84 protein-coding genes, 1 other RNA gene and 1 pseudogene (1 of these 86 running past the window's edge) are annotated in these 115343 nt (G+C 35.1%); 27 read left to right on the top strand and 59 right to left on the bottom strand.

The features are described 5' to 3' along the window. Together FORMB_RS01495 and FORMB_RS01490 are read left to right on the top strand one after the other, a co-directional pair. On the top strand, positions 1-1295 hold the 3' portion of the coding sequence (locus FORMB_RS01495; RefSeq protein ID WP_069675770.1) for a hypothetical protein. 409 nt of this gene lie to the left of the window's left edge; 1295 of the gene's 1704 nt are visible here — the last part of the coding sequence; its start codon lies beyond the left edge, outside the window; it ends in the stop codon at positions 1293-1295. A 757-nt stretch (positions 1296-2052) separates the two neighbouring features. Then, positions 2053-6468 (top strand): immunoglobulin-like domain-containing protein, encoded by a 4416-nt coding sequence (locus tag FORMB_RS01490; RefSeq protein WP_069675769.1) that lies wholly within the window; start codon positions 2053-2055, stop codon positions 6466-6468. A 198-nt stretch (positions 6469-6666) separates the two neighbouring features. On the opposite strand, the gene FORMB_RS01485 is transcribed toward FORMB_RS01490, so the two are convergent. After that, positions 6667-7731, bottom strand: coding sequence for a formylglycine-generating enzyme family protein (locus FORMB_RS01485; protein WP_069675768.1), 1065 nt, complete (start codon positions 7729-7731; stop codon positions 6667-6669). A 349-nt stretch (positions 7732-8080) separates the two neighbouring features. Here FORMB_RS01485 and FORMB_RS01480 point away from each other — a divergent pair, with 349 nt between their 5' ends. Further along, positions 8081-11182 carry a T9SS type A sorting domain-containing protein gene (locus tag FORMB_RS01480; protein WP_083243883.1) on the top strand — a complete coding sequence of 1034 codons (3102 nt, stop codon included), beginning with the start codon at positions 8081-8083 and terminating at the stop codon, positions 11180-11182. 51 nt (positions 11183-11233) lie between these two features. Here FORMB_RS01480 and FORMB_RS01475 read toward each other — a convergent pair whose 3' ends face one another. The 27 genes from FORMB_RS01475 to FORMB_RS01350 form a co-directional block, all read right to left on the bottom strand. Further along, a complete protein-coding gene (locus FORMB_RS01475) occupies positions 11234-12022 on the bottom strand; it encodes a glycerophosphodiester phosphodiesterase (RefSeq protein WP_083243882.1) in 789 nt (262 codons plus the stop codon). 10 nt (positions 12023-12032) lie between these two features. Further along, on the bottom strand, positions 12033-13406 hold the full coding sequence (locus tag FORMB_RS01470) for a sulfatase-like hydrolase/transferase (RefSeq protein ID WP_083243881.1): 1374 nt from the start codon (positions 13404-13406) through the stop codon (positions 12033-12035). A gap of 23 nt (positions 13407-13429) precedes the next feature. Further along, positions 13430-15766: a GH92 family glycosyl hydrolase gene (locus FORMB_RS01465; protein WP_069675765.1), complete on the bottom strand. Its 2337-nt coding sequence runs from the start codon at positions 15764-15766 to the stop codon at positions 13430-13432. 98 nt (positions 15767-15864) lie between these two features. Next, complete coding sequence (locus FORMB_RS01460; RefSeq protein ID WP_069675764.1) at positions 15865-17451, bottom strand: sulfatase family protein; 1587 nt, start codon at positions 17449-17451, stop codon at positions 15865-15867. 33 nt (positions 17452-17484) lie between these two features. Further along, on the bottom strand, positions 17485-19725 hold the full coding sequence (locus tag FORMB_RS01455; RefSeq protein ID WP_069675763.1) for a GH92 family glycosyl hydrolase: 2241 nt from the start codon (positions 19723-19725) through the stop codon (positions 17485-17487). 96 nt (positions 19726-19821) lie between these two features. Continuing rightward, positions 19822-20151, bottom strand: a complete 330-nt coding sequence (locus FORMB_RS01450) for a hypothetical protein (RefSeq protein ID WP_069675762.1) — start codon at positions 20149-20151, stop codon at positions 19822-19824. Positions 20152-20219: 68 nt separating this feature from the next. After that, entirely contained in the window at positions 20220-21191 is a 972-nt protein-coding gene (locus FORMB_RS01445) for a type I phosphomannose isomerase catalytic subunit (protein ID WP_069675761.1), read from the bottom strand. 10 nt (positions 21192-21201) lie between these two features. After that, the gene (locus tag FORMB_RS01440; protein WP_069675760.1) at positions 21202-22806 is read right to left on the bottom strand and encodes a sulfatase-like hydrolase/transferase; all 1605 of its coding nucleotides are present in this window, start codon (positions 22804-22806) and stop codon (positions 21202-21204) included. 7 nt (positions 22807-22813) lie between these two features. Continuing rightward, a complete protein-coding gene (locus tag FORMB_RS01435; protein WP_069675759.1) occupies positions 22814-23986 on the bottom strand; it encodes an alpha/beta hydrolase in 1173 nt (390 codons plus the stop codon). A gap of 1 nt (position 23987) precedes the next feature. Next, positions 23988-25628, bottom strand: a complete 1641-nt coding sequence (locus tag FORMB_RS01430; protein WP_083243880.1) for a sulfatase family protein — start codon at positions 25626-25628, stop codon at positions 23988-23990. 114 nt (positions 25629-25742) lie between these two features. Further along, on the bottom strand, positions 25743-27200 hold the full coding sequence (locus FORMB_RS01425; RefSeq protein WP_069675757.1) for a sulfatase family protein: 1458 nt from the start codon (positions 27198-27200) through the stop codon (positions 25743-25745). A 27-nt stretch (positions 27201-27227) separates the two neighbouring features. After that, entirely contained in the window at positions 27228-28541 is a 1314-nt protein-coding gene (locus FORMB_RS01420) for a sugar MFS transporter (RefSeq protein ID WP_069675756.1), read from the bottom strand. A gap of 71 nt (positions 28542-28612) precedes the next feature. After that, a complete protein-coding gene (locus FORMB_RS01415) occupies positions 28613-30892 on the bottom strand; it encodes a GH92 family glycosyl hydrolase (RefSeq protein WP_083243879.1) in 2280 nt (759 codons plus the stop codon). A 13-nt stretch (positions 30893-30905) separates the two neighbouring features. Further along, entirely contained in the window at positions 30906-33161 is a 2256-nt protein-coding gene (locus FORMB_RS01410; RefSeq protein ID WP_069675755.1) for a GH92 family glycosyl hydrolase, read from the bottom strand. Positions 33162-33172: 11 nt separating this feature from the next. After that, positions 33173-34474, bottom strand: a complete 1302-nt coding sequence (locus tag FORMB_RS01405) for a glycoside hydrolase family 71/99-like protein (protein ID WP_069675754.1) — start codon at positions 34472-34474, stop codon at positions 33173-33175. A 1-nt stretch (position 34475) separates the two neighbouring features. Beyond that, positions 34476-35552 carry a glycoside hydrolase family 99-like domain-containing protein gene (locus FORMB_RS01400; RefSeq protein ID WP_069675753.1) on the bottom strand — a complete coding sequence of 359 codons (1077 nt, stop codon included), beginning with the start codon at positions 35550-35552 and terminating at the stop codon, positions 34476-34478. A 10-nt stretch (positions 35553-35562) separates the two neighbouring features. Then, positions 35563-37302 (bottom strand): SusD/RagB family nutrient-binding outer membrane lipoprotein, encoded by a 1740-nt coding sequence (locus FORMB_RS01395; protein WP_197493484.1) that lies wholly within the window; start codon positions 37300-37302, stop codon positions 35563-35565. Positions 37303-37313: 11 nt separating this feature from the next. Continuing rightward, the gene (locus FORMB_RS01390; RefSeq protein WP_069675751.1) at positions 37314-40550 is read right to left on the bottom strand and encodes a SusC/RagA family TonB-linked outer membrane protein; all 3237 of its coding nucleotides are present in this window, start codon (positions 40548-40550) and stop codon (positions 37314-37316) included. Between the two features lie 185 nt (positions 40551-40735). Next, on the bottom strand, positions 40736-41902 hold the full coding sequence (locus FORMB_RS01385) for a carboxypeptidase-like regulatory domain-containing protein (protein ID WP_069675750.1): 1167 nt from the start codon (positions 41900-41902) through the stop codon (positions 40736-40738). An 18-nt stretch (positions 41903-41920) separates the two neighbouring features. Then, positions 41921-46168: a sulfatase-like hydrolase/transferase gene (locus FORMB_RS01380; protein WP_257784855.1), complete on the bottom strand. Its 4248-nt coding sequence runs from the start codon at positions 46166-46168 to the stop codon at positions 41921-41923. Positions 46169-46282: 114 nt separating this feature from the next. Then, the gene (locus FORMB_RS01375; protein ID WP_069675748.1) at positions 46283-47716 is read right to left on the bottom strand and encodes a T9SS type A sorting domain-containing protein; all 1434 of its coding nucleotides are present in this window, start codon (positions 47714-47716) and stop codon (positions 46283-46285) included. A gap of 246 nt (positions 47717-47962) precedes the next feature. Further along, positions 47963-50467: a Kelch repeat-containing protein gene (locus tag FORMB_RS01370; protein ID WP_069675747.1), complete on the bottom strand. Its 2505-nt coding sequence runs from the start codon at positions 50465-50467 to the stop codon at positions 47963-47965. A 650-nt stretch (positions 50468-51117) separates the two neighbouring features. Then, positions 51118-51666 (bottom strand): type 1 periplasmic binding fold superfamily protein, encoded by a 549-nt coding sequence (locus tag FORMB_RS01365; RefSeq protein WP_069675746.1) that lies wholly within the window; start codon positions 51664-51666, stop codon positions 51118-51120. Positions 51667-51701: 35 nt separating this feature from the next. Further along, positions 51702-54101: a TonB-dependent receptor gene (locus FORMB_RS01360; RefSeq protein WP_083243878.1), complete on the bottom strand. Its 2400-nt coding sequence runs from the start codon at positions 54099-54101 to the stop codon at positions 51702-51704. A gap of 39 nt (positions 54102-54140) precedes the next feature. After that, positions 54141-54470, bottom strand: coding sequence for a hypothetical protein (locus FORMB_RS01355; protein ID WP_069675744.1), 330 nt, complete (start codon positions 54468-54470; stop codon positions 54141-54143). Between the two features lie 165 nt (positions 54471-54635). Continuing rightward, the gene (locus tag FORMB_RS12920; RefSeq protein WP_157498054.1) at positions 54636-54800 is read right to left on the bottom strand and encodes a hypothetical protein; all 165 of its coding nucleotides are present in this window, start codon (positions 54798-54800) and stop codon (positions 54636-54638) included. A gap of 3 nt (positions 54801-54803) precedes the next feature. Then, positions 54804-55082, bottom strand: coding sequence for a hypothetical protein (locus FORMB_RS01350; protein WP_069675743.1), 279 nt, complete (start codon positions 55080-55082; stop codon positions 54804-54806). Between the two features lie 403 nt (positions 55083-55485). Here FORMB_RS01350 and FORMB_RS01345 point away from each other — a divergent pair, with 403 nt between their 5' ends. Together FORMB_RS01345 and FORMB_RS01340 are read left to right on the top strand one after the other, a co-directional pair. Beyond that, complete coding sequence (locus FORMB_RS01345; protein ID WP_069675742.1) at positions 55486-56184, top strand: T9SS type A sorting domain-containing protein; 699 nt, start codon at positions 55486-55488, stop codon at positions 56182-56184. Position 56185: 1 nt separating this feature from the next. Further along, the gene (locus FORMB_RS01340; protein ID WP_069675741.1) at positions 56186-59455 is read left to right on the top strand and encodes an Lcl domain-containing protein; all 3270 of its coding nucleotides are present in this window, start codon (positions 56186-56188) and stop codon (positions 59453-59455) included. Positions 59456-59897: 442 nt separating this feature from the next. Here FORMB_RS01340 and ssrA read toward each other — a convergent pair. Then, positions 59898-60291: a transfer-messenger RNA gene (gene ssrA, locus FORMB_RS01335) on the bottom strand. 107 nt (positions 60292-60398) lie between these two features. Between ssrA and FORMB_RS01330 the strand changes: the two genes are divergently transcribed. Beyond that, positions 60399-61604, top strand: coding sequence for an NAD(P)-dependent oxidoreductase (locus tag FORMB_RS01330; RefSeq protein WP_069677856.1), 1206 nt, complete (start codon positions 60399-60401; stop codon positions 61602-61604). A 61-nt stretch (positions 61605-61665) separates the two neighbouring features. On the opposite strand, the gene FORMB_RS01325 is transcribed toward FORMB_RS01330, so the two are convergent. Together FORMB_RS01325 and lysA are read right to left on the bottom strand one after the other, a co-directional pair. Then, positions 61666-61857 carry a cold-shock protein gene (locus tag FORMB_RS01325; RefSeq protein ID WP_069675740.1) on the bottom strand — a complete coding sequence of 64 codons (192 nt, stop codon included), beginning with the start codon at positions 61855-61857 and terminating at the stop codon, positions 61666-61668. A 109-nt stretch (positions 61858-61966) separates the two neighbouring features. Then, positions 61967-63172, bottom strand: coding sequence for a diaminopimelate decarboxylase (lysA, locus tag FORMB_RS01320; protein ID WP_069675739.1), 1206 nt, complete (start codon positions 63170-63172; stop codon positions 61967-61969). Between the two features lie 120 nt (positions 63173-63292). Between lysA and FORMB_RS01315 the strand changes: the two genes are divergently transcribed. From FORMB_RS01315 to FORMB_RS01295, 5 genes are all read left to right on the top strand, one after another. After that, on the top strand, positions 63293-63949 hold the full coding sequence (locus FORMB_RS01315; RefSeq protein WP_069675738.1) for a hypothetical protein: 657 nt from the start codon (positions 63293-63295) through the stop codon (positions 63947-63949). A gap of 136 nt (positions 63950-64085) precedes the next feature. Next, the gene (sucC, locus tag FORMB_RS01310) at positions 64086-65276 is read left to right on the top strand and encodes an ADP-forming succinate--CoA ligase subunit beta (RefSeq protein WP_069675737.1); all 1191 of its coding nucleotides are present in this window, start codon (positions 64086-64088) and stop codon (positions 65274-65276) included. Between the two features lie 127 nt (positions 65277-65403). Continuing rightward, on the top strand, positions 65404-66090 hold the full coding sequence (locus FORMB_RS01305; RefSeq protein WP_197493483.1) for a carbon-nitrogen hydrolase family protein: 687 nt from the start codon (positions 65404-65406) through the stop codon (positions 66088-66090). An 85-nt stretch (positions 66091-66175) separates the two neighbouring features. Continuing rightward, on the top strand, positions 66176-68047 hold the full coding sequence (locus FORMB_RS01300) for a CBS domain-containing protein (RefSeq protein WP_069675736.1): 1872 nt from the start codon (positions 66176-66178) through the stop codon (positions 68045-68047). Beyond that, positions 68040-69263, top strand: a complete 1224-nt coding sequence (locus tag FORMB_RS01295; protein WP_069677855.1) for a succinylglutamate desuccinylase/aspartoacylase family protein — start codon at positions 68040-68042, stop codon at positions 69261-69263. The genes FORMB_RS01300 and FORMB_RS01295 overlap by 8 nt, the downstream gene beginning before the upstream one ends. A gap of 17 nt (positions 69264-69280) precedes the next feature. Here FORMB_RS01295 and FORMB_RS01290 read toward each other — a convergent pair whose 3' ends face one another. Next, positions 69281-70225, bottom strand: a complete 945-nt coding sequence (locus FORMB_RS01290) for a patatin-like phospholipase family protein (RefSeq protein ID WP_069675735.1) — start codon at positions 70223-70225, stop codon at positions 69281-69283. 393 nt (positions 70226-70618) lie between these two features. On the opposite strand from FORMB_RS01290, the gene FORMB_RS01285 reads away from it, so the two are divergent. Beyond that, positions 70619-72187: a T9SS type A sorting domain-containing protein gene (locus FORMB_RS01285; protein ID WP_069675734.1), complete on the top strand. Its 1569-nt coding sequence runs from the start codon at positions 70619-70621 to the stop codon at positions 72185-72187. 75 nt (positions 72188-72262) lie between these two features. Here the strand turns inward: FORMB_RS01285 and uvrB are convergent, their stop codons facing one another. From uvrB to FORMB_RS01250, 10 genes and pseudogenes are all read right to left on the bottom strand, one after another. Continuing rightward, positions 72263-74266 (bottom strand): excinuclease ABC subunit UvrB, encoded by a 2004-nt coding sequence (uvrB, locus tag FORMB_RS01280; protein WP_069675733.1) that lies wholly within the window; start codon positions 74264-74266, stop codon positions 72263-72265. A gap of 67 nt (positions 74267-74333) precedes the next feature. Continuing rightward, entirely contained in the window at positions 74334-76124 is a 1791-nt protein-coding gene (locus FORMB_RS01275) for a gliding motility-associated C-terminal domain-containing protein (protein WP_069675732.1), read from the bottom strand. Between the two features lie 45 nt (positions 76125-76169). Further along, complete coding sequence (locus FORMB_RS01270; RefSeq protein ID WP_069675731.1) at positions 76170-80033, bottom strand: T9SS type B sorting domain-containing protein; 3864 nt, start codon at positions 80031-80033, stop codon at positions 76170-76172. Between the two features lie 45 nt (positions 80034-80078). Continuing rightward, positions 80079-82736 carry a T9SS type B sorting domain-containing protein gene (locus FORMB_RS12780; RefSeq protein WP_157498053.1) on the bottom strand — a complete coding sequence of 886 codons (2658 nt, stop codon included), beginning with the start codon at positions 82734-82736 and terminating at the stop codon, positions 80079-80081. 121 nt (positions 82737-82857) lie between these two features. Continuing rightward, positions 82858-84108 (bottom strand): hypothetical protein, encoded by a 1251-nt coding sequence (locus FORMB_RS12775; RefSeq protein WP_083243875.1) that lies wholly within the window; start codon positions 84106-84108, stop codon positions 82858-82860. 21 nt (positions 84109-84129) lie between these two features. Next, positions 84130-84846 (bottom strand): annotated as a pseudogene (locus FORMB_RS12770) (choice-of-anchor L domain-containing protein); the annotation flags it as partial. A gap of 124 nt (positions 84847-84970) precedes the next feature. Next, positions 84971-85168, bottom strand: a complete 198-nt coding sequence (locus tag FORMB_RS13310) for a T9SS type B sorting domain-containing protein (protein WP_083243873.1) — start codon at positions 85166-85168, stop codon at positions 84971-84973. A 78-nt stretch (positions 85169-85246) separates the two neighbouring features. Then, complete coding sequence (locus FORMB_RS01260) at positions 85247-88651, bottom strand: T9SS type B sorting domain-containing protein (protein WP_069675730.1); 3405 nt, start codon at positions 88649-88651, stop codon at positions 85247-85249. A 70-nt stretch (positions 88652-88721) separates the two neighbouring features. Continuing rightward, on the bottom strand, positions 88722-89546 hold the full coding sequence (locus FORMB_RS01255; protein WP_069675729.1) for an ABC transporter permease subunit: 825 nt from the start codon (positions 89544-89546) through the stop codon (positions 88722-88724). Beyond that, positions 89543-90439, bottom strand: a complete 897-nt coding sequence (locus FORMB_RS01250) for an ABC transporter ATP-binding protein (RefSeq protein WP_069677854.1) — start codon at positions 90437-90439, stop codon at positions 89543-89545. Before FORMB_RS01250 ends, FORMB_RS01255 begins: the two co-directional genes overlap by 4 nt. A 97-nt stretch (positions 90440-90536) precedes the next feature. Between FORMB_RS01250 and FORMB_RS01245 the strand changes: the two genes are divergently transcribed. Further along, positions 90537-91601, top strand: a complete 1065-nt coding sequence (locus FORMB_RS01245; protein WP_069675728.1) for a hypothetical protein — start codon at positions 90537-90539, stop codon at positions 91599-91601. On the opposite strand, the gene FORMB_RS01240 is transcribed toward FORMB_RS01245, so the two are convergent. From FORMB_RS01240 to FORMB_RS01225, 4 genes are read right to left on the bottom strand one after another with little or no spacing between them, the layout of a single operon-like run. Continuing rightward, positions 91598-92116 carry an IS1096 element passenger TnpR family protein gene (locus tag FORMB_RS01240; RefSeq protein ID WP_069675727.1) on the bottom strand — a complete coding sequence of 173 codons (519 nt, stop codon included), beginning with the start codon at positions 92114-92116 and terminating at the stop codon, positions 91598-91600. The two genes, FORMB_RS01245 and FORMB_RS01240, sit on opposite strands and share 4 nt — an antisense overlap. Before the next feature lie 38 nt (positions 92117-92154). Beyond that, positions 92155-93189, bottom strand: a complete 1035-nt coding sequence (locus FORMB_RS01235) for a COX15/CtaA family protein (protein WP_069675726.1) — start codon at positions 93187-93189, stop codon at positions 92155-92157. Continuing rightward, the gene (locus FORMB_RS01230) at positions 93179-94603 is read right to left on the bottom strand and encodes a CCA tRNA nucleotidyltransferase (RefSeq protein WP_069675725.1); all 1425 of its coding nucleotides are present in this window, start codon (positions 94601-94603) and stop codon (positions 93179-93181) included. The genes FORMB_RS01235 and FORMB_RS01230 overlap by 11 nt, the downstream gene beginning before the upstream one ends. A gap of 30 nt (positions 94604-94633) precedes the next feature. Further along, on the bottom strand, positions 94634-95194 hold the full coding sequence (locus FORMB_RS01225; protein WP_069675724.1) for an L-threonylcarbamoyladenylate synthase: 561 nt from the start codon (positions 95192-95194) through the stop codon (positions 94634-94636). Positions 95195-95307: 113 nt separating this feature from the next. Here FORMB_RS01225 and FORMB_RS01220 point away from each other — a divergent pair, with 113 nt between their 5' ends. Next, positions 95308-96183, top strand: coding sequence for an ATP-grasp fold amidoligase family protein (locus FORMB_RS01220; RefSeq protein WP_083243872.1), 876 nt, complete (start codon positions 95308-95310; stop codon positions 96181-96183). Between the two features lie 3 nt (positions 96184-96186). Here FORMB_RS01220 and FORMB_RS01215 read toward each other — a convergent pair whose 3' ends face one another. The 3 genes from FORMB_RS01215 to FORMB_RS01205 are packed head-to-tail and all read right to left on the bottom strand — an operon-like array spanning position 96187 to position 98812. Further along, positions 96187-97293, bottom strand: coding sequence for a glycosyltransferase family 4 protein (locus FORMB_RS01215; RefSeq protein ID WP_069675723.1), 1107 nt, complete (start codon positions 97291-97293; stop codon positions 96187-96189). Between the two features lie 44 nt (positions 97294-97337). Continuing rightward, positions 97338-98099: a glycosyltransferase family 2 protein gene (locus FORMB_RS01210; protein ID WP_069675722.1), complete on the bottom strand. Its 762-nt coding sequence runs from the start codon at positions 98097-98099 to the stop codon at positions 97338-97340. Positions 98100-98101: 2 nt separating this feature from the next. Continuing rightward, positions 98102-98812 carry a hypothetical protein gene (locus tag FORMB_RS01205; protein WP_069675721.1) on the bottom strand — a complete coding sequence of 237 codons (711 nt, stop codon included), beginning with the start codon at positions 98810-98812 and terminating at the stop codon, positions 98102-98104. 101 nt (positions 98813-98913) lie between these two features. Here FORMB_RS01205 and FORMB_RS01200 point away from each other — a divergent pair, with 101 nt between their 5' ends. Further along, entirely contained in the window at positions 98914-99615 is a 702-nt protein-coding gene (locus FORMB_RS01200) for a polysaccharide deacetylase family protein (protein ID WP_231925558.1), read from the top strand. Here the strand turns inward: FORMB_RS01200 and FORMB_RS01195 are convergent. After that, positions 99607-100344, bottom strand: a complete 738-nt coding sequence (locus FORMB_RS01195) for a glycosyltransferase family 2 protein (protein ID WP_069675719.1) — start codon at positions 100342-100344, stop codon at positions 99607-99609. The genes FORMB_RS01200 and FORMB_RS01195 overlap by 9 nt on opposite strands. 47 nt (positions 100345-100391) lie before the next feature. On the opposite strand from FORMB_RS01195, the gene FORMB_RS01190 reads away from it, so the two are divergent. Continuing rightward, positions 100392-101216 (top strand): glycosyltransferase family 2 protein, encoded by an 825-nt coding sequence (locus FORMB_RS01190; protein WP_069675718.1) that lies wholly within the window; start codon positions 100392-100394, stop codon positions 101214-101216. A gap of 10 nt (positions 101217-101226) precedes the next feature. On the opposite strand, the gene FORMB_RS01185 is transcribed toward FORMB_RS01190, so the two are convergent. Both FORMB_RS01185 and FORMB_RS01180 read right to left on the bottom strand, forming a co-directional pair. After that, a complete protein-coding gene (locus tag FORMB_RS01185; RefSeq protein ID WP_069675717.1) occupies positions 101227-101814 on the bottom strand; it encodes a class I SAM-dependent methyltransferase in 588 nt (195 codons plus the stop codon). Next, positions 101811-102869, bottom strand: a complete 1059-nt coding sequence (locus FORMB_RS01180; RefSeq protein WP_069675716.1) for a glycosyltransferase family 9 protein — start codon at positions 102867-102869, stop codon at positions 101811-101813. Before FORMB_RS01180 ends, FORMB_RS01185 begins: the two co-directional genes overlap by 4 nt. Before the next feature lie 59 nt (positions 102870-102928). Here FORMB_RS01180 and FORMB_RS01175 point away from each other — a divergent pair, with 59 nt between their 5' ends. Then, positions 102929-103702, top strand: coding sequence for a lipopolysaccharide kinase InaA family protein (locus FORMB_RS01175; protein ID WP_069675715.1), 774 nt, complete (start codon positions 102929-102931; stop codon positions 103700-103702). Here FORMB_RS01175 and FORMB_RS01170 read toward each other — a convergent pair. Further along, positions 103699-104514 (bottom strand): 2,3,4,5-tetrahydropyridine-2,6-dicarboxylate N-succinyltransferase, encoded by an 816-nt coding sequence (locus FORMB_RS01170; protein WP_069677852.1) that lies wholly within the window; start codon positions 104512-104514, stop codon positions 103699-103701. The two genes, FORMB_RS01175 and FORMB_RS01170, sit on opposite strands and share 4 nt — an antisense overlap. A 130-nt stretch (positions 104515-104644) precedes the next feature. On the opposite strand from FORMB_RS01170, the gene FORMB_RS01165 reads away from it, so the two are divergent. From FORMB_RS01165 to FORMB_RS01135, 7 genes are all read left to right on the top strand, one after another. After that, positions 104645-105466 carry a glycosyltransferase family 2 protein gene (locus tag FORMB_RS01165; RefSeq protein ID WP_069675714.1) on the top strand — a complete coding sequence of 274 codons (822 nt, stop codon included), beginning with the start codon at positions 104645-104647 and terminating at the stop codon, positions 105464-105466. A 38-nt stretch (positions 105467-105504) separates the two neighbouring features. After that, a complete protein-coding gene (gene ruvX / locus FORMB_RS01160) occupies positions 105505-105915 on the top strand; it encodes a Holliday junction resolvase RuvX (RefSeq protein WP_069675713.1) in 411 nt (136 codons plus the stop codon). Between the two features lie 61 nt (positions 105916-105976). Beyond that, on the top strand, positions 105977-106570 hold the full coding sequence (gene def, locus FORMB_RS01155; protein ID WP_069675712.1) for a peptide deformylase: 594 nt from the start codon (positions 105977-105979) through the stop codon (positions 106568-106570). Positions 106571-106590: 20 nt separating this feature from the next. Next, positions 106591-107010: a DUF5606 family protein gene (locus tag FORMB_RS01150; protein ID WP_069675711.1), complete on the top strand. Its 420-nt coding sequence runs from the start codon at positions 106591-106593 to the stop codon at positions 107008-107010. Positions 107011-107144: 134 nt separating this feature from the next. Continuing rightward, a complete protein-coding gene (locus FORMB_RS01145; RefSeq protein ID WP_069675710.1) occupies positions 107145-108521 on the top strand; it encodes an MATE family efflux transporter in 1377 nt (458 codons plus the stop codon). A 2-nt stretch (positions 108522-108523) separates the two neighbouring features. Beyond that, positions 108524-108751: a hypothetical protein gene (locus FORMB_RS01140; RefSeq protein ID WP_069675709.1), complete on the top strand. Its 228-nt coding sequence runs from the start codon at positions 108524-108526 to the stop codon at positions 108749-108751. 2 nt (positions 108752-108753) lie between these two features. Next, positions 108754-109320, top strand: coding sequence for a phosphatase PAP2 family protein (locus FORMB_RS01135; RefSeq protein ID WP_069675708.1), 567 nt, complete (start codon positions 108754-108756; stop codon positions 109318-109320). Here FORMB_RS01135 and meaB read toward each other — a convergent pair. Next, a complete protein-coding gene (gene meaB / locus FORMB_RS01130; RefSeq protein WP_069675707.1) occupies positions 109291-110382 on the bottom strand; it encodes a methylmalonyl Co-A mutase-associated GTPase MeaB in 1092 nt (363 codons plus the stop codon). The two genes, FORMB_RS01135 and meaB, sit on opposite strands and share 30 nt — an antisense overlap. Positions 110383-110471: 89 nt before the next feature. On the opposite strand from meaB, the gene FORMB_RS01125 reads away from it, so the two are divergent. After that, positions 110472-111155, top strand: a complete 684-nt coding sequence (locus FORMB_RS01125) for a peptidoglycan DD-metalloendopeptidase family protein (RefSeq protein WP_069675706.1) — start codon at positions 110472-110474, stop codon at positions 111153-111155. 11 nt (positions 111156-111166) lie between these two features. On the opposite strand, the gene FORMB_RS01120 is transcribed toward FORMB_RS01125, so the two are convergent. From FORMB_RS01120 to FORMB_RS01110, 3 genes are read right to left on the bottom strand one after another with little or no spacing between them, the layout of a single operon-like run. Further along, a complete protein-coding gene (locus tag FORMB_RS01120; protein ID WP_157498051.1) occupies positions 111167-111679 on the bottom strand; it encodes a hypothetical protein in 513 nt (170 codons plus the stop codon). 25 nt (positions 111680-111704) lie between these two features. Beyond that, positions 111705-112295 (bottom strand): outer membrane beta-barrel protein, encoded by a 591-nt coding sequence (locus FORMB_RS01115; RefSeq protein WP_069675704.1) that lies wholly within the window; start codon positions 112293-112295, stop codon positions 111705-111707. After that, the gene (locus FORMB_RS01110; protein WP_069675703.1) at positions 112292-113026 is read right to left on the bottom strand and encodes an ankyrin repeat domain-containing protein; all 735 of its coding nucleotides are present in this window, start codon (positions 113024-113026) and stop codon (positions 112292-112294) included. Before FORMB_RS01110 ends, FORMB_RS01115 begins: the two co-directional genes overlap by 4 nt. 383 nt (positions 113027-113409) lie before the next feature. Here FORMB_RS01110 and FORMB_RS01105 point away from each other — a divergent pair, with 383 nt between their 5' ends. Together FORMB_RS01105 and FORMB_RS01100 are read left to right on the top strand one after the other, a co-directional pair. Then, complete coding sequence (locus FORMB_RS01105) at positions 113410-113916, top strand: hypothetical protein (RefSeq protein ID WP_069675702.1); 507 nt, start codon at positions 113410-113412, stop codon at positions 113914-113916. Positions 113917-113926: 10 nt separating this feature from the next. After that, positions 113927-114130 carry a helix-turn-helix domain-containing protein gene (locus tag FORMB_RS01100; protein ID WP_069675701.1) on the top strand — a complete coding sequence of 68 codons (204 nt, stop codon included), beginning with the start codon at positions 113927-113929 and terminating at the stop codon, positions 114128-114130. Between the two features lie 55 nt (positions 114131-114185). Here FORMB_RS01100 and FORMB_RS01095 read toward each other — a convergent pair whose 3' ends face one another. Beyond that, positions 114186-114476, bottom strand: a complete 291-nt coding sequence (locus tag FORMB_RS01095) for a helix-turn-helix domain-containing protein (protein WP_069677851.1) — start codon at positions 114474-114476, stop codon at positions 114186-114188. Between the two features lies 1 nt (position 114477). Next, the gene (locus tag FORMB_RS01090) at positions 114478-114828 is read right to left on the bottom strand and encodes a type II toxin-antitoxin system RelE/ParE family toxin (protein WP_069675700.1); all 351 of its coding nucleotides are present in this window, start codon (positions 114826-114828) and stop codon (positions 114478-114480) included. Between the last annotated feature and the right edge of the window lie 515 nt (positions 114829-115343).

Below are 115343 nucleotides of genomic sequence, written 5' to 3'. Positions count from 1 at the left end.
GAATTCAGGGTCTTCAAGGAGATATAGGATTGACCGGAGCTACGGGTCCTTCAGGAGCAAATGGAGTAAATGGATCAAATGGTTCAGCAGGAGTTCAAGGTCCACAAGGTGAGACAGGTTCACAAGGAATTCAGGGTATTCAAGGGGATATAGGATTGACAGGTGCTACGGGTCCTTCAGGGGCAAATGGAGTAAATGGATCAAATGGTTTAGCAGGAGCTCAAGGTCCACAAGGCGAATCAGGTTTACAAGGAATTCAGGGTACACAAGGAGATATAGGATTGACAGGTGCTACGGGTCCTTCAGGAGCAAATGGAGTAAATGGATCAAATGGTTTAGCAGGAGCTCAAGGTCCACAAGGCGAAGCAGGTTTACAAGGAATTCAGGGTATTCAAGGGGATATAGGATTGACAGGTGCTACGGGTCTTTCAGGGGCAAATGGAGCACAAGGCGAAGCAGGTTCACAAGGAATTCAGGGTATTCAAGGGGATATAGGATTGACCGGAGCTACGGGTCCTTCAGGGGCAAATGGAGTAAATGGTTCAGCTGGAGCTCAAGGTCCACAAGGAATACAAGGAGATACAGGTGCTTCAGGTACCAATGGTGCAGATGGTGCTCAAGGTCCACAAGGAGAACCGGCCTCTGTAATGGATCAAGGCTATGTTAATGTAGTAAATTGTACTATTCCGGGTGCTACTGCATATAATTCAGATGTTGGCGATAATGTTGTTTGTACTCCATATTTAACAATTAACGGTTCAGAACAATTCCTTATCACTAATGAATTAGTTTGTCCCGATAATTCAGAGGGAGTTACAACTAACATTGAGTATTGGATTTCATTTGAAGTTTCACAGCCTTTAATGCCATATTTACTCCACTTCGAACCTTTTGCAAACAATAGTTTTTGTGGAAATGTAGGAGGTGATTTCAGAGAAATCTACAAAGTGAGTTCTTCTACATTTAATTCAAATTCAAATTTAGGAGATTTAATTTACAATAGTCAATCACAAGGTTCTCCAATACCAAAATTAATATTTTCACCAGGGTTTACATACACAATTAGAGCAGGTGGATTTAACAGTTATAACACTCGTACTACAAGTGTTACAAATTACACTATTAATGAGACTCTTTTCAATAATGTTAAATTTTATTCAAGTTCTCCTGATTCTTTTGTTTTAAATGAAGCAACAGATCAGTGGGCTTTATTGCATAATACTGGGGAATCTTATGTAAATGGGAATATTCTAACTGTTTTTACAGAATGGGAATTAAGATGGGAAAATAATTAAGAAATGATGAAGTTAATTTTACAATTAATTATTCCTTTGTCTAACAAGCTCAGATAATTTGGATTGATGAACCTACGACATCTACAAAAGCCAAGGTAATTCTTACAATTCAGTTGGTAGAATTTGGTAGTTAATATCTAGTTAAAAAAATATTCCCAAAAATAAAAAGCTATTCTTGGGAATAATACCGTGGAGCAAAGAGCCTAAAGTCGAACTATTTTGGTGAGGATTTAAAAGAATTGAATCGTTTGATATGAATGTGCATCATCGGTCTAGTATAAGAATAGTAGCGGATTTTAACTCCTTACTTTTTCGTTTAAAGAAACCTTTTTCTATATTTATTTGCTTCTAATTTAATTACTAAACCGCTACTGTTTTTATACATCCTGAGTTTACAAAATTATTTAGTTGTTTGAATCCTCTATGTAAGTCTTAAAAGAGGTTTTAATATTCTACAATCATTTTTAGTGTAGTTATTCCCAAAAAATCTGATTTATAAAACACTACTTGGAGTATGCTCTAGAACTGAGCTTTTATTTTTAAGAAAAAAATATAAAATTTAAATTTTTAGCATTCCAACTCCCTTTTCACTCCTTAGATTGTTTAGCAACCACTATTTTATAAATCGGTTAAAATGGAACTCTTGTCTAAGACAGCTTTCCTTGTTAATCAATAATTAATATTAAATTAATAGTAATAATGTATAATTGATAGAAATTATAATAAATAAAACTATAATCATCAAAATTTACCAATTATGAATAAAACTACACTAACCACACTACTACTAACTATTTTTTTTAGCTTAAACTTAGTGGCTCAAGACATCATTTACGTGGCATCTACAGCTGTTGGTAATATGGATGGTACTAGTGCATCAAATGCATATGGCAACTTTGGAACTGCACTAGGGCAAATAAACTCTGAAGGAGATAAACTTGTAATTATAGGAACAATTACTTCCGATGGAGCTAATTTAACAACAAAGAATTTTGCCTTTACAATAGAAGGCCTGGATGCTAACTCAATTATAACTGGAGCTAGTGGAAATAAGAGGCTATTTACGATAAACGGAGCAACATCGGCAAATGTGACTTTTAAAGATCTTACATTTTCAGGCAATAGTACAACCCTTGCAGGTGGTAGTGTACTTTTTAATAATATTGCTGGAGCTACAGTAACCTTCAACAATTGTAACTTAACAGGTAACTCTGTAACTAATGGAGCTGGTGGTGGCGCCCTATTTTTTGCCAATGGAAATTTGAATATAATAGACAGCTCATTTGAAAATAACACTTCTTCAGATGAAGCAGGTGCTATTTTTGGTCAATCAGGGACAATTACAATCACTAATTCACTTTTTAAAACTAATTCTGCAGCTACAAAAGGAGGTGCTTTGTATGCTAATTCAGCAAATTTCACCATAACAGGTTCTACTTTTTATGACAATGAAACAACTAATGCAACTTCTGCTGGTGGCTCTGTTTTATATGTTGCACAAGCTGCTAGTACTAATAGTATCACAAACTGTACGTTTTTTCAAAATACAACTGGTAGTGCTAACCAAGACTATGGAACCATAAGAACAGATAACGGAAATACTACAGTTAGCAATAGCTTGTTTTATGATAATAAAACGAATAATGGTACCGGTGGACCATCAGATTGGGGTGGAGGTTCTAATGGAACACAAACTTTTGAGACTTCTATCGCACAATGGATTACTACTAATATAGATAATCAAGATGAAGGTACTGGTTCTATAACAGGAATTAAAGGAAATTTAGGTACTCCAGCAAATCTTATAGCGTCTAACTTGACATTTAATCCCACTACTGGGAAAGTTGAATATGACGCAGTAAATGTAGGGGAAGATAGTCCAATAGATTTTGGATCTGACAGTAATGATGTTGGGGCATGGGACTCTGGACTCACATTGTTGTCATCAGACACAACACTACCAGTCATTACTCTAAATGGTGACCCTACAGTAACAGTTGAGGTAGGTACGTCTTATACAGATGCAGGTGCAACTGCGAGTGATAATATTGATGGGGATATTACTAACAATATAACTACTGTAAATAATGTAGATACTGCTGTCGTTGCAAGCTACACCTTGACTTACAATGTTTCGGATGCTTCAGGCAATGCCGCCATAGAAGTTACAAGAACGGTTAATGTCGTAGACACTAGCGGTCCAGACACTTATTTCGTTAAAGTTGGAGGAAACAACAATGGCGGTTTGTCTGAAGAGAATGCTTTTACAACTGTAAACAATGCTGTTGTAGCTGCTTCAGATGGCGATACCATTATTATTGTAGGGGCTATCAATCAAACAGGTCAAGTTGGGGTAGGAAAATCGATTTCTTTTGTTGGGCAAACTAATGCAACGATTACAGGTGCGAGTGCTAGAATGTATGTTATAAATACAGCAGGCAAGACAATTTCATTCACAAATATTACATTTCAAGATGCGACTACTTCAAACCCAGGTGCTGTTATTACGATAACTCAAAACTCAGATTTAACATTAACGGGGTGTGTTTTTAAAAATAATGTTTCGACTGCTAATAATGGTGGTGCTATTTTAGCAGGTGGTACTGGAGTTTTAACAATTACCAATTCTTTATTTGATGGAAATAGCGCCAATAGAGGAGGTGCAGTCGCTATAACAACTGTGGGAAGGCAATTAATTGTTACAGGATCTACTTTTGTAAATAATACGGCAACGGGTGTTGATGGTGGAGCATTATACTTAGCCGCTAATAACAGTCTAAGTAGTATTACGAATACTACGATCTTTAATAATCAAGTCAATAATACACAAGATCAATCCAAAGGAGCTGGTGTTAGAATAGAAGGAACAAGACCTTTTACAATACAAAACTCTTTAATTTATGGAAATTTTGTAACCAATGGCACAACTGATTTACCCTCTGATATTGGCGTTGTTGCTAATGTTGAATTAAATTTAATTAATTCGTTATCTAAAAAAATTACACCAAACCTTGCTGCAAACGATTCTTTTACGACTTCAGTAATCGCGGCAGATTTAACAGCTTCCAATCTAAGTTTCGACTTATTAACTGGGAACGTAATATATGATGCTGTTGCTCAAGGAACAGATAGTCCAATTGATTTTGGTTCGGATGGCGAGGATGCAGGCTCCTGGAATTCTGGGCTTAATTTTTTAGACTCAATAATACCAGTCATTACTCTACAAGGCGAACCTACAGTTACAGTGGAGGTTGGAACATCTTATACAGATGCAGGTGCAACTGCGAGTGATAATATTGATGGGGATATTACAAGCAATATAACTACTGTAAATAATGTAGATACTACTGTCGTTGCAAGCTACACCGTGACTTACAATGTTTCGGATGCTTCAGGCAATTCCGCTACAGAAGTTACAAGAACAGTTAATGTCGTAGACACTAGCATTCCAGTCATTACTTTAACAGGCGAAGGGATTGTAACTATTGAAGTTGGAACTACATACACAGATGGTGGCGCAACAGCCACAGATAATTATGATGATGATACAACATTAACTGCGAGTATCGTCACTGATGTAAGTACTGTAGATACTCAAACTGTTGGTTCTTATACTGTTTCTTATAACGTAAGTGATGTTGCTACCAATGCCGCCATAGAAGTTACAAGAACAGTTAATGTCGTAGACACTACAGTGCCCGTAATTACGCTTACAGGCGAAGCAATCGTAACTATTGAAGTTGGAACTACCTACGCAGATGGTGGTGCTACAGCTACCGACAACTATGATGATGATACCGCATTAAGCTCTAATATAATTACTGTAAATAATGTAGATACTGATGTCGTTGCAAGCTACACCGTGACTTACAATGTTTCGGATGCTTCTAGCAATGCCGCTATAGAAGTTACAAGAACAGTTAATGTCGTAGACACTAGCATTCCAGTCATTACTTTAACAGGCGAAGGGATTGTAACTATTGAAGTTGGAACTACCTACGCAGATGCCGGTGCTACAGCTACCGACAACTATGATGATGATACCGCATTAAGCTCTAATATAATTACTGTAAATAATGTAGATACTGATGTCGTTGCAAGCTACACCGTGACTTACAATGTTTCGGATGCTTCTAGCAATGCCGCTACAGAAGTTACAAGAACGGTTAATGTCGTAGACACTAGCATTCCAGTCATTACTTTAACAGGCGAAGGGACTGTAACTATTGAAGTTGGAACTACCTACGCAGATGCCGGTGCTACAGCAACGGACAACTATGATGATGATACCGCATTAAGCTCTAATATAATTACTGTAAATAATGTAGATACTGATGTCGTTGCAAGCTACACCGTGACTTACAATGTTTCGGATGCTTCTAGCAATGCCGCTATAGAAGTTACAAGAACGGTTAATGTCGTAGACACTAGCATTCCAGTCATTACTTTAACAGGCGAAGGGACTGTAACTATTGAAGTTGGAACTGCATACGCAGATGCCGGTGCTACAGCTACCGACAACTATGATGATGATACCGCATTAAGCTCTAATATAATTACTGTAAATAATGTAGATACTGATGTCGTTGCAAGCTACACCGTGACTTACAATGTTTCGGATGCTTCTAGCAATGCCGCTATAGAAGTTACAAGAACGGTTAATGTCGTAGATACAACAGTGCCCGTCATTACACTTACAGGCGAAGGGATCGTAACTATTGAAGTTGGATCTACATACGCAGATGGTGGCGCAACAGCTACAGATAATTATGATGATGATACTGTATTAACCTCTAATATCACAACTGATGTTAGTGATGTAGACACTCAGACCGTTGGTTCTTATACTGTTTCTTATAACGTAAGTGATGTTGCTGGCAATGCCGCCACAGAAGTTACAAGAACGGTTATTGTGGAAGACTCTAGTTTATCTTCTTATGATGGAGACAACGAAAACCTGAAGTTTATTATGTATCCAAACCCTACGTCTGATAAGTTACATATTAAAGGTTTAAATAATTATGATTTAAAAGTATATAATAGATTGGGGCAAATTATTTTAAAAGCCAATAACACACATGCCATTGACGTAAGCTCTTTGTCTGTAGGTATTTACCTTATTGAGGTTTCAGATGGTGTTAAATCATCAACGAAAAGGTTTGTTAAATACTAAATGAGAAAAACACTCTTATTTTAGCTTTTTTAATCTTCACTTTTACAGAAGATGAAGTCCATTTTTATATCCGTAACAGCCTATACTAACTCTATAGGCTGTTGCAGTTATAACAAAAAAACCCTCAATTAAGAAGGGTTTTCAGGGTGGAGGCAAAGTGCCTAAACTCGAACTATTTTGAAGGAAATTTGTTTGAAATTAATTCTTACCCTTGAGCATTTTTGCCGTTGCGACCGTTCTAAACCCCATATGATCTGATCCAGAATCTGAGCTTACTCCCATTTTTGCAGAAATTCTAAAGCTGGCACAGTAAGAAGCATGGCATAAAAATGAACCGCCTTTCATTACATATTCTATTTGGTAAGGATTATTTGGACTGTAAGATTTTTTCGCTCCTGTTGGATTGACAAGACCTTTAGAATTGTCTATTTCTTTATAATGATTAACATTAAATAAATCTCCGGTGATTTCCCATACATTCCCTAACATATCATAAAGCCCGATACTGTTTGGTGGATAAGATTTTACGTCAGCAATAAATTCAAACCCATCAATACTTTCATTTTTAACAGGGAAAATTCCTTGCCAAGTATTAGCATTTGCATTTAAAACCGAAGGATTATTTCCCCAAGTATAAATAGCGTCGTCAGTCTTTCCCTGAGCTGCGGCTTCCCATTCAGCTTCTGTTGGTAAACGTCTGTTGGCCCATTTACAATACTCTACTGCGTCTTCATAAGCAATATGAACGACAGGATGGTTATCTTTTCCATCTATAGAAGAATTTGGTCCCTCTGGATGTTGCCAATTAGCACCAATTTTCCAAGTCCACCATTGCTGGTAATTATTCATATTAGCTACAGCGTTTATGTTTTTATTAAAGATGAGGCTACCAGGTTGAAGAATAGAATCATGTGGTTTTTCAGTGCCAGGAGGTAACTGCTTTTTCATTTCTTCCCAATCTATTTTTCTTTCTGCTATGGTGGTATATTGTGTAGCTTTCACAAAATTTTTAAACTGTCCATTTGTGACCTCGGTAATGTCTATAAAAAAACCATCTACAGTAACTTTGTGGGCCGGTTTTTCTCTTTCCATTGCAAATTTATCTAAAGGTTTTGCGCCTTGTAAAAAGGTTTTTCCTTCTACCCAAACCATTCCTTTGGGGGCAGTCATTGTATTCTCAGTATTTTTTGATCCTTTTTCATCACAAGATGATAATAAGATCAAATAAAAGAAGAAAAATAATGTGATTACATTTTTGGTCATGAGTTTTAATTTATTTTATCAATAGTACTTAATTTAAACGAAATAGTCCAATTATTTTGGATGATATTAAGGATAATTTTATTTGGAGTATCGAAGTCTCCTCAAGTGTTTGTTTTTTAATTTATTTTTATGCTTCAATGGTAAGCGTATTTCCGTTATCTTTAGCAGAATCCCCACGTTTAATCTTTTAAAAATTCCTTTAGCTGCGCTGCTGCTATGTTGTGTTTTAGAGTCGGTTTATCTCAATAACGTTTCATATTAAGTAAATATTAATTTTAAATTAATGAATATGTGTTCATTTGTGTTTTTATTAGAAACCTCTCTGTAAAGAATTATTAAAATATAAATTATGAAAAAAAGTGCTTATTTGAAGATGACTACAATTTGTTTTCTAATTTTCGTATCAAACTCCATACAGGCACAATACGAATCCTCTATCCTTTTCCACAATAACTCTGATCAATTGGTGTATGTCTCCGATACTGATGGGAACCACATTCCAGATTTCAGTTATGTAGGTTATAAAAATGGTGAAGAAGCGTTGCCAAACGTAGCAGTCGTAAGACAAATAAGCCCTGTGGCTGGAGATAATACAGCACATATTCAAGCAGCAATTGACGAAGTAGAAGCATTATCACTAAATGCTAATGGACATAGAGGAACATTGTTATTATCACCAGGAGAATATTCTGTTAGTGGTGAACTCATCATAAACAGTAGCGGCGTTGTACTTCGGGGTTCTGGCGATGGTGAAGATGCAGCATTAAATACAATTATTATAGGCGCAGGGAACATTCCAGACGAAAGAACACTAATTAGAATTGGTACGAATAACAAAAGTGGTTTCGGAGGACAGGTTGCAGGAACTCGACAAGATATTGTGAGCCCTTATATTCCAGCGGGTAGCAGAACGATTGAAGTTGCAGATGCATCCGTTTATAATATTGGTGATAATATCATCATCAAACATCCGAGCACAGCAGCATGGATAGAAGCCGTAGATAATGGGGGTGTAGGCACTGACGCTCCGTGGGAACCCAATACAATAAATTTAGTTTTCAATAGACATATTACGAATATAGAAGGCAACAAAATTCAGGTGGCAACTCCTATTTATGATGTATTAGACCGGTCTTTATCGCAATCCTATGTATATACCTACAATGGGAACAGTCAATTAAAAGAGTGTGGTATTGAAAACCTACGGATATTTGTAGAATCTTCAGGAGTTACAGGTAGAGACCATGTCAAAGTAGGCATTAACATGATTGGTGTCGATAATTCTTGGGTTCAAGGCGTCACCATTTTAAGAGTGAGTGACCAAGGCGTTAAATTCGATGAGGCAACGCGTTGTTCTGTAATAGATACCAAAGTACTCGATATGCACGGTCCAATTTCTGGGGGATGGAGATACAATTTCGAAGTAACGGACTTTTGTAACAATATTCTTTTTGAAAATTGTGTCGCATCTAATGGCAGGCATACCTTTGTTGCCAATGGAGCCAGTGATGTGAATGGAATTGTGTTTACAAATTGCTCCTCTTCGGGAGATTACACGCGTTCTGAGTCGCATAGACGTTGGGGGCAAGGCATACTTTGGGATAATATTACTTGGACAAATACCAATACAACTGGTGGTATTTTAGGCTTGCACAATAGAGGGAGTTATGGAACGGGGCATGGTTGGACAGTCACGAACGGTGTGGCTTGGAATATTGATGCACCTTCTAATCAAATCGCAATTCAAAAACCACCTATTGGTCAAAATTATGCTGTTGGTTGTGATGCCACTGTTAATGGAGATGGTCCTTTTGATCATCCAGCAGGATACATTGAAGGAACTGGAGAAGACCTTTTAATACAATCTTTATATTTAGCACAACTTGAAGATAGAACGACACATGGTATATTACCAGATACACCAGGAAGACTATTCCCTTATAATTATGTATTTACAGATTCTGAACATTATTTAGAGCTGACATGGCATGATGTATCTATGGAAGAAGACAACTATATTTTAGAACGCTCACCAGATGGAGTAAACTTTCAGACCATAGCAACACTTCCTGCAGATACAGAAACATATACAGATACAGATTTACAGCAAGCGAACTATTTTTACAGGTTAAAAGCCACAAACACAATAGGGACTTCTCCAGCGTCTAATACAATACAAACCAATGATTTTTATGCTGAAACATATAACATTTACTATGTAAAAGTAGATGGAGATGGCTCGGATGGTTTAACAGAGGCTACAGCTTTTACAACCATAAACACTGCGGTTCAAACAGCCTCTAATGGGGATACAATCATCTTAGTTGGAGCACTTAATCAATCTGGAGTATTAGAAATTGATAAATCATTATCTTTTAAGGGGCAATCAGATGCTGTGGTTACCGCGACTGATAGAATGTTCAATATTTCTGCTGGGGGACTTAGTATTTCTTTTGAAGACATCACATTTCAAAACGTAACTACTACTTTACAGGGGGCTGTTTTTAATTTAACACAAGCTTCCGATTTAATAATTACAGATTGTGTTTTTGAAAACAATACATCTTCTGCTAATGGAGGTGCTATTTTAGCGGGGAGTACGGGTACATTAACCATTTCAGGCTCTCTTTTTAACAACAACTCAGGGAGTAGAGGCGGTGCAATTGCTGTGACAACAATAGGCAGACAATTAGTGATGAGCAACTGTACTTTTGTAAATAATATAGCGACAGGAAATGACGGAGGAGCTATATATTTAGGAGGTGCCAATGAGAATAGTAGTATTACAAACACGACTATTTTTAATAATACGGTCATAAATGCTACATTAAATCAATCTAAAGGCGGTGGAATACGATTAGAAGGGGATAGACCATTCACAATTTCGAATTCTTTGATCTATGGTAACTTTGTAGATAATGGAAGTGAAACAGCTGTTTCAAATATAGGTGTGACTCCAAATACAGTAGTTAGTTTAACAAATTCAATTACCAATAACATACAACCAGCTTTAGATGCAGCTTCAGGAGATGTATTTGCAACCTCTATAATTGATGCAGATTTATCAGCATCAAATTTAATGTTTAACGCAGCTACAGGCTTTGTTGAATATAGTGCTGTAGCTTCTACCGAAAATAGTCCTATTGATTTCGGATCTGATGGCAACGATGCTGGATCGTGGGACTCTGGACTCGTATTATCATTAGACGGTATGTTAAAATCAAAAGTGTCAATTTATGTTAACCACACTTTTAAAACCATCGAAATAAACCATGACTTGGATGAACCTTTATCTGTGGAATTATTTAATATTTTAGGGTCGAGAATTATGGATGTTAAAAATAGTGCTAAAACGCAATCGTTAGATGTAAGTTCTCTAAAAACAGGCGTTTATATTTTATTAGGAAAATCCTCAGGAACATCTTTTTCTAAAAAAATACTTATATATTAATTGTCAGCAGATGGCTTTAACGTTTTGAATAAGCGCCTGCTTTAATAGCGTTTATTTTGAGCTTAGTTTCTTTAAAGCTTTATCAGGGAAATCAGTGATTATCCCATCCAATCCAAGATCAATTAATCGTTGCATTTCATCTTCTTTATTTACAGTCCATTTCCACACTTCAATAGCGTTTTCGTGCGCAAAATTTAGAGACTCTTTTGTAATCGTAGTTTCAGGCCCCACTCCAATAGCATTCGATTCAATAATTTTAGCATACTCTAGGGTCATGTTATCTGCTTTATTAATGAGCCAAAGGATTGAAATATCCGTATCCAGTTGTCTTATTTTAGCCAATACGGGGTACTTAAAAGAAAATATAATTACATCCTCTTTGACTCCAAGGTCATTTACAATTTTAAGAACTTCTTTCTCTGTCCCAAAAACCTTTATTTCAATACAGACCTTAATCTTCCCTTTTGCCAATGCAAGGGCCTCTCTTAAAGTTGGAATCTTTTCATTTTTGTATATATCACCAAATTTACGACTGTAACCAACGTTAACAGCCCTTAAGTCACTATAATTTAGTTCGGCAATTTCCCCTTTAAAACCATTGGAACTCGTCTCATCTACAGATGAATTGTGAATAACAACAATTGAATCATTCTTTGTTTTATGAACATCCAACTCGAAATAATCCGCTTTACAGTCAATAGCCTTTTGAAATGCAATAAGCGTGTTCTCAGGAGCTATCCCTGAAAATCCGCGATGCGCAATTATTTTTGTTTGCGCATTCGTTAGCATGCTACTTAAAACGAATATTAATATTAATATTAATCTAGTTGCTAAAATCATACGTTATTATTTACTTGCTATTGCGTTTTAACCAATTCCTATACTGTTTTTCTAATTCGATAACTTTTTCTGGATATTTTTTGGCGAGATTTGTAGTCTCACCAATATCATCATCAAGATTTACCAAGAATCTTTTTTCTTTTAATTTATATGTTTTCTTGCTCGTATCTCTGGGATTTCCTAATAATTTCCAGTGACCTTTACGAGCCACCCACATATCTTGATATTCCCAACAATAGCCTTCTGTATGCCGAGTTTTTTCTTTTTCATTATGGATGATGGAGACGAGGCTTTTACCATCCAAATCTTGTGAATCAAGTTTAATTCCACATAATTCTGCGAGTGTTGGCATCCAATCTGAATTCACGCCAAACTGATTTCTAATGGCACCTTTTTGTATTTTATTTGGCCAAGTGATGGCTGCAGGAACTCTAATACCCCCTTCAAACAAACTCGATTTTGCACCTCTATAAGGCCCTGAATTTCCACCACCAAAATGCGCACGTTGTTCTGTTGAATGGCCATTATCCGACTGAAACACAATAATAGTATTGTCTTTGATTTCTAATTCATCTAGTTTTTTAAGTAGTGCACCAATTCTATCATCCAAAGTTGAAATAAATGCAGCATATAAATTTCGGGGATATGAAACCCCTTTATCATTATAATAGTCTAACCATTTAGCATCTCCCTGATAGGGGTAATGCGGCATATTCACAGCAAAATACATAAAGAAAGGATTCTTTTTATTTTCTTCAATAAAAGTAGAAGCTTCATTGACCATTAAATCAGGAAAAAACTGTCCATCATAATAGACTTCTTTTCCGTTTCTGAATAAATCGTGTCTGTTAGGACCATTCCAATAAAAGAAATGCGAATAATTATCTATACAGCCTACCATGTGTCCAAACGAATGGTCAAACCCTTGAGCATTTGGAGTCATTTCTGGAGCATCTCCCAAATGCCATTTTCCAATATGTGCGGTGGCATAGCCTGCATCTTTAAACATTTCTGCCATGGTATATTCTGTTCCAGGAAGTCCCTTTTTTACTTTTGAATCTGGCACAGCATTCCCCGATAAACCTGCTCTTTGAGGTGTTTTACCTGTTAATAAAGAAGCTCTAGAAGGCGAACAAACAGGGGATGCATAAAATTGATTAAAACGAGTTCCATTTTCTATAATATAATCCATATTTGGCGTGACCAAATCTTTTGCTCCATACGAATTCACATCCATAGAGCCTTGATCATCTGTTAAAATAAAAATAACATTTGGTCTTTGATTTTTTTCTAATAGCTGTTGATTTCCAACCTTTGATTTCAATGAAGAGCATCCCCAAAAGAGAAAACTAATAGATAAAAAAAGGATGGTTTTACGTTTCATTTGAGCTTAAATATTTATTAATTTTATTTTTTTCTACTTAAAGAAAATGGCAGGTTTTCGGCTTTACTTCCCCAAATTTTATTTGGAGTATTAGAGATTTCAAATTCTAAATGACCTCCTTTTTGAATATCGCTACATTTAATAAAACTGTTTTGATAATCAGAATTATTTAAACGTGCAGACTGAATATAAAAGTTGTTTTTAGAATTGTTTTTTGCTTCAATTGTAAAGGTATTTCCGTTTCTTAAATTTAATGTAGCTTTTTTAAATAACGGACTTCCAATAATAAATTCATCAGTCACAGGCGTTACAGAATAGAACCCTAATGCACTAAAAACATACCAAGCTGAGGTTTGTCCATTATCTTCATCTCCACAATAACCATCTGGAGTTGGTGTGTATAATTTGGTTAAAACGGTTCTAATTTTATCTTGGGATTTGTATGGAACACCTGCATAATTATACAAATAAATCATATGTTGTATGGGTTGATTTCCGTGCGCATAATTGCCCATATTTGCAACTTCCATTTCTCTAATTTCGTGAATTACTTTTCCGTAATAGGAGGCATCATATTTTGGAGGCATTGTAAAAACCCCATCCAATTGTTTGATGAAATTATCTTTTCCACCCATTAAGTTGATCAATCCATCGATGTCTTGAAAAACAGACCAAGTATAATGTAAACTGTTTCCTTCTGTAAAAGCACCCCCCCATTTTAATGGATCAAAAGGACTTTGAAACGTACCGTCTTCATTTTTTCCTCGCATTAAATTTGTTGAGGGATCAAATACATTTTTATAACGATACGATTGCTCATAATACTTTTTAGCAATTTTGTTTTTTCCCATTTTTTCTGCCATTTGCCCAATTGTAAAATCGGCATAGGCATATTCCAAGGTTTTGGCAGCATTCTCTCTAATATTTACATCAAAAGGGACATAGCCTAAAGTATTGTAATAATTTAATCCTTCTCTCCCCACAGATCTTACAGGCCTGCCTTCTTCAACAGTGGCATTTTTTAGTAGGGCTTCAAATAAAATTTCTGCAGTTTTTTCATTTTTGATAGTTCCTTTTAAATAGGCATCAGCAATAATTGGAGCAGAGTTAGAACCAATCATTACAGCTCTGTGTCCAGGACTTGCCCATTCGGGCAACCATCCAGATTCTTTATAGGTGTTAGCCAAACCTTCCATAATATTATTATTCTGTTCTGGATACATCATATTAAAAAATGGAAAAACCGCTCTAAACGTATCCCAAAAACCATTGTCTGTAAACATATAACCTGGTAATACGTTTCCATTGTATGGACTGTAATGCACCATTTTATGATCTGTATCAAACTCATAAAAGGTTCTTGGAAATAGTAAGACTCTGTATAGGCAAGAATAAAAAGTTTTGATGTTATTACTATTATCATCTTCAATTTTAATTCTACTCAGTTCCTTTTCCCAAGCATTTTTTGCTTTCTCTTTGGTGTCTATAAAAGAATTTTTCCCAATTTCTCTATCTAAATTTAGTTGTGCTTGCTCTAAACTTATAAAAGAGGAGGCTACTTTTACGTTTACCACTTCTCCTTTTTTGGTTTTAAAACCAATGATTGCACCCACATGTTTTCCTTCGCTATTGAGGTTGTTTTTTTGAAGTTCCCAATCGTCTTTCCAAGTGTGTGTCATTTCAAAATCTTTATCAAATTCTGCGACAAAATAATTATGAAAATTATCTGGCACACCACCATTATTGTTTCTGCAATAGCCAATAATTTTACGTTTTTCTGGTAAAATTTTAACCATGGAACCTTTGAAAAAAGCATCTAACATAATGTATGAAGACTCTGCTTCAGGAAAGGTAAATTTAAAATGTGCAGCTCTCGATGTTGGCGCTACTTCTGCGACTACATCATATTCTGCTAGATAGACACTATAATGATAAGGGGTTACCGTCTCTGCTTTATGAGAAAACCATGAAGCTCTTTCATCTTCTTGATACTTTAATTCACCTGTGACTGCCATAAAAGAAAAGGCCGCATAATCATTTAACCAAGGACTAGGTTGATGTGTTTGTTTGATGCCTCTAATTTTATCATCATCGTAATTATACGTCCAGCCATCTCCCATTTTAGATGTCATTGGCGTCCAAAAATTCATGCCCCAAGGGGTGGCAATTGCAGGATACGTATTTCCGTTAGACATACTTTTTTTAGAATCTGTACCCATTAAAGGATTTACATGATCTACTAAATAGGCCTCATTTTTTACGCCTACGGTTTGCCCTTGAACTCTAAATGAAGTAAAAAAAACAATAGTAAGTGCACTTACATGAAGTAGGAGTTTAAAATTCTGTTTTGATTTAATCATGAGCTGTTTTTTTAAAACGTTACAAGAATGTTTGTTGGTTTTGATATTTTTATAAACATTTGAAATCGTTTTATTTAATAATTAAAGTAGCAGTTGATTTAATTTGCTGGCTCAACTCTGTAACGTCTTTTAATTCTGATGTCTGTCATTTCTTTTAATTCCTCATCAGACATGTCCATTTTATTTTCTTTTTTAAGGGATGCTAATCGGGTTTTTAAAGTTGCAATCAACGTACTATTTTCTTTAGTGTCGAAGATGTTATTGGTCTCATTAGGGTCTTTTTCTAAATCGAATAATTCCCATTCATCCATATCATAATAGTAATGGATTAATTTATATCGGTCTGTTCTAATGCCATAATGCGGTTGGACATTGTGCCAATACGGATACTCGTAATAATGGTAATACACAGCGTCTCTAAAGGGTTCTTTGGTTTTGTTTTCTAAAACGGGGACAAAACTTTTTCCTTGCATATCATTTGGAGTTTCGATGCCCGCTAAACTTAATAGGGTAGGTGCATAATCAACATTTAGGACTAAATCGTTGTTGACACTTCCGGCTTTTATTTTTTTAGGATACTTCACCAATAAAGGCATGTGCATTGATTCTTCGTACATAAACCGCTTGTCAAACCAGCCGTGTTCTCCTAGGTAAAACCCTTGATCTGAAGTATATACAATGATTGTATTTTTTTCTAAACCACTTTTCTCTAAATGGTCTAACATCTCACCAATGGCATCATCAACGCCTTTGACCACTCGTAAATAGTCTTTTACATACCGTTGATATTTCCAGTTTTTACGTTCCTGATCTGTCATGTTTGGATCAGGTGTCCAGAATTCACCATCGTTATTTCCGTATTTATTCCAAGCAATTAATTCCTCTTCAGTTAATCCTGATGGCGGTTTAATTTTCACGTCTTTTCTATTCATATGTCCATCAATTCGCATCCAAGAATCTTTCGCGGCTTTTCTACCTTTATAGTCATCATTAAATGTTGCAGGATAGGGGAGTGTAACCTCACTTAAATAATCTTCATAACCAGGTCCTGGGTCCCAAGGTCTGTGCGGCGCTTTAAATTGATACATCAACATAAAAGGTTTCGTAGCGTCTTTTCTGTTTTTCAACCAATTAATGGCATCTTCTTTAATTACGGTTGTAGAAAATTTTCCTTTCTCCTCAACAATACTATCATTTGCCATTTCAAAAACCGGATCAAAATAAGAACCTTGTCCTTCTTTATTAAACAGTACTTTGTAGTAATCAAAACCAGTTGGTGCGGTTCCTAAATGCCATTTACCAATTACAGCAGTTTCGTAACCTGCTTTTTGCAATAGCTTTGGAAACGTTTGTTGTGCGCCATTAAAATCGCCACCACCTTCATTTTTAAAAAATCCATTGACGTGTGCATATTTACCTGTTAAGATCGATGCTCTTGAAGGTCCACAAATAGAATTGGTACAAAACATATTATTAAAACGCATACCGTCATTTGCAATTCTATCAATGTTTGGAGTGGGCGCCACTTCTGCTAAAAACCCTTTGTATGCACTAATGGCAGCCAATGCGTGGTCATCCGTCATTATAAAAAGAATGTTTGGCTTTTGAGAAATAGCTTCTTTTTTTGCTGTTTTACAGCCGATAAGTGAGAGTAGTATAACTAGGGTTACAATGTATTTTTTCATATGAAAGAATCTGAATTTTAATTAAATTATTTTCTATTTAGGCATTACGGCATTTTTACCCCATTCTTTGTTTGGTAACTCACCCAAGTCTAATTTTAAAGTGGCACCCTCCATAATTTGTTGATGCGAAATAAATGGCGAGAAAATCTCTTTCCCGTTGATAAATGCTTTCTGAATGTATTTTTTTCTTTTGCTAGAACCTTCCGCCACAACCGTAAACGTATTTCCATTTTGAAGTTTTATGGATGTTTTTTCAAAAATTGGGCTGGTAATGTTGTAATATGGAACACCAGGTGTTACTGGATATATTCCCATTGAGGTGAACACTACAAAAGCAGTCATGCCACCACCATCTTCATCACCGGGAATTCCAAAAATATTGTCTTTAAACCAAACGTCTAACAAGAAGCGTGTACGTTTTTGGGTTTTCCAAGGCGCACCAAAATAGTTATATAAATATGGAATATGAAAAGAAGGTTCATTCCCCATGGAAAATTGTCCTACCATCCCCGTAGAATTAGAACCATTAACGAAAAAATCACTTTTTCTAATGCCCAAACTTTCTCTGAATAACTGATCTAATCTGTTTTGAGCGGCTTGTTTACCTCCTAACAAATTGGTCAGTCCTGCAATGTCGTGTTGTACAGACCAAGCAAAGGTCCACCCATTATTTTCGTCATAGTACTCTCTATAGCCTTTTCCACCATCCAGTTTTGGATTGATATTCACCCAATTTCCTTCGGCGTCTTTTGGCATAAACAACCTATTTTCTGAATGCCATAAATTTTTATAATCGTTTCCTTTTGGGGACAGTTTTAAATAGTCGTCTGTGTTCCCTAATTCTTTTGCAAATTCTGACACTGCCCAAAAATCATAACTGACTCCTAAAGTCACAGCAACAGGTTGTCTTTTTTCAAAACCATCTACATTTGCAACCGTTTCTTGTTCTCCTTTTTTAAGGGATGGAAAATAGCCGTTTTCGTGATAGAAATCATCTAAAGTGCCTCTTGGATTTCCTTGCCTCCAAGGAATAAAGGTGCCTTCCATTAGGTTTTTTTTGATGCCTGCATATGCTTTTTCTACATCATAGTCTTTCAATCCTTTTCTGTAGCCGTCAATAAAAATAGCAGACGAATGGTAGGCATTCATACACAAATGATTTCCATACACCTGAGGGAATGTGGGCATCCAACCACTTTGTTCATACATTAATGTGTACGAGTTGAGCATTTCGTTTTCCAAGGCTGGATTTAAAATCGTACGTAATGGATGTTGTGCTAAATAGGTGTCCCAAACCCAATCATCTACATAAAAAGGTCGATCGCTTTTGTGTACTTTTTTATCATAACCACTATAATAGTGCCCATATTCATTTACATCCACCATACGTTCGTACGTTCTGTATAGTGATGTATAGAACGTTCTTTTTTGAGCCGTTGTTCCACCTTCAACTCGAATTTGATTCGTTACTTGATCCCAAGCTTTTTTTCCTTCCTTTGATACATCTTCAAACGTTTTCTTTTTAATTTCTTTATTGAAATTTTCTTTCGCTTGTGCATCACTGACATAAGAAATAGCATATTTTATGAGCAAGGTTGAGGCTGCGTTTTCTGTTGCAGTAATTTGTAGTTTATGAGTGTTAAATGTGTAGTTGATGTTTTCTACAGGCTTATTCTTTTCATCTACGATCTCACCATATACATAAATTGTAACAGTATTTACAACGGCATGTTCTCCTCTCGTTGGTTTACTTCTTTTTTCTTGAATGGTAAATGAATTTTTACCTTCAGAAAACAGCATCTCTTTAGTGCCTTTTATTAAAAAGTTTTTTTGTGTTCCCTCTGGGAAATCTACTTTATAAATTGCCGATTTTTTAGAAGGGGTGAAGCTAACTTTAATGTTATCTTCTATTAAATAGGTCGAATACAACCATGGATGTACTATTTCTAAATCGTGATCTATAGCCATTCCTTTATTCCAAGAATTGTTATTCACGTCTCCTAAAGTCGTTTTCATTTGTAGAATTCCTTTTCGTCTGTGTGCGGGTACTTGAAAAGGAAACGCTTGTACCATGTCTGAAATATAATCCTGTTTTACAGGAAACATTCTCAGCATTTGATTTGGTAAATGAATGGTTGGGTACGTTGGCACCAGAAAGCGGGACACATTACCAATGGTTGGATCTATGTATTTGGTATTGTCATCAGTTGCTTGAGCAAAGGAAGTTGTAAAACTTAAAACCGATAGGAGTGCTATTAAATAATTTTTAACCATTTTTATTATAATCTGTTATAGGAACAAATAAAACATCAATGGCTTAATTATTGATTAATAAAGAATTAATTAGGTAGCAGAATCTATAAAATTAATTTATTTTTTTGCGGCTCTTTTCGCTTTTCTATAGACAACTAAAAGCTTAAACTTTTCTATACCAGCTAACACTCTTAAATCTTTGTTATATGCTTTTTCTACTTCTTTAGCTTTTACTTTAAAGGTATCTTTATCATCTGCGTATTCTTTTCTCAAAGCTCTTTTCTTGTTATTTCTATCCAGAATTAACTCTAGAAGTAGTGCGCTTTGATCTTTATCAAACTCCATAACATTAGATAGTTTATCTGCTAACGCTACTGCTTTTTGATTTTTTTGAGCCTGAGCGACGGACACAGTCAAAAGAAGAAGTAATACAATTATTTTTTTCATTTTGTTTAATTTAAATTTTTATTCAAATAAAAGAACATCGCATTAATTTATTATTAATATTGAATTAACTAATAATAAACCTCCAAAACTTTTGCGTTTTCTGCTTTTAAAATAATGTTATTTAAAGTTGCTGGTACTAATAACGTTTCACCATTATTTATTGTGTAGGTTTCTCCTTCAGAAACAATCTCAATTGAGCCTTCTACACACATGTAAATAATAAAAGAATCTATGGCTGAATAATCTTTTTCTACTGTTGAATTGATGTCTAAAATGTTAGTCTTAAAATAAGGTGAATGTACCAATTTATTGGATACATTCTTTTCTATAGAATATTCCGTTTTATAAGTATCATGCACTTCATAATCGATGAAATCAATTGCCAGTTCGTTATGCAATTCTCTTTTTGTACCTGTTTTTGAATCGACTCTATCATAATCGTAAATACGATAGGTGACATCTGATGTTTGCTGTATTTCTGCTAACAAAACTCCTGCGCCAATGGCGTGTACACGCCCCGTTGGAATGTAAAATGTATCTCCTTTTTGTACCGTTTCATGATGCATTACATTTAGAATCGTATTATTTTCCAAATGAGTTTTATAGCTGTCCGTATCAATTTTTTCATCAAACCCTACAATTAATTCTGCATCTTTATCCGCTTGCATTACATACCACATTTCATTTTTACCAAATGAGCCATGACGCATTTTTGCGACTTCATTACTTGGATGTACTTGTATAGATAAGGGTGTTTTTGCATCGATAAACTTTATTAATAAAGGAAATTCTTCGCCGAATTTTTCATAGACCGCTTCACCAATTAAATCGCCTTTAAACTCCATCGTTAAATCTCGTAATGTATTTCCTTTTAAACTGCCTTTTGCGACCTTAGTTTCATCCCCAGAAACATCAGAAATTTCCCAAGACTCTCCAATATTATTCTCTTTATATTGCTTTTTTAATTCTGTCTTTAATTTTTCTCCACCCCAAATTCTATATTTAAATAATGGTGTGAATTGTAAAGGATATAATTTCATTTAGAAAGTATTAAATTAATTTTCGTTTTGATACGCCATCGTAATGTTTAGAATTATTTTTTTTTAACCATTGTAAAAGATTTGCTCTTAATTCTTCTGCTTTCTCATTATATTTTTCTCTATTAGGATTCTTCCCCAATAAATTATTTATCTCTTGAGGGTCATCATTTAAATTAAATAAAACATTTAACACTTTTGAATCTTCTGTATACGGAATCATTAATTTCCATCCGTCTTTTACAATCATATAATTGGGTTGAATAGGCCCCCGGTAATCCCATTCAGTAACCACGTAATTCCCATGATTTGTTTGTTTTTGTTCTATTAAATCACGTAAACTTTCGCCATCAGATTTATAATTTCCAATGTTTAAATAATCCATAATTGTGGCAAATAAATCTACATTAGAAACATAACCATTCACTGTAGTTTCTTTTTTAATTTCAGTGGGCATTTTAATCATTAATGGGATGTGAGAAGATTCTTCATAGAATACATTTTTTTCTCGCATTCCGTGTGCTCCCAACATTTCTCCATGATCACTTGTAAAAATTACCATCGTATGTTCTGCAATACCTTCATCTTCTAAGGTTTCCATTATTTTCCCAATCCAATCATCTAACTCAGTAATTAAACCATAATAATTAGAAATCATATATTTTATTTTTTCCTCATCTGCAAAAACGGTCAACTTATTTCTGCCATTTGCATTAATATAAGGGGAGTTTTGCATGTCATCTTTAATACTAGAGGGTATTGGCATATCGTCAGGATCATACATGCCATGATAAGGTTCTGATGGAATCATAGGCGCATGCGGAAAGTGGAAAGAGGTGGTTATGCTAAACGGTTTGTTTTTTAACCTCTTGATTGCATCAATGGTTTTATTTGCATAATATGCAGTTATCGTATGTTCTTTTGGGATACTCGATTTACCATGATAATTTGGTTGAGAATGACGGTGATTGACTTCTTTTTTAACGTCATTGTAAGTTTTTCCATAATCTATATCTATGGGATCTGGAGCGTATGGTCTTTTAGTAAATCGATCTAAAAGCTCTCCTTTTTGAGGTTCCACTTTGGGAAATACGTCGTTTAAATAATCGAGATACAAATGTCTTTGCCCTTGGGGTTCAAATATATATTTCCCGTTTTTAGCATACTTTTTTGGATTTTTATAGACCTCTGAATGCGACGTTAACACATGCCATTTACCGTAATATTCTGCATGATATCCTTTTTCTGTCAGAATCTCATCAAAGGTTTTCATGGTCATTACAGGGGCATCGTTATAATTGTAGGTTTTATCATTTGTTGTTACTTGGTGTGTGTTCATTGTTGTTCCAGTCAAGATCGAGGATCTCGCAGGTCCACAAACCGCAACAGGTGTATATGCATTTTTAAAATACGCGCCTTGCCTCGCTAACTTGTCTAAATTTGGAGTTTTAACAATTGGGTTTCCAGCAATACTTAAGGCATCATAACGTTGCTGATCTACAATTATAAAAAGTAGGTTTTTAGGTGTTTCATTTACAACCGTATTTTTTTTAGCTATGTTTTTTGTTTTACAACTAAAAATCAGGATTACAATTAAGATTTTAAAAACGTATTTCATTTCGGTTTTAGCTTACTTTTTTATAATTAAGTCTTCTATACTTAAACCTTTCATCGGCAAAGTTATATTCATAGATAACTCTATTGTTTTTTCGCATGTAAAATATTTTAGTCTTACCATTTACTTTAAAAGTTATTGAATCTTTTTCTAGAGTATATGTGAATATTTTTGTGCTATTATTTTTAGAATTTAAAAGAGATCCTTGTCCGTTTTTATTTAATGTGAGAATAAATTTTTTAAATTCCCAAGCGCCCAGAATATCGTCTTCCGCAATGGATTCTTTAGGATACATACCTTGAAGTCTTTTATCTAAAAGAACTTCTATTTGACTCCTATTTTTGTTTTCTAATTGAAATTCTTCGATAAATATTTTGGCAATCTCTAAAACACTATTCTTTAGTACTTCTGGGTAAGATGCATTTAAACAGGTGTGATTAATAGCATCGTACAAAACCACTTTCACGTTACCGCCTTTTTTCTTGATTTGTTCAGCAAATTTTTCTGTTTGTGTGTAATGGCATAAGTCATCCTCTTTTCCGTTTAACAATAAAGTACTCGGGGGATTCTCCCTTAAATTATAAAATGCAGATGCTTTTTTACTTTCCTTTTCCGTCGCTAATCCGTATAATTCTCTTGCTTTTTGACTTGGAAACGTTGATCTTTCCTCTGAATGTTCTACTAAATTATACATGCCTTCTGCACCAACAAATAGTTTACAATTCTTGTATTTTTGAGCCATCATAGCTGCTAATGTGGAGCCTGCTGAGGATCCTCCAAAACCAATTCTTGTAAGGTCTGCATTGTAGGTATCTGCATTTTCAAAAAACCATTGTACAGACGCTTCTAAATCTTGTATAGCATCCGCAAATGTTGCATTGTTGCCTTTACATCTATATGCCAATCCTACATAAATAACCCCTAATTGATTCGCTAGATAATTAGCATCTGTAGACAATCTTGCTGGTGGAACAGTTGTTTCAGTACCGCCATTCCATCCACCGCCATGCACAAAGAAATATACTGGGTTTTTACCAGTAGTGTTTTTTGGTAATTTGATTCGAATAGGAATGTCAAATCCATCAACTTTTGTAGCGATAGTATCAATCGTTTTTTGAGCAGTACTCTTTAAAACAAAACAGCACGCAATAATTACTAGTATTGATCTTATAGCCTTTTTCATATTAATTTACAAATTCAGCGTAAGGCCGGTTAGGAAATGACTTCAAACTTTTTGTCAATAGTATTTTAAGTTCTTCTGCTTTTTCTCTGTTGTCTTCAAAAATGTTTTCAGTCTCACGAGGATCTTTTACTAAATCAAATACTTGATCTGCATCAAAATAAAAAGCACTGCTTTTTGATGCAATATTTCCTAAATGACCATTTCTTGTGTAATAAGGGTATTGAAGTTCTGCACCTTTCCAACCTTTAAATGTTAAGCCTTTATTGATTCTGTTTTGTTTTTGTTTATCATATCTCACAGATATATATTTCCAGTCTTTAGTCATTACACTTCTTGCATAACCCATCTCAAAAAATAAATAATCATGTACTGGTTTTTTATTTCCTTTTAATACCTTTTTTAAACTAACGCCGTCTAAGGTTGACTCTACATTTTTTAATTTTATCCCTGCTAGTTCTAAAAAAGTAGGCGTAAAATCAATATTTTGAACTAACTCGTTATATACTTGGTTCGATTTAATTCCATTTAGCCAGTGCATCATTAAAGGGACTTTTGTTCCACTTTCGTATAAGCTCGTTTTTCCTCCGTTGTAGTTCCCATGATCTGACGTAATTATAATAATGGTGTTTTCATAAATACCTTCTGCTTTTAGTTTGTCTACAACGGCACCAACCGCATGATCAAACCAACGCAACCAAGCATGTGCTACTTTTTTATCAAGATTTTTGATTTCTTCTTTGATTTCTTCTCTAGTGGGTAAGTAGGAGTAATCCGCATCTATCAACCCTTGTCCTGTAAATTTTGGATTTGAATCTAAACCTCTAAAATATTTCCCATTTTTCATATTATAGGGAGCTGGACCATGAGGAACCGTTTCACTGTAATACAAAAAGAAAGGATCGTTTTTGTTTTCATCGATGAATTCTAAAGCAGCTTTATTTTTCCATTCTACATTATGAACATTTAAAGAATCATTGTACTGTTCCCTTAAATTTCCTGCATAAAATGCGTTCGCATAATCAAAACCATATTCTTTAATTACTTCGGTCCATTTTTGATGGTTTTCAAACATTTTTTTTGAAACGGCTGGATCATTTGGATCTGCATTTTTCGCATAGGTCTGGAAGCCATTTTTTTCCCAATTATTTTTATTGTTAACGATATTATGTTCCACAATATGACTTTTACCTACAAAACCTGTTTTGTAACCTACTTCTTGTAATAGTCTTGGTAAATTGGATTTGTCTTTTTCTATTTCAGTATTGTTTTCTACTCTTGTCATCACTCCATCCGGATGCATTCTCATAAAAGCTGGACCCTCTGATCTTCCTGCATAACGTCCAGTTAGCATTGTATATCTACTAGGCACACATACAGAGCTTGATACATACGCGCTGTTAAAAATTATACCATTCTTTGCCAAATCATCTATAATGGGTGTGTGTGCTTCTTTATCGCCATTAAATCCAAAAGGACGCGATTGTATTCTTTTCTCTGAATCTAAAGGCACCACAGCACTTTGATCATCGGTCATAATAAAGATGATGTTTGGTTTTTTAGTGTTTTGTGCAATTGATTTAGTAGTACTAATTAGTATTAAAAAGAATATAAATCCAATGGTTTTGTAATTATTAAATGTCATTTGTCGTTATTTATTTTTGTTACTTATTTCTTGCATTCCAATTCCGGAAACTTGTGTTTTAAAATCAGCATAAAACGTTTTAAGCTGCGCTATTTTTTCTTTTATTTTTTCATTTTAATTATTTTTCCAAATTTCTTTGGATGACTTTTCTATAATTTTAGATAAATAGTTTTTTGCTTTATAAACAATTGCTGTTTCTGTTTTAGCAAGATTAGTAGATTCCTTTTTATCTTTAGTTAAGCTAAAAAGCATTTCAGCATTCATCTTTTTGTTTGTGTCTTTATTTTTTTCTTCAATGAATTTCCACCCTTCAAAACGAATTGCTCTTCTACCTTGCGCATCTCTATGCACTAATGGGGGTCTTTCATAAAATTTATTAGGTTTTAAAACAGCTTTTTTAAAGCTATAACTATCTGGTGCATCTTCTAAATCTAATCCTTTATTATTACCAATATAATCTGCTAAAAAACAATAAATATCAACTGTTGAGATTGTTACATTAGAAGTTTGATCGCCTTTTATTTCTTTTGGATAATTTACAATAAACGGAATTCTAAAACCTCCATCCCAAATAGTATGTTTATCTCCTTTATAATCTCCATTGATTTGTAATCCTTTGTTGATGGCAAAATTTTCTGGCATTACATTTTTTTTGTTTGGAATATCTCCTCCATTATCGCTCGCAAAAATAATAATGGTGTTTTCTCTAATACCCCTTTCTTCTAAAAATGCAATTAAATCCCCTAAAGAACGGTCTATATCTTGAATAAAATCGCCATAAGCACCTGCATTACTTTTACCTCGCATTTGTGGACTAGGCACAATAGGATGATGAACTGCAGCTGCTGCATAGTATAAGAAGAATGGCTGGTCTTTATCCAAACTTTTCATCCACTCTATAGATTTGTTTGTTAAATCATCTGTCACTTGCTCTGTAACTCTTTGTGGGGCATCATATCCTTTGTATTGTTTTCCATAAAATGATTTTCCGTAAGGAGAAATTTTATCAGAACGCAATCCATAAATTTTATTATTCTCTATATAAACTTTATGCCCATCATCTAAATTATTAGGCAATGCAAAACTATAATCTAAACCATAATCTGTTGGAGCAGGATAAATATTTCCTAATAAATTATTGAACTTTTTTTCTTTAAAACCTAAGTGCCATTTACCAACCATTGCTGTTTTATAACCTAAAGATTGCATATATTTTGGTAATGTTTTTCTTTCAACATCAATTAAAGCTGGGTCGTTCATATTAACAACCCCTTTTTTAAGATTTGTTCTCCAAGAATATTGACCCGTCATTAATGCATATCTTGTGGGCGTACAAACAGAACCTGTTGTATAGGCATTTGTGAATTTTACACCTTCTTTTGCTAGTTTATTTATGTTGGGGGTTTTAATTAGTTCTTCAGAAGCGCCGTAAACATTAGTAGATCCATATCCAAAATCATCTGCAATAAATACAATAATATTAGGTTTTTTTTCTGTATGAGATTGTATCGTATCGTTTTTTGATACAATGGATGTCAGAATAATAAAAACATGAAGAAAAATAGTGAGCATATATAGTTATTTACTTTTTTTTAAAATTTAAGCGGTTTTTCTGCTTTTTAATTTTCCATAGTACATGACATAGCCATAACAAATCAGAGTTAATATGAACGCTTTTTTAAATCCAAAACCATCTATCAAACTGCCAAATGCGAACGGAATAATTGCGCCACCCACAATTGCCATACAAAGCAATCCTGATGCCTGAGCTTTAAGTTCTCCTAAACCTTCTAAGGTTAAAGTAAATATGGTTGGAAACATAATAGAATTAAATAATCCTACTGCCAGGATAGACCACATAGAAATCAATCCTTGCGTATTAATAGATATTAATATCATAAGAATTGCCAATGAAGCAAACATACTCAAGACCTTTCCAGCGTCCATTATTTTCGTTAGGTAGGCTCCAATAAATCGACCAATCATAGCACCTCCCCAGTAAAATATGATGAAAATTCCTAGCAACGATTTTGGATCTGAATTAGAAAATGTTTTATTAAAAACACTTGCGATCGTATTCGCGATGTTCATCATCATTTCATTCTCCATTACAATGACTGCTAAATTCATGTCACTAAAATAATTCACTAAGAAACTACCAATTGCGACTTCTGCTCCTACATAAACAAAAATACCCAGTGCGCCCATAAGCATCAACTTATTTTTTAGCAATGACAAGTACCCACCTTTAGGACTTTCTTGCATCACTTTGGGCAATTTTATAAAAGCAAAAATTAATGCCAGTATCCCAATAAAAGCAGCTATAAGTAAAAATGGAGTTTGAACTGTTGCTGCTTCAGCTGAATAATAATCTACTTTCTCTAAATCTGTCAATAAATTAATTTCTTCAGAGGTCTTAACGGAATCACTCAACAAGAATAATGCACCCACAATTGGTGCTATAGTTGTTCCTAAAGAATTAAAAGCCTGTGATAGGTTCAATCTACTAGAAGCATCTTCTTCTGAACCAAGTAAAGCTACGTAAGGATTGGCAGCAACTTGGAGCACAGTAATCCCTCCAGCTAATGTAAAGTACCCAATTAAAAAAACATTAAAATTTCTGTATTCGGCAGCAGGATAAAAAAGTAAACAGCCTAAAGCCATAATTACTAAACCTAGAACAATTCCTTTTCTATATCCGATTTTAGACAAAAGAGTTCCAGCCGGTACTGAGACCACAAAAAATGCTGTAAAAAATGCAAACTGAACCAAAACCGTTTTGGCATATGACATTTCAAAAACATCTTTTAATCTTGGTACTAAACTATCTACTAAAACAGTGATAAAACCCCAAAGAAAAAATAGGGTAGTCAAAAAAATGAGTGCACTTCTGTATGATTTGTTAGTTGACATGATAAATTTTATTAAATATATTTATTTTTTTACTAGAGATATTTTTTAAGGTAATACGGATGTATTAGATTTTACTTTGGTTGCTTACCACCCATTTCAAATTTTAATGTTCCTCCAGCAATTAATTGCTTATGCGTGAAAAATGGAGTTATTAATTCTTCCCCGTTTAATTTAGTAGTTTGAATGTATTTATTTTCGCTGCTATTATTTTTAGCTTTTATGATGAATTTCTTCCCTGTTGGTAAATTAATTTCTACTTCATCAAAAATTGGACGCCCAATAGAGTAGGTGGGGTCTCCTGGATTAAACGAATAAAACCCCATGGCATTTAGTACATACCAAGCAGACATTTGTCCACAGTCTTCATTTCCGGCCAATCCATTAGGGTTATTAAAATACAATTCGCTCATGATTTGGTCTGTGACCTCTTGAGTTTTCCATGGTTGTCCCACAAAATTATACATATGTGATATGTGATGACTGGGTTCGTTTCCGTGTGCATATTGCCCAATGAGACCCGAAATATCTCCAGAAACATCATCTCCAGTTAACTCAGAACTCGTAGAAAATAAGACGTCTAAATTTTTAATAAATGTTTCTTTACCACCGACTAAATCAACCAATCCTTCAACATCGTGAGGTACAAACCAAGACCATTGATAGGCATTTCCTTCTGTATAATCATCTTTTCTGTGCTTCGAATAACGGGGGTCAAAAGGCTCACGCCATTTTCCATCTTGATTTTTCCCTCTCATAAACCCAGCGTCTGTATCGTAATATTGAGTGTATTTTTTGGAGCGTTTCATAAAACGATTGTAATCGTCTGTGTTCCCTAAATCTTTTGCCATTTGTGCAATACACCAATCATTATAAGCATATTCTAAGGCTTTAGAAACGGATTCATTTTCTAAATCAGCAGGAATAAAATCCATCGTTTCATTATAGAGTTTTCCCTTAGGCATTAAAATATTTTTAACTCTTTCTGATGGAAAAAAGATATCTGTTGTGTCATACGTTGATGCATGAACAACGGCTTCATAGGCTTTCTTTACATCATAGCCTCGAATTCCTTTAGTGTAAGCATCTACAATCACAGAAACGGAATGGTACCCAATCATACACCCAGTGTAATTCCCTTGCAATTCCCACATTGGCAAAACACCCCCTTGATCGTATTTTGTTAAAAGTGTATTTATAAATTCGTTGGTTTTATCAGGATCTGTAATTGTTTTTAAAGGATTGTAGGCTCTAAAAGTATCCCACAACGAGAACACTGTATAAATTTTTTCTTCGTCAGATTGGTGAATTTTCCTGTCCATTCCTCTGTATCTGAAATCGACATCAGAAAACGTATTTGGACTTATAGACGTATGATAAAGACCCGTATAGAAAATTGTTTTTTCATCGTCAGTACCTCCTTTGACATTAATTTTTGATAATTCTTTTTTCCAAGTTTCATGCGCATCATTTTTAACTTTATCAAAATCCCAATGATTAATTTCTGCCTCCAAATTCTTACGAGCACCTTCATAGTCAACAGATGAAATACCAACCTTTGTCAAGACTTCTTCACCAGCTTTTGTATTAAAGGTTAATACGGCCACCAATTTTTTTGACATTCTGTTTGGTAATGTTTCTATTTTTTTTCCATTTTCGAAAAAAGTAACTGTAAAGGGTTTATTAAATTTTGCATTGAAAAAAATATCTTGCGTCACAGCCCAACCTCCAGACCCTTTATAGCCTGCAATTTCTGTATCAGAAATTAATTTAAATTGATGGTTTGGTTTATGATCTGGATAAATGGTATGCGATAAATCTATAATGATACCCGATTCCCCTTCTTTATTGAAGGTGTATTTATGAAAACCAGCTCTTTTTGAAGCCGTCAGTTCTGCTTTGATGTTGTAATCTTTTAGTAACACTGAATAAAACCCTGGAGATGATTTTTCATCATCATGGTTAAATCGAGAACGGTATCCTGAATCTGGATCTTCTGGAGTTCCGGGAATTACTTTTGCTTCACCTGAAAAAGGCATAAACAAAAAGTCGCCTAAATCACTAATTCCTGTTCCACTTAAATGGGTGTGAGAAAATCCTAAAATCGAAGTATCTGTGTAATGATAGCCTCCACAAGCATCCCAGCCCAACGTTCTAGTATCCGGACTTAGCTGCACCATCCCGTAGGGGGTCGTTGCGCCGGGAAACGTATGTCCGTGCCCACCTGTACCTATAAAGGTGTTTACATACTTTGTATTGTCATCAGATTCTTTAGTTGTGGTTTTTGTGACGGTACTAAAAGAGAGTAGGCCTATTACTGTAAGAAGTAGAAAGTAGATTTTTATATTTTTCATAAGTAATTGGTTGTTAGTTTTTAAAATCGTTTGGTATCAGAGATGGATCTGTACCCCAATTTATATTTGGGTATTTCCCCATTTGCAATGTGATGGTTGCGCCATTGATCAAATCATTGTGTGTAAACCAAGGGCCTTTTAGCTCTTTTCCGTTTAAGGTTGCAGACTGTATGTATTTGTTAGTTTCATTACAGTTGGGTGCGTTTATGGTGAATTTTTTACCATTTGGAAGGTTGATGCTGATTTTTGAAAACAAAGGACTTCCAATCGTATAGACGGGGATTCCTGGAGTTATGGGATAAAAGCCCATTGCAGAAAACACCACAAAAGCAGACATGCCTCCACCATCTTCATCTCCTGGAATACCAAAAATATTATCTTTAAACCATGTGTTCAAAAGCATTCTTATTTTCTTTTGCGCTTTCCAAGGCGAATCTGTAAAATTGTATAAATAGGGGATATGAAAACTGGGTTCATTTCCCATAGAATATTGCCCAACAATCCCTGTGAAATCTGGAAATCTTGCATTTAAAGCATAGGTAGATCTTCCTAAATCTTCTCTAAACATTTGGTCTAAACGTTCTTCAAACGTTTTTCTTCCGCCCATTAATTCTTGCAATCCTAAAATATCTTGTTGTACATTCCATAGGTAGGTCCAACCATTATTTTCATCATAATAATCTCTACCACCCATTCCACCATCAAATTTTGGATCGATATCAATCCAATTGCCCTTGGCATCTTTTGGCATAAAAAATCCTCTTTCCTTCCAATATAGATTTTTGTAATTCTGTGCTGTTTTGGAGAAGTATTTATAATCTTCCTCTTTACCTAATTCTTTAGCAAATTCTGCTAATGCCCAATCATCATAACCTTGAGCTAAGGTAACCGCAACCGATTGTCTTTTTTCAAAATCATGAACTCTAGGCTCTGTTTCTTTTTCTTCTGGGTACAATGCTGGAAAATAACCAAGTTCTAAAGCAAGTTTGTCAAGAGGGGCATGTGCGCCCATTTTCCAAGGAATCATGGTGCCTTCTAAAGCATTTTTTTTCATTGCCTGAAATGCTATTTCAGCATCAAAATTAGTAACTCCTTTTCTGTAAGCGTCCAATAACATGATGGTAGAGTGGAAGCCATTCATTGGAGGTGCATCTCCATGAATTTGAGGAAATTGAGGCAACCAACCCGATTGTTCGTACATTCTTACGTAAGAAGCCATCATATCTGATTCCACGTCTGGTTGTAAAATATAGCGTAGTGGATGCAATGCTAAAAACGTATCCCAAACCCAATCATCGGCATAAAAGTCTTGTTCCCCTTCGTGAATTTTTTGGTCGTAATTACTGTAATAGGTTCCGTCTTCAGAAATATTTATCATTCGTTCATAGGAACGATAAAGCGCGGTATAAAAAGTTCTTTTGTACGCATCTGTGCCGCCTTCAACTTCAATTTGATTCATCAAATTAGACCATTTTTTATGCGCTTTTTCTTTTACATTTTCAAAATTGAAATCTGGAATTTCTCTTTCTAAATTTTTCTTTGCTTGCTCACTACTTATAAATGAGATTCCATATTTAAATTGAACTTGATTGATATCTGTATCGTTCCAAGTCATCCAAGAGTTGAGAGTGTTATCTTGAGTTTCTACAGATGTAAACACTCCTTTTTTGTCTGTTACGGCATACACATAGCCCAACATTCCTTCAAAAGATTCGGTTCCCGTAAGAGAACCATCTTCATTTAATTGCCAATCATCACCCGTTAAATCGCTGAGATATAGTTTTCGAGTCGTGTTGTTTTGATAGGTAAATTTAAAGAAACCTGATTGCGCTGCGGGTGTAAATTCTGTAGTAATATTATAATCTTCTAGCCAAGTAGAGTAGTAGTGAGGGTGTGCAATCTCTAACTCTTGATCCCAAGCAGAAATCGGTTCATCGGCTTCATTTATAGCCCCCGAAACAGGCATAATATTAAAAAGTAAATCAGATCGATGCTTTCGTGTTGTTAATGGAAAAGAAGTGATTTGATCGTCTCTGTAGTCTTTTCTTTCTGGATACATTCGTACCATTGAATTTGGCAAATGTATGCGTGTTCTTGTCGGTTGTAAAAAAGGCGCAACGCCTCCAATTTGTGGATCAACATAGTTTACATTATCACTATTTTTTGAGGTGCCTTTTGTTGAGTTACATGAAAATATGAGCAGAGAAATCACTACTATTTTTATATAAATAATAAATTCTATTTTTGGTATAAAGGTCTTTAAATTCATAAACTGTGGAATTATTTTACGTAAGGATAAACGGGCTGCTCTTTTGTTAGAGGAATTTCTTTACGCAACATTTTGGTCGCTTGTCCTGTTTGCCATAAGTAGTAATCTGATGGTAGCCCTTCATAGGTTAGAAATTTACTTTCCCCTACAGGAGGGTTGTTATCTACTTTAAAAATACAAGTACCTTCATCAATTTCATCAAACATGGCAACGTAAATTGTTTTGGCATCAGAAGAAATGGCGTTATAAAATTGTCTCCACAAGAAATCCCCTTTTAAACGCGGTATTTGATTAAAAATAGTCATGTCATTTTTCATGTTCGCCCAACTAAAACCTGGAAACACAACCGGCATATACATCAAATCATTTTCAGAACACCATTGCTGATCTTTTACAGTATAGTTAGCTTTATGCTGATCTGCGGATTCTAAATTATGATACCTTCCAGGGGTCCATGGATGCACAATATCTGCCATCTTAATAACTTCGTGTAATTTTGGATCCTTAACGGCATCTCTGTCTAAAGTCCTCCACGCTGTTGGAACGCCTAAAAGCACGGCACAGTTTCCGTATTCCGGATCGTTTTTAAAGAAATCAATCAGTTCTTTGATATTCTCTAAAGTGTATTTTCTGTTTTCAAAACCAACGCCCCAAAGAGAAACTACCGCTTTTCCTTTATAGGTTAATACATTCGGGTTTGTGGGGTCGTTTAACTTGTATTTTTTAACGAGTTGTTTCCAATCTTTAATAGTGGTTTCTACAATATTAGCAGTGGTAGTTCCTGAAAGATCGTACATTAAACTCAATATTCTGTTGTTGTTTTTTGCAGCTCTAAAACAGTTGTCAAAAACAGTGTTATAATTGTCAATTCTACTTTGACCTCTTGTTAAACCCACCACAAAACGTTGTGCAAATACACCATCAATTCCATAATCTTTCATCCATTTAAAATGGAGGTCAACTGTTTTATAATCTGCTGAACTAAAAACAAATGCGGGTTTATCATCTTTATATTTAAACGCAGTTTTATATTGATTGCTTTTCTTGATTTCGTCCATTTCTGGCCAAAAATCTACAGAAGTACTTCCTGGATAAAATTCAGCGTTGTTGCCATAGTGTTTCCATTTCAAATTTGAACCATCTCCTTTCGCATTAAACCAGCCTTGATAGCCCGCTAAGATTTTACCTTCAATGGAGTTATTAATTTGCGGAAGACTTTCTTTAGTGAGGGAATCACTATTTGTATTGCTTTTACAGCTGTTTAAAAGTAAAATACTAAAGAAAGTAATAAATAGAGTTAGCTCTTTTTTCATTTTAATTTGTCTTAAATTCTTCTTTTAAAATTTGAAGGAAATCTTCTCCATAAGTATCTGCAGATTCTAATTGAGTTCCTCTATTCCAATCGTTAAAAGAATCGACAAGAATAATTTTACTAGCACCAGAAACTCTTCGGGCTACATTAGAAAAACCTCTAAACCAATCTTCATCTTTATCAAATACAGTTATGTTACTTCCTGAATTAATTATTTTTAAATTTATAGATGGAGATATTGTTGGTATGTATTCGATATTATATCCTAGCCAAGTATCTCTATGATATTCCCAAGCGATATCTATAAACTTATGGAAGTTTACGACTCTGTCATTAGCATTCACATTAATGGTGGCATAGGTGTTATGAGTCACAGCATCTACTCCGTTTATAAACCTAAAGTCAAATCTTAAAGTTGGAGTCCATTCATTTTGCATTCCTATTAAATAGAGTTCAACGTTAAGATCTAATAATTCAGCTCTCATTTGCTGGTATAAAGCAGCATTATCGTTGGCGTGAAGGTTGTGGCTATTGTATAAGTAGACGATGTTTTTACCATCTATTTTCATGTAGTTAGGCTGGTCAAAATATGGAATCATTAATTTAAAATCATCAATAAATCGTTGCACTAAGCCTCTGTCTTCTATACGATTGTTGTTATTTAAGCCCATATTTCCAAAATTATAGGAAAGTGCAAAATTCACGTCTTGTGCATTGGAGGCAGCCTGTAAACCATCAATGAATCTGGTATCGGCATTATTTTGGTTTTGATTATTTGCGGAGCGATATCTAAAAATGAAAAAATCTATTCCTGCAGTTTGTGCCTGAGTTACATGTTGTATGTAAACTAATGAATCCCCTACATTTCCGTTGTAAATCCCAATACTAGGTTCTTCAGGAACTGTACTTCTTCTTCCAAAAGTAGAATATTGTGCACCAACAATATAATCTGAAGTTACTGGGACATTCGGAATGGTATAGTTTAAGATACCATCTTCACCCGTTACTACATCATCTTCAGTACATGAAAATGAAATTAAAAATAATGTCATTAAAAATAAATAGCTAAGTTTTTTCATTTTATAAATCTTAAATTATTGTGTAGTCTATGCCTTCAGCAATTAAATCATCTTCAGAATCGCCATAAAAATTTGTTCCAAAATCTTGGTTAAGCTCAGGAACTAGAGTTTCCCATTGAACTGGAGAATAGTCTTCTGACTTATTCATTTGTAGGGGGTTGTAAAGCGTATTTCCTCCCAAATTAAGAATAGCGTCTTGGAATGCAGCATTGTTTAGACCGCCTTCACTTAAAGGAGGGTAAACCATTCTTTCTGGTAAAGGTGCGTAATCAAGACCTGTCGCGCCATCCGGTGCAAATTGATCGATCAATGGTAATTTTCTCGTTCTTTTTTGCATGCACCAAATATCATGACCTTGGTTATAGCTAGCGAGCCATCGTTGTCTTGTGATTTTGTCTAAAGGATCATTTGAAATACCGCTTGTCACAAGGCCAAATAAACCTCTGTCTCCTACACTCGTAGTTCCCCATTGTATACCATCTCTATTTTTATATTCAGTGACTCCAATGGCTCCATATTGTTGAAACGAAGCCTCTATCCCGTCATAGTAATATTGTTCAGCAGATTTAGATCCACCCCAACCTTTTAACTGTGCTTCTGCTTTGATGAAGTTTATTTCGGAATAGGTGATTACATTATACCCCATATCTTGAGCCATAAATAAATCTAATTTAGGTCTGCTAAACCTTCTGTTTGCTAATCCGTTTAATATATTGTCATTTTGATTTAGACCCCAACCTTCTACGCCTGCATTTCCACCCAAAGGCCTTCCAAAATAGGGTAATTCATATTCTACTGTAATTTGTTCTGTAGTTGATCCAGATCTAAAAACGACATCTGTAATGGTTATTGGATCGTTAGAGGGTTCTACGAGTTTAAAAAGTCTTGGATCTTTATATGTTTTAAGATTTAAAAGAAAATGTAAATTCATATAAGGAACAACATCATCATTGGCTTCAATAAAAACGTATCTTGAATAGTTAAATGACCAATTTTCCTGTTCTAAACCCCATTTCATCACAGCGTTTTCTGCATTTGAACCAATTAAGTTTGCTTCATTTGCCATCGCATCTGATCCGTGTTGTTGTGCTAAAACTGGGAACCCTTCTGAAATTCTAAGTGCAATTTTTAAGCGCAGTGAATTGGCAAATTTTTTCCATTTATCAAGGTCTCCATCAAATATAGGATCTTGTGCTAACGTGTCTCCAGAAGCATCTATATTTTCAAAAGCAGTTTTTAATTCAGCTAAAATATCTGTATAAATAAATTCTTCAGAATCATAAGCAGCTGCGTTTTCTCCCTGTAATGCCTCCTGATAAGGTACAGGTCCAAATGTAGATACTAAAATTGAATACACATAACTCTTCCATATTTTGGCAATAGAGACTCTATTGCTATAATTAGAATCATCAGAATAACTATCAATGATATCTTGATTGTTTTTAAGAATATTTACATAAAATCTTCTCCAGTATTGGTCCAGTGCTTGTTCTGTATAAAAATACCGATTGAACTGCCCTCCTTTACCACCATAGAAACTAGCGTAAGTGTTGTATAATTGATCGTTCATAGTACCACCAACGAGGTCTAAAGTGTTTTTTACAACTCCAGCAAAAAGGGCACTTGGTGATGCTTCATTAAATATATACTCATTGGTATTGATTTCCTCAAAATCTTTTGTACAAGATGTTGAAAATAAAATTATGAACACAGATAATTTTAAGCTAACGTATTTCTTGTTTTTCTTCATATTTTCCATAATTAAAATACTATTTTTAAATTAACACCAAGGGTTCTTGTAGGTAAAAAAGAACCAAACTCTATCCCTTGACCATTCCCAGATGTTGTGCCTGCCTCTGGATCGATTCCTTGAGGTGTATTTCTATAAATCGTCCATAAATCTCTTCCAACAACTGAAAGTTTAAGGTTTTTTACTCCTTTTAATTTTTTAATCATTCTTGGAGGAAAGGTATATCCAAAAACAATTTCTCTTAATTTTACATAAGAAGCATCGTAAACAAATCGTCCTTGATCTTGAATACCATCAAAACCATAGAGTTGTGGGTTTAGCCATCTTTGAGAATACACAATATTACCATCCTCATCTCTTTCAGCAACCCAATTACCATCCTCATCTTGTACGCCTAAAGCGGCGCCTCTATAGATAACTCCTTTAGCTCTTTCAGCATCTGCATAATTATTACCAAATAATCCTACTCCTTGTCTCTCATCATTATTTTCTCCTAATATTAGAGATGAAAGTAAATATTCTTCTCTTCCTTGTAAAGATTCTGCATGAATCCCATGATTTACTGCTTTGATCATTGTGGCAGAAAATAACTCTCCCCCCATTTTCACATCAATTAAAAAGTTTAAATTAAATCCTTTGTAGGAAAAAGTGTTCCTTAGACTTCCAATCCAGTCTGCTTGTGCATTTCCTAAATATTGGTCTTCATCCCAACGTACGCGTCCATTAGGTAAAACTAAAGGTGTTCCTGATACGGGGTCTTTTGCTTGCGCATTCCCTCTAATGTTACCAAAGGTTTCTCCAGCTTCCGCATACACTCCAACATTGAAGAAATTTCTTAGTAACAATCGATCCACACCATCGGCTAGAGACACCACTAAAGATTCATTTTTGGACCAATTTATACTGGTATCCCATTTAAATTGGTTGGTTAATATTTTTGCTGATAGAAACAATTCCAACCCTTTATTTTGAATTTCTCCAGCATTGATAATTTTCGAAATAAAACCTGATGTTGGAGTTACTTGTACTGGAACAATTTGATTGTTTGTGGATGACCTATAGTAAGTAGCATCTAAGGTAATTCTGTTATTAAATAACTTAGTTTCAATACCAAATTCTGTAGAGGAAGTTAGTTCTGGTTTTAATTCTAAATTTTTTCGTTGATTTTGTAATGCCAACCATTGTGTGTTGTTGTAGTTTCCACCCTCAATATAATTATTGATAATTCTGTCAAACGACGTATCATTTCCTACTTGAGCAAATGAAGCTCTTACTTTACCAAATGTTAAGATGTTATTTATAGGTAAGAATTTGGTGAAGATTGTAGTACCACCAATGGATGGATAAAAATAGGAGTTATTGTTTGAAGGAAGTGTAGACGACCAATCATTCCTTCCAGTAATATCAATAAAATAGGTATCATTGAAACCTGCAGATACAGACCCAAAAACAGAGTTTATTGTTTTATTATTTGGAAGATATACTGTAGGAGAAAATTCATCACCATTTGATAGGTTCATGATATTTCTTTCTAAAAGTGAAATGGCAGTTTTACGTGTTCCAGATGTTCTTAAATCAAATCTATTAGCTCCTAAAAGGGAAACAATTGAAATGTTGTTGATTTTTTTGGTGTAATTTAAGATCGCTTCATAATTCCTGTTTTCTCTTTTAACAGCAATTTCTCTGTACAATCCGTTTGGATCATAAGCGGCTCCCATATTGTTAAATTCAAATCGATCCACATCATTAATCACTCCATTTATTCTTGTTTTTAGACTTAAGCCGTCTAAAATTTGATAATTTAAAGTCACATTCGCAACAATTCTATTTGTGATATCTTGATTTGTGTTTTCGTATATATTCCAGTAGGGGTTATTAAAAGGTCCCTCGTAATTAAAGGCATTATTGTCTTCATCTTTATAAGGAAATAAATTATTTTGAGACATGTTAGGTAAAATGTACATATAGTTGTTGGCAGGATTTCTTTCACTACCATTTCTATACATTCTGTTGTCTACCCTCTGATTCACATAAATTAAACTGGTATTCACTTTTAGTTTGTCAGAAATTTCTTGAGAGAAACGTACCGCCACATTATTCCTATTGACTCTTTCCGTTCTGTCGATCACATGATCCCCTAAGGTGCTAGAATATGAAAAACGAAATGTATTTTTTTCTGTCGCTCTACTAAAGGATAACGTATTAGTAGCGACTGTTCCTACTTTATAGAGTTCTTTAACATTATTAACGTTGGGTTTATACGTACCAACTTCTCCGTTATAATCTAAAACTTGTTGCCCTAAAAATGGCATTCCATAAGCTCTTCTAAACGCTCCAACAAGAGGAAGCCCTGTTTCAGGGTCTAACTTACTAACATTAGGCGTTAATCTAGCATTGTCTCCTGCACCATATACGTACTGATAGTAAGGATATTCTCTATTTGAGATTACAGAAAAATTTGAATTTAGATTGACTCTAATTTTCCCTTTGCTTTTTTCGGCTTTTTTAGTTGTAATAATAATAACACCATTTGAAGCTCTTGAGCCATAAAGTGCAGAAGCATTCGCCCCTTTTAAAACTTGAATAGAATCTATGTCGTCTGGGTTTAATGTAGAGATAGGACTTCCAAAATCGATATCATCCCCTCCGTTCCAAACGGAAACTCCACCATCTCCTGGTGAGCTGTCAAGCGGTATACCGTCCACAATATATAAAGGTTGATTATTCCCTGTAATAGAAGTAAGACCTCTAATAATAACTCGTGTGGATCCAGTAGGAGTAGAGGAGCTCACAACTTGAACACCGGCAGCTTTTCCTGCGAGAGCATTCAAGAAATTTGTAGATCGAGCCTCTTTCATATCATCTGAATCTACGGATTGGGTAGAATAAGAAAGTGATTTTTTATCGCGCTTTATACCCAATGCTGTAATTACAATCTCATCCAATTCTTCTGTAGATTCCTCAAGTACGGCATTGATTGTTTTGCTGTCTTTAACAAAACTAATCTTTACAGTTGTGAAGCCTACATAACTAAAGGCTAAAACACCTTCCGTTTTATTTTGTGTGTTTATGGTGTAGTTACCATCAAAATCTGAAGACGATCCAGTTTGTGTTCCTTCTAAAAGAATGGTAACTCCCGGAATAGGTTCTCCAATGATATTTGTAATAGTTCCTTGGATGGTGTTTTCTTGAGAAAAAACAAAGAGAGGAAAAATTATAAGCAATAAAATAATTTTTATTTTTTCCATATTTTAAGTTTGGTTGTTTAATTTTTTAAGTGATCTATTAGATCCTATTGAATGACCTATTTGATAACTTATACAAATGAATGTGTTTTTATTAATTTTATATTAATTTTCACTTAACCTATTACAATTAATGTAAAATAGCTGCGTTTTTTTAACTGTAAGCTTCTTTGAAGGGGTAATAGTATTTAATTTTTGACTCTTTTAAATTGAGTTTCTATAGGAATTCCATAGATGTTTTCTAATTGTTTGGAACTTTCTTTATAAAATTTAGAATCGGGGGGTAGGCTGACTGATTTCCAAAATTCTGAATCGTATTTTAAGTTGTAATCCCCAATATCTTTTCCTGGTTTAATATTTTCACTGACTCTTATTTTTTTCCTATTTGTTTCAATGCCTAAAACAATAGCTTCATGTCTGTAAGACAGTTTAATTTCATCTTCTTTTAATTTAAGTAACCGTTTCGTTTGGGGTGATACCTTTTCTCGAAATACATATTCTCTATTATGGTAGCTTAACACCATAGTTCCATCTTTGGTTTTTTTATAAATATATACAGCATTTAAGTCAGATTTTTCTAATCTATAGATGTTGTTTGTATCAGAACCAATGTATAATTTGATCCATTTATTTTTTTTGTTTTTCACTTTTCCTTCCAAAACAATAACATCTTCGCCATCGTATGAAGTGTCATCAACAATCTTCCATTTGTAATTTCTGGGATTAATCCGGATTCTTAAGGGGTTTTGTTTGGCAATCATTTTAATTGCATGAAATTTCTGTTTCTTTTTTGCAAATCTATAATCGTTAGACTTTCTAGCTTCTACAATTTCTATGGGTCCAAATTCTCTGGACGTTGGTCCATTGTCATATACTTTTACATAATGTTCTACTAAAAACCGTGATACATTATTTTCATTAGAAAACCTACGGTATAAAATATTCAATTGATGTCCTTTACTGTAGGTGGTCTCTTTTAGTTTTTTTAATGCAGATTTCACATAAGAAGAAGGATCTTGAATGACGATTTCATCAAGAGATACCAAGTCTTCTTCAAGCGTGACAATTTCAATCTTTTGATCTATAAAATCTTGAACCATTATTTTAAAAGATTTAAACCCAAGCGTAGAAATCGTGATCGTATCGTTTAAATTTTCTTTCGTTAATTTCAAATAAAAACGACCGTCTTCATTACTAATTGTCCCAATAGATTTAGACATAATACTAATGGATGTAAAGGCGAGAGGTTGCTCGTTTACATCCACAATTTCACTTTCAACGATGATCTCACTTTGAGAAAACACACTAATGTGAACTAAACTTACAAAGAAAATGATGAGGTTCTTTTTAAACATTTTTAAGTTGATTATGAATTAATAAAGAATAAACTTTTTTGAAAACTCTTTTCCGTTTTCCATTGCATTTAGAATGTAAACACCTGTTTTTAAGTGCGTTATATTTATAAGTTCCTTAGGATTATTATGATTTTTCTCTAATACCCTAGCCCCATGAATCGTATAAATTTTTATATCTAATGGTAAATTGTTCGTTGAGAATACCTTGATACTTTTGGTTAAATTATAAAAATGAACTTCAAAATTATCATTAGAAATTTGAGTATCATCAACAGATAATACCAACATTGAGTTCCAAGCTCCTGCATCATTCCCATCATCCCCAAAATCTATAGGACTGTCATCTCCATTTGGTGCTTCATCATATTCTACTTTTCCAGAGGTTTCATTAAAACGTAAATTAGAAGAGGTCAAAACGGCGTCTATTTTTGAAGAGCCATATGCATCATCGGATCCGAACCCTTCAGAACTACCAGACAATGAATTTATCAAGTTTAATTGAACCGCTGAGGCACTATTTATATCAGATTCTGGGTTTTCGGTATCTCCCAAACGATTGTCATAAAACAAGGCGTTTTTAATCTCGAAACTTCTATCTCCTTCAATTCTAATTCCTCCCGCTCTTCCGGATTCTGCTGATGTTAAGGTTACTTTGTTACTAAAAATGGTTATGTTTTCTAAAGTATTAGTCGTATTTAAACCTCCAAAATATAAACCACCACCTTGAAACGTTGCCTCGTTATTATAAAATGTATTTTCAGACATTATGACTTCTCTACCATCTCCATAAACATTAATGGCACCACCATTGGCTCTGTCTCCATTTCCGTCCGTTTTATTAATATTTGCAGCGGTATTATTTATGAATAAAGACCCCGTAATGGTTAACGTTCCATCACCAGAACCGCTGATGGCGCCTCCGTTTCCTCGAGATAAATTATTTTTGAAAATGGAGTTTATAATAGTTACATTTCCTTCACTAAAAAATAAACCGCCACCAGCTTTGTCTATGCCGCCTGTAGAATTATCATCAAAAACACTATTGGTAAACGTTAAATTAGAGTTGGCATTCATATTTATGGCGCCCCCATTAATGGATGATTCTTTGTTTCCTTTAAAAGTAATGTCTGAAAAAGAAACATTCAAATCGGGACTACTGATATGAAACAACCGGTCTGTACCTACTTTATTCTCATCTGGTAAAATTGTGGCATTTTCTGTGCCAATAAAACTGAGACTCTTTTGAACTGAAATTTTAGAATTATGTATGACAGTACCAGATATATTAATTGTATTTCCATCGTTTGCTAATGAGTAAGCTTTATGAACAGTTGAAACCGCAGTTCCTGGGCTTGTTCCTGTATTGCTATCCTCTCCAAATTCATCTGCGTAATAATCAGTAATTTCTGGTAAGTTTTGATAAATGGGTTGATTCACGGTCAGTGCTATTTCTCCTCTCAAAGCTTCACCACCTTTTCCTGTTAACCATAAATAATAATCACTAGGCAAACCTTCGTAGTTTGTAAATTGAGTCAATGCACTTGACGGTGGGTTATTATCAACTTTAAAAATACAAGTCCCTTCGTCCATCTCATCAAACATTGCAACATAAAGAGTTTGTGCGCCGGCATCGACTGCATTGTATAATTGTCTCCATAAAAAATCTCCTTTTAACCTTGGAATACTGTTAAGGCTAGAAAATGTGCCTTGGCTTTTCTTTAGATTCTGCCAGCTAAACCCTGGAAAAACGACAGGCATGTATAATAAGTTTTCTGTATCACACCATGCTTTATCCGCAATTATAATATTCTTGTGGCTATCGATACCACTGATATTACTATACCTCCCAGGCGTCCAAGGATGTACAATATCAGCAGATCTTATAACGGTGTGTAATTGAGTGTCATTAACGGCATCACTGTCCAATGTTCTCCAACTTCTTGGCACACCTAATAAAACGGAACAGCCACCAAACGTTGGATCGTTCTTAAAATAGTTAATCAAGTCTTGTACATCGTCTAAATCGTAATTATCTGTTCGATTAAAACCTACGCCCCAAAGTGCAACTACAGGCTTTTGGTTGTAGGTTAATAAATGATTGTTTGAGACATCGTTCACTCCATGTCTTGAAACAAGGGATTCCCAATGCAGTTTCACGTCTTCAACCATTGTTGAAGTGGCGTTAGACCCCGATAAATCGTACATAATACTCACAAGTCTGTTGTTATTTTCCTGAGCAGCTGCTATGATATTATCAAAAACAAGATTATCATTGGCTTTTAATTTAGGTGCATTAGATTTGAGATTCGATGCAAATTGTTGAAAGAAAACCCCATCGATTCCATAATCATTCATCCATTCAAAATGACGATTGATTGTTTTTGTATTTACAGATGAAAAAACATGCGCTGCAGTTTCATCTTTATGTGTAAAAGTAGTGATGTATTTTTCATCGGCATCTGCCTCACTCATATCGGGCCAAAAATCTAAAGTGGCAAAGCCAGGTTCAAATCTTTTAACTCCATTTATACTGGTTTGGTAATGTTTCCAATTTAAATCTTCACCATCCGTAGGCGTATTGAACCAACCTTGGTAACCTGCTAAAACCTTCCCTAAAATTGAAGTACTTTCTGTAGTGACTGTTAGATCTACGCTGGTATCTGTAAATTCTTGATAGGGTCTGTCAATAAAAGTAAGTAATTCGGTTCTTAATGTATTCCTTAGTTCTGTAGCTATTTCAAATTGAGTGTCAAAAAGATTGACTTCTTCATAAGGGTCATTGCTTAAATCAAATAATTGGTCTTTTACATGATACAGTGGGTACGCAGCTGCACTTAAACTTCCCAAAGATACATTTGGGATGTAGAAGGGTAGAGGTACCTGTGTTCCGTTTGGCCCATTGAAAGTGTCTCCGTCGGCTATTCTTTGATTTGTAGCATCATCATAACGCACCGTTACATATTTCCAGTCTTTGGTTCTAATCGCTCTAGAAAACCCTAATTCAAAAAATAAATGATCGTGAACAGCTTCTGTAGCATTATTAGTAATAACTTCTTTTAAACTTACACCATCCATCTCTGAAGTAGAAATATCTACACCCGCAATATCTAAAAAAGTAGGGGCGAAGTCTATATTCTGAACCAATTCGTCGTAAGTAGAAGGCGTCGAAATTCCATCTGGCCAATAGATCATTAAAGGTACTTTTGTGCCTGCATCGTAATTTGTAGATTTCCCTTTGTTAAAATCTCCATGATCGGAAGTAATAACGATGATGGTGTTATCTAACTTTCCTGTTTCCTCTAATTTACTGACAACAGCACCAACAGCATGGTCAAACCAACGCAACCAAGCTTGTTTTATATCCTTTCCAGGTAAATTAGAAATTTCATCTTTTATTTGCGCTCGTGTTGGTAAGTACGAATAGTCTTGTATTAAAACACCTTCAGCTGTGATATTAACGTCTGAATCTAAACCGGCATAAAAATTATTATTATTTGACCAAAAAGGGGCTGGACCATGAGGCACCGTTTCACTGTAGTAAATAAAGAAAGGGTCGTCACTAGCATTCTCAATATAATCGAGAACCGCTTTATTCTTATACTCAACATTGTGAACGTTTAAGTCATCATTTTTTAATTCTCTTAAGTTTGCGGGATAAAATGCATCCACAACATCAAATCCAAAATCTTTAATTCTGTCTGCCCATTTATCATGATTAAATTTCATGGCATCAGAAATTGCTTCTACATAGGGATCATCGGTTTGATCGTATGCCATGAAACCAAAATTGCCTTGTGTATAGGTGTTTAAAAATTCATGATCCACAATGTGAGATTTTCCTATAAAAGCAGTATTGTAGCCTGCAGCTTGTAATAGTTTTGGTAAATTATCTGTATTTTCTTCGAGTTCTATATTGTTTGCAACGCGACTTAATTGCCCTACGGGATACCCGTTTAAGAAATTAGTGCCTTCGGACCTTCCTGCGTATTTTCCTGTTAAAATACTATACCTACTTGGGCTGCATATAGAGGAAGAAACAAATGCATTGTTAAAAACAATTCCGTTACTTGCTAAGTTATCAATAATAGGGGTGTGGACCTTAGAATCTCCATTAAAACCAAAAGGTCTGGATTGATTCTGATTATCACTATCTCTCAAAGGAATTGAGCTTTGATCATCAGTCATAATGAAAACAATATTTGGTTGCTGACCAAATAAAAGTGAAGTATTGAATACTAAAAATAAATAAACGAAATACTTTTTCAATGTATTCTTTTTTTAAATTAAGGGGAACTGTTTTTGAAAACAGATTTTAATTAAAATAGGGGTTTTTAAAAACCCCTATTTTTATAATATTAAAAGAGTCGGAACTCTGTTTCTTTAGTTTATGATGAATTTTTTCGAGAACGACTTCCCAGAAGATTCACCTTTTAAAATATAGATTCCTGAAGCTAAAGAATTTGCTTGAATGCTTTGTCTTTGAGCTACATTTTTAAGACCTAATAATTTAGTTCCTAAAATACTGTACACTTCTACAGTTAATGGGGTAGAAATAGTATGGCTAATTTCTATGCTGTTAGAAGATTTATTATGAAACACTAATAAATTAGCAGCTAAAACATCTTGCTTATTTAAAGATAAAGCTAACCCTGAATTCCATGATCCAGCATCATTACCATCTGATCCAAAATCAATAGGGCTGTCTTCTGAACTAGATACAGAATCATATTCAACATAACCACTAGAGGTCATAAACATTAAGTTAGAAGACGTTAAATCTGCTTCAATTATAGATGTAGAAAAATCATCCCCAGCAGTATCGTCTAAGGCAGGCTCAATTTTTTTGGTAATTGAATGTGATAGATTAAGTACAACGTTAGGAACAATTCCAATATCTGAACCTGCAGTATCTGTACCATTTGTTACCAAATTCCCATAAATTAATGAGTTTTGTATTGTAAAAGGTCTAGCGCCTTCAATTCGTATTCCACCGCCTGTAGATTGATTTAATGAGGTGAAATTTACAGTATTATTAAAAATAGTAGTATTGGTAATGCTGCTATTGGCATTATTACCTCCCAAGTACAAAGCTCCTCCACCATTACTTGATACGGAATTATTCACAAAAGTACTAGTGTTTAAAACGAAATCTACACCATTGCCTGTTACAGCAATTGCACCACCTTTAGTTGCAGAGTTTCCGTTAAAAAGAGATCCTGAGATGTTTACATTTGCAGAATTTCCAGCGACAATAGCCCCTCCTTTATCTGATGATGTATTGTTTTCAAAAACACAATTTGTTATGGTTAAATTTCCGTTGGAGACTAATATAACTCCACCACCTGCGTTGTTAGTTACAGAATTTCCAGTAAAGGTACAGTTCTCAAAGGTAGCTGTAGCTCCTGCGTTGTTATTAAAAAAGACACCACCTCCAGCAAGTGTGGTAGTGTTGTTTAGAAAATTAAGATTTTTAAAAGTCACATTTGCTGAAGTCGATCCATTTATTGTAAAGAGTCTACCTGAACCACCATTTCCGGCTAAAGTTGAGCTAGGATTCAAACCTTCTATAGTAAATGCAAAATTCTTAGATGCTAGATTCGCGCCATCGGGTGTAATGGTTCCTACAATTATTAGTTTATCTCCTCCAGAGTTTATATTTGACATGGCAACACCAAAGTTGCCAAATGCAGTTGATTCACTTGTGCCATCCATATTACCAGCACCTGTTGCTGAAACATAAACGGTATTTTGTGCTAGTGCTGTAAAACCAGTAAAAGAAATTAATAAAAGCGTTAGTAAAGTAATTTTTTTCATCTTGATTGTGTTTTGTGATGGCCTTTGGTCATCAGTTATTAAAAGTAATTGGTTATTATTTAACTCAACTTATCTTGAATTAGTTGAGGTTTTGATTCAAACAAATATGACGATGCACCCTTAATTTTCCCTTAATAATTGATTAATTAATGAGCCTTTATGAGAAAAATTCACTTTTTACTATAAATAAATGTAAACTATAATTTTTGCTTAGAATAGTCTGTAGTATGGGTGCTTATATGTCAATTACAAGTGTAAATTATTGATATCTAGAGAAATGAATTCATTAAAGTTGTGTTCAAATTCTTGTCCGTATAGGATATTGTACTCTTTTAAAAATTTATTAAACGTATCATTAGCTAAGCTGTGATTGCCTTTAATGTAATATACTTTACATTTTAAGAACACAGCGATTTCATTTGTAGTGTCAAAATTAAAAATACAATCCGCTAAATCAATAGCAAAATCAAGATCTTCCTCTATGTCTAGCTTTAATGCAAAATTCATAAAGTTATTGACTATTAAATCGGTAATGTTCTGTTTAAAAGAATCTAACCAAGTGTAATCTAAGTTGTTCAGAAAAGCGCCATTTTTGGTTATGGATATCGTACGAATAATATCCTCTTTGGTTGGTTTGCTTTTAAGTAGATTTTTATTTAATTGAGAGTAATCGTTAACTAAAACATCAGAATTATTTTCGATAATCCAATAGCCCGTTTTTTTACTAATTGAAAAATCTCCTAACTGTTTAAGAATGGTTTTGAGTTTGGTGATATTAACAGCTCTATTATTTTGAGCACTTTTATCAGATTTATCATACCATAACAAGTCTTTTAACTTTTGAGAAGAAATTCCTTTGTTATTTTTATGTGTATAAAGCCAAAGAACTAAAAAGAGTTCCTTTATTAAGGGCGTAAATTTCCCTGTAAGATCGTTTCCTTTTTTATCAAACATTTGAAAACCACCAAAAAATACAATCGGATAATCTAGCTCAACTAAAGGTTCTTCTTTTTTGTGTTCCTGAGGAATTATTTTTTCTTCACTAGTTTCAATTTGTTTTTTCTTGAAATATTTTATTATTAAAAGACCAATCATAGCTGATATAAATAGACCAATTATAATAAGAGCCCAAAAACTTGTTGTTGATTTAGAATTGCTTTGAGTGGCTTCAATTACAGGAATATGAGGGTAATTAAGGCTGTAAATACCAAAATCTGTTTGATTGTTTGAGTTCAAGAAAGAGGTGTAGACGTAAAGTTTTTTTGCGTTTTCATCAAAAAATAGATCCACAAAAGATTGAGTGTCTGTAAATTTATAAGGAAGAGAATCTGCTACAATTTTAAATTCTGGACTTGATAGATTTCCTTGTGCAAGTTTAAGATATCCATTAGATCTAGACTTATCGGAGATTAAGCCATAATAGTTTTTATTAGTACTGTCTATCACAATGGAGCTTCCAAAGATCATTTCTTCAGAAATTTTAGTTACCTCATATTGTTTTTTAAATGTTTTGCTTTCAATGTCGTACCTCAAAAAATCAAAATAACTTTTAGGGTTTACTAATTGTTTACCGCTTTCACTTCCATAGCCACCTAAGACATAAATGGAGTCTTTGTAGATGGTTGCCCCAGAAAGATATCGTGGTTTAAATACTTTATTATCATGAGGGATGTTTTCCCAAGTTTTAGAACTAAGATCAACCTTTTTTACTTGGTTTTGATATGTGAATTGACCATAACCCCCTAGGATATATATAGAATTGTCTTTTGGACTAAACAAACCATTATGATGCTGGTATATTTGCTTCAAAGGTTGTTTTTTAAATAGAGAATAATTATCCCAACGCTTAGTTTCAAAATCAAATTCAGAAATCTGATTCTTATCTGCAAGGTAGCAGTATAATTTTTTTTGTTTGTGATCAAAAAGAATTCTGTGATCTAAAGAAATTTCTAAAGTATCTTTATCAAAAGGATAGGTCTTGAATGATTTCTCTTTGGGATTGTATTTAGTTAGTGTTGTTTTGTTTAAAATATAAAACTCTCCTAAATTTTTGTCAAAAGTCAATAATTGAACGCCATCAACTTCAGATATTAAATTTTCTTCCCAAGATTTATGATAGCATAACAGCCAGTCTGCATTTTTTACAGTAGCATTGTTGTTATTTATTATATCTATAGCCTCGTTTCCTCCACATTGATTTAAAGGGTAGTGAGCGATTAGTTTAGTGCCTTGAGTTAACTTAACGTCTCTAATACTTATTCCACTCGGAACATCTGAAGTTGAAAATTCCTTATAATTATTTGCACCAAAAAAGATTTTGTATGATTCTTTACTTTTAAAAACTGCGGATTTTTTGATGGGTTTGGAGCCAGCTATCGAAAAAACCAATTCATTTTTTGACAGCGAAAATTTTATATGAATCGTGCTCCATTTTTTATTAGAAAATGTAGAGTCGTTTATGGGTATAATTGTTTCAGTATCACCAACAACTATAATTAGTTTTTTTGTTGAAGTATTAGAGAGCAGTAAATCTATATTTTTATTATCTTCATTAATAGCTCTAAAAATGTATCCGAAATTACCTTTTCTTTTTATTAATTCTACCTTTAAATCAAAAGTTAATTCAAGTTCATCCTTTACAATCAATGGCTTATTTGAAGTTATATCTAAGCTTGTTCTTTCGTCGAGAAGAAAATCTTGACCTTTAAAAGAAAGACCGTATTCTTGACTTAAAACAGTTAGAGGCAACATAATAAACACTAAAAATAACGTGTAAATGTTAAAACTAAATAAAGAAGATTTATACAATTTCAATTGTTGATTAAAAAAAGATTTATACTCAGTTTTTACAACATAATTAATATAAAGGTTAAATTAGTTTAAGATAAAGAGGTTCAATAAAGGTAAGATAATAAAAAGAATATTAATGAAATTTATCTAAGAATGTAGCGTTGTCATAATTAAATTGGCATAAATCTCTATTATTATCAAATTTATTGTTTTAATTTCTAAGTACTTTTTAGTGCTAATTTTCTGAGTGCATCATACAATGCTTACAATAGATGAAACCAATTTTTAGGGTTGATTTTGCACTCGTTACAAACGAGTCCAATAAGGTCTAAAAGAGCTTTGTCCTTAAAACAAAAAAACTTACACAAGCAAGCTTGGTAAGTTTTTTGAATTTTAATTCGCAGTCGCACTGCGCTTAATCGTGGAGGCAAAGGGCCTAAAGTCGAACTGTTTTGGAAAGGATTTATAAAAACAATAAACCCACAACTTTTAGAGTTGTGGGTTTTAATTTGGCCTGCGTAAAGTTAACTTACGGGTATATTTAATCTCATTTTTTAATAACCATAAGTTTTTTTTCGAACCAAATTAATTGAATTGTGACTAATTCAAATTTATTGTACTGATACATCAAACGTTGCAGAAATATCTGTTTCTCCATCCGCATCGTTAAGACCTGTATTTGGCTTAGTAGGTTCATGACGCAACGTAAAGGTTAACGTTCCAGAACTCACGGCTCCAGCGACCAAGGTAAACTCGGTTCCTAGTTTATTGCCTTCTGAATCAAGGTTTTCAGCGTTAGTTGTAACATCCAAACCAGCTGTTGGTGTATAGAAAAATTGGTGTTCTACACTTTCTTCTTCAACTTCATCCGTGATGTTTTCAGCTGGATTTTCAGTTTCGTTAAGTAGAACTATGCTACCACTATAGGTGACGCCGGTAGCTAAATTACCAGTTGTAATAACGGGTTCGTTAGGTCCATCACCATCCAAGTCACGAGTCTGTAAGGTGATCGCTGTACTGCCGTCATTTGGCACAAGAGTTACGGTTAGTGTGGTGATCACTTCTTCTTCGTTTACAGGTTGTGGGGCGTCGTCTTTTGAACATCCGATAAATAATATGCTTGTAAATAATGCTGTAGTTAAAAATTTCATGTTTTTCATGTTTTTGTTGTTTTTGTTGTTTTTTAATAGTTAAATTAATAATTGATTTTAAGATTAAATAAAAAGTTTCTGCCCAAATCATCTGCATAATAGCGCAAACGGTTCAGGTAGTTTCGATACGAAGTGTTCAATACGTTTGTAATTCTAAGTCCTACCGTTAATTTTGATTTTTGGTTGAGATTAATATCGATACTCGAATTAAAATTAAGCAAATGATACGCGTCTGGTGTAGAGCTTACATCCACCAATTTATATGTTTCGGTTTCTGGTATGAACACTTCAAAATTGGTATTGGGATAGTCATTTTGTTTAAAATGATATGCGCTTTGTAAAGACAGACGAATGTTATTGAATTCAGGATTTTGATATACAATTTCGTTGCTAATGTTTACAGGCGGCATTCCGATTAGTGGCGCGTCTAAAGTTTGGTCATAGCCTTTGACTAAAGAGAATTGACTGTTTAAACGAACGTTTTTAGCAAAAGCATAGGAGGCATCCACATCTACACCTAACAATTGAGCATCCGTTTGGCGGTATTCCCACACCTGAAAGTTGCCTCTCAACGTCTGCTGAATTTCTGTAGGTTCATTCACTATAAAGTCAGAAATGGTATTAATATAAGGGTTTACATTAAAACTAAATAGATCGTTCTCCTTTTGAAATGTCAATGCAACTTTATGTGCTATTTCAGAATTGAAGCTTAAATCTCCCAGTTCGATTCGAGAAGCAGAATGGTGCAAGCCTTCACTAAAAAGTTCTGAGGAATTTGGCGCTCGAGATGCCATGGAATAGTTGAAAAACAATTTATAATCCTCACCAAATGTATAGTTGGCTCCTAAGGTAGCTGAACCGTTATTAAAATTTAGTTGCGGATTGGTTAAAATTTGATTCTCCAATTCTTCAAGCACAATTTCAGGAAATAGCTGGTCATAATTACGTAATTCCCAAAAGGAGGTTCTGTAAAATTTAAAAACATCCATAAAGGAGTAATCAAAACGGCCCCCGGCTTCCAGAAGCCATTGGTCATTTAATTGGTAGTCCATTACAAAGTACATTCCTAAGTCATACATCTGAAAATCAGGGATCAACCGTCTCACACCCGTTTCGGGATTTGCAACGTTTTTTTGATACTTCGCCATGAGCCCTGTTTTTAATACAATTTTATCAGACAAAGGTGCATCTAGATCTAGCAAAACGGTATGCGTATCTAATTGTAAATCTGATGCAGCCTTCTTTTTGTCATCCCCACGCCTGATGTCAAACTCAAGCCGATTGTTTCTTTGAAAATCGTATTGGATGCTAAGTTTTCCAAAGTTTTCAAACCGTTTAAATCCTTTTATAGTTGCCAAATGATGGGTGACATCTTGCCTAGGTGCATTGATCGTATATGTGAAATCGTTTATAATTAGTGGTACATCGCTGTCGATGGCTCTAATTTGATCTTGAGCACCGCCCAAATGTGAGGCCGCTAAAATTCCAATCTCATTTTTAAAGATTGAATAATACCCCTCAATACCATAGTCAAAACGGTTAAAACCTACTTGTAAAGAAGCACTTCTCTCAAAAATCCCTGTATTGCTCAATACATAGCCAGGAGCTTCAAAATCTCCAAAGCGTTTTAAGGATCCTTGCAGGGTTGCATACCATCCATTTTGATAACTTTTAGTCAATTTTGAGCTCAACGAGGCGCCACGCCCATTACTAGTTGCAGTCATCAAAGTTTTGCCATACAAACTGTCTTTTACCGGAACTTTAGAAGCTTCAGCAATAATTACGCCCCCTACAGCATCTCCACTGTATTGAAGTGCACCAGCTCCTTTTATGACGGTAAGGTTACTGACGGAATTTATGTCAATATTAGGTGCGTGTTCTGCCCCCCATTCTTGGTCTTCCATCCGCACCCCATTATTAACGATGACCACACGACTGCTGTGAAGTCCATTAATCATTGGTTTTACGACCGTGCTCCCTGTATTTAGTGACGATACACCACTCAAACTATTTAGAGCATCACCAAGAGAGCCACTATTAAAACGCTCCAACTCTTCTTTGTTAATAGTATTCTCGAGAAGTGTTTTGGATTTGTCACTGTAGGCTTTCCCTTCAATCGTAATTTGATTGAGTTCTTCAATATGATGCTCTAACTTAAATGACTTTTTGGTATTCCCAGAAATTCTAACAGTAAATCCTTTTGTCAAACAATAGGGGTGTGAAACCTGTATGAAATAGGTGTTATTACAAAGGTTTGAAAAAGAAAACTCTCCATCTAAACCCGTCTGAACAGTTTGTTCAGTGTCTGCAATAATAAGGGTGACTCCGATGAGCAATTGGCCATCGTGAATATCTGTTACTATACCTGAAAGTGAATTGTCACAATTTTGTGACAACGATGTAATACTGCTAAATAGCAGTACCAATAATGCATAGTTGCGCATATAAATTCTTAATTAATATTAAACGTGTTTGTTCGTATATTAAGAAAATACTGGGGGGCCGCGTAACTGATTATTTGTTAAGGTAGAGAAGTATAATTGTAATGGGGTATAGGTTGTACTGACCTTAACAGAAATTTGTGCTAAAAGTAAATCAGGATATTTAGCAATATCATAGTTGAAAGATGTAATATGGAAAGCACATATTTCGCAATTCTTTTCAGATTTATGTATGTGAGTACTCAGGTTATTACAAGTATCACCTTCATGCCCTTCAATCATATGGCTAAACTGAATTGCAGTCGGAAGTATTAAAGCTAATAAAAGCAATAACGCAGCAATATTTTTTGCAAGTTGATTGTTTAAATACATTTTACAAAAGTAAGTTGCAAAATTAATCAATTTATTTTAATTTCTTGTCAAATGTAATTTTATATTATGTGCGCTCAGGTTTACCTCTTAACTATGAATAAATTATCATGTTGAATAATACGGTTTCGTCATAAATTGTATATTTGGTTTCGTTTTAAAAGTTACTTATTTATCATTAATGATTAAAAATACAATCAGAAGTCTCGTTTTTCTAGCAATTTTCATTGTTAGCAACCCCCTCCATGCCCAATTTTCTAATATTCCAGGAACTCCTTTTGTTAAAAACTTTACGGAAGAAGCCATCAATAATGATTTAACAGTTTTTGACATTTCTCATGTTGTTGCACCTGAAAAAAAGCTGTACAAATCACCAAGCCATAATCCAGTCCCCCGAATTTGGATTACATGTTCTTCTCCATCCTTATCTATTATATTATTTATCATTAGTCCATCGTTAATAAATGGTAAGTAATTAACCACTTCCCCTTGTTTAAATAAAAAATCTTTTTTACCTATTTTTTTGTGGACTAAACGGTCTTCTAAATCTAGATATGCATCAATGTCTAAATCTATATGCGTATTAAATGCTTTAAATAAATTTGGATATTTCATTACTTAAAAGTCTTAATTTTAAATTAATAAATGGGTTATTACATATCTTTTTGAAAGTTCAAGATAGTCAATAATTTGTGGAGTCGCCGAGATTAACCTTCGGTTTTTCTCTTAGCTCCCTTTTAGGAAATACAGCAAACTGTGCTTTCAGCCCAGGTGTCTAAACCTACAAAAGCCCTTACAAATAAATTTGCAGGGCTTTTTTAAGGGTTTATTCACAGCTTTGCTGTGCTTCAAAGTGGAGCTAAAGGGAGTAAAATCGAACTATTTTGTTGAGGATTTAAAGAGGTTCAATTCTTTCAAATAAAATATAATTATCATTACTTTTATTATAATATATCAAATATGTATTAAATGTTTATAATTTTTAAACTAAATTGCATTACCAATTTAACGTTTAACCATGCACAAATTACTAATAGCTTTATTGCTAGCAACTTCCTTTTGTTTTAGCCAAACTCTCAGCATTGAATCAGGAAGTTTTGTTAGTGTTAACTCCAATAGTTCTGTTTCAGTAGACGGATTAGAATTATCCCCTAGTGTATCTCATACCATAACAGGGCCTAATTCTATTGCGCGATCGACTACCCCAATAGTTGTTGGAGATAACTCTAGTATTGAAAGAGTTTATGAATTATCAAATGAACTAACTGATTATTCAGGAATACTTTCTTTTCGTTATTTAGATTCTGAACTCAATGGTATTGACGAAGCAGAATTAGTTCTAGAAGTATTGGATGCCAACGATGTTTGGAACAATGTTGCTCCAAACATTGATGATACAAACAACATATTGAGTTATGATTTCACAGAACTTGTTGGATTTAAAAAAATTACTGCAAGTGCTTCATCAGCAACACTCACCATAAAAACAGAAACACTAAATGATATCGTACGTGTTTACCCAAATCCAACAACCGATAAAATAATTATAGTTTCTAATTTTGCGCAACACTCAACATTGTTCAATACAGCAGGTCAAAAAATATTAGAATCAAATGCCTTAGAACTGGATGTTACAGACTTACCAACAGGTGTTTATTTACTGAATTTACAAAACACACAAAACCAAATTTCAACATTTAAAATCATAAAACAATAAGATGAAAAAAATCACATTAATAGCACTTATGCTGTTCACAGCATTGGGTTACGCACAAGTAGGTATCAACACAAATAACCCTGATGCCTCTTCGGCATTAGAGATTGAATCCACTACAGGTGGAATTTTAATTCCAAGACTCACACAGACGCAGCGAGATGCAATTGTATCACCAGCTTCAGGGTTGATGATTTATCAAACGGATGAAGTATCAGGGTTTTATTTTTATGACGGAACGGCTTGGGCAAAAATTGATGGTGTAGCCGGTCCAGCAGGTCCTCAAGGAAATCAAGGTGCTCCAGGACCAGCAGGTGTTGATGGTCAAGACGGAGTTGATGGTGCTCAAGGTGTACAAGGCGACCAAGGAATACAAGGCGAGACTGGTACTCAGGGTCCAATAGGTCCAACAGGAAGTATAGGTGCTGCAGGAGCTCCTGGTGCTCAGGGTCCAATAGGTCCAACAGGAGCTCAAGGAAATCAAGGTGTTCAAGGTCCAGTTGGCGCGGATTCAACAGTTCTAGGTCCAGTAGGTCCAGTAGGTCCAGTAGGTCAGGCAGGTCCAATAGGTCCAACAGGAGCTCAAGGAAATCAAGGTGCTCCAGGCCCAGCAGGTGCAGATGGTGCTGATGGCGCTCAAGGTCCAATCGGTCCAGCAGGAGCTCAAGGTGTTCAAGGTCCAGTAGGTCAGGCAGGTCCAATCGGTCCAGCAGGAGCTCAAGGAAATCAAGGAGCCCAAGGCCTAGCGGGTCCAATCGGCCCAACAGGAAATCAAGGTGCTCAAGGTCCAGCTGGTGCGGACTCAACAGTTTCAGGTCCAGTAGGTCAGGTAGGTCCAACAGGGGCTCAAGGTCAAATCGGTCCAGCAGGTGCAGATGCAGATACAAGTGAAATTGCTGCTCTATCAGATATTATTAATAATGGTCAAGTAGCTCAGCCATTATCTATTGGTGATTTTGTAGGGGGCGGATTTGTATTTTGGATAGACCCAACAGATAACACTAAGGGTTTAGTTAGTGCTATAGAAGACCAGAGTACAGGGATTCGATGGTACAATGGCACTCACATCACAACTGGAGCAACAGGTACCGCGATAGGAACTGGAGCAGTCAATACAACGGCTATTATAAACGCCCAAGGTGAAACGGAAACGAGTTATGCTGCAGGTTTAGCAAGGGCATATAATGGTGGAGGTTATACCGACTGGTTTTTTCCTTCAAAAGACGAATTAAATGAGATGTATATAAAAAAACCAACGTTAGATGCAATCTCTGGATTTACACCATTTTCAGCTACCGTATACTGGACTTCTTCGGAAGTTGCTAATAATCGCGCATGGAAACAGAATTTCAATAATGGAGGTCAGGTCAATGATAACGCTAAGCACTCTTCAAGTGCTGTTCGTGCTATTCGTGCTGTGAGTGGTACTACAACAAGTTCTTTGTCTGCGATTACCGCCGAGCAAACCACCCAAAATACGGCAATAGATTTAAAAGCTAATATTGCTTCACCAACCTTTACAGGAACGGTAACCACTCCAACATTAATTGCTAGTGGAAACACCTATCCGAATACGACTGGTAATGCCAATCAAGTTTTAACAACAGATGGTTCTGGAACACTTTCGTGGACAACTTCTTCGGCAGAAACAATTAATGGAACAGTAAATGAAATTGAAGTTTCTACATCTGATTCTACAACCACCGTTGGATTGCCTGACAACACAACAATAACGACTAGTCTTACTGTTGATGGCTTATATTTTGGCACAGGATCTGGTGATGGCGATAACAATTTAGCCATCGGATCTTCGATGGGTTCGGGAACAGGAAAGCGAAATACTGCAATAGGATCGAGAGCTCTCGAATCTTACTCAGGAACTGGGTTTGATAACAATACTGCAATTGGATACTACAATATGAGAGCATTATCAACAGGTAGTGGAAATACAGCTTTGGGTGCCGAAAATATGTTTTCATTAACTACAGGAATTGCTAATACATCAATAGGAAATCAAACAATGCTTAACGTTTCTACAGGAAGCAATAATACTGGTTTAGGACAAAGAGCAGGAGAATCGATAACAACAGGTACAAACAACACTTTGATTGGACTTGATGCAAATGTGAGTTCACCTAATGCAAATAATGAAACTGTAATAGGTAAAGGTGCTATTGGCTCTGGCGATAATACAGTTCAATTGGGTAATACAAGTGTTACGAATGTAAAAACAAGTGGATCAATAACTGCAGGAGAGATTACAATTCCAAACACTGACGGTACAAGCGGACAGGTTTTAACAACGGATGGTTCTGGAGCACTATCGTGGACAACTTCTTCGGCAGGGGTTAGCGGTTCAGGAACTGGTAATATGATAGCCAAATTCGATGGGTCTTCAACAGTACTAGGAAATAGCTCAATTTATGATGATGGTACAAATGTTGGTATTGGGACAGTTAGTCCTGCACAACTTTTACATGTAAAGGCTGCTTTAGGTGATGCTAAAGCATTAATTAATGCGTATGGTGAGGGTGATGAGGCTCACCTTATGTTGAGAGCAGGTGGTATTAATAAAACGGCTATTGTTGCATCAGGAATTAGTAATTGGGGTAGAACGGATTTACGTTTTATACTAAATAGCTATACTAACGCCAATGATTATGGATTATCAGACACTAAAATGATAATAAAGAATGATGGTAAAGTTGGAATAGGAACTAATTCACCAACCGAAAAGTTAGATGTTGCAGGCAATATTAAATTCAATGGTGCACTTATGCCAAATAATAATGCAGGTTCATCGGGGCAGGTATTAACATCCTCGGGAACAGGAGTTCCTACATGGACGACTCCATCAAGTGGTTCAGATTCTGTATATAGTGTCAACACTTTCTATGCAGAGTTAGGTGGGTTTGTAATTGAAGTCCGTGATGGTGGAAAACACGGTTTGGTGGTCGCAATGCAAGACCAAGGTGTCTCTACATGGTATCCAATTGATAATCTTTTAAATGATATCACAAGACACGATACTAACGGCGCTAAATTTATGGATTGGCGCTTACCCACTATTAGAGAGTTAGAATTAATTTATTTAGCTAAAGCAAATATTTCTCCAATGTGGGGCGGTAATGATTATTGGAGTTCCACTCAACCTGGTTACGGTAACGCATATTTTGTTAATATGGCAAATGGTTTTGGAACTTCTTCTAATAGCCCTGGAGCAAACCACTCAACTAATAATTCAAAAGCTGTACGTGCTGTACGGGCGTTTTAAAAGAAACTCTAGTTAAATTATTAAAATACCACTCTACAAGGGTGGTATTTTTTTGTAATTATGTGCTATTTTTATAACAATTTGATATTGTTGATTTAATTTAAAGTTTAATAAGAACTAATTTTCTTGAAATAATCAAATAATTATTACCAAAAATAAAAAATTATTCTTGAGAATAAAAAGTGGAGCAGAGGGGAGTGAAGTCGAACTTTTTTAGGTCTGATTTAGCTGTTTTTAGAAAAAATTACTCCCAAGTATAAAAAATTATTCTTGGGAATAAAAAGTGGAGTCGCCTAGATTAACCTTCGGTTTCTCTCTTAGCTCCCTTTTAGGAAATACAGCAAACTGTGCTTTCAGCCCAGGTGTCTAAACCTACAAAAGCCCTTACAAATAAATTTGCAGGGCTTTTTTAAGGGTTTATTCACAGCTTTGCTGTGCTTCAAAGTGGAGTCGCCGAGAATCGAACTCGGGTCCAAACAAGCTAATAAAAAGCTTTCTACACGTTTAGTTTTTATTTAATTGTCGGAAATAAACTGACTAAAAACGGCCCACTTATTCCTTAGCTTTTTTAATTTCGAATCCCTACCAAAGCCTTAGAGAATCTAGGTTGACATTTACGATGTCTCAAAATTGAACGCCGTGAACCAAGGCTTTCAGGAGACATTTAGCTTTCCCGCCTTGCGGGACTAGGCTCATCCTACTATAATTCGGATTAAGCAGCTAAAGCGTAGTTATTCTCGCCGTTTAAATGGTGATATGGCCTTTTACGTGTATCAATATCATCACACGACGTGCTTACAGTTTAGTAGATCTCGCTGTCAATACCAGTCGACCCCATTACTATAATCCCCCAAAGAGGGGAGGCAAAGTTACAAAAAAACTTGTGCAACCGCTCAAATCCTTTTACTTTCGTGAAAAATCTTTTAATATTTTTTATCTGCCTATGAAATTTGCCATCATTCAAGAACGAAAATCGCCCCCAGACAGACGTGTAGTTTTAGACCCAACATCCTGTCAAAAACTACTTTCAGACTTTCCATCTGCAAAGTTAGTGGTTGAAACTTCACCCATTCGTATTTTTTCAGATGCAGAGTACACCAAAGTAGGTTTAGAGGTCGTTAAAGATGTCAGTGAGGCAGATGTATTGATAGGCGTTAAAGAAGTCCCGATCGATGCCTTAATCCCAAACAAAAGCTATTTTTTTTTCAGTCATACCATCAAAAAACAACCTTACAATCGAGAGTTGCTGCGCGCGATTTTAGATAAAAACATCACCCTTTATGACCATGAAACTCTGATTAATAAAAACAAGCACCGACTGATTGGATTTGGCTATTATGCAGGGGTTGTAGGCGCTTATAATGGCATGCGAACTTTAGGATTAAAACAAACTATATTTGAATTACCAAAAGCGACAACACTCAGTGGTCGTCAGGCATTAAATACAGAATTAGATCAAATCACACTTCCTAATATTAAAATTATTTTGACTGGAACGGGACGTGTAGGGCAGGGGGCTAAAGAAATTTTAGACCATCTAAATATTAAAAAAGTGTCGGTTGACGATTTCTTAAATAAAGATTTTACAGAAGCGGTCTATGTACTTTTAGATGTATTGGACTATTGCGAACGTATAGATGGGCAGCATCTAGGGAAGTCCGATTTATTTAAACACCCAGAAGCATACCGCTCTACCTTTGATCGCTTTACATCCGTAGCCGATCTATTTGTAGCTGGTCATTTTTACGGAAAAGGAGCTCCTGCATTTTTCACACGGGATCAAGCCAAAGCAGAATCCTTTAAATTAAAAGTTGTGGCAGACATCAGTTGTGATATCGATGGGCCTGTGGCCTGTACCATCCGACCCTCTACCATTGAAAGTCCCATTTATGGCTATGATCCGCAAACAGAAACGGAAGTCGATTTTAGAAATACCAATGCGATTGCCGTCATGGCAGTAGATAATTTACCCTGTGAATTGCCAAAAGATGCCAGTGAAGGATTTGGAGAAATTTTTGTAAAAGACATCATCCCATGCTTTTTTAATAAGGATGCCTATGGGGTTTTAGAACGGTCTCGAATGACTAAAAACAGACAACTTACGCCGGCATTTTCATACCTCCAGGCGTATGTTGACGGCAGCGAATAGAAATAAAAAAGCCTGTCCGAATGGACAGGCTTTTTGTAAAAAAATAATGTAAAAGTAAAAATTAGAGAATTCTAACGTTTACTGCATTCATACCTTTTCTACCTTCTTTTAATTCAAACTCAACTTTGTCACCTTCATTAATCTCATCGATTATTCCAGTTACGTGTACGAAGTACTCTGTGTTTGAATCATCTTCTGTAATGAACCCAAATCCTTTGGATGCATTGAAGAACTTTACTGTACCGTTTTTCACTTGTATAATTTTTAGACTACAAATGTACTATTATATTTCACTTATGCACAGTTTTTAATAATTTATTAAGATTTTTATTATTATAATATATTTCATAAAACGCTCATATCTAGAATTCTATCAGCACCTGATTCCTAGTTAAATCTTCAAAAACCTCACGTTTTCGAATGAGATGAGCTGTCTCATTATACCATAAAACCTCGGCAGGACGGTAACGTGAATTATAATTACTCGCCATCATAAAACAATAGGCTCCTGCATTCTTAAAGGCAAGAACATCCCCTTCTGTAATTTCATTGATACGTCGATTGTTGGCAAACGTATCCGTTTCACAAATATAACCTACAACAGAATAGAAGCGTTGTTTGCCCTCTGGGTTTGAAATGTTTACAATATCCTGCTGAGCACCATAAAGCATCGGACGAATGAGATGGTTAAATCCAGAATCTATTTGTGCAAAAACGGTTGAGGTTGTTTGTTTGATGGCATTTACTTTCGCTAAAAAGTATCCAGATTCACTCACCAAAAATTTCCCAGGTTCAAATGCTAAAGTCAGATCCTTACCATAGTTCTTACAAAAAGTCTGAAAGCGCTCCGTTAATTTTTCGCCTAATTCCTCAATATTAGTTTCGATGTCGTTCTCTTTATAAGGCACTTTAAACCCAGATCCAAAATCAATAAATTCAAGATTGTCAAACTGTCTCGCAACGTCAAATAAAATCTCACTCGCTTGTATAAACACATCAATATCCAAAATGTCACTTCCGGTGTGCATGTGAATCCCATTAATCGTCATGTTTGTGTTTTCAACAATACGCAACAATAAAGGCGTTTGGTGAATGGAAATTCCAAATTTAGAATCAATATGTCCGACTGAAATATTGGTATTACCACCCGCCATAATGTGTGGATTGATTCGAATACATACGGGGACTTTTGGATGTTTAGTTCCAAATTGCTCTAAAATCGAAAGATTATCAATATTAATTTGAACCCCCAATTTAGCTACGTTTTCAATCTCTTCCAAAGAAACACCGTTGGGCGTATATATAATATTTTCAGCTTGAAAACCCGCCAGCAATCCTAACTGTACTTCTTGAATTGACACCGTGTCCAATCCAGCACCCAAGTGGTTGATAAATTTAAGAACTGAAATATTGGTCAATGCTTTGGCGGCATAATTAACTTTCAAATGTTTGACTTTACTAAAAGCTGCTGTTAACCGTTTGTATTGGGTTTCCATTTTATGTGCGTCATACACGTAAACGGGGCTTCCATAGTCTTTTGCAATCTGTAATAAAGTGTCTTGATTCATTGTTTCTAAATTTTAATATTTATTCTAGTTGAAACGTCAAAACTAAATCTAATCCTTAGATGTACCATAAAAATAAAAAAATAATACTATTTTTACACAAAATGTTAAATAATAAACAAATTGAAAACAATCGCTTCCTGTGTTCAAGAGATTTTAGTGTCCAGACCTTTTTTGGAAGAAGCACTCACCCGTGAGATTATAAATTTTTCAGCCTTAGCAAAAGATTTAAATACCACTATTTCTGAGATGTTACGCAGACCTGTAAAAGATGGTGCCATTATGATGGCATTAAGACGCTATGATCAACCTATTAATACTGAAGATACAGTACGCTTAAAAAATGTATTTAAAAACTTAGGCGATATCACTGTGCGCTCCAATTTAAGTGATTTTACATTTCAGAATTCCAAGACATTAATCAACAGCCATTCAAAAGTATTAGAAAAAATCAATACGAAACATCAAATATTTTATGCGTTCACCCGTGGAATTTTTGAAAGTAATATTATGAGTTCCACCTCAGAAAAAGAGAGCATTTTTGAGGTCTTTAAAAATGAAACACTCATTGGCTTGCAAGATAATTTATCGGCCATAAGCATTAACTTACCACAAGGTAATTCTAAAATTGTTGGATTGTACTATCAAATATTTAAGCGGCTGGCTTGGGAAAATGTCACTTTATACGAAGTCATTTCAACCACAAATGAGTTCACCATCCTCGTTGAAGACCATTTAGTTGATAAAGCATTCTCAGTCATAAAAGGGTTGAAATATTAGATGGATATAAAAAACGAATTAACTCAAAATCAATTCTAAAAATTATTGGTAAAACGCATAAGGTTAATTACTTTTGGGCTCTAAAGTTTTTAAATATTTCTTCCTATGAGGAAATAAAAAATAAATCTATTTAAAGATGAACTTACACGAATACCAAGGAAAAGAAATATTAAGCACTTTTGGCGTAAAAATCCAAAAGGGAATCGTCGTAAATACGCCTCAAGAAGCGGTTGCTGCTGCCAAAAAACTGACCGAAGAAACTGGTACAGGCTGGCACGTCCTAAAAGCCCAAGTACACGCAGGTGGTCGTGGTAAAGGTGGTGGGGTTAAACTTGCTAAAAATCTAGGTGAAGTAGAATCGATTGCAGATCAAATTATCGGCATGCAATTAGTGACGCCTCAAACCTCTGCCGAAGGCAAAAAAGTACACCAAGTATTGGTAGCTGAAGATGTATATTATCCTGGTGAGACGGAAACGAGTGAATTTTATGTCTCAGTTCTTTTGAACCGAACGACAGGAAGAAATATGATTATGTATTCTACGGAAGGTGGAATGGATATCGAAACCGTTGCTGAAGAAACACCACATTTAATTTTTACAGAAGAAATTGATCCTGCAACTGGAATGTTACCATTCCAAGCGCGTCGTGTAGCTTTCAACCTTGGTTTATCAGGGGCTGCATTTAAGGACATGACTAAATTTGTAACAGCTTTATATACGGCTTATGACAAATCGGATGCATCGTTATTTGAAATCAACCCAGTATTAAAAACAAGTGATAATAAAATATTAGCAGTCGATGCCAAAGTAACCATTGACGACAATGCTTTATTCAGACATAAAGATTATTTAGAATTAAGAGACATTCGCGAAGAAAATCCTATTGAAGTTGAAGCAGGTGCTTTAGGTCTTAATTATGTAGATTTAGAAGGCAACGTTGGCTGTATGGTAAACGGTGCAGGTTTGGCAATGGCGACGATGGATTTAATCAAACAAGCAGGAGGTGAGCCAGCTAACTTTTTAGATGTTGGTGGTACGGCAGATGCTGCACGTGTAGAAGCCGCTTTTCAGATTATCTTAAAAGATCCAGAAGTAAAAGCCATTTTGATTAATATTTTTGGAGGAATTGTGCGTTGTGACCGTGTGGCTCAAGGAGTGATTGACGCTTATAAAAACATGGGAACTATCAATGTGCCAATCATTGTACGCTTACAAGGAACCAATGCGGATATCGCCAAAAAATTAATTGACAACTCCGGACTGGATGTTCAAAGTGCTGTTGAATTTCAAGAAGCTGCTGACAAAGTACAAGCTGTTTTAGCTTAAATAGACATTACAGACTCTAAACAGAGTTTATAGATATAAAAAAATCCAGAGCATTCGCTCTGGATTTTTTTTGTGAATTATTTTTTATAAATTGCAGGTGTATTAACGTCCCAAACGCTCTACACCCATGAAAATTAGTGTTGCACAAATCAAACCATTCAAAGGAGGTGTTGAGAAAAATATAACGGCTCATTTAGAACTCATAGAATTGGCCACTACAGAGAAAGTTTCTGCGGTGTTTTTTCCGGAGCTTTCAATTACAGGTTATGAACCTGAATTAGCGAAATCATTGGCGACAACTCAAAAAGACAAACGGTTTGATGTCTTTCAAAAGGTGAGCGACTTAAATAATATTACCATTGGATTTGGAGTTCCAACTGCAGGAATTTCAAAACCTTTAGTCAGTATGATCCTATTTCAACCCAATAAAGAACGAATGACTTACTCTAAGCAATATTTATATCAAGGTGAAGAGCAGTATTTTGAGAATGGAAAAAAACCGTGTTTTATCCAAATTGATAACCATAAAATAGCACCAGCGATATGTTATGAATCTTCAGTTTCTGAACATTGTGATGCTGCGATTTCTCAATCAGCGACTATTTATGTTGCCGCAGTGATGACTAATGTGTCTGGGATCAATAAAAAACTAAATATTTTATCAAGCTTGGCTAAAAAACATAAAATAATAGTTTTAATGTCCAATTTTGTAGGAATCTCTGGAGGTTCTGAATCGGCAGGTAGATCTTCAATATGGAATCAAAAAGGGGAATCAAAAAGGGGAATTGAAAGGACAAATGAATCCTACAGATGAAGAACTTTTGATTTATGATACGGATACAGATTGTGCAATTAAAAAATCTATCGAACCTAAATAAAACCATTTAAAACTTCTTTGTATGGGAGAGCAGAAAGTAAATACAAAATCAGATCATCAAGCGAGGATAGAGTTCCTTCGCCACCTTATGGAAGACCTTAAAAGTCTTGAATATATGTTTGAGAAGAAGATGATCGAAGACGATATTGTCCGTATTGGAGCCGAACAAGAATTCTGTTTGGTCAATGAATATTGGCGTCCTGCCAAAAATGCGTTGGAAGTGCTTGAAGCAATTAATGATTCGCATTTCACTACGGAATTAGCACGTTTTAATTTAGAAATAAATTTGGACCCTATAGAACTTAAAACAGATGCTTTCAAAAAAGTAGAAAATCAGTTAAAGTCCCTTTTGGAAAAAGCAAAAACCGCTGCTAATAACAACAACACTAAAATCCTACTGACAGGGATTTTGCCAAGCATTTCAAAACATGAGTTGGATCTTGAATTTATGACACCCTTCGATCGCTATTATGCTTTGAATGAGGTACTCAAAAAAGCTAAAGGTGAAAATTTTCGAATGAATTTTGCGGGCGTTGACGACCTCCCAATTATGCACAATTCGGTAATGTTTGAAGCTTGCAACACCAGTTTTCAAATGCATCTACAAATAGCTCCTGATGATTTTGCCTCGAGCTATAATTGGGCACAAACAATCGCTGGGCCTGTATTAGGAGCTTGTGTGAATTCGCCCTTACTTCTTGGAAAAGAACTTTGGAGTGAAACCCGCATTGCATTGTTCCAACAAAGTATTGACACCCGAAGAGTCTCCTTGGCTCAGACGGAACAACAATCTAGAGTCACTTTTGGGAACAGTTGGTTTACAGGAACCATCGTAGATTTCTATAAACACGAAATATCTAAATTTAGAACCTTGCTAACAAAGGAAATTAAGAGCAGTTCTTTTGACGAATTGAAAGCTGGGAAAATCCCAAAGCTAACAGCACTTAACTTGCACAATGGAACCATTTATAGATGGAACCGTCCTTGCTATGGAGTAGGAAATGGGAAACCTCATGTTCGTATCGAGAACAGGTACATTCCATCAGGTCCAACCGCCACAGACGAAATGGCTAATTTTGCGTTTTGGGTGGGACTTATGAAAGGCCGACCGACTGAATTTGATGATATCCCTAGAACATTGGATTTTGAAGATGTGAAATCCAATTTTATTCGTGCTGCAAGGACAGGCACTGAATCTATTATGAACTGGAGAGGGAAATTAATTCCACTCGATCAACTGGTATTAGAAGTATTGCTGCCCATTTCCAAAATAGGATTGGAACGCATGAAAATTGATAACGATGATATCGATAAATATCTAGACGTGATTAGAGATCGGCTTTTAAAATCGACAGGGTCGCAGTGGATGGTAACAAATTATCGTTATCTGAAAAAGCAATTAAAACCAGATGATGCCTTAATAGCACTTACTTCGACCTTACATACCAATCAGGAATCTTATGACAAAGTGAGTGAATGGCCAAATTTACAAAGTATCAAATTTTTCAACTCTACAGCAACAAAAGTTGGTCATCTTATGACCTCAACACTTATAACGGCTAAAACCTCAGATTTAGGATTGTTGACACTCAATTATATGAAGTGGAATACGATTCATCATTTACCAGTTGTAAACAATGACGGAACATTGGTCGGCTTAATTACATGGCAGCATCTAAAACAATTTTGGGATCAGGTACAGGATGCTAACAATTCAATCAGTGCACGAGAAATTATGATTACCGATGTATTTACTGCACAAACATCTACTCCTTTAAACAAAGCCATTGCCCTCATGAAAAAACATAAAATAGGGTGTTTGCCCGTATTACAAGAAACTCAACTGGTTGGAATTTTAACACTCAAAGACCTTATCCATGTTTATAATGCCTGAAGTTCATAGCAAAGCACTCAATCAAACCATTAGCGTGAACCGAATTGTGGGACGAATAGACGGGGAGTATCCAGGGCCTTGTTTGGTTTTTTTGGGAGGTATTCACGGAAATGAACCTTCGGGGCTGTTTGCCTTGCATCAAGTTCTTAAGGAATTGCAACCAAAGCAAAACGAATTTTCTGGAACGATGATTGCCATAAGCGGTAATTTATGGGCCTTGGAAAGAGCGGTGCGTTACCACAAAACAGACTTGAATCGTCTCTGGTCACAAGATAAAATAGAAGCCTTAGAAAATGGAGATCTCATCCCTGAGAATGAGGATGAAAAACAACAGTTGGAAATTTTTCAATTACTAAATACCATTTTAAAAGAGGAGGAAGGCCCTTTCTACTTTTTTGACCTTCATACAACTTCAAGTGCATCTCCTCCATTTATTACGGTCAATGACAGCTTGTTGAATAGAAAATTTACGCAGCAATATCCGGTGCCTTTAATTTTAGGTATTGAAGAGTATCTTGAGGGACCACTTCTAAGTTATATTAATGAACTCGGATATGTTTCTTTTGGGTTTGAAGCGGGTCAGCATGACGCTCTAAGTTCTGTTGAGAATCATAAAATTTTCATCTATTTGTCACTTGTATTTACGGGGGCACTCGCTAAAAATGCTGTTGGTTTTGACCACTATATCGACCATTGGAACACCCACTTTCCAGAACATCAACATTTTTACGAGGTGTATTATCGATTAGAAGTTAAAAAAAAGGAACGATTCGTTATGAAACCAGGGTTTTTAAATTTTCAAACCATCAAACGAAAAGAGGTTTTGGCAACACTCAATGAACAACCCATTTACGCTTTAAAAAAGGCCATTATTTTTATGCCACTCTATCAATCTCAAGGGAGTGATGGTTATTTTCTGATACGAAAAATATCCCCTTTTTTCTTACTCCTTTCAGAAGTTCTAAGAACCTACAAAACGGATCGAATCTTTGTGATGCTTCCAGGCGTTAAATGGGCTTCAGAACTGAAAGATACAATGGTAGTGAACTTGCGTATTGCACGTCTGATTACCAAACAGTTGTTTCATCTTTTTGGCTACCGAAGCAAACAGAAAGATCGCACCCATTTGATTATAAAAAACCGAGAATATAAATCAAGAATAGACGATTATAAAGAAGAACAATGGTATAAAGATTCGGTTTTTGAAAACAAATAAACGATCTAAAGTTCAATTTATAAATTTTCTTTTATTTCTGTATCCGTTAACACATCGGGTCTGAATTCACTCATAATTTCTTCTTGCTTAGACTTCGCATATTTGAAACCAGATTTCCACCATTTTCGCATCAATCCTTTATCAAAAACTAAAGAGTTTGTGGTTAAAACGGTAGGGGTATAATATAAATTAAGCTTTACATTTTTATTGTTTGCAGCGAGTTTTCCAATCGTAATATTATGTCTTTCTACGTGTGTGAGCATAAAATCAAAAATATCAAATAGTAAAGAAAACGGATTTTTAGCAGGTAATTTATTAAATTGAGTCACCTCTGTTTCTAAAATAATGGCATCAATTTCTGTGGCGCCTCTTAAAATGGCTTCTCTAATAGGTACTAAAGAACCAAAACCACCATCAGCATACTGATAATGATTTTTTTCTAACAAACTCATAAATGGAATATAGTTGCAGGAACCCCAAATCCAATCGCAAAAATCGTCATAGGTACACTCTTGAATTGATTTATATTCAACTCTATTTGCTGTTAAATTTGAAACAGTTACGATTACTTCTTTGTTTTCTGCTCTAATTTTAGCGTACATTTCTTTGGTAATATTCTTCTTAATTAAACGTCTTAAGTTTTTGCTTTCACCAAACGTTTTTCTTCCGTTTAAAAAATTCCAAAGGGTGTTTAAATGCCGAATACTGATCACTTTTTCTCCATCAACTTTTTTAATTTTAAAAGGATTGTTACTGAAAATGCTTTTCTGGTTTACATTTGTGTAGAGTTCTTTGAGTTCATCTAACATGCCTAAAGCGAGATGCGAAACCATCAAACTCCCTGTAGAAGTACCTAAAAATAAATCGTATTCTTTGCCTTCATTTTTCATTAAATATTGCGCAACTCCGCCTGCAAATGCTCCTTTGCTTCCACCTCCAGAAATTACCAATGCTCTTTTCATGTGTGTATTTATTGATTTTTAACGGTCATACTTCGACGGCGCCTGTCTGTCGATAGGCAGGCTCAGTGCAAGTATGGTACATCCATTTAATCATTTCCCTTGAGTACCAAGATTTAGTTATGGATGTTTCATAACCTATAATTAAGTTCTTTACTTCAGTTCTATAAAAATATTAAAAAAGAAATGAAAAGCCGAGGTTATTTCCGCTTTACTTTTTTTTAATTTAAAGTTAGCTTCTTTGAATTGATAGGTTTTAATGCTAATGAAACTCGTATATTTGTTTTAAATTACAATCAATAATTAACCAATGAAAAATAATTTGAATTTCTTGATTCAGATCAATGTATAAGAATTATTAATAAAATAAATTTGGGTTAATTTAATTTTTATTTAATGCATAAATTACAATTCGCTTTACTGCTAGTAACTTCTTTTTGCTTCAGTCAAACAGCTCCGGACTTAACAACGCAATTAACGGAAGATTACAATTTGGAAATGCCATCCTTAAAACCGTATATAATTTATATGAATGCATTTGTAGAGGAACCAGACACGATTGCTTCTGTTACTTTGGGTATCGATTCAGATGTGTTTACAGCAGTTGAAGAAACGGGGTTTTATTATTTTTTGTGGACACCTTCAGGTTATGGGAATCATATTATAGAAATCACGGCAACTTCCACTTCTGGCACTCAAACGACCCTAACAAAAACTATTAATGTTGTACAAGAATCTACATCTCAGAATGTAGAGACCTTGAACGATGACATTATTGAATATACAGGGGATGCTGATAGTAAATGGCATTACGGAACTTATACGTTACCACAGTCTGTGGGGGTTTACGACTCAATAAATGCAACACTTACAGTGGAATGTCCACAAATTAATGGAGGATGTGATGATTGGGAACGATTATCACAGATTGAAATTAAAGCACCAAACGGAAATTGGATTCAGATTATAAGGTATGTTACCCCTTATGGAATTGGTTGCAATCATGTTACAGACCTCACTAATTATAATTCGCTGTTACAGGGAGAAGTTGAATTTAGAGTATTTATTGATACTTGGGGAACTGGTGGTTGGCAATTGTCTCTGGATTTAGAGTATATTCAAGGGACTCCAAGTTATGACTATTCTTCTGTTACAGAAATTTGGGATAATGATTATGATTTTGGAGATCCCTCAAACTTACAACCAGTTGAATCTTACAATCTTAACCTTAACAATGGAATTCAACAATCTTATTTATCTGTTTCAACTACGGGTCATAATTGGGGTGAGAACATTTCAAGTGCTGCTGAGTTTTTTGAGGCGACCCATTATTTAGATATTAATAATGAACAAGTGTTCATACAAAATTTATGGAATACTTGTGATCCAAATCCAGACAGTTGTACAGCTCAACTTGGAACTTGGGAGAATAATAGAGCCGGCTGGTGTCCGGGTTCAATAGCGAGTCCCGATATATACGACCTTTCTGCTTATATAGGATCTTCTTTTGATTTGGATTATCGATTTCACCCAGACTATGTAGATTTGTGTCATCCAAATAATTCTGATTGTGATGAAGAAACAATTTCTGGTTGTAATGATTGTGATAATCAATTTAACCCTTACTATAAGGTAGATGTTCACGTTATTAGCAAGAGTGATGAACCATTAATTTTTAGTGTGCCTCTTGGAATTAATAGTATTGAGAATAGTGGAACTTATGATTTATCAATCTATCCAAATCCAACCAATGGGAAGTTTTCTATTCAATCATCTATTCAAGATGCGGAAACAAAAGTTAGAGTTTTAACCATTGAAGGTAAACAAGTGAAATCGTTTCATTTTAACACTAAAGAAGAGTTAATGAATCACGATTTTGACCTCAGTGATTTAACAAGCGGTATCTATTTTATAAGCATGAAAAATAAATATGGTTTAGCCACAAAAAAACTAATTCTTAAATAAGAAAAGGAATTATTTTTTAAGAATTATTAAATTGTTTTTTAGCAAGAAATAATATCTGCTTACCATGTTAGATTGTTAAACTTTTAAAGCCTCCAACTTTTTTTGGTAGTCTTTAATTTGATCTCTAAACTGTGCAGCATGTAAGAAATCCAAATCTTTTGCTGCAGACTCCATGAGCTTTCGGGTGTCTCTGATTTTTTGTTCTAATTCAGGAGCTGCCAAGTATGCATTTTCCGGTTCCGCCGCTTTGAGCGCCTCCTGTTCATAATAATAACTACTCACCGAGTTCTTAGTCAGTGCATTGTTTAAACTTTTATTAAGTGCTTTAGGTACGAGTTTGTGTTTGGTATTGTAGGCAATTTGTTTTTCCCGACGGTACTCCGTTTCATCGATGGTTTTTTGCATGCTTTTGGTAATCTTATCTGCATACATAATAGCACGTCCGTTGAGGTGTCTGGCAGCGCGTCCTACGGTTTGCGTGAGTGAGCGTGCCGAACGCAAAAAACCTTCCTTATCTGCGTCTAAAATCACTACTAATGAGACTTCTGGAAGGTCCAAACCTTCTCTTAATAAGTTGACACCTACAAGCACATCAAATATCCCTTTACGTAAATCTTGCATAATTTCAACCCGTTCCAAGGTATCCACATCACTATGGATATAACGACAGCGAATTTGAATACGTGCCAGATATTTGGTCAACTCTTCTGCCATTCGTTTGGTTAGAGTAGTGACCAATGTTCGTTCGTCTTTTTCGACGCGTTGTTGAATTTCTTCAATCAAATCGTCAATTTGATTCAAACTCGGCCGTACTTCTATAATAGGGTCCAACAATCCCGTTGGTCGAATAACCTGTTCGACAACAACACCACCTGATTTTTCCAATTCATAATCGGCTGGGGTGGCACTGACATACAATACTTGGTTTTGAAGGCTTTCAAATTCTTCAAATTTTAAAGGTCGATTGTCCATTGCTGCAGGCAAGCGAAAGCCATATTCAACTAAATTTTCTTTACGACTCCGATCGCCACCATACATCGCATGGACTTGAGATATGGTCACGTGACTTTCATCAATCACCATCAATGAATCACTCGGAAAATAATCTAATAAACAAAAGGGACGGGTGCCTGGTGCTCGCCCATCCAAGTAGCGTGAATAGTTTTCAATTCCTGAACAATAGCCCAATTCGCGAATCATTTCCAAATCAAACTCCGTACGTTCTTTCAAACGTTTCGCTTCAAGGTGTTTTCCAATGTCTTTAAAATAGTCGTGTTGTAGAACCAAATCATCTTGAATGTCTTTGATCGCATTTTGTAAAATATCAGGCGAGGTCACAAACATATTTGCAGGATATATGGTTACACTTTCATAGACTTCGATGACTTTGTTGTTGTTAACGTCAAAAGCTTCAATGGCTTCAATTTCATCGCCAAAAAAGTGAATTCTAAACCCATGATCGGCATAACTAGGGAATACATCTACTGTATCCCCTTTAATTCTAAAGTTACCATGATTAAATTCGCCTTCGGTTCTTGAGTATAAACTTTGAACGAGTTTGTGTAACAAAGCAGTTCTTGAAATGACTTCATTTGCTTTTAGGCTGATGACATTTTTCTGAAATTCAGCAGGATTCCCAATTCCATACAAACACGAAACCGAAGCAATGACAATGACATCTCTTCGCCCCGATAATAGGGAAGAAGTGGTGCTTAAGCGCAGCTTTTCAATTTCTTCATTAATGGATAAATCTTTTTCTATATAGGTTCCTGAAACAGGAATGTAGGCTTCTGGCTGGTAATAATCGTAATAGGATACAAAATATTCAACAGCATTTTCAGGGAAAAACTGTTTGAATTCTGAATACAGTTGTGCGGCAAGGGTTTTGTTATGCGCCAACACAAGTGTAGGTCGCTGTACTTCTTGAATGATATTGGCGACCGTGAATGTTTTTCCAGACCCAGTAACTCCCAAAAGTGTTTGGTATTTTTCATCGGACTCAATTCCAGCTACTAATTGTTTTATAGCAGTCGGTTGGTCACCAGTGGGTTTGAAATCAGAAGTAAGCTTAAATTGCATAGCTGCAAAGCTAATGCAAAGAAAGCGCTAGAGCAAAGAGAGTCTAAAAATATTTTTTAAAAACAGATTAATAATTCATATAAACCCAACCAGATCTGGGTTTTGCATTTTGAACATTCAAATACAATACATAAAAATAGGTTCCAACAGGTAAGAGGTTGTCGCCTTTGAGCGGGCCGTAATTGGCTTTTCCATCCCATTTAAGATCGTTATTCCCTTTAAAAATAATAGCTCCTAAACGATTGAATATTAAGAGTTCGTGTTGTAAAAACACATCGTAGAGCCCATCTATGTTAAACCAGTCATTAAAGCCATCTCCGTTGGGTGAAAAACCCTGAGGGATGTTAGGGTCACATTCGTTGACCTCTAAATTCACTGAAAAAATTTCATAACAGGGGTTTGCATCTACTCTGAAATAGATGGTGTCAACTCCGTTCGAATTGATGTATTGTGAGGGATCTATCAACGCACCTAGGTCATCAATCAAATCTTCTAAGGATTGATAAAAGATAGCGGTTTCTAAATCGAATGAAGAATCTATTTCATTTAAAGCATTTCGTAAATTAAAAACGGCTTCATTGTTTCCGAAATTACAACCTATTAAAGGAGTTAAAGGAGTCGGATCAGGAGATTCTAAAAATTCAATAGAGGTGTTAGCCGTATTGTTTGTTTCACTAATTTCAGTGATAATTCCAGCCCCAGTACCGTCATCATCCACTACAATTGTAAGGTTAACAGGATCTAAAAGTGATGGATCAACCGTAACACTAATTGTATTTGACTCCGTTTCATTAATAGGGATGTCGTTTAGGGTTTGTGCTTGAGCAACGAGGACAGCGTTGGCATAAAATGAGATGGGCGTATTTGCGGGCAGAAAGTGTGTGGAATTCAGATTTTCTACAGAATATTCAACAGTTAATTCACGAGAATTGCAACTTTGTTCAATAGTGTCTATAACGACACTCGCATCTGGTAATTGACTGTTTAATACGGTAATGATATTATTGACCATTACTAAATCTTGTCCAGAAGATAATTGTATGATTGCAGATGAATCCCCCACATTAATGGTGTTTTCTATGGGATAAACGTCGATATCCATATTGTATAAATTGGAGTCGTTCGTAAAGCTATTGGTGCCATTAAAGGCGTTATTCGCGGGATTAAGAGGTGGGTTACTAAGTGTGATGCCATTCATTTGTAAGACTTCATTGACTGCCAAACCAGCATCGCCTTCCCAAGCTATAAAACCGATTCTAGCACCATTAGTATCCATGACATTAAGATTGTCCAATTGAATGGTGATATTACTTGGGACACTTTCTAAGCCATCATAAACGTTTAATTGATTGAGTGGAAGGTTAGGGTCTGAGTAAATGATAGTAATGGCCCAGCCCGCAAAATTTGTCCCTGTAGAGCAATAGTCAGATGAAATGTTTATTTGTTCTAAATTACTAAGGGTATATAAACCGTTTCCTTCGGTTTGAATTAAAGTGGTGACATCTGCAAAGGCTGCAAAAAATTCTCGTGACGAGTCCAAGCTATAAGCGAAGGTTCGTGAGGGGGTGATTTCTGTGGTGTTAAGAGTCACATTAAAATCGCCCGATCCTGATCCCGCCCAGTACAGATAAGCAGCTTCGATGGTTTGTGTGGTAGATAAATTTAAGTTTGCCGAAGAAGCTGTATTAATGACACAGTCCACAGCACTGTTGTTTTCGGAAGTATTAAGGGTATTCCCGATTGCTGTATAATCCAAGCGTCCATTTAGTTGATTGAACAACGAAATGTCTTGAGCTGCTAAGAGGTTAATTAGCATTACACTTATACTAAAAAAAGGGATATTTAGTTTATGTTTCATAAAATTGATTGTTCTACAAATATATTAATTTTGATTACTTTAAAGTTAGCGTCTAAGAGCAAAATGGCCTTTGTATTCAAATTGTTCGGTCGGCGTTTTGATTTTTGCCAAAAACCAGTAATCATTAGCAGGCATTTCGTAGCCTCTATAGGTGCCATCCCATCCCCCTGAATTGTATGCTAATGTTCCAAGAAGTTTTCCATAACGATCAAAGATATAAATAACAGACCCTGGGAGTGTATCGATTCCAATAATATTCCAAGTGTCAAAATAGGTGTCATTATTGGGGGTGAAAAACTTTTGAGCATTTATGACTAATACTTCTTTGGTCACTTCGCTACAGCCATTTAAATCCACCACAGTAATGGTATGATACCCCAAAGTTACATAGTTGAAAAAATTTGAAGTTTGAAGGGGGTTATCATCTAATTTGTATTGATAATCCCCGACACCTTTTACCATAACAGTGATGGAGTTTGGATCGGTAAAATTTAATACTTCTGTAAATTCAATCATAGCTGCACCCGAGACATTCGCTTCAAAACTGCTGCTGGTCACACAACCTTTTGGGGTGGTTACGGTTACGGAATATGTTCCAGTCGTATCAATACTAATTTTATTGGTAGTTTGACCCGTAGACCACAAGTAAGTATCCCCATTGTTAAATGTTTCAGCACTTACATAATGAGGTAAGTTATCTAAGCAAATAAGCTGTTTAGGAATGTCAACTATGGGTAAAGGGTTAACGATAAGGTTAAAAGACGTGTAGTTTGCGCACCGCGTTGTATTATTTACAATTTTAGCGACAACGGATTTTGTATAAACAACTATAGGCGTTAATTCTAAGGGGTTGTTTCCCGATTCAGCATCTCCCATGTTTTCAAAATAGGAAACCGTAAAATTAGAAGGATTTTGACTTCCTAAAATAAGAGCTGTTTGTGGAGATATATCAAATTTTAATTCTCCATCAAAATTATCATCACAATCTTCTAAATCTGGCGGTTGATTGGCGATTGGAAGAGGATTGGCAATGAAATTAAAACTGTGAATATGAAAACAATTTGTTACAGTATCTTGAATTCGTACAAAGAGTGGAGTCGTATTAGATTGATAGTTTAAAACTGTAATGGGGTCTATTTTGTTTTCAGCATTTGTTAAAGAATCAAAATAATGAAGAGTAATGTCTTGCGTTTCTGTGGTTAGAAGACTATTTATTTCTGACAAATCAAACGAATTGGTATCGGAATCACAAATCTCAAATTCGGATATCGGATTGATCGCAGGCGGTAAAATTGAAGTCAGCGTGAGAGGCGCTGACGTATAGCATTGGCTCGTCGTATTTAATACTTTGATATAGATTATTTGAGGGTTTGAAATTGTTTGGAATGCAGTTACATTTTGTATTTCAGCAACTCCATTTTCAAGATCCTGTAAACTGTCAAAATAAGTTGCAACGAGAAAATTTTGTTGAACATCAAAAATATTAATTTCAAAATCTTTAATATTAAAAATAGTAAGACCATCATAATCGGTATCGCATTGCGTTATAGTATGAGTCTGCGCAACTATTGGTAAAGGGTTAACGATAAGGTTAAAGGACGTATAGTTTGCACACCGCGTTGTATTATTTACAATTTTAGCGACAACGGATTTTGTATAAACAACTATAGGCGTTAATTCTAAGGGGTTGTTTCCCGATTCAGCATCAGTCCTATTTTCATAATAGGAAACCGTAAAATTAGAAGGATTTTGACTTCCTATAATAAGTGCCGTTTGTGTGGACATATCAACCTTTAACTCTCCATCAAAATTATCGTCGCAATCCTCTAAATCTGGCGGTTGATTGGCGATTGGAAGAGGATTGGCAATGAAATTAAAACTGTGAATATGAAAACAATTTGTTACAGTATCTTGAATTCGTACAAAGAGTGGAGTCGTATTAGATTGATAGTTTAAAACTGTAATGGGGTCTATTTTGTTTTCAGCATTTGTTAAAGAATCAAAATAATGAAGAGTAATGTCTTGCGTTTCTGTGGTTAGAAGACTATTTATTTCTGACAAATCAAACGAATTGGTATCGGAATCACAAATCTCAAATTCGGATATCGGATTGATCGCAGGCGGTAAAATTGAAGTCAGTGTGAGAGGCGCTGACGTATAGCATTGGCTCGTCGTATTTAATACTTTGATATAGATTATTTGAGGGTTTGAAATTGTTTGGAATGCAGTTACATTTTGTATTTCAGCAACTCCATTTTCAAGATCCTGTAAACTGTCAAAATAAGTTGCAACGAGAAAATTTTGTTGAACATCAAAAATATTAATTTCAAAATCTTTAATATTAAAAATAGTAAGACCATCATAATCGGTATCGCATTGCGTTATAGTATGAGTCTGCGCAACTATTGGTAAAGGGTTAACGATAAGGTTAAAGGACGTATAGTTTGCACACCGCGTTGTATTATTTACAATTTTAGCGACAACGGATTTTGTATAAACAACTATAGGCGTTAATTCTAAGGGGTTGTTTCCCGATTCAGCATCAGTCCTATTTTCATAATAGGAAACCGTAAAATTAGAAGGATTTTGACTTCCTATAATAAGTGCCGTTTGTGTGGACATATCAACCTTTAACTCTCCATCAAAATTATCGTCGCAATCCTCTAAATCTGGCGGTTGATTGGCGATTGGAAGTGGATTGGCAACAATAGATATGACTGCGGAGTTATTTGTTTCACTAATTTCTGAGATAATTCCAGTTCCCGAACCATTATCATCTACCACAATTGTAAGATTAATAGGGTCCAAAAACAAAGGATCTACTGTAAAAGTGAGCGTATTAGATTCGGTTCCGCCACCAGGAATATCGTTTGACGTTTGTGCTTGGGCGACTAAAACAGTGTCAACATAAAAAGCGATGGGTGTATTTGCAGGCAGTAATCGCATAGAATTTAAGTTTCTTACAGTATATTCAATGGTTAATTCACGAGGGTTACAGCGTTGGTCAACAGAGTCAATAGTGACACTCGCATCTGGTAATTGACTATTTAATACGGTGATGATATTATTCACCATTACTAAATCTTGCCCAGAAGTTAATTGTATGACTGCAGAGGTATCACCAGCATTGATAGCGTTTTCTATAGAATAAACATCTATATCCATATTGTATAAATTGGAATCGTTCGTGAAACTATTGGTGCCATTGAAGGCATTGTTTGCGGGATTAAGAGGTCGGTTACTAAAGGTTACTCCGTTCATTTGTAATACTTCATTCACAGCCAAGCCAGCATCGCCTTCCCATGCTATAAAACCTACTTTTGCCCCTGTGGTATCTATGACGTTAAGATTGTCCAATTGAATTGTGATACTACGAGGGACAGTTTCTAAGCCATCATAGACGTTTACTTGATTGAAGGGAAGTGCGGGGTCTGAATAAATGATGGTAATGGCCCAACCAGCGAAATTTGTGCTAGGAGAGCAATATGTCGATACGTTTTGTTCTAAATCACTAAGGGTATATAAACCGTTTCCTTCCGTTTGAATTAAAGTGGTCACATCTGCAAATGCTGCAAAAAAGTGCCGTCTAGTACCTATGTTATAAGCGAAGGTTCGTGAGGGTGTGATATCGGTGGTGTTTAGAGTCACATTAAAATCGCCAGACCCCGAGCCTGCCCAATAGAGGTAAGCGGCTTCAACGGTTTGTGTAGGAGATAAGTTTAAGGTTGCTGAAGAATTCGTGTTAATTATACAGTTCGAAGAACCGTTATTTTCGGACTTATTAAGGGTGTTACCAATCGCTGTGTAATCTAAATGTCCATTTAATTGGTTGAACAAAGAAATGTTTTGAGCGGGCAATAGGTTAAATAGCAGAATTGCTATAATAAATAAGTTAATATTGATTTTCATAAATTTGGGGATTTACTAATATGTCAATTTTTGAGTATTTTCAAGTCATCGTTTTAGAGTAAAATGGCCTTTGTATTCAAATTCTTCGGTTGGTGTTTTTATTTTCGCCAAAAACCAGTAATCAGTAGCAGGCATTTCATTACCCCTATAGGTACCGTTCCAACCTCCTGAATCATGATTTAAATTAATAAGAAGTTTTCCATAACGATCAAATATATAAATAACAGAGCCTGGGAGTGTTTCGATTCCAACAATATTCCAAGTGTCAAAATAAGTGTCATTGTTAGGAGTAAAAAACTTTTGTGCATTAATCACAAGTACTTCTTTGGTAGTTTCGCGACAGCCATTTAAATCCACTACAGTAATGGTATGATACCCTAAAGTTACATTGTTGAAAAAGTTTGAAGTTTGCAGAGGTCCATTATCTAATTGATATCGGTAATCCCCAATACCATCTTCTATAGTAACCGTAATAGAGTTAGGGTCTGTGAAATTTAATACTTCCGTAAATTCTATCGTGGCTGCTTCAGAAATAATCACTTCAAAATTTGAGCTGTTTACACAGCCTTTTGCGGTGGTCACAGTTACGGAATAGGCTCCAATCGTATTAATAATAATTTCACTAGTAGTTTGACCCGTAGACCATAAGTAAGTATCCCCATTGTTAAATGTGTCAGCACTCACCACAAGCGGTAAGTTATCCAAACAAATTACTTGCTTAGGAATATCAACTATTGGTATTGGGTTCACGATTATAGTAAATGACGTATAGTTTTCACATTGTGTGGTGTTATTTACAATTTTAGCGACAATAGATTTTGTATTAACAACTGTAAACGTTAGGTTTAACGGGTTGTTGCCTACTTCAGCATCAGCCATGTTTTCATAATAAGAGACGGTAAAATTAGAAGGGCTTTGAGTTCCTAAAATTAAAAGGGTTTGTGGAGATATGTCAAACTCTAATTCTCCGTCAAAATCATCATCACAGTCTTCTAAATTTGGCGGTTGATTGGCGATCGGAAGTGGATTGACAATGAAGTTGAAATTGTGAATATGAAAACAATTTGTTAAGGTATTTTGAATTCGAACAAAAAGAGGAGTGTTACTTGATTGATAGTTTAAAATTGTAATTTGATTTTGATTGTTTTCTGCATTCATTAAGGAATCAAAATAATGGATTGAAATATTTTGAGTTACTGATGTTAAAACCGTATTTATTTCTGATAATTCAAACGTATTGGTGTCCGTATCACAAATCACAAACTCAGATATCGGATTGATAGCAGGGGGTAAAATTGAAGTCAGTGTTAAGGGAGCTGAAGTAAAGCATTGTGTCGCTGTATTTAATACTTTTATATAAATTATTTGAGGGTTGGAAGTAGTTTGGAATGCGGTTACATCTGGGATTTCAGGAAATCCATTTTCAAGATTCTGTAAACTGTCATAATAAGTTGCAATGAGAAAATTTTGTCGAACATCAAAAATTTCAATTTCAAAATCTTCTATATTAAAAATACCGAGTCCATCATAATCCGTATCGCATTTAGTGAGGTTATTAACCTGTCTAACGTTAGGAGTTGACAATACATTAATCCCAAAACTATCTGTTAAATAGCATCCGTTACTGCTGTTTTCAATTCTAATAAATAGGGTTTGTGGGTTGCTGGTATTTTCATAATTTAAGGGAAGTGCAGCAGTGTTGTTTTCGGCGTTGCTTAAGGTCGTAAAAAACGAAATCATTGGAGCAGGGGTAATGCCTTGTGTCAACGTATTGATGATCGTATTGAAATCAATGTCTATTTTCCCATCTATTTGATTAGTGTCACACCCAATAACATCCACATTAATAGTATCATTATAAACAGGGAAGGGTATGATGTTTATTGAAAAAGAAGCGGTGGAAAAACAATTAGAGTCTGTGATGTTATCAACTTTCACAAAAATTGTTTGTGGAAAGTTGTTGCCAATATAGGGTTGGTTTTTATCAATTAATTGTGTGAAACCAGCATCTTCGTAATAGAATACTTCTTTGCCATTTTGTCCGTTTAGAATTTCATTATCCTTTGTGTTCATTAAGAAAGTAGGGTTGGTAGAACTGTCGACACAAACATCGTAATTTTCAATTGTAGGAATAATGGGTAGCGTATTTACAATGACGTTGAGAGGAACAATTACGGGACATCTTAAGGTTGTTAAATTTTCTTCTGCGCGAATGTATAGCGTTTGAGTTTGGGCATCAAATGCGGTAGTCGCGGTTATAGGATCGATTTCTAGATTTGCATTATTTAAACTTGTAAAAAAAGAAAAATCAACGGTATTCGGCGTAGAAGTTAAAGAAGGTATTAACCCCTCTAAATTAATAATAAAAAAGCCATCCCCATCATCATCACAAATCACAATAGGAGAAGGCGGATTGATGACAGCTGCAGGAACCACTGTTATTTCAAAAGAACTGGTATCTGCACAAGCAGTAGCACTTTCTGTAACACTCACGTATAAAGTTTGAGGATTCGTAATATTTATATAGTTGTTTGGGAGTGCTCCAATATTATTTTCAGCATTTGTAAGAGATTCAAAATAAAGCACTTGAAAGCCCGATTGATTTCCTGTTACAGCAGCATCAAAGTTATTGAGGTTTAAAACCGTAAAACCATCATCATCCGTATCACAAATTCTTTGGTCTGGAATATTGCCGAATTGCACCACGTCTATCAAGTCAAAAACAATCTCAGTTTGTTCCAGACAACTGCTACTTTCAATATCTATAAATAAGGTAACAGAAGGCCCCGTAAAAGTATATGTGGGTGTTGTGATGGGGATGTTATTATTTTGGTCGTCTTGGGTTTCGTAATAGGTGATGGTGAGTCCGTCCTAGCAACATATTTTTAATTAGATCACTTACAGGGTCTAAATCAAACGTATGCATGCCATCGCCATCTTCATCACAAAAAGTAATGGGTCTTAAATCTGTTTCTGATAACAATAAATTGGTATGAATTTCAAAGGATCGCACACCAAAACACCCTGACACATCATCTTCGATGCGCACATATACAACCTCTTCTGTGGTAGTTGTATTTGTATAATTTGTTGGATCGGGTATTGGATCTGTTTTCGTTTGTGCATTTGTCATCGAAGTATAAAAACTAGCAGTTAAGCCTGTTAAGTTTGCTATTACTAGGGGTAGAGCAGTTTCTAAATTGAAGCTTGCAAATCCATCATGATCAGGGTCACAGGCATCTAAAAATATTGGCTCGGTATAGAGTTCGGGAGTATTATACACTTCTACATCAATAGGAGTCACATTAGAGCAGCCTGTGTTTATATTAAAAATTCTTGCAAACAATTGTAACGATGAAGCACTAAAATTAGAAGCGAGTGGGTTATTTCCTGATGAAGCATCTACTAGTGATGCATGGTAGCTTACGCCAAGATTAGCATCCCCGTTGGTAATGGTGGGGTCAAAAGACGTTAAACCTAAAGCAGTCGTTTGATCTCTTACTGCATCACTGTCACATACGATAAACGGCATAAGAGTTGGAAGTGGTGGAATGGGATTGACCACTAAATTAATAGGGGCATACGCCAAACATCCCGTAGTATCTTCGAGTCGTACATAAACAACTTGTGGATTGCTGCTGTTTTGGATGCTTGTTGTAATTGGACTCATATTTGCTTCTGCATTTGCAAGAGTCAAATGGTATGAAATGGCATAGGAAGCGGGGGGTGCTGCCGCTAAAACATCTGAATCTTTAGTGGATAGATCAAAATTTTCAAACCCATCGCCATTGGGGTCACAAAGCGCATAATCAGACACAGGATTTATAGTTTGTACGGAACTTAATGTCACATTGATGGTGTCTTCATGAATACAGTCCGTTTGGTTTAAGAGAATCGTAACTTTTACCGTATAACTTCCTGTTTGGGTTGCTGTGAAGGTGGTACCACCATCTGCTAAAACCAATACATTGTTAAAATACCAGTCATATGTAGAGGGAGTAATACCTATATCCGCATTCAAATCTACTGAACTTGCACAGTTACTTATATCGTTTCCTAAGTCTAATTCGGGCATCACAACACTTGTTTTTATAAATACAGCCGAGTCAAAGTTTTGATCAACGCCATCCGCAATAATTAACTTTGCATGGTACAGGATATTGGGTGTGATGTTAGCGATTGATGAAATAGGAGTTGTACGGCCATCAAAATTAGTATCTCCTACTGAGTAGTTGTCAAAAAAGGGTTAATTTTTAGCACTACAAAACCCAAATATTTCGGGGTGTATAGAACCAGGACTAATAGGATCGTTTTGAGGACCCACGTTAGCAATGTTTGTATAAGGTCCTGCACTGCTCGCTTCTCTTATAAGGAGCGCAAAAACATCTTGATTGTTACAGATATACGCTGATTGCAGATATTCTTCGGAAGCTAAAATATACTCAAAACGTACTTTGTCAAGAGCTGAAATAAAATCAAATTCAATGGAAGTCGCATTAAATGTGTTGGTAATGCCGAGTTCATCCTCTAAATCAGAATCCGTCCCCCAGTTTGTATCCCCCTCATTTAAGTTTGCTGTAATAACCGTATTTCCTGCAGAATTTGTATTTCCAGTAGACAAAACAATTCCATTATCAAAAGGAAAATTTGAAGTTGATTTTGAAAAAGTTCCAAAGCTCGTTAAGCCAATGACACTCCCATTGACAGAGCTGCTTACATTTGAAACTTCAATACAACCATCAAAAAGGTGGGTTTCTATAAGTTCCTCTACCGGAACACTAGAGTCAATCGCTATAGTTTGGGCACAAACCATGGCGCATGAGAAAAATAAGAATATTGTAAATAATTTAAACATATGGGGGTAGTTTAACTTCCTTAAAATAATATATATTTAAATTACATCTTTTTTTTTTAAAAAACAACTTACTTACAAAATATTAGCGTTTTAATGTGAAATGTCCTCGAAATATTTTATTATTTTGAAGTATAATATAAACCCAATAGTCCGAAGTAGGAGTGAGTTTGCCATTATAAGTACCTTCCCAACCAGTACCTAAAGGGTTTAATTTGATAAGCAGTTTTATATACCGGTCTAAAAGATACACCTCGCTATTGACTTCGTTGTGTGTATTGATTCCATTGTTTAATAATTGAGATTTTTAAGAAAGACAGTAAGAGAGTAATTGAGATCGTTTTAAGTATCAAAAAACAATTTATATTTTTAGTGTAAAATGTCCTTTAAAAAAGCGTCCGTCTTCTAGTTTGACATAAAACCAATAGTCTGAAGTTGGCATAATAGCACCATTATAAGTACCATCCCATCCATCACCTAAAGGATTTAATTGAATAAGCAATTTTCCATATCGGTCAAAAATATACACTTTGCTGTTTGCTTGGTTTGGAGTATTGATTCCATACACATGCCAGCGATCATTATATCCATCTCCATTGGGAGTGAGAAATTTAGGAAATCCAATCACAGATATATTCTTTTTGACCGTCCCACAGTCGTTTTTGTCTCTCACATATACCGTATGAAACCCAGGTCCAACTCCAATAAATGTATTTGAGTCTTGAAATCCAAAGAACTCCGTATCCAAAGCATATTCGTAATCACCTTCTCCAGACACAAAAATAGTGACGGAATTAGCTTCAACAGCATCTACAATTTCTATGGAATCAAAAGTTGCTGTATTAGAAGGCAGCACTGTGATGGTTCTTAGCTTCGAGCAGCCATTGGCATCGCTCACAGTGACCGTATAAGTTCCTGTTGAATTGACTTGAATCTGAGGCGTGGTAGCACCTGTAGACCAATCATAAAAAAATGAATTCGGAAATCCATTGAGGACACCACCCTCTAACGTAATTATAGCAGGAAATGTATTTAGGCAATAAATGCGTTCCTCCTCAATAACAATCTGTGGAAGTTCATGCACGATCAATTCAACTTGATTGATGCCATAGCAATTATTGTCATTTTCAATACGTGCAAACAGAGTTTGATTGTAAGGAGTGGTATTGGTATAATTAGCCGTGAGGGGATTGGTTTCTAAAAGAGCCTCTTGGTAGGTTTCATAATAGCTGAGCGTATAAGTTACAGGCAAGCCAGCAAGCACCGCAGCATCGGCATCCGTTAAGGTGAAATTGAAAAGTCCATCTTCGGTACCATCAGAATCGCAAGACTCTAATGTTGTATCTGTTCCTGTGGTGACATTTACTGCCAAGGTTAGTTCTGCAATATCAAAGCAATTTGTGTTAGAGTTAATAAGTTGCACATACACATTTTGTGGGTTTGAAGAATTGCTAAACGCCGTTCCATCGATTTCATTCGTTGAGTTTTGAGCAGATGTTAAGCTCGTATAAAATTTTGTAACTCGGTCAGGAACATTATTTATAAGCGTTGTATTTATTTCCGTGAGGTTAAAAATTGTGAGTCCATCATAGATTCCGTCTTCATCACATTGTGACAGATTGAGACCCATAACTTCAGGTAAGGGGTTTATAACTAGGTTGAAGGAAGTCGTGTCAAAACAATTTTCATTTAAAATGGTTTCAATTCGAACAAATACTTCTTCTGTTATAGGGGTGACATTGTAGTATAAATAGGGGTGTGGATTTGTTTTCGTATCGGCCTCTGTTTGTGACTGATAATAGCTCACCCTAAATTTTAAAGGATCTTGAGATCCTAACACATCCATATCAAAAATTTGAAGGTTCGTTATTTTTTGGCCGTTGCTTCCATCTCCGTCCACAAAATCATCACAGACTTCGTTGTTCGCAACAGCATTTGCTGTTGGCGTATCAAATACCGTTAACAAAAAGGATGTAGTATCAAAACACTCTTGATTTGAGTTGTTTTCTATTCGAGCAAAAAGAGTCTGTGGATTACTTGTGTTTTGATAAGGCATTGCCAGTGCACCCATATCAGTGTCCGCATTTACTTGCGACTCGTAATATTTAATGGTGTAATTAAGGGGGAGTTGTCCATTTAATATTTCGGTATCCGTAGTTTGGTTGAGGTTTATAGCGGCTACACCATCGTTATCATCATCACATTCTAAAACATCATTTGGGCTAAATGCCGTTGGAACTTCAAAAATTTCTATTGTTTTTGAAAAGGTATTCACTTCAGTACCTAAAGTAAGGGTCGCTGAGACTGTAAAAATTCCTGTATTTGCATAAACATGCGTTGGAGAATCGATAGTGTTCATTGCACTAGAATCTCCAAAGTCCCATTGAATACTATCAAAATTTTCATTGCTATCAATAGAAAACTGAGTGGCACTGCCAAAACATAAATTATCAGCTTCAATTTTAGCTAAGAAAAAAGATTGGATAAAGGGAGGTAAGCCTAAACGAGCCTGTGTGCCTGGAGCCAAGGCTTGACCTGCTGCTACATAGTTACACAATGCACCCAATTCATCTGGATTATTAATGACATCTAGGAATGAACTGTTGGAGAAAACCGATCCGTATATCTTTCCATTAGGCGCAAGTTGAAGCGCAAAAATAGAATTACCACCCTGCTGAACGGTTTGTTGAGACCCAGAGATATCCGTTGCATCTAAATCAAATTGATAGACAGAACTCCCAGCACTCGTATATAGTTTACTGGAGTCTGTTGAAAAGGCGGCCCCATAAAAGCCAGAATTACTTCCGAGATTCATCGGGTTGCTAACGATTCCTGTGGCGTCATCAAAGTCGTAAAGCCAAAAACTTCCCGTACTGTTTGCACTTTGTCCCTGAGTCGTTCCTTGTTCGTGATGACAGATCGCTAATTTAGTACCATCGGGGGAGGATTTTAAATAGCCAATCGAATTCCGGCGGTATCCATTGAGTGTAATAAGGGGATTTATTTGAGTGGTAACGGGAGTTGTATTCACGCCATTTGCATCCACACGAAAGGCATAAAAGACATCCATAAAATGACTTAAAACCCAATACGATTGCCCATCATTATGCTCAACAGCTGTAATTTTTTCAGAACACTTAAAACTCGCTTGCTCTGGATCTAAAGGATCATAGGTTAAAAGAGGTCTATTTTTTTCGGTACTTACAACATCCCCGTTGCCACCATTCATTGTCAAATCGACCAAAGAATAGTTAAGGCCGTTATTAAAACCGTCATCGCCGTTTGGTACAGAGCCTCCTCCTCCTCCAGGGTCATCGTATTGAGAAATCGTATTTCCATTGACATCTGCCGGCCCTTGATTTGGATAGGCCCATGCATTATTATGATGCGGTTCATCTACTGTAAATACATAATAATTATCAGGATTTCCCGGACGTGGAATGATCAAACCAGAGGAGGTGCTTGAGGGGTCTCCAAGCAATCCATTGCCATTGTTATAATTCGCATTTGACATTATTTGATGGTTTTTATCCCACACATTTCGACCATCGGTATAGAATAATAAATTCCCGTTAGAATCAGAAATGGAAGAACAGCCTTCGTTTGTGTTTATTGTAGAGGAAGCTGCACTGGTAGGGGAAACCGTATCCGTATTTGTGTCAAATATTAAGCCTGCTCCATTCCCAAAATACCAATGAGAAGCTTCTCCTTGAGAGAAGCTTGATAAAGATGTAATTAGAAAAATAAATAGAGCAACGTATTTCATCAAAACTAATTAGTTTAAGTTTCTTGTTTTATCACAAAAAACAATACTTAATTAATGGGTTTGAAATATACTACAAATCTCTCTTTTTTAATAATTTATAAGATAAAAATATAAAAAGAAGAGTCCAGAAAAGGACAATTAATATGTTGTCAAAATGAACGGCATAATCATAACTAATATCAGTGTTTGATGGAAATTTTGTCATGGCAATGCGCTGAAAAGGTTGTTTTATAAGGTTAGACATAGAAGTTAAAGGCAAAAAGTCTTGTACTTTTTGAGCAACTTCATAACTGCTTTTCCATGTGATGAGTCCTAAAATAATCCATTCTATAATCAAATCGACAAACAAAAATGCCAATGCGAATGCCGACCGTTTTGCCAAGACGCCCAAAAATAAACAGAAAGAAAAGAATCCTACAAGTTTTACAAAATAGGCAACTAAAAACTCCATTTGCTGGATAATGATACTAAATTCATTGTAACTCGAATAGATCAACCCAAGAATTAAGGATATGATAAAAATAATCAGGGTTGAGATGAGAGAGAAAAATACAATAACATAAAACTTAGACAAAATAAATTCTTTTTTACTCAAGCCATCGATGAGGTTTTGTTTCAGTGTTTTATTGCTGTATTCATTCCCAATCATTGAAACCACCACAATGGCAAAAAAGAATTTAAACAGGGCGGAAAAAAAGGTGGTAATGTGCCATATAATAGGAAAGTTAAAAATGCCTAATTCACCGAGTTCTAGCGTAAAAAAACCAAAAAAGTTAATTTTCACTGCCGATAAAAGAATGACGCAAAGGGGTAAAATAAAGGATATAAATATCAATATTTTACTCGTTTTGTTGAGTAATAATTTTTGAAGTTCTAAGTCTAATAATCGTTTCATTGGTTGTCAGTTAATTGTAAAAATTGTTCTTCCAGACTTTCTTTTCGTTTGACTAAATGGCTCAATACAATGCCATTTTTAAACAGTAAACGGTTGAATTCTTCAGCTTCCATAGGGGTCTCAAGAAAAGCAGTAATTAAATCACTTTCAACCTTTGTGTGAGAAAAATTTGGATGTATTTCAAGAAGTTTTAATAAGTCGTCTTTTTGATGCGTTTTTAATTCAAAAAACCCATAGCTTGAAATCAATTCATCCACACGCCCCGAATAGAGATTCACACCTTTTCTTAAAACAACGACGTGAGTACACACTTTTTCAACTTCATCCAACAGGTGAGAAGCCAATAATATAGTTGTTCCTTGTTGGGCAATATCTTTGATGATTTCTCTAATTTGATGAATCCCTTGCGGGTCTAATCCGTTTGTTGGTTCGTCTAAAATTAATATTTCAGGATCATTTAAAAGCGCCGAAGCAATGGCTAACCGTTGTTTCATTCCCAAAGAAAATGTACTAAACTTGCTGTGTTTTCGATCGTCAAGCCCTACAATTTCTAAAGTCTTTTCTATGGAATCATAAGAAACGCTTTTGATTTTACAAACCAATTTAAGGTTTTGGTAGGCAGTCATATAAGGGTAAAAATTTGGGCGTTCGATAATGGCGCCTACTTTTTTAAGCGCTTGATGCGTTGTCAGTGCACCTCCAAACCAAGAAAAATCACCAGAAGTTTTATTGACAACATTCAAAACAATTCCCAAGGTGGTAGATTTTCCACTGCCATTCGGGCCTAAAATTCCGTAAACACTTCCTTTTTCGATGTCAAATGAAAGATCACTGACCGCAGTGAGTAAGCCATATTTTTTTGTAAGGTTTGATATTTTGAGGATAGAATTCACATTTTTAGTTTTAATGAATAACAAATATAAGACGATGTTTACCGTCAATTGTTACAAATTAAAAAATAAAAGTTAAATTTGGAATTCAAGTTATCACATGAAAAACGATTTAAAAATATCACTTAGAAAACCCTCATACCCTGTAAATACAGCACTAAAGGCATACTTGCAAAAGTTTAATCGTACGATTAAATTGCCTATTTTTTATGATGATTTACTCCGTTTTCAAGGGTCGGTAGAAGTGTTTGACAAGAATGACAAGGACACCCTTTGGGTGCGTACGTACTATAGTGAATTTGATCGTCAAGAGATCGATTTAAGTTTAAAAAAGATATATACCAAGCTGCATTCTGATGGTAATGAAACCACGATTCCCTTGCTAAATGTGGATGCGATTGACTATTGTACGTTTGGTAATTCTAAACCGTTTCGCATCAAAATAAGGAATGTCCTCAATGATAATTACGCATATTTTTATGTTAAAAAAGCGGATGCATCACGAATTTATGGTTTAGAGTTAGAGCATATGTTGTCGCCTCACAACTTAAATTTCTTGGTGTATGAAGATACTTTAATTGAAGAACATATTAGTGGAATTCCAGGAGATGAATTTATAGCAAATATGCTTCCAAGTTGTACTGAACCAGAAAAGGCACAGATTGCAAAGGAATTTGTAAAATTTAATGAGCGGTGTATGATTCGGTTGTTAGGAGATATGCGTTCGTATAATTATGTGATAGTTCCCACGCATGATTTTGATCATGTTGTTTACACGATTCGTGCCATCGATTTTGATCAGCAATGTTATGAAGGTAAATTTAATGTGTATCGCCCGCAGTTTTTTAAAGAGAACTTTAAAATGGTCGATTTAGTGACTCAAAAATTTGAAAAACAATCTATCAATCAGTACAAACTCGAAGAGCGCTCTATCGTTGCCAAACGCTTGTTGAGTTTCAAAAACCGTATTGAACGTTTGATTCAGTGTATGATTTCAGATACCCTTTCAACTCCTGAACATGAAACCTTATTGAAAACAAAAATATTTGAATATACTGGAGATATTCGTTTTAAGAATAGTAAAAATATGGGTGAAATTTTAAGAAATTCACTCAGTTTTGTAAAACGAAATTACCAAACAGAAAACACAGGAATTTTCTTTTAATTCCAATTTTCGTCAAAATCCAATTCTTCGTAATCATCGGTGCTATAGCCATCATCAAACTCGTCAAAATGATCTTCGCCTCCTTCGGCTTCAAAAACCTTTTCGGGTGCTTCATCTGGAACTTGACCATGAACAAACAGTAAATTAGGATAATCAGTACCATCTGCTTCTTCAACAATTTCTCCCAACTCAACCATAAAAGTCCACATACTCATAAAGTCATAGATATAGATCAATTTTGTACGCCCTTCAGAAACAACTGAGCTAATGACGGTTTGGCTCATAAGTTGAATGTCGCTACCACCTTCACTGACATCAAATAAAGAGATTTCTTCCCCTTGATTCCATTCCTCATCACTCAAATAAAAGGAGGCCATTTCACTGCCGTCAAATCCAAAGGATTGTGTGATGGAGTTGTGTAAATCCTCGAGTGTATCGGTCTTTCTGATCTCAATATCTCTAAAAATATCTTCTTTGGTATCGTTGTCTAAGACAATTCTAAATCTAAAAATCATAGGTTAATAATATGACACAAATATAAGATGCATTTTTCTTATGCTTGCTGTTTTTCTCTTTTTTTATGAAGGCATTCAAGAAGTATGTAACACTGAATTCCAAACAGTATGGAAGCAATGACTAAATGTAAAGGTTGACTTAAAAATGGAAAATCAAAATAATACATCAAAATACCTGTTGCTGCTTCCAGTAGGACGCAATAAATGACCAGTTTTATTTTATGGAATCCTAACGAATTTGATCTGTTCAGATACCACAAATAGCCATTCAACACCAAGACCAAAATGGAGGTAGAGCGGTGAATGTAAAAGTTCAATTCTGGAGATGCTAACCAAAGTGATTTTTGAAACCCTAAAAGCTTTGTTTGTTCATCTATAAACTGTCTTACTTGTGTGCCTAAAATAATTTGTACCAACGAAAGTACAAGTGCTAAAAGAAGAATGTTATAAAAACGCTTTTGATATTTTTGAGGTTTATAAGTGGTTTTAGATGCGAAAATCAGATACAAAATAAAAGCCACGATTAGCAGTGCCATCACCATATGAATGGTAATTTTATAGGGTGCTAGGTTCGAGTCAACCACCGTTTTTCCAAGCCATGCTTGAAAGCCCATGCCAAATAAAGTCAGTACAGAAATAAGAGGAATCCACTTGTTTTTTTTCCAAAACCAAAACGCTAAGACTGTAAAAATTAAAATAGGGATTCCAGATAGAACTCCAGTCAAACGGTTGATGTATTCTACCCAAGTGTGAACGGGGTCGTATGTCGTGTAATCGTGCTTGCTGTAAACCTCCCAATCGGATGCATTAAATTTTTCCCCAGATATAAAATCAGTTTTAGCAACTAAAAAGGCTTCGTGATCCATTAGAATCATCATGCCTTCTTCATAAGTACGATTTGCTTCAAATAATAATTGGGAGCTCTCGGTAGGAGGGATAAAATATCCAAAACATTTGGGCCAATCTGGGCAGCCCATTCCGGATCCTGTCATTCGTACAACAGCACCTGCTACGATGACTAAATAAATGAGTACTAAAGCAATTTTTGAGACGGTTCTAAATTTATTTTTCATCAGCGCGTGTTAATCCTAAATCGGTTCCTTTTTTTAACATCAATTCAAACGCTTTTTCAGGTTCATTTGGGATGATCCCTTCTAAAATAGCTTCTTTGATAAATTCTTTAATAATCCCTATTTCTTTGGAAGGTTTTAAATCAAAGGTCTCCATGATTTTTTCTCCGGAAATGGGCGGTTGAAAATCACGCACTTGGTCGCGTTCTTCAACTTCGATAATTTTCTCTCTAACAAGTTTGAAATTGTTATGATATTTTTTGAACTTATAAGGGTTTTTAGTAGTAATATCTGCCTCACAAAGCGTCATCAAATCTTCGACAAATTCTCCGGCATCAAAAACAAGGCGTCGCACCGCAGAGTCGGTGATGTTTTCTTGTGCCAATACAATAGGTCGCGAACTCATAAACACGAGTTTTTGAACATATTTCATTTTGTCATTCAAAGGCATTTTCAAACGTTTGAATAAATGATACACCATTTTCGAGCCCTTAAGTTCGTGCCCATGAAAGGTCCAACCTACTTTTTTGCTAAAACGTTTTGTGGGTGCTTTTCCAATATCGTGGAGGAGTGCTGCCCAACGGAGCCACATATTGTCCGTATGATTACAAATATTATCAACGACTTCTAAAGTATGGTAAAAATTATCTTTATGCTTTTGACCTTCTTGAATATCAACGCCTTTCAAATCTGTCAACTCAGGTATGATACGCTGAAGTAAACCAGATTCTTCAAGTAATATAAACCCAATAGAAGGTTTTTTGCTTTCTAATATTTTTTGAATTTCAACGTTGATGCGTTCCTTCGTGATGATTTCAATCCGATGGGATTGCTCTTTAATTGCATTAAATGAAGCCGCTTCAATCTCGAAATCCAGTTGCGTTGCAAACCGAATGGCTCTCAACATCCGTAAAGGATCGTCACTGTACGTGATTGCGGGATCTAAAGGAGTTTTGATGCATTTGTCAGTCAAATCTTGAAGGCCATCAAAAGGATCCAGAAGCTGTCCGTAAGTTGCTGAATTCAAACTAATCGCCATCGCGTTGATGGTGAAATCTCTTCTGTTTTGATCTTCTTCTAAAGTGCCATCTTCCACAATGGGATTTCTGCTGTCTTCGTTGTAAGATTCTTTACGTGCACCTACAAACTCAAGTTCAACACCTTCATGGCGAATCATGGCAGTGCCATAGGTTTTAAAAACTTGAACTTTAGGACTGTTCGGAAGGTTTTTGGCAACGCGTTTTGCGAGTTCAATGCCGCTTCCAATCGCAACAATATCTATATCTTTTTCGCGACCGCGTTCTAAAACAAAATCACGGACAAAGCCCCCAACGACATAACAATCGACCCCAAGCTCATCTGCAGATTTTGAGACAACTTGAAATATTGGTGATGTTAATGCGTGTTTGTAGTTCATGTTTTGTAAGCTTTCCAAAGCGTCTAAAAATTATTTTCTAATAACTTTTACTTCTCCATTATTACTCAATCTAATGATTGAAGAAGGTTTAGCCGTTTTGTTTGTGCGCTCCAAATTTACGACATAGTCTACACCTTTTAAAATATAGTCTTCAATTTCTTGAAAGGATTTTGGAGTGGGTTTTCCAGAGATATTTGCGGAAGTTGAAACGATTGGTTTTTTAAATCGTTTTAGCAAATTTGCACAAAACCCTTCTTTCACCATGCGGATGGCCAAAGTATTGTCTGGTGCAATAAGATTTTCAGTCACTCTTAAAGGTTTATCGTAAATGATGGTGGTAGGAGCGGAGGCATATTCTAAAACACTGTATGCCGCTTCTGGAATTTCTTCAATATAATAATTTAACATATTAAAATCACTCACCAAACAAATCATGGTTTTCTGATCCTCTCGATTTTTGAGTTTAAATAGTTTTTCGACCGCTGCAAAATTAGTGGCATCGCAACCCAACCCCCAGACGGTATCCGTAGGGTAGAGAATAAGTCCGCCTTGCTTTAAAGTCTTAATAGTGTTGTTTAGTTCGGTATTCATTTCTTTAAAAAATATATATTGCGAAGATATCCAATAAGATATTAATATATTTGTTATGATCCATTTAAATGGATCAATACTATAAATTAGATTCAAAAATTTTTTAAAAAAGCATGAATTTTTTCAAACGAAAATATTATCAACTCCTCACAAAATATTTTAAAAACTTTGGCACGGATATTCAATTTGTGAAAACATATTATAAGTCAAAGAATAACAGATCCTTAAATATTGAAAATCCAACGGAATTCACTGAAAAACTACAATGGTTGAAATTTTTCAAATATACAGAGGCTTATAAAGATTATGTTGACAAATATGAAATCAGATCTTATGTGGAAGATAAAATAGGCGCGTCCTATCTAAATGATTTTATCGCCATTTATAACCATGTCGATGAAATAAATTTAGACGATTTACCAAATCAATTTGCATTAAAAGGTACACATGGATCAGGTTATAACGTTATTGTAAAGGATAAAAGCAGTTTGGATTGGAAGGATGCCAAGTCAAAATTGAATACCTTCATGTCTCTAAATTATTACGATCGATATAGAGAGCGCATTTATAAGGATGTACAGCCAAGAATTTTAGCCGAAACGTACTTAGACCAATTAGATAACGATCATATTTTGGATTATAAATTTTACTGTATCCATGGAAAACCTGCTTGTATTTGGGTGAAAACTTTTGACAACGGGAAACATAGAAACTGTTATTATGATTTAAATTGGAATCGAATGTCTCCAGATGATAATAAAGTAGATTACTTGTCTAAGGAAGTTCCAAAACCAGATAATTTAGAGGAGTTACTGACGGTTTCTGAAAAGTTAGCGAATGATTTTATTTTTGTTCGTGTGGATTTGTACTCTATTGAAAATAAAATTTATTTTGGGGAATTAACATTTTTCCCTTGGGCAGCAAATAGGAGACTCACCGTTGAAAGATTAAATAAAGAGTTAGGGGATTTAATACACTTGCCAGTTTAATTTTTACAGCTCCATTACTTGAGCTAATTCCTTATACATTTTTTCTGCAATGACCTTTTTTGTGAAATTGTCCACTAAGTATTGATAGCCGTTCTCTGTGAATTCTTTTTGTAATTTAGGGTTAGACATCAAATACTCCACCCTGTCTGCAAAATCTATAGGGTTGCCAACTTCAGCTAAAAGCCCCGTTTCATTGTGTACGATTACTTCTGGAATTCCCCCTGCATTCGCTGCCACTATGGGAACGCGACATGCATAGGCCTCTAACAATACACCTCCTGTAGGCTCATTGTTTGAGGTGAACATAAACAAATCAAATTCTGGCAGTACTTCTGGAATGTCTTTTCTGAACCCTGCAAAAACGATGTGGGCTTCTAAGTTTTTTTCGCTTACATAACTTCGGATGTCTTTTTCAAGACTTCCTTTTCCGACTATAATATAAGTCGCTTTAAAACTGTTTCGTTTTACTAATTCTTCAACGGCATCGATCCAAGTATAATGATCCTTGAACCCTGTGAATTCAGCAATATTACCTATAATTTTATGGTCTTTCGGAATGTTAAATTCCTTGTGCAAAAGTCCATTTTTTTCAGTTTTAGTAAATTTATTGACGTCCGTTACACTTCCAACGACACACATTTTTGAGTGGTCTTTCACGGCAAATTTTAAAACATCTACGACTGGGTTTGAGACGCAAATTATTTTTTTTATGCCCTTATAATTGTACTTCCATTTCCTGAAAAAATTTGTATCAACCCGTTTTATCAGGGTACGGCACAGCACAAGGTGTGCGGAATGTTTAAATACTAAATGTGAAATGACAGCGAGTGTATGCGCCTTGCTACTGTGTATGAACACGATGTCAATTTTATGTTCTTTAATGAATTCAGAAATTTGTTTTGCAATTTTGAAATCGTATTCTGAAGAAACATTAAGTCCAGTGACTTGCATTTTTTTTTCCACCGCTATATCATATACAGGGGTGTCTTTAGCACAGAGAATAAATTGATTATGAATGTCAGGATTATCCTCGAAAGCTTCGTGTAAATATATTATTTTTTGCTCATGACCTCTCCAAACTTCTGAGACTGTAATTTGTAAAAGGTTCATATGTTTAGTGCAGTTTTAAACGTTAATTAAATTTTTTATTCAATTTATGCTTTTGAATTTTTCCAATGTTGCCTCAATTTACTGTATTTTAAATAGGTAACGATAAATGCTTGTTTGCAGATGCGCCATCCATATTTTCCATCCAAAATCCCAAGTCTTAAAATATAAGATTTAAAAAACGCCCATGAAGGTCTGAAGTAAACTTTAAAAAGAGAAGCCGAAATTTTTAAATCAAAATAAGATTTTGCGCCAATGGTCGAAAACTGTTCAACTTTTTGTTTATGTTCGTCGTAATCTCTATAAATCCAATGTAAAATATCGCCTTTTAATTTGCCACTTTTGATATTGCTTTTTAATTTAAAAGTATCATGCGGATTGATGCCCTTCCATTCTCCACTGTCCTTTTTGAAAAGTCTTAATTTTTTATCTGGATACCAATCTGAAAAGCGAATCCATTTCCCACAATAATTATTTCTTCTATTGCAATAATAGCCTGCGTATTTCCAATTTTTTTTAACTTCTAAGATGGAGGATTTCAACTTATCAGAAAGCGCTTCATCACCATCTAAAGACAGTACATGATTGTAGCTTGCTTGTTCTAACGCAAAGTTTTTTTGTTCAAAATATCCCAAAAACTTTTGTTGTATAAAAGTCACATTAAACTCCTTACAAATTTCTTGTGTTTTATCAGTAGAGTAGGAGTCTACGACAATAATTTCATCCACAACGTCAACTAAAGAGGACAGGCATTTTCTTAAATGCTCCTCTTCATTGTACGTTATGATGACTCCTGATAGTTTTATCATGCTTATTCTATATTTCGGTACATAAGCCAAAGAAATAAATAGGTTTTAAATTCTTCAAAAGCTTTTAAATAGGCGAATACAAACCCTTCTTTACCATCTAAAAAACCGAGTTTAAAAATGAATATTTTTTTTAGTTCCCATAAAGGATTCCATGAAAAATGAAAAAAATGAGGACGTATTTTATTAATATATAAATCTCGAGCTTTAAGTTTTGCTTTTTTTGTCAGTCGTTCATTATAACGATCAAAATCTAAATAAAGTTCTTCAACAGGGCCTTTTAATTTTTTAGCTGCAATTTTAGTACCAAGTGAGTTTTTATGAAACAAAAGAGAAGTGTAGCGAGTTCTATACCCAGAAAAATTCAACAATTTACCCATAAAATTGAAACGGGTTTCGGACTTATAATTCCCTGATGAATCAGGGTTCATAGCAATCTCAGTGATTTCTTCTGACAATTGATTTGAAATACAATGATTTGCTTCTAACCCTACAATCCAATTATGGCTTGCTTTTGAGCTTCCTTTATCAAGCAAAAAATCAAAATCAATGTATTCAGATTCAATAAATTGAACTGGGTGTGTGTGCTGAATTTCGGACAGTACCGTTGGATCTATTTTTCCGACAATAATGATTTCATCTACAAAGGCGATGCTTGCAATGCACTCCTTAATATAGCTGTGATCAAAAAACGAAATAACGATGGCACTAATCATGAAATATAAAACTAATTAAAAATAATTATGTAGTCGGCTGCAAAAGTAATAATTTTACAGCTAATATAAGCTACTGAGCCATGCCGCGTTTACCAATTTTAATGTATCATAATATTTGCGACCAGCCTTCCAAAAGCAAAGGACTGACTTTGTCTTATGAAAAATTGGAAATACAGTTTCAGTATTTAGTTGCTCAGGGCTATACAAGTTTGCATTTTAGTGACATTCAAAAGTTTAAACAAACAGATGAATATCCTAAAAACCCCATTATTATTACTTTTGATGATGTGTATGTGAGTCAATATAAATTCGCGTATCCTCTTCTTAAAAAATACAATTTAAAAGCATGTTTTTATGCACCTTTTTCTTTTGTTGGAAGTACTGATTCATGGAACGGTGGTACTGAAGAAATCATGACGGTTTCACAACTAAAGGATTTAGATCCAGCTATCATAGAACTTGGGTTGCATTCTTTTGAGCACCGTCCCTACAGTTCATTGTCAATGGAATTAATACAAGAAGATTTTAAAAAATGTCATGATTTTGTTTCCAAACATGCATTGAATGTGTGTAATGTTTTGGCGTATCCCTATGGTAATTTCCCACGAGAAGAACCTCAGAAAACTATTTTTTTTGATGTCTTAAAAAAGCAAAACATTGCTTATGGTTTAAGAATTGGAAATAGACTGAACAAACTCCCTTTCAAAAATAATTATGAATTAAACCGATTGGATATTAAAGGAGAAGACAGTTTGTTTAAATTCAGACTCAAATTAAAATTTGGAAAACTCTCTTTATTTTAGGCCTTTTTTGAGGAGCATCAATTTGGCGTATCTCGAAAACACGCCGTAGGAATTAATCGCTGCAACGGCCAGTCCAGGAATTCCATCTAAAAACCCACGTCTTACAATATATTCATGGAAAAATCTGTAGGCCGGTTTAAAAGCTAAATGAAAATAATTCATCCCTTTTCCTTTGGACAAAATTCGTTCGGCTTGAAACCAAGCATAGGAATCTTTTTTACCAATATAATGCAATAAGCCTTTGTAAGTATAGTGTAATACTTTGTTTTTCAGCGTTCCAATAGAGCCCTCAACAATAAGTTTTTCGTGCACACTTCCTTCAAAATGACATTTGTCTCTCACCACTAAGCGTGTGACATTGTTGTCATGATGGTATAAAAAACGATTCATATAGAAGTGAGGGAAATTAAGTTTATAGCCTGTGTGTTTATTGGATTTCAGAGCTTCTAAAATTTCCTTTTGAAGCGCATGTGTAATGCGTTCATCTCCATCTAAAAACAGAACCCAATCACTAGTAGCAAATTGTAGTGCGTGATTTTTTTGATTCGAAAAGTTATCAAACTTTCTAGATATAACTTGACATCCGTGATCGGTTGCAATTTTAACAGTAGCGTCAGAACTCATAGAGTCCACGACAATAATTTCATCTGCAAATTTAACAGAATATAAGGCGCCCTCCAGATATTGGGCTTCGTTATACGTTGGGATTATGACGGTTAAAGTTTGCATTTGCGTTTAAAGTGTAAACTTACAAAAAAACTTTATATTTGCACCCTATGAATCAAATAGACACTTCTATTGTTATAAGCACATATAACTCCACTGAATGGTTAGCAAAAGTACTCTATGGGTATAATAATCAGACGTACAGATTATTTGAAATTGTAATTGCCGACGACGGATCTAATCAAGAAACGTTTGATCTTATTGAAAAAATTCAAAAAGAAGTTTTTTATCCGATTGTACATGTGTGGCATGAGGATAATGGGTTTCAAAAATCTCAAATATTAAACAAAGCGATTGAAAAATGCAATACTCCCTACATCATTATGTCAGATGGGGATTGCATTCCAAGAGTCGATTTTGTGGAAGTTCATGTCAAACATAGAAAACAAGGTTTGTTTTTATCAGGAGGTTATTTTATGCTGCCTATGAATATTTCAAAGCTAATTTCCGATGAAGATATTTATGAAGGTCGTTGTTTTGATCTGAAATGGTTAAAATCAAACGGTTTAAAAATGTCTTTTAAAAACAATAAACTCACCGCAAGAGGTTTTAAATCTTGGCTTTTGAATTTGTTGACGCCAACCACTGCAAGTTGGAATGGACACAATGCTTCAGGCTGGAAAAAAGATATTATGTCGATTAATGGTTTTGATGAGCGCATGCAATATGGTGGGCAAGACCGCGAACTCGGAGAGCGTTTGTTTAACTATGGCATAAAGAGTAAGCAAATTAGATACAGTGCTATTTGTGTGCATCTCGACCATCCACGGAGTTATAAAACTCAAGAATCGATTAATAAGAATCTAGAAATCAGAAAAAACATCAAATCTGCAAACAGATCTTGGACTGATTATGGTATTTTTAAAATGTTTTAAAATAAAGCGTTTATAGCTTTCTGTACACTCCTAATTTCCAATAGGCAGTTCCTTTCTCCGAAGCTACTTTAGAAAAATCTAATTGTTCTAGTTCAGGGATGTCAAAATACTTCCAACATCCAGAACCTTCTTTAAAAATAGACGTGATTAAGATCCCATCTTTTTTAAGCTTGCCTAAAATCCGATTCAGAACCTTGGCTCTAACGGCGTCATTAATATAATAAAAAGCTTCATTAAAAACGATGACATCAAATTCTTGAGGGGGTTTGTAGTAATGCAAATCCGCAACCTGAAAATCAGCATTTTTAAACTTGTAATTATTTGCAGTTTCAATAGAGAATTTAGAAAAATCAATACCTAAAAAATAGCCAATAGCTTCATTTTCTAACCGCATTCTTAACACCCCTTCGCCAGATCCTAAGTCTAAAATACTAGCTTGTTTTTTGGAATGCTGTTTTATAAATTCTAATATTTTTGAATAGCGAGGGGCTTCTACATCATTTCTCAAATAATCCCATCGCCCTTTTTTGTACTGTCGATTCCAACGTAATTTTCGACGCCAAATATGAAATTTATCTAAATAACTTAGTTTACTCATGAGATATGATGTTTTAAAAACGGCGTTAAGTTCTTAAGAATAATTTCTGGGGTCAGTTGATTGTATAAAAACGTAGGGTCTTCTTCAATTTTCCGACGTTCCTCTCTTGAAGTGGAAAATAAATCGGGTTTTTCGTCCAACAAATGTACAGAGGTATGCAGCTGTCCATCTTCAAAACTAGACCAATCCGATTTTAAGATGTAGGGAGAGAAAATTGTAAACGTTGGTTTGTCAAGTGCTTTAGCGATATGAACACTCCCACCTTCATTAGCAATCAAAAGTTTACACTGATTCATTAGCGAAATAAAGCCTCTGATATTCGGTTCATAAAGATCAAAAATGATGGCGTCTTGGTGCTTACAAGCCTCATAAATTTTAGTGGCCTCTGCTTTTTGATTTGGCGCATAGTTGAACATTACATTCACTTCAAAATTGGAAGTGACGTAATCAATGAGCTCCACGATATACGAATACGGCATTGATTTTTGAGGAGTACTTCCCAAAACACCAACCATCACCACTGGTTTAGAATAGTTATTTAATTGTGAATACTTTTTTTCTGTATCTGTTAAATAAATTTTTGGCGTGTAAATGGGAGCTTCTAATGGAAATGCTGAATCCACCAAATGAACTCTTTCTTCGATAGATTTCCCGCATGGCAGTGTTTTTTTATCTAAAGGTAGCACCTTATGCGTATGAAAATTAAAAATAGAACTTTTACCCTTTTTTTGATAGCCTACACGAATGGGGGCTTTTGAGAGCAGTGAAATGAACTTACTTTGAAACTTTGAATACGGATCAAAAATAATATCATAGTTTTCCTTTCGGATGTGCCAAGCCGTTTTAAGAAGCGTTGGAATTTTCTTTAATTCTTTTTCATTCAATGGAATGATTCTATCAATGTTGGGATTGTTTTCGATCACACCTGTTGTGTAGTCATAAACCAAATAATCAACCCGAGAATTTGGGATTACTTTTTTAATATTCGCTGCGATTAAAGAGGCAATGAGTACATCACCAATTCGCTTATTTTGAATTACAAGTATTTTTTTCATTAACGACTAAAGACTATCTTAGCAAGATATTACTTTTTTTAAAGTTACTAAAAGTTTACATGAATAATATTATTATACATTCCAAATTCTCCTCTTATTCTACTGCAATATCAAAGGCAATAAGTGATTTTGAAACCTCAGGGATTACCGTGCTGAAAGGAGATCGAAATACCATAAAATCTCTCAAAATTGAAGGGCTGCATTTGAATATTAAACAATTTAAAACCCCAAATGTTTTTAATTCCTTTGTTTATAAATACATTCGTAAATCAAAAGCACGAAGATCCTATGAGTATGGAAATTTATTAACTCAAAAATCTATTTTAACACCTACCCCGATCGCTTATTTTGAAGCCTCATCATGGTTTGGTCTCAAACAAAGTTACTATGTCAGTCAGCATGTAGCCTATGATTTTGATTTTAGAGTATTGATTCATGATTTAAAGTTTCCAAACAGAGTTGAAATTTTAAAACAGTTTACAGCTTTCACGTTTAAACTACACGAAGAAAATGTCAATTTCTTAGACCATTCTCCAGGGAATACACTCATTGTAAAAACAGATGTGGCTCAATACGATTTTTATTTAATCGATTTGAATCGCATGCGTTTTGAGGCGATGAATTTTAAAAAACGAATGCATAATTTTAGGCGCCTCTGGTTGTCTAAGGCGATGATACAAATTATGTCTAAAGAGTATGCGGTATTAAGCGAAACTCCGCTAACGGAAATTCAGAGCGGAATGCTTCATTATAGCCGTCAGTTTCAGAAAAAAATAGATACTAAAAAGCTAAAACGAAGCGGTCGAAAAATGGTATTTAAATCTACGGATTAAACCGCAACATTATGCGTTCTTAAAGCATCGTTTAAAGACGTTTTTTTGTTGGTGCTTTCTTTTCTTTTTCCAATAATCAAAGCACAAGGAACATTGTAGTTTCCAGAAGGGAATTCTTTTACATAACTCCCAGGAATCACAACCGAACGTGCAGGTACAAGTCCTTTATATTCAACGGGTTTATCACCAGTTACATCAATGATTTTTGTACTCATAGTCAAGACAACTCCGGCACCTAATACAGCTTCCGTTTCCACACGAACTCCTTCCACAACAATGCAGCGCGAACCAATAAAGGCATTATCTTCAATAATTACGGGAGCCGCTTGAAGCGGTTCCAACACACCGCCAATACCAACGCCGCCTGAAAGGTGAACGTTTTTACCAATTTGCGCACAACTTCCTACAGTCGCCCATGTGTCAACCATGGTGCCCTCATCTACGTACGCTCCAATATTCACATAGCTTGGCATCAAAATAGTTCCTTTGGAAATATAAGCACCATGGCGCGCCACTGCATGTGGCACTACACGAATGCCTTTTTCCGCATAGCCTGTTTTTAATGGAATTTTATCATGAAACTCAAACGGTCCAACCTCAATAGTTTCCATCGTTTGGATAGGGAAATACATCACCACTGCTTTTTTGACCCACTCATTCACCTGCCAACCATCTGTTGTGGGCTCAGCAACTCTAAGTTCTCCTTTATCTAATAAATCAACGATTTTTCTAATCGCATTTTTTGTAGTATTTTCGTTTAAAAGTGTTCGGTTTTCCCAAGCAGTTTCTATAAGTGATCGTAAGTTATCCATTGTATTAATTTTTTGCAAATATAAGATTAATAATAAAGTAATAAATAAATAAATGTGACTCATTCGTGAAAGCAGGGTCGAAACTATGTAAAACCCTAAATTTATTTAAGTTAAACAATCCCCATTGTCTATGAAGTCTCCTACTATTTCTGTCATTATCAGTACTTATAATCAACCAGAATGGTTGCGTAAAACGCTTTTAGGCTATCAATATCAGACCTTTGATTCTTTTGAAATTGTTATTGCAGACGATGGTTCTGACGACCGCACAAAAACAATCATTGAACAGTTTCAAACACAAACACCCTTACAAATTATTCATGTTTGGCATGAAGACCAAGGATTTCAGAAAACAACAATTTTAAACAAAGCTATTCTTGCCTCTAATTCAGACTATCTCATATTTACAGATGGAGATTGCATCCCTCGAAATGATTTTGTAGCAGTGCATTATCAAAAAAGAGCTCCCAATTCTTTCTTGTCGGGGGGCTATTTTAAACTTCCTAAAACAATTTCAGATTTAATAACAGAGTCAGATATAGAGGCACAAACGTGTTTTGATCCAAAATGGCTTTTATACCTTGGTCTTAAAAAAACTTTTAAGCTAAACAAATTGTGTTCTAAAGGTCGTAAAGAATTGTTGTTAAACAAATACACGGTCACAAAAGCAACCTGGAACGGGATGAATTCTTCTGCTTGGAAAAAAGATATTATGTCGGTTAACGGTTTTGATTCCCGAATGCAATATGGGGGAGAGGATCGCGAATTTGGGGAACGTTTAGTGAATTACAAAGTCAAAGGGCTACAAATCAGATACAGTGCTATTTGTCTGCATTTATTTCATTTAAGAGGCTATAAAAACGAAGCGGCTATCATTGCTAATCTGAACATCAGGGCTCAAACTAAAAAGGAGAAAATTATAAAAACACCTTTTGGAATCAGTCAACTCTAAAGGGATTATCAAGCTTTTAAATTGTATTTTTGTCCCTTATGGGACGATTATTAGCAATTGATTATGGAAGTAAACGCTGTGGCATCGCTGTCACTGACGAAATGCAAATTATTGCTTCGGGTTTGACTACGGTAGAGACCAAAAAACTCATACCCTTTTTAAAAACCTATTGTAAGGACGAATCAGTAGATCTGTTTTTAATCGGTTTGCCAAAACAAATGAACAACGAACTCTCTGAGAGTGAGCCTTTAATTTTGAAATTCATTGAACTCTTAAAAAAACAAATCCCCTTGATTCCCATTGAACGAGTGGATGAACGTTTTACTTCTAAGATGGCATTTCAAACGATGATTGACAGTGGTCTCAAAAAAAAACAACGTCAAAACAAGGCGCTTGTCGATGAAATTAGTGCGACTCTTATTCTCCAATCCTATCTTCATAATAAATAATTATAGAAGTATTATTTTATAATCTCAAAAATCGTATTTTTGAGTCCTTATATTCAGTAGTATGATTTTACCAATTGTGGCTTATGGAGATCCAGTTCTTAAAAAAAGAGGAACTGAAATTTCTAAAGACTATCCAAAATTAGAGCAAGTTATTGCCAATATGTACGAATCTATGTACGGCGCTTTTGGCGTTGGCTTAGCCGCACCACAGGTTGGGCTTTCAATTCGTTTGTTTTTAGTGGACACCACTCCTTTTGCAGATGATGAAAGCTATTCACCTGAAGAGCAAGCGGAATTAAAAGCCTTTAAACGCACCTTTATAAATGCCAAAATACTTGAAGAATCAGGTGAAGAATGGGATTTTAACGAAGGCTGTTTAAGCATTCCCAACGTGCGCGAAGATGTATCTAGATGTCCAAAAATAAAAGTGGAATATCAAGATGAAGATTTTAAAACACATGTTGAAGAATTCGATGGTTTAATTGCGAGAGTCATTCAGCACGAATACGATCATATCGAAGGTGTTCTGTTTACAGACAAAGTCTCTACCTTAAAAAAACGTCTATTAAAAGGAAAGTTAACCAATATTTCTAAGGGAAAAACCAGTGTTGATTACCGCATGCGATTTCCAAATATTTCAAAAAAACGATCTTAAATTAACAATAAATTCAATCAATGGAATTAGATAAAATTTTAGCCATTTCTAAAAAGCCCGGCTTATACAAATTAATTACCCAATCTCGTGGCGGGTTTATCGCAGAATCTCTGCTCGATCAAAAACGAATTTCGGTCAGCATCAGTAGTAATGTCAGTCTGTTAAGTGAAATTGCGATTTATACACTTAACGAAGAATTGCCATTAAAAGAAGTGTTGTCAAAGATTTTTGATAAAGAAAAAGGTGCAGAAACAAGCACCAGTCCAAAAGCCTCAAAAGATGATTTAGAAGCGTATTTCTTTTCCGTACTCCCTGATTACGATGAAGACCGCGTCTATCCGAGCGATATCAAAAAGATTTTAAATTGGTATAATTTATTAAACAAACACCAGCTCCTCGATTTTAAAACCGAAGCTTCTAATTCAGAAGAAGAGGAATAAAGCTGTCTAAAAAGAAGAGAATCTGTCATTCTGAACTCGTTTCAGAATCTGAAACAAACCTGCCTGACGTTAGGCAGGTTCAGATTGACAAAGCAAAGTCTTTTTACTCCTTTTTTTTAACACCTTATTTTAGAATGTTAGCACACTTAACAAAAGAATTCAGTTACAATTGGAAGTTAGCCTACCCAGTCATTATGGGCATGCTCGGGCATACCTTTGTCGGCTTTGTTGATAACATCATGGTTGGGCAATTGGGGTCAGCAGAACTGGCAGCAGTATCCCTCGGAAATAGTTTTTTCTTTGTAGCAATGTCCTTAGGAATTGGATTTTCTACGGCAATCACCCCTTTGGTTGCAGAAGCAGATTCTGAAAATGATTTCAAAAAAGGAAAGTCTGCTTTTAAACACGGCTTGTTTTTGTGCATCGTTTTAAGTCTATTGTTGTACGGCATGATTTTATTGGCAAAACCGCTCATGTATTTCATGGAACAACCCGAAGAAGTGGTGATTTTAGCGATGCCTTATCTAAATATTGTTGCGATATCATTAATCCCTCTCATTATTTTTCAAGGGTTTAAACAATTTAGTGATGGCTTGTCATTAACCAAACACGCCATGTATGCCACTATTTTTGCCAATATTTTAAATGTTGGTTTTAATTATTTGTTGATATTCGGAAAGTTTGGATTTCCAGAAATGGGCATTATTGGTGCTGGAATTGGTACTTTGATTTCTCGAGTTGCCATGATTGTTTTGATCTGGATTTTACTGAAAAATAATAAAAAAGCAAAGGCATTTGTAACCCATATAAAACTATTTGTTTTGGATAATTCCATGCTTAAAAAAATCATGAACCTTGGATTGCCAAGTGCCATGCAAATGTTATTTGAAGTCGCTATTTTTACGGCAGCAATCTGGTTGAGTGGTGTTTTGGGAAAAAATGCGCAAGCAGCCAATCAAATTGCATTGAATTTATCCTCTATGACCTTTATGATTGCGATGGGTTTGAACGTCACGGCAATGATTCGTGTTGGCAACCAAAAAGGATTAAAAAACTATGTGGAACTCCAGCGCATTGCAAAGTCCATATTTTTGATGGGGATTTTATTTGCCTCTGTATTTGCGATTCTTTTCTTGGTATTTCACGATGTGTTTCCAGCGCTTTATCTCGATTTAGAAGACGTCAATAACTATTTAGACAATCAGGAAGTGGTGGCAATCGCTTCAAAATTACTATTGGTGGCAGCACTTTTTCAACTGAGTGACAGTGCTCAAGTTGTGTTTTTAGGGGCATTGAGAGGCTTGCAAGATGTGAAAATCCCAACCCTGTTGACCTTTATATCCTATTGGATCATTGGCTTCCCAACGAGTTATTTTCTTGGAAAAGAAGACGTCTATGGAAGTACAGGAATCTGGATCGGACTTTTGGTAGGATTAGGGTCGGCATCAATTTTTTTATATCTTAGATTTATTTATCTAACGAACCGTTTAATACAAACTCATAACAACTAAGCATGGAATTACCAAAATTTATACTCGGAGATAATACTAAATTTCCAACAGCAATTTATGTGATACACACAGAGTTTCCACGTTTTATCATCAATCTAGAAACGGATGAAGTGGAGTGGTTGGAAGATTTTGACACGCAGGACGAAGAAGAATTACTTTCGGAAACGGAAACTGCCGTACAAGAAGCGTCTGCTTTTTATGACTCTGAAGTTTCAACTTACGACGATTAATTATGTTAGATCAACTTATAGAATTTGACCGCTCGCTATTACTTTATTTAAATAATTTAGGAACCCCCTCATGGGATGGATTTTGGTTGGTAGTCACCAACAAGTTGACCTTTATTCCTTTATATCTCGTTTTGATTTATTTAATCGCCAAGCGCTTCACGATTAAAGAGATTGTTATTTTAGTACTCACCATTGCTGGAATGATTTTATTTACGGATCAAATTACGAACCTCTTTAAATTTACTTTTGAACGGCTTCGTCCTTGTGCACAAGAAGGGGTGTTAGAACACATCAGACAAGGGGAGTGTTGGGGCTATGGGTTTTTCTCAGGACATTCGTCCAATTCAATGGCGACAGCTATTTTTACAGGCTTGATGCTACGTCCCGTCTATAAAAACGTGATTTATTATATGATCGTGTGGAGCATTGTTGTGGCTTACAGCCGCATCTACTTAGGACTTCATTATCCCTTAGATATTCTGTGTGGACTGTCGTTTGGTGTGTTGTCGGGCTATTTGTTTTACTCCGTGTTTAAACGCTTACGAATGCTTTTTGTGAAGGTTCAATAGATATTCAGCCGCTGCAAAAGGCGAGCGTTTATTTGCTGCAATCAACTCTTTTTGAATCTGCAATTCTTTAGCGATGGTTTCATCTTGAAAAAATTGATCTTTTAATTGATTTTCAATGGACTGAAGCAACCAAAAGGTGTTTTGCTCCTGACGTTTTTTTGTAAAATACTCCTCCTTATTAGCATGATTTATATAATCGCTAATTAAATTCCAAGTGGCATCGATGCCTTTGTTTTCAAGGGCGCTACACAATACGACTTTAGGCATCCATCCAGAGGCTTTGGCAGGGTAGAAGTGAAGCGCACGGTTAAATTCCACCTTTGCTAATTTAGCAGCCGTTAGATTGTCTCCATCCGCTTTATTGATAATAATAGCATCCGCCATTTCAATAATTCCCCGTTTGATCCCTTGGAGTTCATCACCTGCACCTGCGAGTTTTAGCAATAAGAAAAAATCAACCATACTGTGTACCGCCGTTTCGCTTTGTCCAACGCCAACCGTTTCTATAAGAATTACATCATAACCGGCTGTTTCACAAAGGGTAATGGCTTCACGCGTGTGTCGTGCCACACCCCCCAAAGAATCGCCGGCTGCGGAAGGACGGATAAACGCATTCGGATTTTTAACCAGTGCATCCATGCGGGTTTTGTCGCCTAAAATACTGCCTTTAGTGAGGCTACTACTCGGGTCCACCGCTAATACTGCAACCTTCTTTCCAAGAGTGGTCAAGTAAGTACCGAGTGTTTCTATAAACGTACTTTTTCCCACACCAGGCACCCCCGTAATTCCAATTCTAACGGAAGGTTTTTGATGTTCTAAGCAGCTTTGAATGAGTGTGTTTGCCTTTTCTTTGTGCGCAATATTATGACTTTCAATCAAGGTGATCCCCCGACTGAGTGCAGCCGTGTTCCCGATTAGGATTCCTTCCAGCAATGCTGCAGCAGAAGGTTGTTCTTGACGCTTCTTTTTTAGATGAGAAATCGCCTGTTTGCTTGTGGCTTCTTGGTTCGAAATCCCTTCTTTTTCCTGAAGTGCTGTTTTATTTGATTGCTCTTTGTTCACGTTTGGTCTATTGCTGCTAAATTAATCTAATTTTTTATATTAGGATTGTTTTTTTGATTGTCCGTATCTTTCGATCCTAATTGTATCCGATGGATTTTAAGACTTTTTTATTTGAGTTATCACAAACGCCCGTTCGGGTTATTGCACCAACGGTTGATTTTAGTCAATATGTTCCGATAGACTTATCAAAAGACAATAAAGCTCTTAAGGATTTTGATACCAGCTGCTCCCAATCGTGGAGTGCGTATATCAATCAATATCTACAAGACCGAAATAAGTCCATTGCTTTTGGTGGGTATTTAGAGACGCGTTCCATCTATACGAGAAGCACCTATTTTGAAACTAAAAACACTTTAGAATCTCGTAACATTCATTTGGGAGTTGACTTGTGGTGTGCTGCTGAAACGCCTGTATTGGCCGCTTTTGATGGGGTGGTGCATAGCTTTCAAGATAATACCAATCATGGCGATTATGGCCCTACGATTGTCCTAAAACATTGCATCAAGGGTGTCATGTTTTACACGCTTTACGGGCATTTGTCTAAGTCGTCAATTAAAGGTTTGTGTAAAAATACTCCAGTAAGCAAAGAACAGGTTGTTGGGTATTTAGGAGATGCAACTGTAAACGGTGATTATGCCCCACATTTACATTTTCAAATCATTAAAAATATGGCAAACTATGAAGGAGATTATCCGGGCGTATCTTCCCAAAAGAATTTAGACTTTTACAGGTCAAATTGCCCCGATCCGAATTTGGTTTTGAAGTTGAAATAATGTTTTTTGATTTATTCAGGGATCCCAATTTGAATTCTTGTTTTCCCTGTTTTTTCTTCTAATTTAGAAACCAATTCTTGAAAACCAACTAAATGCATATGTGCTTTTATATTTTTGTCAGAACTTATAATTTTCAGTTCAAGACTTACTTTTCCAAATGATAAATCTCTAATTTCATCCCATTTTATTTCTTTTTGTTTTCCAAATAGTGTCGTTTCAATAAGGCCTAAATCAGTTACTTTTATATGAGAAATAAAACCTTTGGCAAATAACAATAAGCCAACGACCATTGCGACTAAACTGCAAATAATGGCTAAAATTTGGTCATTTTCATTAGCGTAGAAGAAAGCATATATCAATAATCCAAGTCCTCCAATTATCACTGAAATTCCAACTATTGGATATAGTTTTGGGAGTTGTAAAATAATATTTCCAAGTCCATCTTTTTTTGGTTTCTTTTTTGAAGCGGCAATAAGTAAAGCCATCACAATTGATACGATGATTACAGGTAAAATGTTTTTCAAAATCATGGATTAATTTGTATTTAGCTTAATAATTAATCAATTCGGAAAGATCAATGAATAATGATAAATAAGCTCCGAAAAATTTACTTTTGTTACCATTGTCTAGCTTGAAATAGGGAGTGATTCCATAGTCTATTTTAGCTTGAAAGTCAATAAAACGCATTAATCGATGTCCTAAGCCTAATTGTATGCCAATATTTAATTTTTCAAAAACATCCTCATAATCGTATTTGGTTTTTGAGATCAAAGAGAATCGAGGTCCTAAAGTCATATAAAAACTTTTTTTGTAATCCACTCCAAAGTCATATTTAAAACTAGGGCTAAACTCAATAAATTCAAATTCAAAATCGATATCAAATTTATGGTAGATTACCTTCTTTTTATTGAGAGTTAGTTCGGATTTAATTCCAATATTATCATTTATACCATATTCAAAATAGACCCCTAGATTTAAAGTTGATATAAATTTATTGTTTTCTGTAACAAGTTGGTTTCCCCCATTATTGTTGTCAGATTGGTAAAAATTACCACCTAATAAAACTCCGTAAGAAATATCTTGGGAATATGTGAAATGGGTTAAAGTTGAAATCAGAATGATTAAATATGTTTTTTTCATTTTTTATCCATTTCTATTTTAATCAATTCTACTGCTTTCTTTTGCCCTCTTTCCTTTGCTAAATCATAAGCATTTTTCTTTTCTTTATTCTTTAATGTGATGTCAGCTCCATTGTCTATTAAAAGTTGAATGATATCTAGATAACCTCTTTTTGCAGCCTCGCCAAGAGAAAAATCACCGTCCTTGTCTTTACTATTTACATTAGCTCCTTGTTCTATTAAGTACTTTGATATTTCGTAATGTCCTTTAGATGCAGCATGTTCAAGAGGAGTAGCCCCATCGCTAGCTTTTATGTCTATTTCTGCTCCATTTTCTGCTAAGTATTTTACAATTTCAAAATGACCATTTCTTGAAGCTACTCTTATAGGAGTGAAATCTAGATATCCTTTAAAGTTAATATCAGCACCATTTCTTACTAAGAGTTTTACTATTTCAATATAACCTTCTTGACATGGGTATTCAATAGGAGTAGAGTTGCCAGGTTTTACTTTATTAACTTGATTTACATCAGCACCATTTTTTATTAATAATTCGGATATTTCATAGTTGTTATCGGCTGTTGCCCTCCACAAAGGGAAAAGTCCCTTTTTATTGTACTTAGAAATATCTGCATTTTTTTTAATAAGAGATTTAACTTTTTCAATATCTCCTTTCTCTACCGCTTTGTATAATCTTTGAGAATATCCAAATGTTGTTACTCCAATAAAAAGTAAGAATGTTATTTTTTTCATTTTGTTTATTTAATGGTTGTAAATGTATCTATGTCAGAACATTAGGTGTGACAATCCCAATAAAGTATAAGTACCCCGATTAATCCAATGTTATTTACAATAAAATAATATCTTACGACTGGTCAAATCGCTTATGAAGATTTAGACTTGGGTCTGAATCAATGTTAAACTTATAAAAAAAATCATGGATATCCAAAAATATACGTGATTTTAATAATTATGAACCCCTATTTTAATGACTTAAACCATCTTTATTAAGACTTACCTAACAATGAAAACAACATATTTGTTTATATCATAAATAAATTAATGATAAACGTTAATAAATAATTGTATATCATTATTTTTTAATTAAATTTGCACCCAATAATAAAACACTTCTCATGAAAATATTAAAACATATCTTGGTAGCAATCCTGATTATACTTATTTCAGGTTTAAGCACCTACTATCTAAAACCTGACTCTCCTGTTCAGATACTCATTATCATTCCAATGGTCGTTTTTTTTGTGTTCAATCTGATCATTAGAAAATCACTTTTGTATAAGAACTACTTTACAAGCCCATACAATCTATTGACCACAAAAGCGCGGTTCGAAAAGACCTTTGACATTCCAAAAGAACTGATGTTTGAAAAAATGATTGAGGTCATTGATAATTCAAAATTTAAACTAGTGGATACAGATAAAAACACCTTTGAGATTTTAGCAATTTCAACCATCACATTCAAATCTTGGGGCGAGAATTTGTATATAAATTTTGAAACGATTGAAAATCAAACAATCTTGAAGTTTTGTTCTTCAACGCTTTTTCAACTCTATTCTTGGGGGAAAAACGAAGAAAATTATAATGCCCTCTTAAATGAAATCGAAAGTTCATTAACCATTTAAATTTATAAATATGTCTATCATAGTAAACTTAGATGTGGTACTAGCCAAACGAAAATTAAAGTTAAAAGAGCTTTCTGAAAAAGTGGGTGTGTCCACTGTGAACCTGTCCATATTAAAGCAAGGGAAGGTCAAAGCCATTCGATTCTCAACACTCAATGCTATTTGTGTGGCCTTGGATTGTCAACCAGGAGATATCCTTGAGTACGTTGACTAGGTAAGATGGTTTCTTTAAGTGTTTTTTAATTCTATTGCAGCGATATGTTTATTTTTTAAACCTCAATTGAAATATTTACTTTTCCGCCTAGTCCTTTTTCAACAATGTCAAACAATGTTTTTAAGGTCAGATTGCTTCCGTTATTTTCGACTCTAGAAATATAAGTTCGTTTTTTGTCAACCAAGGAACCAAGTTGTTCTTGCGTTAGATTCTTTTCTTCTCGAGCGTTTCTTAAGAGTAACCCAATTTTAAAAGATTCAAAATCCCTATCGAGTTCATCTCTGCGTTCCGTTCCTTTTTCTCCGTAAACAGAATCTTTAATTTTTTTCCAAGGTTTGGTTTCCATTTTATTTCTTTTTGTTCTCATCTGTATAATAAGATTTCATTAAATTAACTGCTTTTTCAATTTCATTTTTTGGGGTCTTTTGTGTTTTCTTAATGAATCCGTTTAAAAGAATTACAAGCCTTCCCTTATCGAAAAAACAAAACACACGCCAAATATTTGTTCCCAACTTAATTCGGGCTTCATAAAGTCCTTTTGTTCCTGTAATTGCTTTGAGATAATTTGAAGGAACTCGTTCGTAGGTTTCGATTATTTCAATCACTTTGTAGATCTTGTCTTGTACCTTATTTGGTTGTGCTAGCAAGAAATCCTCAAAATAATTTTTATAAGCAATTACTTCTCTGACTTTTTTCATCTGGACAAAGGTAACTTAAAAGTTACTATTTAAAAAATTTATGTTTACTTTTTCAGTTCTTCTATTTACTTTTTATGTTCCGCGAAGTTTAGAAATCATAGATTCGACGGAGTCAAACTTTTCGGAGCTGGGTTTTTTAAACTTTTTCGGAACGCGAATGGATTCGCGCACCAGCGGGGGTATAAAGTCAGTTTAGCTTTTATGTTTATAATATCGGAATTCATAAAATCAATTTAGTCTTTATTCATTTTTTTTAGAAAGTATGGTTTTGTCAGATTTCTGAATATTACATAAATAACTATAAACGCTATTACAATTATGGCTCCGCTTGTGCTTGTTTCTTCTTTAGGAATTCCGCCCAATAGATAGAGTAAAGTTCTTATCCCAACCAAAACAGAAAGTATTATCATAATTCCGTAAAAGAAATTGATGGTTTTCCATAGATATTCAAATAATACTTGCTTATCGTATTTGTCTAACATTTCGGTTTTCTCAAATTACTCCCAACGGTTTTG

Source organism: Formosa sp. Hel1_33_131 (assembly GCF_001735745.1).
In the GTDB taxonomy this organism is placed as follows: Bacteria; Bacteroidota; Bacteroidia; order Flavobacteriales; family Flavobacteriaceae; genus Hel1-33-131.
This window is presented reverse-complemented; position numbering and strand designations above follow the sequence as displayed.

What these genes read in the sequence shown, in the direction of transcription:
- FORMB_RS01490 (WP_069675769.1), top strand. Translation starts at nt 2,053, where the DNA reads ATGAATAAAACTACACTAACCACACTACTACTAACTATTTTTTTTAGC.
- FORMB_RS01485 (WP_069675768.1), bottom strand. Translation starts at nt 7,731, where the DNA reads ATGACCAAAAATGTAATCACATTATTTTTCTTCTTTTATTTGATCTTA.
- FORMB_RS01480 (WP_083243883.1), top strand. Translation starts at nt 8,081, where the DNA reads ATGAAAAAAAGTGCTTATTTGAAGATGACTACAATTTGTTTTCTAATT.
- FORMB_RS01475 (WP_083243882.1), bottom strand. Translation starts at nt 12,022, where the DNA reads ATGATTTTAGCAACTAGATTAATATTAATATTAATATTCGTTTTAAGT.
- FORMB_RS01470 (WP_083243881.1), bottom strand. Translation starts at nt 13,406, where the DNA reads ATGAAACGTAAAACCATCCTTTTTTTATCTATTAGTTTTCTCTTTTGG.
- FORMB_RS01465 (WP_069675765.1), bottom strand. Translation starts at nt 15,766, where the DNA reads ATGATTAAATCAAAACAGAATTTTAAACTCCTACTTCATGTAAGTGCA.
- FORMB_RS01460 (WP_069675764.1), bottom strand. Translation starts at nt 17,451, where the DNA reads ATGAAAAAATACATTGTAACCCTAGTTATACTACTCTCACTTATCGGC.
- FORMB_RS01455 (WP_069675763.1), bottom strand. Translation starts at nt 19,725, where the DNA reads ATGGTTAAAAATTATTTAATAGCACTCCTATCGGTTTTAAGTTTTACA.
- FORMB_RS01450 (WP_069675762.1), bottom strand. Translation starts at nt 20,151, where the DNA reads ATGAAAAAAATAATTGTATTACTTCTTCTTTTGACTGTGTCCGTCGCT.
- FORMB_RS01445 (WP_069675761.1), bottom strand. Translation starts at nt 21,191, where the DNA reads ATGAAATTATATCCTTTACAATTCACACCATTATTTAAATATAGAATT.
- FORMB_RS01440 (WP_069675760.1), bottom strand. Translation starts at nt 22,806, where the DNA reads ATGAAATACGTTTTTAAAATCTTAATTGTAATCCTGATTTTTAGTTGT.
- FORMB_RS01435 (WP_069675759.1), bottom strand. Translation starts at nt 23,986, where the DNA reads ATGAAAAAGGCTATAAGATCAATACTAGTAATTATTGCGTGCTGTTTT.
- FORMB_RS01430 (WP_083243880.1), bottom strand. Translation starts at nt 25,628, where the DNA reads ATGACATTTAATAATTACAAAACCATTGGATTTATATTCTTTTTAATA.
- FORMB_RS01425 (WP_069675757.1), bottom strand. Translation starts at nt 27,200, where the DNA reads ATGCTCACTATTTTTCTTCATGTTTTTATTATTCTGACATCCATTGTA.
- FORMB_RS01420 (WP_069675756.1), bottom strand. Translation starts at nt 28,541, where the DNA reads ATGTCAACTAACAAATCATACAGAAGTGCACTCATTTTTTTGACTACC.
- FORMB_RS01415 (WP_083243879.1), bottom strand. Translation starts at nt 30,892, where the DNA reads ATGAAAAATATAAAAATCTACTTTCTACTTCTTACAGTAATAGGCCTA.
- FORMB_RS01410 (WP_069675755.1), bottom strand. Translation starts at nt 33,161, where the DNA reads ATGAATTTAAAGACCTTTATACCAAAAATAGAATTTATTATTTATATA.
- FORMB_RS01405 (WP_069675754.1), bottom strand. Translation starts at nt 34,474, where the DNA reads ATGAAAAAAGAGCTAACTCTATTTATTACTTTCTTTAGTATTTTACTT.
- FORMB_RS01400 (WP_069675753.1), bottom strand. Translation starts at nt 35,552, where the DNA reads ATGAAAAAACTTAGCTATTTATTTTTAATGACATTATTTTTAATTTCA.
- FORMB_RS01395 (WP_197493484.1), bottom strand. Translation starts at nt 37,302, where the DNA reads ATGAAGAAAAACAAGAAATACGTTAGCTTAAAATTATCTGTGTTCATA.
- FORMB_RS01390 (WP_069675751.1), bottom strand. Translation starts at nt 40,550, where the DNA reads ATGGAAAAAATAAAAATTATTTTATTGCTTATAATTTTTCCTCTCTTT.
- FORMB_RS01385 (WP_069675750.1), bottom strand. Translation starts at nt 41,902, where the DNA reads ATGTTTAAAAAGAACCTCATCATTTTCTTTGTAAGTTTAGTTCACATT.
- FORMB_RS01375 (WP_069675748.1), bottom strand. Translation starts at nt 47,716, where the DNA reads ATGAAAAAAATTACTTTACTAACGCTTTTATTAATTTCTTTTACTGGT.
- FORMB_RS01370 (WP_069675747.1), bottom strand. Translation starts at nt 50,467, where the DNA reads ATGTTGCCTCTAACTGTTTTAAGTCAAGAATACGGTCTTTCTTTTAAA.
- FORMB_RS01365 (WP_069675746.1), bottom strand. Translation starts at nt 51,666, where the DNA reads ATGAAAAACATGAAATTTTTAACTACAGCATTATTTACAAGCATATTA.
- FORMB_RS01360 (WP_083243878.1), bottom strand. Translation starts at nt 54,101, where the DNA reads ATGCGCAACTATGCATTATTGGTACTGCTATTTAGCAGTATTACATCG.
- FORMB_RS01355 (WP_069675744.1), bottom strand. Translation starts at nt 54,470, where the DNA reads ATGTATTTAAACAATCAACTTGCAAAAAATATTGCTGCGTTATTGCTT.
- FORMB_RS12920 (WP_157498054.1), bottom strand. Translation starts at nt 54,800, where the DNA reads ATGTCAAAAACTGTTAAATCATTATTGATGGCTTCTTCCGTAAAGTTT.
- FORMB_RS01350 (WP_069675743.1), bottom strand. Translation starts at nt 55,082, where the DNA reads ATGAAATATCCAAATTTATTTAAAGCATTTAATACGCATATAGATTTA.
- FORMB_RS01345 (WP_069675742.1), top strand. Translation starts at nt 55,486, where the DNA reads ATGCACAAATTACTAATAGCTTTATTGCTAGCAACTTCCTTTTGTTTT.
- FORMB_RS01340 (WP_069675741.1), top strand. Translation starts at nt 56,186, where the DNA reads ATGAAAAAAATCACATTAATAGCACTTATGCTGTTCACAGCATTGGGT.
- FORMB_RS01330 (WP_069677856.1), top strand. Translation starts at nt 60,399, where the DNA reads ATGAAATTTGCCATCATTCAAGAACGAAAATCGCCCCCAGACAGACGT.
- lysA (WP_069675739.1), bottom strand. Translation starts at nt 63,172, where the DNA reads ATGAATCAAGACACTTTATTACAGATTGCAAAAGACTATGGAAGCCCC.
- sucC (WP_069675737.1), top strand. Translation starts at nt 64,086, where the DNA reads ATGAACTTACACGAATACCAAGGAAAAGAAATATTAAGCACTTTTGGC.
- FORMB_RS01305 (WP_197493483.1), top strand. Translation starts at nt 65,404, where the DNA reads ATGAAAATTAGTGTTGCACAAATCAAACCATTCAAAGGAGGTGTTGAG.
- FORMB_RS01300 (WP_069675736.1), top strand. Translation starts at nt 66,176, where the DNA reads ATGGGAGAGCAGAAAGTAAATACAAAATCAGATCATCAAGCGAGGATA.
- FORMB_RS01295 (WP_069677855.1), top strand. Translation starts at nt 68,040, where the DNA reads ATGCCTGAAGTTCATAGCAAAGCACTCAATCAAACCATTAGCGTGAAC.
- FORMB_RS01290 (WP_069675735.1), bottom strand. Translation starts at nt 70,225, where the DNA reads ATGAAAAGAGCATTGGTAATTTCTGGAGGTGGAAGCAAAGGAGCATTT.
- FORMB_RS01285 (WP_069675734.1), top strand. Translation starts at nt 70,619, where the DNA reads ATGCATAAATTACAATTCGCTTTACTGCTAGTAACTTCTTTTTGCTTC.
- uvrB (WP_069675733.1), bottom strand. Translation starts at nt 74,266, where the DNA reads ATGCAATTTAAGCTTACTTCTGATTTCAAACCCACTGGTGACCAACCG.
- FORMB_RS01275 (WP_069675732.1), bottom strand. Translation starts at nt 76,124, where the DNA reads ATGAAACATAAACTAAATATCCCTTTTTTTAGTATAAGTGTAATGCTA.
- FORMB_RS01270 (WP_069675731.1), bottom strand. Translation starts at nt 80,033, where the DNA reads ATGAAAATCAATATTAACTTATTTATTATAGCAATTCTGCTATTTAAC.
- FORMB_RS12775 (WP_083243875.1), bottom strand. Translation starts at nt 84,108, where the DNA reads ATGCCCGAATTAGACTTAGGAAACGATATAAGTAACTGTGCAAGTTCA.
- FORMB_RS01260 (WP_069675730.1), bottom strand. Translation starts at nt 88,651, where the DNA reads ATGAAATACGTTGCTCTATTTATTTTTCTAATTACATCTTTATCAAGC.
- FORMB_RS01255 (WP_069675729.1), bottom strand. Translation starts at nt 89,546, where the DNA reads ATGAAACGATTATTAGACTTAGAACTTCAAAAATTATTACTCAACAAA.
- FORMB_RS01245 (WP_069675728.1), top strand. Translation starts at nt 90,537, where the DNA reads ATGAAAAACGATTTAAAAATATCACTTAGAAAACCCTCATACCCTGTA.
- FORMB_RS01240 (WP_069675727.1), bottom strand. Translation starts at nt 92,116, where the DNA reads ATGATTTTTAGATTTAGAATTGTCTTAGACAACGATACCAAAGAAGAT.
- FORMB_RS01235 (WP_069675726.1), bottom strand. Translation starts at nt 93,189, where the DNA reads ATGAAAAATAAATTTAGAACCGTCTCAAAAATTGCTTTAGTACTCATT.
- FORMB_RS01230 (WP_069675725.1), bottom strand. Translation starts at nt 94,603, where the DNA reads ATGAACTACAAACACGCATTAACATCACCAATATTTCAAGTTGTCTCA.
- FORMB_RS01225 (WP_069675724.1), bottom strand. Translation starts at nt 95,194, where the DNA reads ATGAATACCGAACTAAACAACACTATTAAGACTTTAAAGCAAGGCGGA.
- FORMB_RS01220 (WP_083243872.1), top strand. Translation starts at nt 95,308, where the DNA reads ATGAATTTTTTCAAACGAAAATATTATCAACTCCTCACAAAATATTTT.
- FORMB_RS01215 (WP_069675723.1), bottom strand. Translation starts at nt 97,293, where the DNA reads ATGAACCTTTTACAAATTACAGTCTCAGAAGTTTGGAGAGGTCATGAG.
- FORMB_RS01210 (WP_069675722.1), bottom strand. Translation starts at nt 98,099, where the DNA reads ATGATAAAACTATCAGGAGTCATCATAACGTACAATGAAGAGGAGCAT.
- FORMB_RS01205 (WP_069675721.1), bottom strand. Translation starts at nt 98,812, where the DNA reads ATGATTAGTGCCATCGTTATTTCGTTTTTTGATCACAGCTATATTAAG.
- FORMB_RS01200 (WP_231925558.1), top strand. Translation starts at nt 98,914, where the DNA reads ATGTATCATAATATTTGCGACCAGCCTTCCAAAAGCAAAGGACTGACT.
- FORMB_RS01195 (WP_069675719.1), bottom strand. Translation starts at nt 100,344, where the DNA reads ATGCAAACTTTAACCGTCATAATCCCAACGTATAACGAAGCCCAATAT.
- FORMB_RS01190 (WP_069675718.1), top strand. Translation starts at nt 100,392, where the DNA reads ATGAATCAAATAGACACTTCTATTGTTATAAGCACATATAACTCCACT.
- FORMB_RS01185 (WP_069675717.1), bottom strand. Translation starts at nt 101,814, where the DNA reads ATGAGTAAACTAAGTTATTTAGATAAATTTCATATTTGGCGTCGAAAA.
- FORMB_RS01180 (WP_069675716.1), bottom strand. Translation starts at nt 102,869, where the DNA reads ATGAAAAAAATACTTGTAATTCAAAATAAGCGAATTGGTGATGTACTC.
- FORMB_RS01175 (WP_069675715.1), top strand. Translation starts at nt 102,929, where the DNA reads ATGAATAATATTATTATACATTCCAAATTCTCCTCTTATTCTACTGCA.
- FORMB_RS01170 (WP_069677852.1), bottom strand. Translation starts at nt 104,514, where the DNA reads ATGGATAACTTACGATCACTTATAGAAACTGCTTGGGAAAACCGAACA.
- FORMB_RS01165 (WP_069675714.1), top strand. Translation starts at nt 104,645, where the DNA reads ATGAAGTCTCCTACTATTTCTGTCATTATCAGTACTTATAATCAACCA.
- ruvX (WP_069675713.1), top strand. Translation starts at nt 105,505, where the DNA reads ATGGGACGATTATTAGCAATTGATTATGGAAGTAAACGCTGTGGCATC.
- def (WP_069675712.1), top strand. Translation starts at nt 105,977, where the DNA reads ATGATTTTACCAATTGTGGCTTATGGAGATCCAGTTCTTAAAAAAAGA.
- FORMB_RS01150 (WP_069675711.1), top strand. Translation starts at nt 106,591, where the DNA reads ATGGAATTAGATAAAATTTTAGCCATTTCTAAAAAGCCCGGCTTATAC.
- FORMB_RS01145 (WP_069675710.1), top strand. Translation starts at nt 107,145, where the DNA reads ATGTTAGCACACTTAACAAAAGAATTCAGTTACAATTGGAAGTTAGCC.
- FORMB_RS01140 (WP_069675709.1), top strand. Translation starts at nt 108,524, where the DNA reads ATGGAATTACCAAAATTTATACTCGGAGATAATACTAAATTTCCAACA.
- FORMB_RS01135 (WP_069675708.1), top strand. Translation starts at nt 108,754, where the DNA reads ATGTTAGATCAACTTATAGAATTTGACCGCTCGCTATTACTTTATTTA.
- FORMB_RS01125 (WP_069675706.1), top strand. Translation starts at nt 110,472, where the DNA reads ATGGATTTTAAGACTTTTTTATTTGAGTTATCACAAACGCCCGTTCGG.
- FORMB_RS01115 (WP_069675704.1), bottom strand. Translation starts at nt 112,295, where the DNA reads ATGAAAAAAACATATTTAATCATTCTGATTTCAACTTTAACCCATTTC.
- FORMB_RS01110 (WP_069675703.1), bottom strand. Translation starts at nt 113,026, where the DNA reads ATGAAAAAAATAACATTCTTACTTTTTATTGGAGTAACAACATTTGGA.
- FORMB_RS01105 (WP_069675702.1), top strand. Translation starts at nt 113,410, where the DNA reads ATGAAAATATTAAAACATATCTTGGTAGCAATCCTGATTATACTTATT.
- FORMB_RS01100 (WP_069675701.1), top strand. Translation starts at nt 113,927, where the DNA reads ATGTCTATCATAGTAAACTTAGATGTGGTACTAGCCAAACGAAAATTA.
- FORMB_RS01095 (WP_069677851.1), bottom strand. Translation starts at nt 114,476, where the DNA reads ATGGAAACCAAACCTTGGAAAAAAATTAAAGATTCTGTTTACGGAGAA.
- FORMB_RS01090 (WP_069675700.1), bottom strand. Translation starts at nt 114,828, where the DNA reads ATGAAAAAAGTCAGAGAAGTAATTGCTTATAAAAATTATTTTGAGGAT.